101 protein-coding genes and 2 tRNA genes (1 of these 103 only partly in view) are annotated in these 114,516 nt (G+C 62.7%); 38 read left to right on the plus strand and 65 right to left on the minus strand.

What is annotated here, in order from left to right:
• Positions 1–303 precede the first annotated feature (303 nt).
• Both VJ698_RS13005 and VJ698_RS13010 read right to left on the minus strand, forming a co-directional pair.
• A complete protein-coding gene (locus tag VJ698_RS13005) occupies positions 304–795 on the minus strand; it encodes a BCAM0308 family protein (RefSeq protein ID WP_324103197.1) in 492 nt (163 codons plus the stop codon).
• A gap of 33 nt (positions 796–828) precedes the next feature.
• The gene (locus tag VJ698_RS13010; RefSeq protein ID WP_324103198.1) at positions 829–1,425 is read right to left on the minus strand and encodes a hypothetical protein; all 597 of its coding nucleotides are present in this window, start codon (positions 1,423–1,425) and stop codon (positions 829–831) included.
• A gap of 330 nt (positions 1,426–1,755) precedes the next feature.
• On the opposite strand from VJ698_RS13010, the gene VJ698_RS13015 reads away from it, so the two are divergent.
• Together VJ698_RS13015 and phaP are read left to right on the plus strand one after the other, a co-directional pair.
• Entirely contained in the window at positions 1,756–2,208 is a 453-nt protein-coding gene (locus VJ698_RS13015) for a hemerythrin family protein (RefSeq protein ID WP_324103199.1), read from the plus strand.
• A 59-nt stretch (positions 2,209–2,267) separates the two neighbouring features.
• Positions 2,268–2,852, plus strand: a complete 585-nt coding sequence (gene phaP / locus VJ698_RS13020; protein ID WP_324103200.1) for a TIGR01841 family phasin — start codon at positions 2,268–2,270, stop codon at positions 2,850–2,852.
• 177 nt (positions 2,853–3,029) lie between these two features.
• Here phaP and lon read toward each other — a convergent pair whose 3' ends face one another.
• From lon to VJ698_RS13040, 4 genes are all read right to left on the minus strand, one after another.
• A complete protein-coding gene (lon, locus tag VJ698_RS13025) occupies positions 3,030–5,480 on the minus strand; it encodes an endopeptidase La (RefSeq protein WP_324103201.1) in 2,451 nt (816 codons plus the stop codon).
• Complete coding sequence (locus tag VJ698_RS13030; RefSeq protein WP_324103202.1) at positions 5,477–5,959, minus strand: Hsp20/alpha crystallin family protein; 483 nt, start codon at positions 5,957–5,959, stop codon at positions 5,477–5,479. The genes lon and VJ698_RS13030 overlap by 4 nt, the downstream gene beginning before the upstream one ends.
• Before the next feature lie 177 nt (positions 5,960–6,136).
• The gene (locus tag VJ698_RS13035; RefSeq protein WP_324103203.1) at positions 6,137–6,646 is read right to left on the minus strand and encodes a hemerythrin domain-containing protein; all 510 of its coding nucleotides are present in this window, start codon (positions 6,644–6,646) and stop codon (positions 6,137–6,139) included.
• A 100-nt stretch (positions 6,647–6,746) separates the two neighbouring features.
• Positions 6,747–7,808 (minus strand): SRPBCC family protein, encoded by a 1,062-nt coding sequence (locus VJ698_RS13040; RefSeq protein WP_324103204.1) that lies wholly within the window; start codon positions 7,806–7,808, stop codon positions 6,747–6,749.
• A 140-nt stretch (positions 7,809–7,948) separates the two neighbouring features.
• On the opposite strand from VJ698_RS13040, the gene VJ698_RS13045 reads away from it, so the two are divergent.
• Positions 7,949–8,149 carry a hypothetical protein gene (locus VJ698_RS13045; RefSeq protein WP_324103205.1) on the plus strand — a complete coding sequence of 67 codons (201 nt, stop codon included), beginning with the start codon at positions 7,949–7,951 and terminating at the stop codon, positions 8,147–8,149.
• Positions 8,150–8,350: 201 nt separating this feature from the next.
• On the opposite strand, the gene VJ698_RS13050 is transcribed toward VJ698_RS13045, so the two are convergent.
• Both VJ698_RS13050 and VJ698_RS13055 read right to left on the minus strand, forming a co-directional pair.
• Positions 8,351–9,724: a N,N-dimethylformamidase beta subunit family domain-containing protein gene (locus VJ698_RS13050; RefSeq protein WP_324103206.1), complete on the minus strand. Its 1,374-nt coding sequence runs from the start codon at positions 9,722–9,724 to the stop codon at positions 8,351–8,353.
• Between the two features lie 85 nt (positions 9,725–9,809).
• The gene (locus tag VJ698_RS13055) at positions 9,810–11,501 is read right to left on the minus strand and encodes a carbamoyltransferase family protein (RefSeq protein ID WP_324103207.1); all 1,692 of its coding nucleotides are present in this window, start codon (positions 11,499–11,501) and stop codon (positions 9,810–9,812) included.
• Between the two features lie 382 nt (positions 11,502–11,883).
• On the opposite strand from VJ698_RS13055, the gene VJ698_RS13060 reads away from it, so the two are divergent.
• Entirely contained in the window at positions 11,884–12,153 is a 270-nt protein-coding gene (locus VJ698_RS13060; RefSeq protein ID WP_324103208.1) for a hypothetical protein, read from the plus strand.
• Between the two features lie 203 nt (positions 12,154–12,356).
• On the opposite strand, the gene VJ698_RS13065 is transcribed toward VJ698_RS13060, so the two are convergent.
• Both VJ698_RS13065 and VJ698_RS13070 read right to left on the minus strand, forming a co-directional pair.
• Positions 12,357–13,577: a beta-ketoacyl-[acyl-carrier-protein] synthase family protein gene (locus tag VJ698_RS13065; protein ID WP_324103209.1), complete on the minus strand. Its 1,221-nt coding sequence runs from the start codon at positions 13,575–13,577 to the stop codon at positions 12,357–12,359.
• Positions 13,571–13,885, minus strand: a complete 315-nt coding sequence (locus tag VJ698_RS13070) for an acyl carrier protein (RefSeq protein ID WP_324103210.1) — start codon at positions 13,883–13,885, stop codon at positions 13,571–13,573. The genes VJ698_RS13065 and VJ698_RS13070 overlap by 7 nt, the downstream gene beginning before the upstream one ends.
• Before the next feature lie 262 nt (positions 13,886–14,147).
• On the opposite strand from VJ698_RS13070, the gene VJ698_RS13075 reads away from it, so the two are divergent.
• Positions 14,148–14,795 (plus strand): LysE family transporter, encoded by a 648-nt coding sequence (locus VJ698_RS13075; protein WP_324103211.1) that lies wholly within the window; start codon positions 14,148–14,150, stop codon positions 14,793–14,795.
• 71 nt (positions 14,796–14,866) lie between these two features.
• On the opposite strand, the gene VJ698_RS13080 is transcribed toward VJ698_RS13075, so the two are convergent.
• Positions 14,867–15,070 (minus strand): hypothetical protein, encoded by a 204-nt coding sequence (locus VJ698_RS13080; protein ID WP_324103212.1) that lies wholly within the window; start codon positions 15,068–15,070, stop codon positions 14,867–14,869.
• A gap of 107 nt (positions 15,071–15,177) precedes the next feature.
• Here VJ698_RS13080 and VJ698_RS13085 point away from each other — a divergent pair, with 107 nt between their 5' ends.
• The 3 genes from VJ698_RS13085 (at position 15,178) to VJ698_RS13095 (ending at position 16,628) form a co-directional block, all read left to right on the plus strand.
• Positions 15,178–15,345: a hypothetical protein gene (locus VJ698_RS13085; protein ID WP_324103213.1), complete on the plus strand. Its 168-nt coding sequence runs from the start codon at positions 15,178–15,180 to the stop codon at positions 15,343–15,345.
• Positions 15,346–15,417: 72 nt separating this feature from the next.
• Positions 15,418–16,080, plus strand: a complete 663-nt coding sequence (locus tag VJ698_RS13090; protein WP_324103214.1) for an ABC transporter substrate-binding protein — start codon at positions 15,418–15,420, stop codon at positions 16,078–16,080.
• 113 nt (positions 16,081–16,193) lie between these two features.
• Positions 16,194–16,628: a hypothetical protein gene (locus tag VJ698_RS13095; protein WP_324103215.1), complete on the plus strand. Its 435-nt coding sequence runs from the start codon at positions 16,194–16,196 to the stop codon at positions 16,626–16,628.
• Positions 16,629–16,787: 159 nt separating this feature from the next.
• On the opposite strand, the gene VJ698_RS13100 is transcribed toward VJ698_RS13095, so the two are convergent.
• Positions 16,788–17,828, minus strand: coding sequence for a hypothetical protein (locus VJ698_RS13100; RefSeq protein ID WP_324103216.1), 1,041 nt, complete (start codon positions 17,826–17,828; stop codon positions 16,788–16,790).
• Positions 17,829–18,347: 519 nt separating this feature from the next.
• Between VJ698_RS13100 and VJ698_RS13105 the strand changes: the two genes are divergently transcribed.
• Complete coding sequence (locus VJ698_RS13105) at positions 18,348–19,220, plus strand: alpha/beta fold hydrolase (RefSeq protein ID WP_324103217.1); 873 nt, start codon at positions 18,348–18,350, stop codon at positions 19,218–19,220.
• A 168-nt stretch (positions 19,221–19,388) separates the two neighbouring features.
• On the opposite strand, the gene VJ698_RS13110 is transcribed toward VJ698_RS13105, so the two are convergent.
• The gene (locus VJ698_RS13110) at positions 19,389–20,057 is read right to left on the minus strand and encodes a hypothetical protein (protein ID WP_324103218.1); all 669 of its coding nucleotides are present in this window, start codon (positions 20,055–20,057) and stop codon (positions 19,389–19,391) included.
• Positions 20,058–20,429: 372 nt separating this feature from the next.
• Complete coding sequence (locus tag VJ698_RS13115) at positions 20,430–21,038, minus strand: 5' nucleotidase, NT5C type (RefSeq protein ID WP_324103219.1); 609 nt, start codon at positions 21,036–21,038, stop codon at positions 20,430–20,432.
• Between the two features lie 210 nt (positions 21,039–21,248).
• Here VJ698_RS13115 and VJ698_RS13120 point away from each other — a divergent pair, with 210 nt between their 5' ends.
• From VJ698_RS13120 to VJ698_RS13130, 3 genes are all read left to right on the plus strand, one after another.
• Positions 21,249–22,940: a sensor histidine kinase gene (locus VJ698_RS13120; RefSeq protein WP_324103220.1), complete on the plus strand. Its 1,692-nt coding sequence runs from the start codon at positions 21,249–21,251 to the stop codon at positions 22,938–22,940.
• Between the two features lie 15 nt (positions 22,941–22,955).
• A complete protein-coding gene (locus tag VJ698_RS13125; protein WP_324103221.1) occupies positions 22,956–23,660 on the plus strand; it encodes a response regulator transcription factor in 705 nt (234 codons plus the stop codon).
• Positions 23,661–23,856: 196 nt separating this feature from the next.
• The gene (locus VJ698_RS13130; RefSeq protein ID WP_324103222.1) at positions 23,857–25,242 is read left to right on the plus strand and encodes a VCBS domain-containing protein; all 1,386 of its coding nucleotides are present in this window, start codon (positions 23,857–23,859) and stop codon (positions 25,240–25,242) included.
• 110 nt (positions 25,243–25,352) lie between these two features.
• Here the strand turns inward: VJ698_RS13130 and VJ698_RS13135 are convergent, their stop codons facing one another.
• The 4 genes from VJ698_RS13135 to VJ698_RS13150 form a co-directional block, all read right to left on the minus strand.
• Positions 25,353–27,881 (minus strand): two-component system response regulator, encoded by a 2,529-nt coding sequence (locus tag VJ698_RS13135; protein ID WP_324103223.1) that lies wholly within the window; start codon positions 27,879–27,881, stop codon positions 25,353–25,355.
• A 170-nt stretch (positions 27,882–28,051) separates the two neighbouring features.
• A complete protein-coding gene (locus VJ698_RS13140; protein WP_324103224.1) occupies positions 28,052–30,187 on the minus strand; it encodes a sensor histidine kinase in 2,136 nt (711 codons plus the stop codon).
• Between the two features lie 278 nt (positions 30,188–30,465).
• Complete coding sequence (locus tag VJ698_RS13145) at positions 30,466–32,052, minus strand: diguanylate cyclase (RefSeq protein WP_324103225.1); 1,587 nt, start codon at positions 32,050–32,052, stop codon at positions 30,466–30,468.
• 400 nt (positions 32,053–32,452) lie between these two features.
• Positions 32,453–33,349: a DMT family transporter gene (locus VJ698_RS13150; RefSeq protein WP_324103226.1), complete on the minus strand. Its 897-nt coding sequence runs from the start codon at positions 33,347–33,349 to the stop codon at positions 32,453–32,455.
• 507 nt (positions 33,350–33,856) lie between these two features.
• Between VJ698_RS13150 and VJ698_RS13155 the strand changes: the two genes are divergently transcribed.
• Positions 33,857–34,984, plus strand: coding sequence for a porin (locus VJ698_RS13155; protein ID WP_324103227.1), 1,128 nt, complete (start codon positions 33,857–33,859; stop codon positions 34,982–34,984).
• Positions 34,985–35,127: 143 nt separating this feature from the next.
• Here VJ698_RS13155 and VJ698_RS13160 read toward each other — a convergent pair whose 3' ends face one another.
• The 8 genes from VJ698_RS13160 to VJ698_RS13195 all read right to left on the minus strand — a co-directional run bounded on the left by VJ698_RS13160 (position 35,128) and on the right by VJ698_RS13195 (position 46,659).
• Positions 35,128–35,907 (minus strand): DUF4124 domain-containing protein, encoded by a 780-nt coding sequence (locus VJ698_RS13160; RefSeq protein WP_324103228.1) that lies wholly within the window; start codon positions 35,905–35,907, stop codon positions 35,128–35,130.
• A 182-nt stretch (positions 35,908–36,089) separates the two neighbouring features.
• The gene (locus tag VJ698_RS13165) at positions 36,090–36,584 is read right to left on the minus strand and encodes a hypothetical protein (RefSeq protein WP_324103229.1); all 495 of its coding nucleotides are present in this window, start codon (positions 36,582–36,584) and stop codon (positions 36,090–36,092) included.
• Positions 36,585–36,695: 111 nt separating this feature from the next.
• Positions 36,696–37,865: a hypothetical protein gene (locus VJ698_RS13170; protein ID WP_324103230.1), complete on the minus strand. Its 1,170-nt coding sequence runs from the start codon at positions 37,863–37,865 to the stop codon at positions 36,696–36,698.
• Between the two features lie 162 nt (positions 37,866–38,027).
• Entirely contained in the window at positions 38,028–38,420 is a 393-nt protein-coding gene (locus VJ698_RS13175; protein ID WP_324103231.1) for a hypothetical protein, read from the minus strand.
• A 394-nt stretch (positions 38,421–38,814) separates the two neighbouring features.
• Complete coding sequence (locus tag VJ698_RS13180; RefSeq protein ID WP_324103232.1) at positions 38,815–40,167, minus strand: TrpB-like pyridoxal phosphate-dependent enzyme; 1,353 nt, start codon at positions 40,165–40,167, stop codon at positions 38,815–38,817.
• A gap of 215 nt (positions 40,168–40,382) precedes the next feature.
• The gene (locus VJ698_RS13185) at positions 40,383–41,669 is read right to left on the minus strand and encodes an O-acetylhomoserine aminocarboxypropyltransferase/cysteine synthase family protein (protein ID WP_324103233.1); all 1,287 of its coding nucleotides are present in this window, start codon (positions 41,667–41,669) and stop codon (positions 40,383–40,385) included.
• Positions 41,670–41,814: 145 nt separating this feature from the next.
• Positions 41,815–44,658 (minus strand): adenosylcobalamin-dependent ribonucleoside-diphosphate reductase, encoded by a 2,844-nt coding sequence (locus VJ698_RS13190; RefSeq protein WP_324103234.1) that lies wholly within the window; start codon positions 44,656–44,658, stop codon positions 41,815–41,817.
• Positions 44,659–45,747: 1,089 nt separating this feature from the next.
• Positions 45,748–46,659, minus strand: a complete 912-nt coding sequence (locus VJ698_RS13195; RefSeq protein WP_324103235.1) for a DMT family transporter — start codon at positions 46,657–46,659, stop codon at positions 45,748–45,750.
• A 206-nt stretch (positions 46,660–46,865) separates the two neighbouring features.
• On the opposite strand from VJ698_RS13195, the gene VJ698_RS13200 reads away from it, so the two are divergent.
• Positions 46,866–47,837: a bile acid:sodium symporter family protein gene (locus VJ698_RS13200; RefSeq protein ID WP_324103236.1), complete on the plus strand. Its 972-nt coding sequence runs from the start codon at positions 46,866–46,868 to the stop codon at positions 47,835–47,837.
• On the opposite strand, the gene VJ698_RS13205 is transcribed toward VJ698_RS13200, so the two are convergent.
• Both VJ698_RS13205 and VJ698_RS13210 read right to left on the minus strand, forming a co-directional pair.
• Complete coding sequence (locus VJ698_RS13205) at positions 47,830–49,773, minus strand: adenylate/guanylate cyclase domain-containing protein (protein ID WP_324103237.1); 1,944 nt, start codon at positions 49,771–49,773, stop codon at positions 47,830–47,832. The two genes, VJ698_RS13200 and VJ698_RS13205, sit on opposite strands and share 8 nt — an antisense overlap.
• A 164-nt stretch (positions 49,774–49,937) precedes the next feature.
• Positions 49,938–53,744, minus strand: a complete 3,807-nt coding sequence (locus VJ698_RS13210) for a TonB-dependent receptor domain-containing protein (RefSeq protein WP_324103238.1) — start codon at positions 53,742–53,744, stop codon at positions 49,938–49,940.
• A 194-nt stretch (positions 53,745–53,938) separates the two neighbouring features.
• On the opposite strand from VJ698_RS13210, the gene VJ698_RS13215 reads away from it, so the two are divergent.
• Positions 53,939–54,748: an alpha/beta hydrolase gene (locus tag VJ698_RS13215; protein WP_324103239.1), complete on the plus strand. Its 810-nt coding sequence runs from the start codon at positions 53,939–53,941 to the stop codon at positions 54,746–54,748.
• 2 nt (positions 54,749–54,750) lie between these two features.
• Here VJ698_RS13215 and VJ698_RS13220 read toward each other — a convergent pair whose 3' ends face one another.
• Together VJ698_RS13220 and VJ698_RS13225 are read right to left on the minus strand one after the other, a co-directional pair.
• On the minus strand, positions 54,751–55,404 hold the full coding sequence (locus VJ698_RS13220; protein ID WP_324103240.1) for an energy-coupling factor ABC transporter permease: 654 nt from the start codon (positions 55,402–55,404) through the stop codon (positions 54,751–54,753).
• Between the two features lie 124 nt (positions 55,405–55,528).
• On the minus strand, positions 55,529–55,816 hold the full coding sequence (locus VJ698_RS13225; protein ID WP_324103241.1) for a PsiF family protein: 288 nt from the start codon (positions 55,814–55,816) through the stop codon (positions 55,529–55,531).
• Between the two features lie 369 nt (positions 55,817–56,185).
• Between VJ698_RS13225 and VJ698_RS13230 the strand changes: the two genes are divergently transcribed.
• Positions 56,186–56,956 (plus strand): Crp/Fnr family transcriptional regulator, encoded by a 771-nt coding sequence (locus VJ698_RS13230; protein WP_324103306.1) that lies wholly within the window; start codon positions 56,186–56,188, stop codon positions 56,954–56,956.
• A gap of 409 nt (positions 56,957–57,365) precedes the next feature.
• Entirely contained in the window at positions 57,366–59,009 is a 1,644-nt protein-coding gene (locus VJ698_RS13235; protein WP_324103242.1) for a methyl-accepting chemotaxis protein, read from the plus strand.
• A 25-nt stretch (positions 59,010–59,034) separates the two neighbouring features.
• Here the strand turns inward: VJ698_RS13235 and VJ698_RS13240 are convergent, their stop codons facing one another.
• The 6 genes from VJ698_RS13240 to VJ698_RS13265 all read right to left on the minus strand — a co-directional run bounded on the left by VJ698_RS13240 (position 59,035) and on the right by VJ698_RS13265 (position 66,020).
• Positions 59,035–59,604 (minus strand): carboxymuconolactone decarboxylase family protein, encoded by a 570-nt coding sequence (locus VJ698_RS13240; protein ID WP_414691154.1) that lies wholly within the window; start codon positions 59,602–59,604, stop codon positions 59,035–59,037.
• Positions 59,601–60,941, minus strand: coding sequence for an aspartate aminotransferase family protein (locus VJ698_RS13245; RefSeq protein WP_324103243.1), 1,341 nt, complete (start codon positions 60,939–60,941; stop codon positions 59,601–59,603). Before VJ698_RS13245 ends, VJ698_RS13240 begins: the two co-directional genes overlap by 4 nt.
• 36 nt (positions 60,942–60,977) lie before the next feature.
• Complete coding sequence (locus VJ698_RS13250) at positions 60,978–63,512, minus strand: TRAP transporter permease (protein ID WP_324103244.1); 2,535 nt, start codon at positions 63,510–63,512, stop codon at positions 60,978–60,980.
• Positions 63,513–63,709: 197 nt separating this feature from the next.
• Positions 63,710–64,678, minus strand: a complete 969-nt coding sequence (locus VJ698_RS13255; protein WP_324103245.1) for a TAXI family TRAP transporter solute-binding subunit — start codon at positions 64,676–64,678, stop codon at positions 63,710–63,712.
• A 219-nt stretch (positions 64,679–64,897) separates the two neighbouring features.
• Positions 64,898–65,773 carry a MurR/RpiR family transcriptional regulator gene (locus VJ698_RS13260; protein ID WP_324103246.1) on the minus strand — a complete coding sequence of 292 codons (876 nt, stop codon included), beginning with the start codon at positions 65,771–65,773 and terminating at the stop codon, positions 64,898–64,900.
• 171 nt (positions 65,774–65,944) lie between these two features.
• Positions 65,945–66,020, minus strand: a tRNA-Arg gene (locus VJ698_RS13265).
• A gap of 210 nt (positions 66,021–66,230) precedes the next feature.
• On the opposite strand from VJ698_RS13265, the gene VJ698_RS13270 reads away from it, so the two are divergent.
• A complete protein-coding gene (locus tag VJ698_RS13270; protein ID WP_324103247.1) occupies positions 66,231–67,094 on the plus strand; it encodes a c-type cytochrome in 864 nt (287 codons plus the stop codon).
• A 60-nt stretch (positions 67,095–67,154) separates the two neighbouring features.
• Here VJ698_RS13270 and VJ698_RS13275 read toward each other — a convergent pair whose 3' ends face one another.
• From VJ698_RS13275 to VJ698_RS13295, 5 genes are all read right to left on the minus strand, one after another.
• Complete coding sequence (locus VJ698_RS13275; RefSeq protein ID WP_324103248.1) at positions 67,155–67,835, minus strand: OmpA family protein; 681 nt, start codon at positions 67,833–67,835, stop codon at positions 67,155–67,157.
• Between the two features lie 98 nt (positions 67,836–67,933).
• Complete coding sequence (locus VJ698_RS13280) at positions 67,934–68,302, minus strand: hypothetical protein (RefSeq protein WP_324103249.1); 369 nt, start codon at positions 68,300–68,302, stop codon at positions 67,934–67,936.
• A gap of 9 nt (positions 68,303–68,311) precedes the next feature.
• Complete coding sequence (locus VJ698_RS13285; RefSeq protein WP_324103250.1) at positions 68,312–68,704, minus strand: phage holin family protein; 393 nt, start codon at positions 68,702–68,704, stop codon at positions 68,312–68,314.
• A 10-nt stretch (positions 68,705–68,714) separates the two neighbouring features.
• A complete protein-coding gene (locus VJ698_RS13290) occupies positions 68,715–69,017 on the minus strand; it encodes a DUF883 family protein (RefSeq protein ID WP_414691155.1) in 303 nt (100 codons plus the stop codon).
• A 415-nt stretch (positions 69,018–69,432) separates the two neighbouring features.
• Positions 69,433–69,987 (minus strand): hypothetical protein, encoded by a 555-nt coding sequence (locus VJ698_RS13295; protein WP_324103252.1) that lies wholly within the window; start codon positions 69,985–69,987, stop codon positions 69,433–69,435.
• A gap of 167 nt (positions 69,988–70,154) precedes the next feature.
• Between VJ698_RS13295 and VJ698_RS13300 the strand changes: the two genes are divergently transcribed.
• From VJ698_RS13300 to VJ698_RS13310, 3 genes are all read left to right on the plus strand, one after another.
• Positions 70,155–70,574, plus strand: coding sequence for a hypothetical protein (locus VJ698_RS13300; protein ID WP_324103253.1), 420 nt, complete (start codon positions 70,155–70,157; stop codon positions 70,572–70,574).
• A gap of 64 nt (positions 70,575–70,638) precedes the next feature.
• Positions 70,639–71,115, plus strand: a complete 477-nt coding sequence (locus VJ698_RS13305) for a hypothetical protein (RefSeq protein WP_324103254.1) — start codon at positions 70,639–70,641, stop codon at positions 71,113–71,115.
• A complete protein-coding gene (locus tag VJ698_RS13310) occupies positions 71,116–71,346 on the plus strand; it encodes a hypothetical protein (protein ID WP_324103255.1) in 231 nt (76 codons plus the stop codon).
• 227 nt (positions 71,347–71,573) lie between these two features.
• On the opposite strand, the gene VJ698_RS13315 is transcribed toward VJ698_RS13310, so the two are convergent.
• A complete protein-coding gene (locus VJ698_RS13315; protein WP_324103256.1) occupies positions 71,574–72,068 on the minus strand; it encodes a TonB family protein in 495 nt (164 codons plus the stop codon).
• A 236-nt stretch (positions 72,069–72,304) separates the two neighbouring features.
• On the opposite strand from VJ698_RS13315, the gene VJ698_RS13320 reads away from it, so the two are divergent.
• The gene (locus tag VJ698_RS13320; RefSeq protein WP_324103257.1) at positions 72,305–72,832 is read left to right on the plus strand and encodes an SRPBCC family protein; all 528 of its coding nucleotides are present in this window, start codon (positions 72,305–72,307) and stop codon (positions 72,830–72,832) included.
• 14 nt (positions 72,833–72,846) lie between these two features.
• Here the strand turns inward: VJ698_RS13320 and pip are convergent, their stop codons facing one another.
• Complete coding sequence (gene pip, locus VJ698_RS13325; protein ID WP_324103258.1) at positions 72,847–73,818, minus strand: prolyl aminopeptidase; 972 nt, start codon at positions 73,816–73,818, stop codon at positions 72,847–72,849.
• 204 nt (positions 73,819–74,022) lie between these two features.
• On the opposite strand from pip, the gene VJ698_RS13330 reads away from it, so the two are divergent.
• Positions 74,023–74,099: transfer RNA gene (locus tag VJ698_RS13330), tRNA-Asp, on the plus strand.
• A gap of 271 nt (positions 74,100–74,370) precedes the next feature.
• Here VJ698_RS13330 and VJ698_RS13335 read toward each other — a convergent pair.
• From VJ698_RS13335 to VJ698_RS13345, 3 genes are all read right to left on the minus strand, one after another.
• Entirely contained in the window at positions 74,371–75,282 is a 912-nt protein-coding gene (locus tag VJ698_RS13335; RefSeq protein ID WP_324103259.1) for a recombination-associated protein RdgC, read from the minus strand.
• Between the two features lie 43 nt (positions 75,283–75,325).
• Positions 75,326–76,429: a DNA polymerase IV gene (dinB, locus tag VJ698_RS13340; RefSeq protein WP_324103308.1), complete on the minus strand. Its 1,104-nt coding sequence runs from the start codon at positions 76,427–76,429 to the stop codon at positions 75,326–75,328.
• 169 nt (positions 76,430–76,598) lie between these two features.
• Positions 76,599–76,928 (minus strand): hypothetical protein, encoded by a 330-nt coding sequence (locus VJ698_RS13345; RefSeq protein WP_324103260.1) that lies wholly within the window; start codon positions 76,926–76,928, stop codon positions 76,599–76,601.
• A gap of 336 nt (positions 76,929–77,264) precedes the next feature.
• On the opposite strand from VJ698_RS13345, the gene VJ698_RS13350 reads away from it, so the two are divergent.
• Together VJ698_RS13350 and VJ698_RS13355 are read left to right on the plus strand one after the other, a co-directional pair.
• On the plus strand, positions 77,265–77,702 hold the full coding sequence (locus VJ698_RS13350) for a hypothetical protein (protein ID WP_324103261.1): 438 nt from the start codon (positions 77,265–77,267) through the stop codon (positions 77,700–77,702).
• 71 nt (positions 77,703–77,773) lie between these two features.
• Positions 77,774–78,712 carry an NAD(P)/FAD-dependent oxidoreductase gene (locus VJ698_RS13355; protein WP_324103262.1) on the plus strand — a complete coding sequence of 313 codons (939 nt, stop codon included), beginning with the start codon at positions 77,774–77,776 and terminating at the stop codon, positions 78,710–78,712.
• 3 nt (positions 78,713–78,715) lie between these two features.
• Here VJ698_RS13355 and VJ698_RS13360 read toward each other — a convergent pair whose 3' ends face one another.
• A complete protein-coding gene (locus VJ698_RS13360) occupies positions 78,716–79,141 on the minus strand; it encodes a hypothetical protein (RefSeq protein ID WP_324103263.1) in 426 nt (141 codons plus the stop codon).
• 194 nt (positions 79,142–79,335) lie between these two features.
• On the opposite strand from VJ698_RS13360, the gene VJ698_RS13365 reads away from it, so the two are divergent.
• Positions 79,336–79,554 (plus strand): hypothetical protein, encoded by a 219-nt coding sequence (locus VJ698_RS13365; protein WP_324103264.1) that lies wholly within the window; start codon positions 79,336–79,338, stop codon positions 79,552–79,554.
• On the opposite strand, the gene VJ698_RS13370 is transcribed toward VJ698_RS13365, so the two are convergent.
• From VJ698_RS13370 to VJ698_RS13380, 3 genes are read right to left on the minus strand one after another with little or no spacing between them, the layout of a single operon-like run.
• Positions 79,551–79,859, minus strand: coding sequence for a DUF2288 domain-containing protein (locus VJ698_RS13370; protein ID WP_324103309.1), 309 nt, complete (start codon positions 79,857–79,859; stop codon positions 79,551–79,553). The two genes, VJ698_RS13365 and VJ698_RS13370, sit on opposite strands and share 4 nt — an antisense overlap.
• A 2-nt stretch (positions 79,860–79,861) precedes the next feature.
• Positions 79,862–80,071, minus strand: a complete 210-nt coding sequence (locus tag VJ698_RS13375; RefSeq protein ID WP_324103265.1) for a SlyX family protein — start codon at positions 80,069–80,071, stop codon at positions 79,862–79,864.
• Positions 80,072–80,089: 18 nt separating this feature from the next.
• On the minus strand, positions 80,090–80,773 hold the full coding sequence (locus VJ698_RS13380; RefSeq protein ID WP_324103266.1) for an SDR family oxidoreductase: 684 nt from the start codon (positions 80,771–80,773) through the stop codon (positions 80,090–80,092).
• 220 nt (positions 80,774–80,993) lie between these two features.
• Between VJ698_RS13380 and VJ698_RS13385 the strand changes: the two genes are divergently transcribed.
• From VJ698_RS13385 to VJ698_RS13405, 5 genes are all read left to right on the plus strand, one after another.
• A complete protein-coding gene (locus VJ698_RS13385; protein ID WP_324103267.1) occupies positions 80,994–81,692 on the plus strand; it encodes an ABC transporter ATP-binding protein in 699 nt (232 codons plus the stop codon).
• Complete coding sequence (locus tag VJ698_RS13390) at positions 81,689–83,077, plus strand: ABC transporter permease (protein ID WP_324103268.1); 1,389 nt, start codon at positions 81,689–81,691, stop codon at positions 83,075–83,077. The genes VJ698_RS13385 and VJ698_RS13390 overlap by 4 nt, the downstream gene beginning before the upstream one ends.
• An 82-nt stretch (positions 83,078–83,159) precedes the next feature.
• Positions 83,160–83,888: an outer membrane lipoprotein-sorting protein gene (locus tag VJ698_RS13395; protein ID WP_324103310.1), complete on the plus strand. Its 729-nt coding sequence runs from the start codon at positions 83,160–83,162 to the stop codon at positions 83,886–83,888.
• On the plus strand, positions 83,885–85,144 hold the full coding sequence (locus VJ698_RS13400; protein ID WP_324103269.1) for a hypothetical protein: 1,260 nt from the start codon (positions 83,885–83,887) through the stop codon (positions 85,142–85,144). Before VJ698_RS13395 ends, VJ698_RS13400 begins: the two co-directional genes overlap by 4 nt.
• 92 nt (positions 85,145–85,236) lie before the next feature.
• Positions 85,237–85,506: a hypothetical protein gene (locus tag VJ698_RS13405; RefSeq protein ID WP_324103270.1), complete on the plus strand. Its 270-nt coding sequence runs from the start codon at positions 85,237–85,239 to the stop codon at positions 85,504–85,506.
• 2 nt (positions 85,507–85,508) lie between these two features.
• On the opposite strand, the gene VJ698_RS13410 is transcribed toward VJ698_RS13405, so the two are convergent.
• From VJ698_RS13410 to VJ698_RS13445, 8 genes are all read right to left on the minus strand, one after another.
• Positions 85,509–86,915, minus strand: a complete 1,407-nt coding sequence (locus VJ698_RS13410) for a malonyl-CoA decarboxylase (protein ID WP_324103271.1) — start codon at positions 86,913–86,915, stop codon at positions 85,509–85,511.
• 252 nt (positions 86,916–87,167) lie between these two features.
• Entirely contained in the window at positions 87,168–88,202 is a 1,035-nt protein-coding gene (locus VJ698_RS13415; protein WP_324103272.1) for an AraC family transcriptional regulator, read from the minus strand.
• Positions 88,203–88,416: 214 nt separating this feature from the next.
• Positions 88,417–89,907, minus strand: coding sequence for a methyl-accepting chemotaxis protein (locus tag VJ698_RS13420; protein WP_324103273.1), 1,491 nt, complete (start codon positions 89,905–89,907; stop codon positions 88,417–88,419).
• Positions 89,908–90,146: 239 nt separating this feature from the next.
• Entirely contained in the window at positions 90,147–91,286 is a 1,140-nt protein-coding gene (locus tag VJ698_RS13425) for an ABC transporter substrate-binding protein (RefSeq protein ID WP_324103274.1), read from the minus strand.
• Positions 91,287–91,341: 55 nt separating this feature from the next.
• Positions 91,342–92,562 (minus strand): ABC transporter substrate-binding protein, encoded by a 1,221-nt coding sequence (locus VJ698_RS13430; protein WP_324103275.1) that lies wholly within the window; start codon positions 92,560–92,562, stop codon positions 91,342–91,344.
• Positions 92,563–92,661: 99 nt separating this feature from the next.
• Complete coding sequence (locus tag VJ698_RS13435) at positions 92,662–94,377, minus strand: carboxylesterase/lipase family protein (protein WP_324103276.1); 1,716 nt, start codon at positions 94,375–94,377, stop codon at positions 92,662–92,664.
• A 44-nt stretch (positions 94,378–94,421) separates the two neighbouring features.
• Positions 94,422–96,092, minus strand: coding sequence for a 3-(methylthio)propionyl-CoA ligase (locus VJ698_RS13440; RefSeq protein WP_324103277.1), 1,671 nt, complete (start codon positions 96,090–96,092; stop codon positions 94,422–94,424).
• A 313-nt stretch (positions 96,093–96,405) separates the two neighbouring features.
• Positions 96,406–97,005 (minus strand): HD-GYP domain-containing protein, encoded by a 600-nt coding sequence (locus VJ698_RS13445; RefSeq protein WP_324103278.1) that lies wholly within the window; start codon positions 97,003–97,005, stop codon positions 96,406–96,408.
• A gap of 287 nt (positions 97,006–97,292) precedes the next feature.
• On the opposite strand from VJ698_RS13445, the gene VJ698_RS13450 reads away from it, so the two are divergent.
• On the plus strand, positions 97,293–98,207 hold the full coding sequence (locus VJ698_RS13450) for a queuosine salvage family protein (RefSeq protein WP_324103279.1): 915 nt from the start codon (positions 97,293–97,295) through the stop codon (positions 98,205–98,207).
• 20 nt (positions 98,208–98,227) lie between these two features.
• On the opposite strand, the gene VJ698_RS13455 is transcribed toward VJ698_RS13450, so the two are convergent.
• Positions 98,228–98,989, minus strand: coding sequence for a hypothetical protein (locus VJ698_RS13455; RefSeq protein ID WP_324103280.1), 762 nt, complete (start codon positions 98,987–98,989; stop codon positions 98,228–98,230).
• 320 nt (positions 98,990–99,309) lie between these two features.
• On the opposite strand from VJ698_RS13455, the gene VJ698_RS13460 reads away from it, so the two are divergent.
• Positions 99,310–99,474: a hypothetical protein gene (locus VJ698_RS13460; RefSeq protein ID WP_324103281.1), complete on the plus strand. Its 165-nt coding sequence runs from the start codon at positions 99,310–99,312 to the stop codon at positions 99,472–99,474.
• A gap of 10 nt (positions 99,475–99,484) precedes the next feature.
• Here the strand turns inward: VJ698_RS13460 and VJ698_RS13465 are convergent, their stop codons facing one another.
• The 3 genes from VJ698_RS13465 to VJ698_RS13475 all read right to left on the minus strand — a co-directional run bounded on the left by VJ698_RS13465 (position 99,485) and on the right by VJ698_RS13475 (position 104,841).
• Positions 99,485–101,542 (minus strand): UvrD-helicase domain-containing protein, encoded by a 2,058-nt coding sequence (locus VJ698_RS13465; protein ID WP_324103282.1) that lies wholly within the window; start codon positions 101,540–101,542, stop codon positions 99,485–99,487.
• 114 nt (positions 101,543–101,656) lie between these two features.
• The gene (locus tag VJ698_RS13470; protein WP_324103283.1) at positions 101,657–102,682 is read right to left on the minus strand and encodes an AraC family transcriptional regulator; all 1,026 of its coding nucleotides are present in this window, start codon (positions 102,680–102,682) and stop codon (positions 101,657–101,659) included.
• Between the two features lie 476 nt (positions 102,683–103,158).
• Positions 103,159–104,841, minus strand: a complete 1,683-nt coding sequence (locus VJ698_RS13475; RefSeq protein ID WP_324103284.1) for a long-chain-fatty-acid--CoA ligase — start codon at positions 104,839–104,841, stop codon at positions 103,159–103,161.
• Between the two features lie 260 nt (positions 104,842–105,101).
• Here VJ698_RS13475 and VJ698_RS13480 point away from each other — a divergent pair, with 260 nt between their 5' ends.
• From VJ698_RS13480 to VJ698_RS13495, 4 genes are read left to right on the plus strand one after another with little or no spacing between them, the layout of a single operon-like run.
• Positions 105,102–105,743, plus strand: a complete 642-nt coding sequence (locus VJ698_RS13480) for a TetR/AcrR family transcriptional regulator (RefSeq protein ID WP_324103285.1) — start codon at positions 105,102–105,104, stop codon at positions 105,741–105,743.
• Positions 105,740–106,702 carry an HlyD family secretion protein gene (locus VJ698_RS13485; protein WP_324103286.1) on the plus strand — a complete coding sequence of 321 codons (963 nt, stop codon included), beginning with the start codon at positions 105,740–105,742 and terminating at the stop codon, positions 106,700–106,702. The genes VJ698_RS13480 and VJ698_RS13485 overlap by 4 nt, the downstream gene beginning before the upstream one ends.
• Complete coding sequence (locus VJ698_RS13490; protein WP_324103287.1) at positions 106,702–107,625, plus strand: ABC transporter ATP-binding protein; 924 nt, start codon at positions 106,702–106,704, stop codon at positions 107,623–107,625. The genes VJ698_RS13485 and VJ698_RS13490 overlap by 1 nt, the downstream gene beginning before the upstream one ends.
• Positions 107,622–108,746 (plus strand): ABC transporter permease, encoded by a 1,125-nt coding sequence (locus tag VJ698_RS13495; protein WP_324103288.1) that lies wholly within the window; start codon positions 107,622–107,624, stop codon positions 108,744–108,746. Before VJ698_RS13490 ends, VJ698_RS13495 begins: the two co-directional genes overlap by 4 nt.
• Before the next feature lie 119 nt (positions 108,747–108,865).
• Here the strand turns inward: VJ698_RS13495 and VJ698_RS13500 are convergent, their stop codons facing one another.
• The 3 genes from VJ698_RS13500 to VJ698_RS13510 all read right to left on the minus strand — a co-directional run bounded on the left by VJ698_RS13500 (position 108,866) and on the right by VJ698_RS13510 (position 113,725).
• Entirely contained in the window at positions 108,866–110,428 is a 1,563-nt protein-coding gene (locus VJ698_RS13500; RefSeq protein ID WP_324103289.1) for an FGGY-family carbohydrate kinase, read from the minus strand.
• Between the two features lie 84 nt (positions 110,429–110,512).
• Positions 110,513–112,117, minus strand: a complete 1,605-nt coding sequence (locus VJ698_RS13505; RefSeq protein ID WP_324103290.1) for a glycerol-3-phosphate dehydrogenase/oxidase — start codon at positions 112,115–112,117, stop codon at positions 110,513–110,515.
• A gap of 9 nt (positions 112,118–112,126) precedes the next feature.
• Entirely contained in the window at positions 112,127–113,725 is a 1,599-nt protein-coding gene (locus tag VJ698_RS13510) for an FAD-binding oxidoreductase (RefSeq protein WP_324103291.1), read from the minus strand.
• A gap of 109 nt (positions 113,726–113,834) precedes the next feature.
• Between VJ698_RS13510 and VJ698_RS13515 the strand changes: the two genes are divergently transcribed.
• Positions 113,835–114,516 carry the 5' portion of an AraC family transcriptional regulator gene (locus VJ698_RS13515; RefSeq protein WP_324103292.1) on the plus strand. The gene runs 359 nt beyond the window's last position, so the window shows 682 of its 1,041 coding nt (coding positions 1–682); the start codon lies at positions 113,835–113,837; its stop codon lies off the right edge, out of view.

The raw sequence follows: 114,516 nt of genomic DNA on the forward strand, positions 1-114,516 counted from the left end.
CAGGCGAGTTTGTTTCGCTTCCCGCTTTGCGCCTCGCTCTTTCGGGCACCCCGAAGGGGCAGCGTCCTGGGGTCGCCTTCTTTTGCTTACTTTTCTTGGCGAAGCAAGAAAAGTGAGTGGCCCGCCGGGGCCAGTCCCGGCTAGCACCCACGGAGAACCGCCCGTATCGGGCCACCGAAGAGAAGAGAAAAACAAAAAGCTCAAACCAAACCCCGCGACCGTACACACCGGCTCTCGCGCAAATTCAACTCGAAGGAAGAAAGGAAGACTGCGACTTGCCCGACCGGAAAGCGAGCAACCGCCTCAGCGCTGCCAGTGCAGGCGCACCAGCTCTCCTGGCTTCACGTGGCGCAACCAGAGTTCACCCTGATACGTCCGCTCAAGCGCTTCACCGATGGCGCACGCGAGCTGTGCTTCGGTAGTGTCGATCAGGAGCCTGCCGTCGTCGATGCAGCAGGAGATGATCCTTTGCATCGGATGTTCGGCTTTCTCATGCATCTCGATGTGGCGGATCAGATGGATGATCTCGTCGCGGTGCTCGCATGCGAACCCGCCGTCGATCGTGATGTGCCCTGCCGCCTGCTTCCCCTCCATCCTCCGGCAGGCCGGGCAGAGGACGGCTTGCGCGCCTGCCGGCGCAATGGCCCATTGCCAGTGCCCTTCGCGATGAACGGCACCGCAGGCTTCACAGACAGCGGTGCCGGATAACATGCCTGCGAGAGAATCGTCATCGCCCGGCATCTCGAAACGCTGTCCGGACTGCGAGGCTGATCGGGTCGATGGCGCGGTGTTCATGATGTACTCCCTGCTGGCTGCGTGTGCGGCGCTTCACTGGGCATAGCGCAGACGCTCGCGCTGCCCGGTGCCGGAAATGCCATAGAAGCAGGTTTGCCGGCCCTTCCTGTCCTTCCCGCCCTTGCCCTTGCCCTTGCCCGGACCCAGCAGGCAGTGCGCGGCGATCCGGAACCATTCTTCCTGCGTGAGCAGGCGGTAGGCGGCGGGAAGCAGTTCGCTTTCCTCCAGCGAGAAGCGCTCCTGAAGCTGTGCGCAGTACAGCTCGATGGCCGAGACGAGCGTGTCCGCGCCCGTCTCGCTGCCTTCCAGGATGCGTTGCGCCTGCTGGCAGGCGTGGCGGAGGATGCGCGATGAACTGGCGTTGAGCGAATCGAGCCGGTCGAACATGGCGTGATCACCGCATGAGATGTTGTGCACTACCGGCTCAAGATAGAGCTCGACCTTGCGCTCATGACAGAAGCGGTTCACGTGCATGAGCCGGTTGAAGACGCGTTCGAGCCAGGCCAGGTTAATGTCCCGGCGGTCGTTCCACTGCCCGCTGTACAGCGACCGTTCGAGTGCGGCGACGATGCGCCGCGCATTCTGCTGCTCTTTCGACAGGACGATGATGGAATAGGTAATGGTCAGCATTCGGCATTCCCCGCAGCGCTTCCCTCCCCTGTCCGCAGCACGCCGCATGCGCCGCGACAGCAACTATCCAGCGTACATGAAGACCCTTGTCAAAGCACCCGGGCCGCTTGACTCGGGTCAATGAATTCCGGATTCGTCTGCAGGATTTCCCGCGCTGCTTTTCGGCGGGAAAACCAGCGCATTCAACGCGCGACTCGTCACCACGAGTGCAGCGCGAAATTCATTGGTTCATTGACACGGGTCAAAATGCCACCCTGACTTGGGAGCGAAGGTGACCTAGATTGATTAATGCTCGCGTGGCACCGCGGCGCGGGCTCATTTTCCGGAGCAATGATGGAAGAACAGGGATGGTCGTCCGAGATGGCATTGGGTGTGCCCGCCATGGACAATGCGCACAGGGCATTTGTGGCGGAACTTAACCGCCTGGCGTCCGCCCCCGACGATCGCTTCGCCGCCGGCTTCCATGCGCTGATCGCGAGCATGGAGCGCGACTTCCGGGAAGAGGAAGAGCTGATGGAAGCAATCGGCTTTCCCGGCGTGCAGGCTCACAGCGAACAGCATGCGCGGGTATTGGGCGGCATGCACCATGCGGCGTCGCGGGTGATGGAAGGCGACCTTGCGACGGGCCGCGGTGCAGTCGAATTCCTGCAGCAATGGTTCCGCCTGCACCTGTCGACGATGGACCTGGCCCTGGCCGTGGCGATCGATCTGAATGATGCCGAAGACAGCGCGCTGCAGGCTTCCCGCACCGATTCCCCTTCCCCGCCCCAAACCGGACGCTAAACGCAACGCCTGCTTTTGCTCGCGATATTCCTGCGAATCGATAGTCAAGGAGAACTCACATGCTCATACCTACCCAGGACCAGATTTCGGCGGCGACGCGAGCGCAACTGCAAGCACAGCTCGACCTGTGGTCGAAGCTGAACGGCAAGGCGCTCGAAGGATTCATGAAGCTGGCCGACCTGAACATGGCCGCCATCAGGCAAAACCTTGCCTCCTCGTCGGAGGCCGCGCACAGGCTGCTGTCGCCGGCAAAACCGGGCACGCCGTTCTGGACCGTGGCGGCCGGCTCGCGTCCGGAAATCGGTGATGCGCTGAACTACAGCCGTGAAGCCGCACACATCGCGCTCGGCGTCAGCGCCGATATCGCAAGGCTGGTGGAACAACAGATCGACGAGGCCAGCCATGAGACCATCAAGCTGTTCGGCGACATCGCCAATGCCATTCCGGCGGGCAGTTCGATGGAGTTCATGAAATCGGCCATCGGCAGCGCCGCATCGCGCTACGGACAATGGGTGAAAACCACCGAGCAGGCGGCGGACGCAATGCGGAACGGCCTGTTCGCAGGCACCGAGGCCGCGATCCATCCGGCGGCCAAGGCGCCGAAGCGCGCGAAGCAGGCGAGCCACGGCCGGGCCGCCCATTAGGGTCGTCGAGGAGCAGCTCCTTCCCCCTGCAAATGGGAAGAGGATGACCCATGTCTTGTGAATGATGTTTTGGCTCTCGCCAGGAAACATCAAGAGATGGGCAAACTCAGGCAAGGAGAAGGGAACGACGTGGAGATGGCTGGCGATGCAGTCGTGCCAGCCGCTGAACCTCCATCCTCACTCCTGTCCGGCAAGCGCCGCCGCCACCTCCGGCACGGCGGCGCGCACGGCATCATCCACCGTCGCGAGCCAGACGAATTCCAGCTTGCGGCGCGCTTCTTCCGGAATGTCTTCAAGGTCGCCCTTGTTGCGCGCGGGCAGGAGCACCGTGCGGATGCCCGCGCGCAGCGCCGCCAGCACCTTCTCCTTGATGCCGCCCACCGGCAGCACCAGGCCGCGCAGGCTGATCTCGCCGGTCATGGCGCAGTCGCTGCGCACCGCCTTGTCCGTCACCAGTGACAGCAGCGCGATGAACATTGCCACGCCGGCGCTCGGCCCGTCTTTCGGCGTCGCGCCTGCGGGCACGTGCACATGGATGTCGCTCTTGTCGAACAGCTCCACGGCGATGCCGTAATCCGCTGCATGCGCGCGCAGCAGGCTGAGCGCGGCCTGCGCGCTTTCCTTCATCACGTCGCCCAACTGGCCGGTCAGGATGAGCCGTCCGCTTCCTGCACTGCGGCTCGCTTCGATGAACAGGATGTCGCCACCCACCGGCGTCCATGCGAGGCCGGTCGCGACGCCCGGCACGCTGGTGCGCATGGCGACCTCGCCTTCGAAGCGCGATGCGCCGAGGATGGCATGCAGGTCGGGTTCGTCGATGCGCACATGCTGCATGCTGCCTTCCGCGATGCGCACCGCGGCATGCCGCAGCAGGCTGCCGATCTCGCGCTCCAGGTTGCGCACGCCGGCCTCGCGCGTGTAGTGCTCGATGACGCCGTGCAGGGCGGCGTCGGTCAGCTCGCACTGTTCCGGCGTCAGGCCGTTGGCTTCCAGCTGCCGCCGCACGAGATAGCGACGCGCGATCTGCGCCTTTTCCTCTTCGGTGTAGCCGGGAAGCGAAATCACTTCCATGCGGTCGCGCAGCGGGCCGGGAATGGTGTCGAGCATGTTCGCGGTGCAGATGAACATCACGCGCGACAGGTCGAAGGGCACGCCGAGGTAGTTGTCGCGGAAGCTCACGTTCTGTTCGGGGTCGAGCACTTCCAGCAGCGCGGCGGAAGGATCGCCATGCACGCCGATGCTCAGCTTGTCCACTTCATCGAGCATCAGCACGCAATTGCGCGAACCCGCCTTGCGCACCGCCTGGATGATGTTGCCCGGCAGCGCGCCCATGTAGGTGCGGCGATGGCCGCGGATCTCGGCTTCGTCATGCACGCCGCCCAGGCTGATACGTGCGAACTTGCGCCCGGTGGCGCGCGCAATGCTCTGGCCGAGCGAGGTCTTGCCGACGCCGGGCGGACCGGCGAAACACAGGATCGGGCTCTTGCCGTGCGGCCTGAGCTTGTGCACGGCGAGGTATTCGAGGATGCGGCGCTTGATCTTCTCCAGGCCGAAGTGGTCTTCGTCGAGAATGCGGCGCGCTTCGGTGATGTCGATGCGGTCTTCGGTTTCCTTCGACCACGGCAGCTCGCTCATCCATTCGAGATAGGTGAGCAGGATGGAATATTCGCCCGATGCTTCATGCATGCGCTCCAGCCGCTTGAGTTCCTTGACCGCATGTTCTTCCGCTTCAGCCGGCATGCCCGCCTTCGCGACGGCTTCCTGCAGCTGCTGCACTTCGCTGTTTTCGCCGCCGCCTTCGCCCAGCTGCTGCTGGATGGTTTCCAGTTGCTCGCGCAGCAGGATCTCGCGCTGCCGGTCGGTAATGCGCTCGCTGGTCTGCTGGTCGATGTCGCGCCGCAGGCGCAGCACCTCGATGCGATGTCCCACCAGCACGAGCACCTTGTCGAGCCGCGCCTGCAGGTCGACGGTTTCCAGCACGTCCTGCTTGTCCGCCGGCTTCAGGTCCATCAGACCGGCAGTGAGGTCCGCCAGCGCGGCGGCCGAGGTGACGTTCTGGATCACGCTGATCATTTCCTCCGGCACCTGCGGCATCAGGCTTACGGCTTCCGACAGTTTTTCCTTGAGCTGCAGCACGCGCGCCTCGACATCCGAGCCGTCGGTGTCCAGGTCGACGATGCGCTCCACGCGCGCCGCGAGGAAGGGATAACCGGGAATGAACTCCAGCACGCGAAAACGCTGCTCGCCCTGGCACACGACATGATGCGAACCATCCGGCGTGGTGATGTAGCGCAGGATAGTGGCCGCCGTTCCGATTTCATAGAGCTGGTCGCGGCCGGGCGTATCGGCGCCGGCGTCGCGCTGCAGCAGCACGCCGATCTGCCGCGCCGCGCGGGCCGCCTCCTGCGCGGCCGCGATGCTCATTTCGCGCCCGACCGTGATCGGCATGACCAGGCCGGGGAACAGCACGAGGTTGCGCACGGGGACGATGTGCAGCACATCGGCCGGCAAGTCGTATGCCGGCTTCTGGTTGTCCTGTCCGATGCGCGCCGTTCCTGTGAGGACGGGGGCGAGGTCGGAATCCGCGATCACGCGTATCAGGTTGCCTGCTCGGTCTTCAATGTTCATGGTTCACCCGTTGGATGGTGCGCTTTCAGCTTGCGCAAGGTCAGCTTCAGGCAGCCGTTCGCCCAGTTGCGCTCGCCGAGCTCGAACAGGCCCGGTGGCAGATCGATATGACGCTCGAAGCGTCCATAGGGGATTTCCAGCCTGCGCAGCAGCGCGCCGGCGGCGGAACTCATCGGCCGTTCCGCGGACACCAGCAGCGTGCCGCCATCGATGAGCAGGACCAGCGAATCCGGCTCCACGCCCGGCAGGGCGATGAGGATATGGAGCTCGTGTTCCGATTCGAAGATATCCATCGGCGGCTCCCACCAGGGACCGCCGGACTGGCTGCCGGGCTGGAAAAAGCGGCGCTGCAGACGGTTGGCCCGGTCCAGCATGTCCAGGGCTTCGGCCCACATCAGTTTGAACGGATCGCGCGACATGGCACGGACTCTCCGCCGACCGCGCAGCGGGCTGCCGGTCAGCCGTGGTGAGTGAAGCATCTCTCCCGCAGGATGCGGGTGCCTGTCGTCAAGTGTCCCACAAGGAGCAAAGCGCCCTGAATGCTTTGGATCAAACTTTTTCTACCCTCGCCGCGCTGTATGAGGGCTATATGGCAGGAATGCCGAACGGCGCAAACTGTCTTGCGCCGCGGCATTGCCTGAACGGGTGGAAGGGGGTCATTGGCGCAGACCGGGCGCCATGGGCTTGTGCTGGCGGTCGGCGATCATGCGGGTTTCCAGCGACTGCATTTCAAGCCCGATCTCGCCCATGTCGAGCCCGGCCTGCTGCACCTTCGGAAAAAGCTGCTGCTCTTCGACGTCGATATGTTTCAGGATGGCATCCGCCAACTGGCGGAACAGCTGCTCAGCCTGCGGATCGCTCTCATCCATTATCTTCAGCCGCTCGATCCACTGGCGAGCCTGCTCATGGTCCTGCTCGCAGTGATCCACGAGTGCCGGATCGACGCCGCGCACCCTGGGATAGAAAACACCTTCCTCGATCGAGGTATGCATCTCCAGCAGCAGCACGATGTGCGTACCGGCATCCTTTTTCTCGTCCGCATCCCGCGCCTGGAAATAGCGGTCGAACAATTGTCTCGTCAGCTGGTGGTCAGCCTTGAGCACATCCATCGGCCGGTCGGTCGGGAATTCACCGCGGCCGCGTGTCCTGGTGGCATCGATATCCATGTTTCCGCTCCTTCCCCCCTTCAGCGCTGCTTGCGCGTCATGACTTCAGAAACGATCTGCATTGCTCTCTCCTTTCGTTGCATCCTGTATGGCCGCTGCTTCAGCGCTTGTCCATGCTTCCGCTATTTCCCGTCTTATCGCCCGTCTTCCTGATGCCGGGCGCGCCGCGATCGGCCTTTGCCGCATCGGCGCGCGGGACGGTGCGCGTGTCCTCGGCGCCGGCATCCTGCTCCGCGGAGCCGAGGCCGGTACCGCCCGCAGTGGCGGCGCCGGTCACGGGGCCGGAGTTGCCCTGGCCAGTCACGGCGCCCGATCCGGCTTGTACGCCGCCGAGCTGCGGGCCGCCCGCCATCGCGGCACCCGCAGACGCTTCCGTACCGCCTGCGGCGCCGACCGCCGCGGCAGTGCCTCCGACTGCCGCATTGCCGCTGGCGCCGGGCTGCGTGTCGCGTTCAGGTTGCGCCTGGAGGGCGGCGGTGCTGCCGGGGTCCCTCGTCTTTCCCGTCATATCAGAGGCCGGCGAACCGGCGGAGTCATTGCGCTGCTCCGTGGCGTTGCGTTGCGCGGCAGCGGGAGCCGTCCTGACCGGCGCGCTGCTGTCTTCCTCGCCGATCCAGCCTTCCGAGCCGGCCGCATAGCTGGAGGTGGGGATAGGCGCATTGCGCGGCGCGCCACGTTCGCCTTCCGCCGGCGAGGTCGTGATCGGGGCGCCGTATTCTTCGCTGCGCCACGCCTCGGATTCCGATCCGCGTGCTTCGATGAAATCCTTCATGCGCGCCAGGTCCATTTTCAGGCGCCGCGCCATCTCGCTCTCGTTCTCCCCGGCCATCGATCCCGGGACCTGCTGCGGTTCCGATTCCAGCGTGATGGTGACGTGCGAGGCCTGTGATCCTGCTTCCTGCAGTTCCACCCGGCCGGAACTGGTCGGGCCGCTGGTATTGCGCCAGGCGATGCAGCGGTCCGGCTCCTGCGCCGTGATCTCCGCATCCCAATCCACGCTGCGGTTGGCCATGCGCGTTGTCCAGTGCAGATGGCTGTCATCGAGCCTTTGCACGTTTTCCACTTCCTCCATGAATTCCGGATAGTCCTCGAAGTGCGTCAGGAGGTCGTAGACGGCATGCAGCGGACGCTGGATGTCGATGGATTGCTGTACGGTTGCCATGATGAATCTCCTTCACTTGCGCGGCTCGCAAAAGCCCGCTGATGAGACCTGAGAGCGCAAGTCGCGCGACAAGTTGCGCAATTCGCCAGACTGAACTGTCCGCACGATTTGCGCTCTACTTGTCTCTATCGGAGCAAGCCATGGATGTGGAGATCATTTACCGCCAGCCCGACGGCAGGCAGACCGAGCTGGGCATGCGCAAGCTGACTCACATGCCGCCGGCAGGCGAGCCGTTTGAAATGGACAACCGGCAATACGTGGCGAAGTCTTTCGCCGGCCCGGATGCTCAAGGCCGCTATCGGTTGTTCCTGGAGGATGAGCCGGGGGCGACGCGGCATTAGCATTAGCGGTGTGCCGGTTTGATTTCGTCTTGCGCGCCACAGGTGGGCGCTGGCGGGAACGTTATGGGTGTCCACGGAAAACACAGAAAACACGGAAATTCATTGGATTCTTGTGTGTTCCGTGTTTTCCGTGTTTTCCGTGGACAAAATTATTGCGTCATGATGCAGGGTGTACGTGGCGCGCCCTGCATGTTCAATCTTCTAGCGTAGCAGGTGTTCGATCACGTTGCGGGTGATGATGCCCACGCGCGCGTCCTGCCCGCTCGCCAGCACCTGCGCCCAGTCTGTTGTTCCGGCAGTAAACACGGTGCCCTTGCGCGTGAACACGCCCATGGTCGCGCTGTGGATGCCTTCGTTTGCCGCGTGCATCTCGCGCGGCGGGCGCTCCTGCCAGCCGCTGTCGAGCAGGCCGGCGGCCAGCACCTGGAGAGCGGGCGGCGTGCCGCAGCGCTGCGCCTCCGATGAAAGCATGATGCCGCCGGCCCTGTCGAAGTGCGCCAGTGGCGCGCCGTCGCACTCGTAGCCGACCAGCGGCGGCGTGGTATCCATGCCGAAGGCTTCTCCCGTGCGCAGGCCGGTTCCCGCGAAAGCCCAATGTCCCGACTCCTGCACCACATAGCCCTCTGTCTCGCGCGGGCCATCCCACCAGCCGCCGCCATGCCGGTAGCTCACACCGGTGAGCGCATCTTCGGGCCGGTTCGCACCAGTCGTTGGCCACCAGTGATCGAACGCGCCGCGCGGCCCGCCCTGGTGGCAGACCATGGCCGCGCCATCGTCGACCAGGTGGATGCGCCACCAGCACAGGTTGGCGCCGAAGAACGCGACGTTGCCGCCCTGCGCGACGAATGCTTCCACGTGATTGCGCGTCGCCTCACTCCAGTATTCATCATGGCCGACGCAGAGTAGCAGCCGGTAGCGACTGCAGAGTGCCGGATCGTGGTGGATGTCGAAGTCGGTGCAGAATTCCGGCGCATAGCCGTTCTGCAGCAGCCAGCGGATGAAGCGCGCGTCCCAGTGCGCGAAGGTCTGGCGCGGCGAACTCATGTCGTAATAATCAAGCGCGCCCCAGGTCTCGCCGCCGATGCCGCCACCCGGCCGGTGCAGCGACACACGCGTGCCCGGCGGTTCCTGCGAGCGCGGCTGGTTGACATAGAAGCAGCCGCCGCCGGTGTAGTTGTAGGCGTGATAGGTGGCGAGCGGGATCTTGTAGAGCAGCCTGCCGCTTCCCTCCCTGCGTCCCTCGCTGCCGCCGTCGCCACGCACGACGAACAGGGCGGCCGCGCTGGTCATGGCGAGATCGAACGGTATGCCGCCCGGCTCTTCGAGATGCGCGAGATAGACGGCAGAGGGCCAGTCGCGCGGGATGTCGAATTCATACGCCGGCCATTGCCAATCCTCGGCGGCGCCGCGCGGTGCTGCGTGGTGGCCGTCGAGCCAGCGCGTCTCCCGCATCGGCACCGGGCCGTCGCCCCAGCGGTAGAAGGCCACGCGAAAGCGGGGCGCGTCGGTGGCGATGTGCAGCACGAGCCGCTCGCCTGGGGCGACGCTGGCGCGGGAGGGATAGCCCTGGATCATGGATGCCTCCTGGAAGGCGTGTCTGCTTGCGGGAGAAAGCGCAGGGCGCCTGATGCGCAGCCTGCCTTTGTCAGCTCGGTGCTGGTCAGCTCACCGCTTCGGGTTCGACGCGCTTGCGCACCAGGAAGGGCGGCATCGCCAGCGCATGCATCGGCGTGCGGCGGAAGGATTCCAGCGCCTCTGCCGGCGTCTCGACGATCGGTTCTTCCTTGCGATTGAAGGAGGTGTTGAGCAGCACCGGCACGCCGGTGCGCGCCTCGAATGCCTGCAGCAAGGCGCGCAGCAGCGGATCGTCCTGTTCGCTCACCGTCTGCAGCCGCGCGGTGCAATCCACATGCGTGACGGCCGGGATGATCTGCGCCGCCTGCGGGCGCACGGGCGCGGCAAACTGCATGAAGGGCGATGGCCGGAAGATGTCGAAAAACTCTTCGGCGCGTTCGAGCAGCACGATGGGCGCCAGCGGCCGGAACCACTCGCGCTCCTTCACCTTCGCATTGATCCAGTCGCGCACATGGCCATGCCGCGGATCGCCGAGGATGCTGCGATGCCCGAGCGCGCGCGGCCCGAATTCGCTGCCGCCCTGATAGAGCGCAACGACCTTGGTGGCGCACAGCAGATCGACCACGCGGGCGCACAGTTCCTCCTGCCTGTCGATGCGCTCCACGATCAGGTCGTCCGCGCCCTGCAGCGCCGCTTCGATGTCCGTCATGCGCGGCTGCGGCCCGAGATAATCGTTTTCCCAGCGCCACGCGCAGGGCTGTCCGAGCAACTCGGTGATGCCATAGATGGCGCAGCCGAGTGCGGTGCCTGCATCGCTCGGCGCCGGCGGAATGAACACGCGCCGGAACGGCGTCTCGCGCAGCAGGCGGTCGTTGGTGGAGCAATTGAGGCCGGTGCCGCCGGCAAAGCAGAGGTTTTCCACGCCGGTCTGCGCATGCAGCCAGCGGGCGACTTCGAGCACCGCTTCCTCGAACGCGCGCTGTCCTGCTGCGGCCAGGTTGGCGATGTCGGCGAAGCGCGCCTTGTCGTCGCTCGATCCATTCACATAGCGGAAGCGGCCGCGCTCGTGCAGGATCTCGAACCAGCGCGCGGGAATCGTCACTTGCGCGCCGTTGACCTCCAGCGGCGGCAGGCCGAGCGCATCCGGATCGCCGTGCGGCGCCAGGCCCATCACCTTGCCTTCGTTGCCCTGGCCGGGAAAGATGGCATGCGTCAGCAGGAAGTAGAACATGCCGAGTCCGACCAGGCGCTCCTCGTTGCGGTCCCAGAGCTGCTTGTCGATGCATTCGACATGCCGCCGGTCGGCACAGTAGAAGGAAGAAATCTCGCGCCAGTCGCCGGGCACGCTGGCGGCGCCGCTCCACTGCTCGGTCAGCTCGGACATCGGACTGCCCTGCCCGTCGATGATCATCACCGCCGCTTCGTCGAACGGCGAGGGATGGAACACGCTGTAGAGATGCGCGAGATGATGCGAGATGCGCGCACGCCGGCAACCGGGCGAGAGCCTGAGCGTCTCACTCAGCTCCTTCTCGTAGTCGGCGAGCTTGTCGATCTCGGCATCGGAGGAATAGCACTCGACCAGTACATCGAGCGGTTGGTCGAGGCCGGGCAGCCGCGGCACATAGATGTCGCGGAGATCGCCGAGCCGGCCCCAATGGTGCTTCTGGCGCGTGAGCCGCTCCTTCTGGATCGCCCATGCCAGGTGCGATCCCTGCATCAGGCAAATGCTCGCGTCCTGCGTGCGGTTGATACCGAGGATCCGGGGTGCGTCGCTCATCGTGATTTCCTTTCTTGTTCGAATTCAGTGTATTGCCTGCCATGCATTTCCGGAACTTCCCCTGCGCACCCGTCGTGCCTGTTTTCGCCATCGCCGGTGCCGAGTGCCATCGCCCCGCTGCTGGCATCCGGGACGCCGTCATCGTGTCCAACTGAAAACTTGCCTTCCGCATCGGGCTGCAAATGCACGAACCGTTCGAGCCTTATGCAAATTCCGGGCCACGAAGCGTCGCCGGCGCCGCCCATTCCGTGACCGCTTGTCGGTCTACGTTTGTTGTCTTGCTTCAATGCCTCTCGAAATCCTCTTTCCGCATGGAACAAAAAATCAGCTTTCCTGTCTACAACCTGCAAGGCCAATTTTTCAATAGGACAGGATGGAAGCGATGAAGTGGTTTTACGAATGGAGGCTGCGCAAGGTTCGTGCAGAGATTTCCGCGCTCGAAGAATCAACCCATGTCAAGTTGCTGGACGATTACACCGGCCACTCGAGACTGCGTGTATTGAGTCGCATCGCAAACAGCCTGGAAAAGAAGCTCGCAAAGTACTCTTCGGTTCCATCGCCGAAGACTACAGGCAAGACGGGCAGCGACACGCCGGAAGCGCCGCTTCCGGTACCGCCGCAGGAAACGCAGCAGGCAGTGGCTGCGAAGTAGCAAGGCTGTAGGCGCAAGACCGAAAAGGCCAGGTGTGCTTGCCGTAATGGCAGCACGCCTGGCCTTTGCTGTTTCTGGAGCACTGTGAATGTCCACGAAAAACACGAAACACACGAAATGATTCTTTTTGATTTTTGTGTTTTTTGTGTTTTTCGTGGACAAGAATGATTGCTTCCTGAATCAGCTCTTCCGCCTCCAAGCCCTCAGGCCACAGCGCGTGCCACCAGCACCGCGTTGTTGCCGCCGAAGGCGAAGGAATTCGACATGACGGTCTTCAGGCCGTCTACGGCGCGCCCCTTGCCCGGCACATAATCCAGGTCGCAATCCGGATCGCGTTCCTGCCAGAATGCGGTGGGCGGCACGGCCTTGTGCTGCAGGGCCAGCACCGACGCGGCGAATTCGATCGCGCCCGTCGCGCCGATCGCATGGCCATGCGAGGACTTGGTCGAGGAAACCGGGATCGCATGCGCCCGCTCACCGAACACGCGCTTGATCGAGCGCGTCTCCACCACATCGCCTACTGCGGTCGCCGTGCCGTGCGCATTGATGTAATCGATGTCGCCCGGTTCGATGCCCGCGTCGCGCAGCGCCGCCTCGATCGCCCTGCCCTGTCCTGCTTCATCCGGCTTGGTGATGTGCGAGGCGTCGTTGGCCACGCCGTAGCCGACGATCTCCGCCAGGATGCACGCCCCGCGCCGCAGTGCGCCTTCCATTTCCTCCAGCACCACGATGCAGGCGCCTTCCGAGATATGGAAGCCGCTGCGATCCTTGCTGAAGGGTCGGCAGCCGGTCGAAGGATCTCCCTGCGCGCTGGCCAGCACCTGCAGCGACTGCCATTCATTGAGCGCGCCGGGCGTGAGCATGCATTCCGCGCCGCCCGCGAGCACCGTGTCGAGGTAGCCGTCCTTGATGCGCCGGTAGGCGTCGCCGATGGCAATCGATGACGAGGAGCAAGCCGCGGAAAAGGTCTGGCACTCGCCGTGGATGCCATGCCGCATCGCAATCTGCGAGGCGGGCGCATGGTTCATCGCCAGGGGCACGGTCAAAAGGCGTTTTTTCTGCTCGGCCTTGAAAAAATTCCAATAGGCGTTTTCCAGGCTTTCGGTGCCGCCCATGCCGGTGCCGAGGAACACGCCACAGCGCGAGGTGTCCTCCAGCTTCAGGCGGGCGTCCTCGAGCGCACGGTCGGCGACCACCATCGCCATCTGCGACACGCGGTCGATCGACAGCAACTGGATCTTGGTGAAGTGCCGACTGGCATCGAAGGCGATGCAGCCGACCTTGTGCGCAGGCGCGAGCCTGGGCGATGCAGTGATGCCGGAAACACCTTCCATCACATTCCGGAAAAAGGTCTCCGGCGTCTCGCCGACGCAGGTCATCAGGCCGATGCCGGTGACGGCAACGCGCCGTCCCTGCCTCAGCATTGTTGCGCCCCGGGCTGCAGCATGGTTCCGACCGGAACAGTGGATGCGGTGGATACCTCGGCTCCGGAGGGCAGCAGTTGCTGGATCTGTTTCGCGAGGTCGGTCAGGTTGGTGGGGTAGTCGTTGCTGCTGACGTTGTCGAACTTCACATTGAATTCATCTTCCAGCATGAAGATGATTTCGGCCATGGTCAGCGAATCGTAGTCGAGGTCGGTGAACGGGGTATCGGACAGCAGTTTCTGGCGGTCGGTGTCGAGGTTTTTTTCCAGGCAGGTGGCGATGCGTTCCTTGATGTTGGCGAGTTGCATGGTGTCTCCGGGATTATTGTTTGCGGGTGAAGGATTCAGGCGGTTTCGGATCGGGCGAAACACTTCCTTTGCAGAAAATATCATCGCAACCCTCACCATCCTTGATCGGCGACAAGCTATTTGCCGCGGCAACACGCTTTGGCCCGCGGGGTCAAGCATTGGTCTGCCGGGTCAAGATCGCAGCAACTTGGAAAGATCGCAGCAGGCCGGCAAAGTCGTGCGCGAAGCTGCATAATCCTCTTTTTGGAAACAAGGAATACGCATGAGCTTCGCCACCTGGTTCACGTTCTTCGTCGCTGCCTGCCTGATCGCGATTTCTCCCGGATCGGGCGCGGTGCTGTCCATGTCGCACGGCCTGTCCTACGGCGTCAAGAAGACCACCGGCACCATCCTCGGCCTGCAACTCGGCCTGCTGCTGGTGCTGTTCATCGCCGGCGCCGGGGTCGGCTCGATCCTGATCGCGTCGGAGGTCGCTTTCAGCGTGGTCAAGACGATCGGCGCGCTCTACCTGATCTACCTCGGCTTCAGCCAGTGGCGTGCCAAGGTGCAGATGCACACGGACCAGCCCGCACACAATCTGATGCGCACCGAGGTGCCGCAACTGCGCAAGCGCATGCTGACCGGTTTCCTGACCAATGCCACCAACCCCAAGGGCATCATTTTCATGGTGGCGGTGCTGCCGCAGTTCATCACGCACAACGCGCCTCTGCTGCCGCAACTGCTGATCCTGGCCATGACAATGTGCGCAGTCGACCTGTGCGTGATGCACGGCTATGCGTTTGCGGCGTCTTCCATGCAGCGTTACTTCCGCAATGCGCACGCCGTAAAAAAGCAGAACATGTTCTTCGGCAGCGTCCTGATGGCGGTCGGCGCGGCGCTGTTCTTCGTCAAGCGCAGTCCTTCCACCTGATCAATCCGAGGCTTTCGCGGTGTTTGTTCGCACCTCGTCCGGCACCAAGTGTGGGTGGCGCGCGGCCGGCCTCATGAACAGCATTGTGCGGAACACTCCGCGCAGCCATTCGCCGTCGGATACGAGCGCAAGGCTTCCGCCATCGCGCCGTAGCAGGAGACGAAATCCCCGAGGAACTCCCTGTGTTCGGCGGACGGCAAGCGGGAACAGTCTTCCCGATGCACTTCGTGATCGCCGTTGGATTCCGGCTGCCGGTTCACGTAGTAGCTTGCCATCCTGACCTCCCTTGCCCCTTTGCGATACGAGCAGGGCTGGAAAAATTGGGCAAAAGTTGCCGTACGGAATTAAAACTCACATTATTGCAGCAATGTATCCCATATTCATGGGATACATCGATTTGCTTGATCCAGGACATCGCCAGACGATCGTGACGCCCGGCATGGCGGGCAATCCGAACTCCCGCGAGTACAATGGAATGCGGCAAGTGCGCCCGGTTGCGCTGTCCGCCGCTAGCCAGTCAACCATTCCTTCGCCGGCTGTCGACGCCTGATCCCGCCGCATAAAACTTTTCAGCGAAGAAGTTGTCAGGGGTCATGTTCCGATCGTTTGAAAGAGATCCCTGATGAAGCTGCTCACTAAACTGCTTCTGCTCGCCAGCCTGGCCTTTGGCTCGCTCGCCTTCGCCAGCCCCGCGCCCAATCAGGAAGCCCCGGAAGCGCCGGACGTGCTGGTCAAGCGCATCACGATGCAGGTGCTGGACACCGCGAAAAGCGACAAGGAAATCAAGGCCGGCAACCGCAAGCGCATCCACGAGCTGGTCGAGACCATGATCCTGCCGCATGTCGACTTCCAGCGCACCACCGCGCTGACGGTCGGCCGCTACTGGCGTGAGGCGACGCCGCAGCAAAAGCAGCAGCTGACCGATGAATTCCGCGCGCTGCTGATGTACACCTACGCCGGCGCGCTGTCGCAGGTCGGCGACCAGAAGGTGGTCTTCAAGCCCCTGCGTGCCGACCCGGCCGACAACGATGTGGAAGTGCGCTTTGAAGTGATCCAGCCGCGCCGCGCCGATCCGGTCCAGGTCAGTTATCGGCTGTACAAGACGCCGGACGGCTGGAAGGTCTACGACGTGAATGTGCTCGGCGTCTGGCTGGTCCAGACCTACAAGGAAAACTTTGCGGCGGAAATCGGCAAGGGTGGGATCGACGGCCTGATCCGCACCCTCGCGGAAAAGAACCGCAGCCTGGCGGAACATGCGGACGAGGGAGCCAAGGCGGCGTCGTGACACGGAAGCGGCGCGAACCTGTCCTGAATCAATGCCGTGCCGTTCCCACCTGCACCACCCTGGCCTACCATGAAGACATGTAGCCGCACGCGCCCCGCTTCATGGAGAACCACATGTTCAATGCAATCCGAGGACGGCACAAAAAGCCTCCCATTCTGACATCCCTTTTCATCGCCATTCTTGCAGCCGGCCTGTCCCCGGCCGGCGCGCTTGCCCAAGACAAGAAGCCATCCGACATCGAAGCGCGCTACCAGGCCGAACGCGCGGCCTGCGAGAAAGCGCCGCCGAGCCAGGACCGCGAAGCCTGCCTGCGAGAAGCCGCCGCCGCACGCGCCGAGGCGCGGCATGGCCAGCTCAATGGCGACCAGCCCAATTACGACAAGAATGCGCTCGCCCGCTGCGATGCGTTGCCCGCCGAAGAACAGGACGTATGCCGGCGCCGCGCGCGCAACGAAGGCGAGACCAGGGGCAGCGTGTCAGAGGGCGGCATTTACCGGGAATACAGGGAGATCACCTTGCCGCCGGCAACGCCGAACGGGAAGCCATAGGGCTTCTGCATTTCGCTCTCGTGGACAAAGAGCGGAAGGGTTCTTCCAGGCGCAGAAATTGATGTCCACGGAAGACACGGAACGCACGGAACAAACAAAAGATCTTGCCCGTTTCCGTGCTTTCCGTGTCTTCCGTGGACAACCAACACCTGCTGCGCATCAGATCAGGCTGGTCAGTTCGACCCAGGTCTTCGTCATCGTCTCATCGATCGTGCCGTCGCCATTGCGGTCAATGGCGATCTGCACGCTGGCGCTGTCAAGCACCGTGAAGGTCAGGCTGGTGTTGTCCGTGGCGGTTACCTTCATCACCCCCTGGTTCGGATAGCTCGTGCCCTGCTGCCGGAAAGGCGTCATGGTCTGCACGGTATACGAGACATTGCTGCCAAGGCGCGGCATGTCACCTGACATCGTGTAGTTGCAGCGATAGGTGTACAAGCCGGCCGCCGTCTCGGAAGCCGAATAATCATAGTTCGACAAGGTGCGCATCACCGTCGTGCCTGACCGTGTCGTGCTCATCTGCAGCGTATTTCCGCTCATGGTGAAACTGCGCGTGCCGACGTTATCCTGGACGAAGCCGAGGCTGATGTCGCCGTTCGCCGTGTCGGTGATGCTGTTCTCCGTGACAGCGAAATTAGTGAAGTTCATGCGCATCGTCGCGCTCCACTGGCTCGTCGCGGAAGGCATGCCGGCAAGATTGCTGAAGCTGATCGTGATGGTGCCGTTGATGCGCACCATGTCTTCCATGCAGTTGTTGCTGGTGATCGTCATGGTGTCGCCGTTCGAGACCATGTTCGTATTCATCATGTTGTAGGAGCCGGTCATCGTGCCGCCGCCAGTGCAGTTGACGGTGTTCGTGCCCATCACGCCCACCACCATGTTCGCCGGCTTCACTGCAAGCGCGCGATACATGTGCTGGAGCGTGGCGTCGATGAAGCCGATGCCAGGACTGTCCTGCACCACGACACCGGTGGCAATCGTGGCACCGGCCGTGCCGCCGGTGATTGCCGTGTCATTGATGGCGCTGGACGCGGCATAAGCCTGCGCCGCCACATCGGGCGCATTGGCGCTGGTGATCGTCGACAGTGCCGTCGGCGAAACCGGGGAAGATCCGCTGCCCCCGCCGCCGCCGCATGCCGCAAGCAGGAGTGCAGAACCGATCGACAGCAACAGGGAAGAGGTTTTCGGGAACGAGGGTTTCATAGGTGAGACTCCATGGTTCAGATGGGACGAGCGACAAGCGGGAACGCAGGCGCTTCCTGCGTCGCAGTTCCGCTGGTCAAAATGGCGAATGCCGGCATCGTGATACTCCTGTGCAATCAGGAGGCATGCCATCGGCAGTCGGAGCCGGGGAAGACGACACCCCGCGGACAAATTCCGGCTTGCGAATTTCCTTCGCCCAACGAAATACCTTGGCAGCCTGTCCCCCGACCTGCGTGGCCTGCTCCATGTCTTGCCGGCAGGCCAATGCGGCCACGTACTCTCTATTCAACAATTACAGGCGATTTTTTCCGGGCTGCCATGCCGAAGTGAAACGTCTTTGATGTGCAACAACGGGTCAAGTCCAGCCCGGCCTTGCTTGCACGGCCCGGTATTTGGCTTCGCGAGTCAAGCAGCCGCGACAGAGTTTTCGACTTCGCGTCCCGGCGTTCTGGTATCGTGCGGCCAGGTGGCCGCGTTCCGATGTGTTGCGGCCTTGAAGAACCCATCCGGAGTAAGCCGATGAGATTTTCCGAAGACAGGCTGGCGGCGCTCAAGTGCAGCGACCAGGTAGAACGTCCCATCCACATCTGGGAGCCGAAGCAGCCACGGGCAGTCATCCTGGCACTGCACGGCGGCATGGCGCACGCCGGTGACTACGTCACGCCGGCCCTGTATTTCCGCGAACGCGGCTTCGCCACGGTGAGTTACGACATGTGCGGGCATGACCGCAAAAGGCGCGTCGACATCCCCGGCTTCGACACCTTCCTCGACGACGGCGAACTGTTCCTGAAATGGGTGAAGCGCAACTACCCGGGCCTGCCGATCTTTGTGATGGGCCACTCGATGGGCGCGCTAATCAGTACCTGGCTCGGGCTGGAACGGTTTCCGCGCGACCGCGACATCAAGGGCTTCATCGTCTCCTCGCCGTACTACGTGAATGCGATCAAGGTACCGCCTCTATTGGTGTCACTGTCCGCCGTGCTGGCGAAACTTTTCCCGCGAGCGAAAGTGCCGCTGGCTTCACTCACCGACGTGCTGACCCACGACAGCGCCATCACCGCGCGGCACCATTCTGATGAGCGCGACAACATTCGCGCCACCGAGGTGAGCTTCCGTTTCGCCCACGCGCTGCAGCAGGCGCAGGCCGGCCTGGCAGGGAAACTCTCGGCGTGGCCTTATCCGATGTTCGCTGTCGTAGCGGGCAACGACAAGCTGGCGGATGCAGGCGCCGTGGAAGCGATGCTGAAGACAGTCAGTCCGGAACTGCTCGACTATCATTTTTATCCGGACAACTATCACGAGAATTTCAACGAGATCAACCGCGGAGAGATTTTCGCCACGCTGCTCGCATGGCTGGAAACACGCCTGGCGCTGGCGCAGAACGCCGCGTGAGAAGTGGTTTCTTTCAACAGGAGCAGACGCGTTCTGTTGCGCAGTCTTGCCCCGGATAGTGCCTGTCTGATGACGGCTGACGAACGGGCATGACCGCTCCGGCCGGGAGCACGCCTTCCGCCGCTAAACAGCTTACGACTCAGCTTATGGCTCAGCTTGGGGCCGAGCTCACGGCTTCACATTGCGCAGCGGCCCAGCATCGTTCGGGAACTGGCTGGTGTTGAGCACCTGCACGCCCGCATTGTGTTCGCCATTGAAGGGCGTGGTCGCGCCCGGGCAACCGGCGGCGGTGGCATCCTGCGGCGAGTTGAACCATAGGCCGAGGTGGAAGGTGTGCACCGGGCCGGTGGGCGGATTGGTCGTCGCATCGGGGAAAGCATCGTTATGCACGGAGGGCGCTGCCGCGGAGCCGGGCGCAACGATGAAGGTTTCCTCGTTGAAGCGGCCGATGAAAATCCCATGTCCGTTACCCTGCGCGTCGGTCTCGATGTCGCCCTGATACCACGACAGGCCGAATGGTGCATTCGGGACCTGCAGCACGAAGAAATCGAAATCGGTCCGTGGCGGCAATCCCCTGGCAGAAACCGACATCACTTCCACCGGCCCTTGCGGAAGGATGGAAACGGTCGCCGTCGCGTTCGGCAGGCAGCCCGCATTCACGATGCCGGGCGAACGCACCATCTCGAAGGTTGCCGGCCCGTTGTTGGCGTTCGCCGATGCGCTTGCACTCGCGAGAGCAGCGGTCGCCAGCACGGCCATGCCTGCGCGACGAAGCATCGACGGCAGGCGGGGAATGAATGCGTCAGCAGCAGTTGGATTCTTGCATGTAGTTTTCATATCGACGTTACTCCTCGTGAGAAAGGTTCAACGATCAGGAAGGGAGGATGCCCGCCGACACCGCACGGCCGCGGCCGGCGCCAGTGCATGGCAAGCGGACACTGACATGCGGCATGGGCGAAAAAAGCCGGCCCGCAACGCAGGACCGGCAAACGCAGCAACCCCGCATCACTATAGGCAGCGCTGAAGATGGTGTACCGCTTGAATTCGCTGCTGCTGATCCGGATCAGCACCGCTCCTGCGCAGCAATGCAGCGGAGCGGCACTTTCGATCCCGCGAAGAATGGATGTGTGTAATGAATGCTTGTAATGAACGCGCGAGGCGGCGACGCGTCCTCACCTCAAGCTTATCGATGCAATCGATCGAAGTGAGTTATCTGTTCAGCCACCACGATGCAAAGCCGGCGAGGTTGGCGTGCTGCGAATGGGCGAAGGCCAGTTCGTCGCCGACATTCGGGCTGCCGTTCGGCTCGCGCAGGATGAGCGCGGCGTGGATCTCGCCGGGAATGCCGCGCAGGTAAGGCAGGTAATCATCCACGAATGCAAGCGGCTGCAGCTCGCGCAAGGCGGCAGCCTTCGGGCTGGCACCGGTGTCGTTGTGCGAAGTCGCAATCACGCGCTCGATCGGAAAGCCGCACTCGCGCAAATTGCGCAAGCGCGCCTGCTGGTGCTGCGCGCGGATGGCCGACACGCACACGAGTTCATAGCCGGCATCGGCCAGCGCATGGCAGGCCTCGACGGCGCCGGGAATCGCGGGGATCGATGACCAGTAGTCTTCGTCGAAGCAGCGTCGGAACTGCTCCAGTTCGTCGCCGCTGAGACGATGCACTTCAAAACGGTCCATCGGCCAGTAGGCCTGGGGATCGCGAACGGCGGGGATGGTGCCGAAGGCCTTCGCCCATGCTGCGCGGTAGGCCTGGTGGTAATCGACGAGCACGCCATCGCCGTCGAGGGCGATGACAGGTTTGCGGGATGATGCCATGGATGGATGCTTCCGGAAATTTTCTCGAGGCGGAAGAAAATCATAGCAGACCGTGCGCCCGCTTGCGCCGGGCCGGTTTGCCGCGATTGCGACGCTTGTTGCAAAACGGATCACGGCCCTTCACGGCGGCGGCGCTCTCTTCCGGAAAACGTCAGCAGTGGGATAAGATGATGCCATCCTCGCATCAAGCCGCGCCCACGCCCGACACCCATGCCGTCCACACCTGCGTCATCCACCGGTCACCACGGCGCGCATCGTCTCGCCGCCGCGGTCGATGCGCGCATGCTGATGCTGATGCGCTGCGCGCTCGCCTTCTCGGCGCTTGCCATCGTATGGATCGACGCGGCCGAGCCGCGGCAATGGGTGGACCAGACCCGGTTGGCGCTGGGCGTGTACTGCCTGTACGGCGCGCTTCTCGCACTGCGCGCGTCGCGTTCCGGCTGGCCGCAGCCGCACAAGGTGCTGCATTGGGTGGACGTGTTCTTTTATGTGTGCCTGGTCGCGCTGACCGACGGCACCAGCAGCATCTTCTTCAATTTCTTCCTGTTTTCGATCCTGGCCGCCTCATTCAGCTGGGGATTCCGCGAGGGCGCCCTGGTGTCAGCGGTGTCGCTGGCGGCGTTTCTCGCGGTCGGTTCCGTGATGACGCATGAAGCCGACTTCGAGCTCAACCAGGCGCTGATCCGTGGCGTTTACCTGTTCGTATTCGGCACCATGATTTCCTACTGGGGCGGCCATGAATGGCTGCTCAAGCGGCGGCTGGCCTTGCTGAACGAAATCAACAATGCCTGGAGCCCGCGCTTCGGGGTCGATCATGCGCTGCGCATGAACCTCGACCGGCTGCGGAACTTCTACGACGCCGCGTCCTGCATACTGATCCTCAAGCGCCCGGGTTCGCCCTGCCATGTGATGTACCGCAGCCTGCGCGAAAAGCCGATGGGTTCATCGATGCCGGTCACACTGATCGACAAGGCCAGCGCGCCCCTGCTGTCCCTGCCGACGATGCTTGCCGCATTCTTCCACTCGCAGGACGGCTCATGGTGGCGACGCTGGCGCGGCCACGCCAGCTGCGACACCGCGTCCGGCGTGCAGTCGACAAGGCATCGGGAAGAATGCGCGGCGCTGGCCAACCTGCTCGACGAACCCGACTTCGTCAGCGTGCCTTACGCGCAGCGCGACGGCACGAGCGGGCGGCTGTTCGTGGCGGGCGGTTCGAACGGTTTCGGCCAGTCGGACATTGAATTTCTGGTCCAGGCCGCCGCCGCCATCGCGACCGTGATCGAAAACATCACGCTGATGGAAGAGCTCATCTCGCGCGCATCGGACCAGGAGCGCGCCAGGATTTCGCGCGACCTGCACGATACGACGATCCAGCCTTACATCGGGCTCAAGCTGGCGCTCGACGCGTTGCAGCGCGAAGCGGGCCAGCGCAATCCGCTCGCCCCTCGCCTGTCCGAACTGGCCGACATGGCCGGCATGACCATTCGTGACCTGCGCAACTATGCGGCAAGCTTCAGGGAGCCGTCCTCGATGCCCGGCGAATTCCTGCTCAAGGCGATCCGTGACAAGGCGGAACGCCTGCGCCGTTTCTACGGCATCGACGTCACGCTCGATTTCGCGATCGCGGAGCATCTTGACGGGAGACTCGTGTCGACTGCCTTCCACATCGTTTCCGAGGGCCTGAGCAATATCCTGCGCCACACTTCCGCCAAGGCTGTCTTCGTACACATGAAGCGCGAAGGGGGGTATCTGGTCATCGACATCGGCAATGAGGCGCGCGACCATAAGCAGGACTTCACGCCGCGCTCGATCTTCGACCGTGCGCACGCCCTCGGCGGTTCCACCTCGGTGGAATGCGACCGCGACGGTTATACTGTGGTTCGTGTCTCCATCCCCTTGTAAGCGCATTCCGAGCCGATGAATCCATCGCACACCAGACCGATCCGGGTCTTCCTCATCGACGATCACGCCAGCATTTTGTGGGGGCTGGAGCGCCTGATCCAGAGCGGTGCCCCGCTGATGCAGCCCGTGGGCAGCGCGACCGCCTGCGATGTCGCGCTGGAACGGCTCGACGCCGCCGCGCCGGACGTGATCCTGCTCGACATGGACCTCGGTCGCGAAAGCGGACTGGATGCCATTCCCCGGCTGCTTTCCAGGTCGCAGGCTAAAATCCTGGTGCTGACCGGACTGCGCGACAAGACGGTGCACGACAGGGCCGTGCTGGCCGGCGCGCGCGGCGTGGTGGAGAAAGAAGCACCGGCCGAAGTCATCCTGCGTGCGGTGGCGAAGGTGCATGAGGGCGAGCTCTGGCTCGACCGCGCCGCAACCGGCCGGATTTTCGCGGAGCTGGCGCAGCAGGGGCCAGCCAAGGCACCTGATCCCGAGCAGCAGAAGATCGCAACGCTCACCGACCGCGAGCGCGAGATCGTCGCCCATATCGCGGGCAATGCGGGCGGCACCGCAAAACATATCGCGCTGGCCTTGCATATCAGCGACAACACCCTGCGCAACCATCTGACCTCGATCTACAACAAGCTGGGCGTCGCCAACCGCCTGGAGCTGTTCGCCTACGCGCATCGTCACGGACTGGACCGGTTCCAGCAGCCGCCCGTCGAATCCTGAATAGGACAATTCTCCTATACGGAATGGGATAACTCACCCATTCCTCCCCTGTGCCTCCTGGTTGATTTCTGGCCCCAAAAACGGGAGCCGGCGCTCATGTGCATGTCGACATGGCAACGTACCATTGTTTCCCATGCACATTGCGGCACTGTCCCCTGCGAAAGAATACGGGGCGGAACATCAAGGGAGAAAATAAATGGCGGCAAACACCACGGTAAAAGTAGCGACCCTGACCGGCGCGGCGAAGGATGACGTTTTCACCTCGGCAGCGACCGGCCTCACCGAGGATCATGCTTTTGCGACGCTGAACGTCCTCGCCAACGATCCCGGCGCGGCAAAACTGTATTCGCTGGCGCAGAACACGAGCGGCCTCACCTCGACGTCGCAGTTCCCCGTCGTGACGAGCGCAGTGCTGGCCAGCGGCGCAAGCATCACCGTCCATGCAGACGGCACGGTCGGCTATGATGCGAGCGGACTGCAGGCATCGCTGCAGCACCTGGCCGCCGGCGAGTTTTTCACCGACAGCTTCACCTACACCGTGCGCATGGCGAACGGTGCATTGAGCACGGCAACCGCCACCGTGTCGATCGCCGGCCTGAACGATGCCCCGACACTGGCCGGCGTCGCCGCCGCCTCCATCCTGGATACCGCTGCCGATGACGCGCCCGCCGCGGTCACCGGGACGCTTGCCGGCGCCGACGTCGATCATGGCGCAGTGCTGACCTATGGCTTCGCTGACGGCGTGGCGTTCACCGTTGCCGCCGACGGCACGCTGGTGAGCGCAACCGACAACGGCACGCTCTCGCTCAATGCGCAAACCGGCGCCTACAGCTTCCTTGCCGACCCTGACAAGATCGATTCCCTCGCCGCCGGCGTAAACGCCGACGCCAGCTTCGTCGTCAAGGTGACCGACGAACACGGCGCCTCGTCGTCGTCGGTGAACCTGTCGTTCACCCTGGTCGGCGCGAACGACACGGCGGAAATCAGCGGCACGGCAAACGGCAGCGTGACCGAAGACGGCACGCTGACCGCGAGAGGCGCGCTGCAAGTGGCGGACCGCGACGCGGGCCAATCCGCCTTCCAGGCGCCGGCCTCGCTCGCCGGCACCTATGGCGACTTCACCTTCGACGCCACCTCCGGCGAATGGACCTACACGCTGCGCAACGGCGACGCCAATGTCCAGGCACTGACCTCCGCACAAACCGTGTCCGACGAACTGGTGATCACCTCGCTGGATGGCTCCGCTTCGCAAACCATTCATGTCGACATCGGCGGGGCAGACGAAGCGGTCAGCCCGCCCGTGCCGCCGGTCGTGAATCCCGTCACGGACTTCATGGTCAACAATGGCCTCAGCTTCGTGAACGGCAAGGCGACCTTCGTCAACTTCGATGCGAATGACCGCCTGCTCTATTCCAACAACTTCGACCTGACGGCCATCACCACCGTAGACACGGACGGCAATGGCACGCCGGACTCCAGTGCCGCAATGTTCGAGTTCCACCATGGCAGGGATGTCACGCCGGTCGAAATCATTCTGGTCGGCTATACCGGCCTGACCGACGCGCAAGTCGTCAGCGCCTGAGGCGGGATCGCGTCACAGTAGATTCTGTCCACGGAAAACACAGAAGGCACGGAAGATTTTTTCTATTTCCGTGCCTTCCGTGTTTTCCGTGGACAGTCATAGCGCTCCAGTCACGCCAGCGGCTTGCTGGAATGCACGCCAGCGCCCTGCCGTCCGAGCCAGTCCTGGAATTCCGCGGCGGGCACCGGCAATGCGTACAAATGGCCCTGCGCCATGTCGCATCCTTCGTTCTGCAGGATGGATTGCTGCACCGGCGTCTCGACGCCTTCGGTCACCACCTTCATGTTCAGGCTATGCGCCATCACAATGGTGGCCCTGACGATCGCCGCGTCGGACTGGTTGACGGCGATGTCGCGCACCAGCGAGCAGTCGATCTTGATTTCCGACGGCGCGATGCGGCTGATGTAGCTCAGCGAGGAATAGCCGATGCCGAAATCGTCGATGGCGATTTTCACGCCCAGGTTCTTCAGGTCTTTGATGGTCGACTGATTGACCTCGTTCAGGTCGAGCAGCGCCTGCTCGGTGATTTCGATGCAGACGCGGGCGGGCTCAAGGCCGGTTGACTGCAGCGCGTTCTGCACGCTCTGCACCAGGAGTCCGCTCTTGAACTGGCGCGGCGAGACATTGATCGATACGGCGATCTCCCTGCCTGCCGGCCTTGGCCAGGCGGCGGCCGCGCGGCAGGCCTCCGTGATGACCCAGGCGCCGACCGACGAACTCAAACCCATTTCCTCGATGAGCGGAATGAAGGCATCCGGCACCAGAAGGCCGAGTGCCGGATGTTTCCATCGGATGAGCGCTTCGGCCATGAGGGGGGTGCCGTCGGCAAGCGAAACGATGGGCTGGTAATGCAGCTCGAACTCGCCGCGCTCGAGCGCCGAGCGCAGGCCGGATTCGAGCATCATCCTGTGCTGCAGGCGCGCGATGAGCTCCGGCCGGTAGAACTGCAGGTTGTTGCGGCCTTCCGCCTTGGCATGATAGAGCGCGCTGTCGGCGTAGCGCAGCAGCGTGCGCGCATCCTCCGCATCATCCGGATACAGGCTCGCTCCGAGACTGATGCTGACATGCATCTCATGGCCCGCGACCAGGATGGGTTTCGTGCATTCGGTGCGCAGCTTATCGGTGACGACGAGGACATCCTCGATCGTGCCGATTTCCGTCAGCAGCATCACGAATTCATCGCCGCCCAGGCGCGCCACCGTGTCGATCTGGCGTATTGCGCTTTTCAGCTTGTGGGCGACGGCCTGCAGCAGCTCGTCGCCAGCCTCATGGCCGAGACTGTCGTTGATCTGCTTGAAGTGGTCGAGGTCGAGAAAGACCACCGCGAAGCGCTGATGGTGGCGCCGCGCCAGCAGGACCTGCCGCTCGATCTCATCGCTCAGGAAGGCACGGTTCGCCAGGCCGGTGAGCGGGTCGTAATGCGCCAGGCGCGCCAGCCGGTATTCCACATCCTTGCGCTCGGTGAGGTCGTGGATCTGCCACAGGTAGCACAACGGCTCGTTCTTCTGCCGCAGCAGCGATACGCTGACCAGCGTCCAGACCACCTTGCCTTCCCTCGTGCGGTAGCGCTTTTCGAACTGCGAGGAGAGCGACCTGCCGGTCACGACTTCATCGAGAATGGCGCGTTCGGCCTCCGCTTCATCCGGAAAACTGAAGTAGGCCTGATCCGCGCCGAGCAGCTCGGATTCCGCGTAACCGAGTAGGCTGCAGATGGCGCCGTTCACCTGCAGGAACTGGTTGTCCAGGCCGACCAGCGCCATGCCGACTGGGGCGAAGTCGAACACCTTGCGGAAATGCTCTTCGCTCTGCCTGAGCTTCTGTTCCGCCACCAGTCGTTCGTGCACGCTGCGGAACACCATGACGGCGCCCAGCGCCTTGCCTTCCTCGTCGCGCACTGGTGCGGCGGAATCATCGATAGGCAGCCGCTTGCCGTCGCGCGATACCAGCATGGTGCCGAAATCGATGCCGATCACGCTGCCCTCCTGCAGCGCGCGCTTGGCCGGCGATTCCATCATGCCGCCGGTCTGCTTGTCCTCGATCGGCGCGACCTCCGCGACGTCGTGCCCCAGCGCGTCACTCAGACGCCAGCCGAGCATGGCCTCGGCCGCTGGATTCATGAACTGGACCCGTCCCTGTTCGTCCGTGGCGACGATGCCGTCGGCGACCGAGCGCAGGGTCGAGGCAAACCAGCGTTCCGAGTCGCGCAGCTGCCGCTCCAGCGCGGCCTTGTAGATCGCGACCGCGATCACGGCGCGCAGTTCCTGCACGCGGAACGGCTTGGTGAGATAGCCATAGGATGCCGTCCGCGCCGCGCGTTCGACGGTGGCGGCGTCGCTGTAGGCGGTCAGGAAGATGATCGGGATATGCAGGCCGCGGCTGATCTTCTCCGCCGCCGCCACACCATCCATGTCGCCCTTGAGCACGATGTCCATCAGGATGAGGCTCGGCCGCAGCACCCACGCGCGCTCGACGGCCTCGGCGCCGTTGTCGGTAATGCCGCACACCGTATAGCCCATGTCCTGCAACTGCAGCTGCAGGTCGAGCGCCACTATCGCCTCGTCTTCCACGATGAGGATGCGGGACGAGGATTTCCCCGCCGCTGCGGCGGGCGTGCCGTTCATGCTTCCTGCGGTCGTCATGGAGCGCTCCTTGCGCTGAAAAGAGACAGCCTCGGTTTCATGCCATGCGCCTGACAAGGAATACGTGGTGCATTTTTCCTGGCATGGCGCGATGCAACGCAAGGCGTTTCTTGCGCCGCAGTGCGGCCGCCATGGCCGGGAAACGTGTGCAATGTATTCATTGGCAGGCCCTATATCCTTTCCTGCCCGGGAATCGGGAAGGTAAACGTCGCCACCGTTCCCTGCTGCGATTCCAGGGAAAACTCCGCGTCCAGCTGCGCGGCCAGGGCCGTCACGAGCTTGAGCCCGAGCGTCGTTGATGCCGCCGGCGTCATGCCGGGAGGCAAGCCGACGCCGTCGTCGGCGACGGTGAGGCGCATTGCATGCATCGCCATCCTTTCCAGGCGGACAAGGATGCGTCCCTGCCGACCACCGGGAAAGGCGTGCTTGAGGCAATTGGACACCAGTTCATTGAGCACCAGCCCCAGCGGCACGGCCAGGTCGAGCCCTATCTGGACCGCCTCCACCTCGGTGTCCAGGCGGATGCCGTGCTCGCCGGCGCCGGCGGCATCACCCAGCCGCTTGCACAGGTCCGCTATGTATTCGTCCAGAGCGATAGACGACAGGTTCCCGGACTGGTACAGCTTTTCATGCACCAGGGCCATGGCGCTGACGCGGTCGGCGGCTTCCTTCAGCGCGATGCGTGTCGCGTCGCCGGCCATGGACCGCTCCTGCAGGCTGATCATGCTGGCGATGACCTGCAGGTTGTTCTTGACGCGGTGGTACAGCTCCTTCAGCAGCGTTTCCTTCTCCCGCAGGGCGCTGCCGAGCTGCTCCTCGTGGCGACGCAGATCTGTGATGTCGCGCACGGTGGCGATGGTCAGCGTTCCTTCGGACAGCTGCAGCGGGCTCAGCATCACGTCCACCGGGAAAACGCTCCCGTCCGCGCGTCGCCCGTACAGGTTTCCATCCGTGCCCATGGGCCGCCTCGCGGGATGCTCACTGTAGCTTTCGCGCAGCGCCTGGTGACGGCCGGTGCTTTCCTCCGGCACCAGGTCCTCCACGCGCAGACGGAGCAGTTCTTCACCGGAGTAGCCGAACACCCGCTCCGCTTCCGCGTTGGCGCGCACGATGCGGCCGGACGGCTCCACCAGGATGATGGCATTCGGCGCTTCCTCGAAAATGCGGCGCTGGAATGCCTCGCTGTGCTCCAGGCGCTGCTTGATCGTACGCATCTCGCGTTCCGCCTTGGCCGCCAGGTCGCGCTCGTCGGTACGCTGGCGCAGCAGCTGCGATGCTTTCACGAGCACCTGCGCGACATCGTTCGCTTCCTTCAGCCGCAAGGTCGGCATCGTGACCGGCTTTCCCAGCCCCAGCGCTTCGGCCGGTGCCTGCAAGGCGTGGATCGGCCTGCGGATGCGTTCGGCGAGGAGCGCCGCCAGCGCCAGGCCGGCCAGCATCGATAGCGCCGCCACGCCGGCGATCCAGCCGATCGAGAGCCAGAGCTGGTGCAGGTTGGCTTGCTTCGTCACGCCGATCGCCACGGTCCAGTTCGAGACGGAAGAGCGGCTGAACGAGGACACCAGGGGAATGCCTTCGACCGACACATTGTCGATGCTGTCCTCGGCCACTTCCTGCATCCGCTTTACCAGCTGCGGTGCGCCCATGTGCCCGACGTAGCGCTCGGGCAGCCAGGTGCGCGCCACCGCCACGCCCTTGCTGTCGAAGATCGCGATGAGCCGGTCCGATGGAACGCGCTGCACCTGCAGTATTTCGCCGAGGTAAGCCGGCTGGAAACCCATCGACAGGTCATAGACAACCTTGTTGCCGCGAATCACCGGTACATCGATGCTGATGATCGGGCGCCGCGTGACACCGCCCAGGTACAGGTCGGAAATGACCGGTTTTCCTATCTCGAACACCTTGCGCAGCTGCTCAGGATTGCCATGCCGCGGAAGCACGCTGCCGGGTGTCAGCAAGGTGTTGATGAGCTGTTGCCCGTTCCCGTCGCTCAGCACGAAATTGTTGTTTGGCCGGTAACGCTGCACGTCCTCCAGCTGGGCTCGGAAGGACTGAAGGTCCCCGGAAGTCAGGTAAGGCGACGTCGCCAGCGCCTCCAGCGTGCCCTCCCCGCTCGACAGTTCGCGGTCCACCGCCTGCATCAGGGCGCGCGCTGTTTCGACCCTGCGCTGGTCGGAGCGCAGGCGTTCGCTGTCATAGGCGTGAAATACCAGAAATATGGTGGTAACAAGGGTCGGTACGATGCAGGTGACCACCAGCGCGGAAAGCGATGTCCGGATCGTAAAGCCACTTCCCTTTGCACTCACACACGCCTCGCACTATCGTCCTGGTCCCGCCCCGTCGATGGTTCGCCGGCATCCGTCCGGCATTGATGAGGAAGAAATAGCAGCATTGCGGGCGAAGAATTCCCGCAGTTTTTTGTCTCTGCAACATGTAGCCTAAATCCAACTTCTCAGGAGCGATTTGACCTACGACATGGGTGAGGAGTCCGTGCGGACAGGGGTGTCCGGAAGTGTTTCACGGCCCGGACAAGTGCGAGCCGCGGTCGATGCGGATGCGTGGGCGGGCAGTACCGACAAGCTCGTTACCCGATATGCGACACATACTCCAGGTCTTCGCCGGAGATGTGGCCGAGGATCAGGTCGCTGACGGCGAAATGCGAGAGCACGCCCGAGGCCACCCTGCCGCAGCGGAATTCCTCCAGTAGCAGACGTCCCTCGCGGCACAGCCGCGCGTGCTCGGCGCCGTGTTCGGCCAGGCGGGGATAGCTGGCCTTCTTCAGCATGCCTTCCTCGTAACGGAAGTGACGCTCGGTTTCATTGAGCAAGGATTCCATCAGGGCGACGACTTCCCCGGTATCGGATCCGCCGCAGCGTTCGAGCAGGCGGTTGGTCTTGTCGAACAACACGCGGTGCTGCTCGTCGATGGTGGCATGTCCCCAGGTGAAGCCATGCACCCACTGCAGCGCCAAAGGCAAGGCCGAGGTGAAATCGGACGCTTCCTTTTCCACCCGGTTGCGCCCGCGCGACTTGGCCCGGTACAGGGCATTGTCGGCCCTGCGCATCCAGCTGGCGGGATCATCGCCCGGGCGCAGCTGCGCCAGGCCGGCGCTGATGGTGATCTTGCCGACCTGCGGGAATGCGTGCTGCTCGATATGCCGGCGCAGCGTTTCGGCGGCCTTGAGCGCATTGTCATCCGTGGCCGGCATCAGCAGCACGAACTCCTCGCCGCCCCAGCGGCACAGCAGGTCGGATGCGCGCGTCACGGTGCTGACGCGGCGCGCGAGTTCCACCAGGATCTCGTCGCCCACCAGGTGGCCGTGCTGGTCGTTGACATGCTTGAAATGGTCGATGTCGAACATCACCAGCGAAACCGGGTGGCCGTAGCGCGACGCCCGTTCGATTTCGCGCCGGATTTCCGCCTCGAAGTGATGACGGTTCTTCAACCCGGTCAGGCCATCAGTGCGCGCCGCGAACTCGGCCTTGCTGCGCGCCTCTTCCAGCTCGCGCTCGATGCGCATATGCGTAATCAGCAGGACACTGAACCACAGGACGATCACCAGCACGATGTTAATCAGCATCATCATCCGGATGCCGAGGTCTTCCTGCACCAGGGACGTGATTTGCGGCGCGTTGAGGATCAGGTAGATGCGCGTCAGTGAGACGCAGGCGACCATCAGGAACACCGTGGACAGCATCGCATACGGCACGCGTTGGCTCGGGCTGCGCGCTTGCGCGATCATGGCCAGCATGCGCAGCGAAATGAAAAACTGGAAGCCGTGGAACAACAGCACGCGCCCGTTCGCGGCTGCACCGGCGAATGCGTAATGCAGCAGGATGCCGGCTGCCGCCAGCAAGGCCATGCCATGGTTGATCGGGTTCAGGCGTATGCCCCCGTTGCGCCCGTGAAAGCGTGCCAGCCCGTCATAGAACAGGCACATGCTGAGAAAGGTGCCGTAAGTGATGCCGAGGACACTGACAATATCGGGAATGCGGCCGCGCAGCTGCAGGGACAGGAAAGCGAAGGCCAGCACGGTGAGCGACACGGCCCAGCATTCGCTGCCAGGGTAACTTCTTGTTGTTAGTAAATAGAAAACCGCAAGTATCGCGATTGTGAACAGGACGACTGAGACGGCCAGGCCGAGGGTATGAGGGTCGAGCGAGGCGAGCATGTTATTGCTTGGGCTCTCTTTCCGGCACAGTACGCGCTGCCCGCCGCTCGCTGTCGCGGGGGCACCGTCCAATGCCAATCAGTTCGAGATTCAGCGAGACATGCGCCCCTTTCCGATGACGGTGCACTATGCGGCCGTGGCGGACGGGTCGTTCTGTCTCGAACTGCTTCATCGATCCGCGGCAAGCGCTTTTACAAGCCGCGGACCTTAGCGTTGAGGATACCTGAAATGCAGCGACCTGCTGCGCAAAAATTTTTGCGCAAACCGATCAGGCCGCGCGGGAATGTCAGTGCTGCGTAAGCTTGATGAAGAGCCTGTGCTTCAAAGGGATCGTCTTGTGTTGGCCCTGGTTATGCACTTCTGGTTTTTAAATATTCGAAGCCCAAAAGTAGTGGCGTGCTCACACTGGCGCAGTGGCGAGAAGAATGCCGGCCAGGGAAACAGCGAAGGCAGCCATCTGGACGCCGGTCAGCGTCTCGCCGAGCGCCACCACGCCGACGAGTGCGGCGCTCACCGGCAGCATCACGGTGAACACACCGGCCTGCGCAGCCGGCACCGACTTCAGTCCCGTCATCCACAGCCACACCGTCCACACGCTCGCCGCCAGTCCGTAAAACACCAGCAGCAGCCACATCCCCGGCGCGACCGTCGCGAAGTCGAAACCGATCGCCATGGAGAAGGCCAGCGGCGTCATCAGCACGAAGCCCCACAGGTTGATGACGGAGCTGATGCGCTTGGGGCTCAGCACTGCGGTCAGCTTCTTGCCGATCACCGCATAAGACGCTTCGCACAGCACCGCCGCGAACACGAGCAGATTGCCGAGCCACACCGTCTCGTGGCCATCGCCCGCCGTATGCGCCGGCTTGGCCAGCGACAGCAAGCCGATGCCGATCGCGCCGCACGCCACCGCCGCCCAGATGCGCGGCCCGATCCGCTCCTTCAGGAAGATCCAGCTCATCAACGCAATCACCGCCGGAATGCTCGCCATGATCACGCCCGCCGACACCGCGCTCGTCATGCGCACGCCGGAGATCATGCAGATCGTGAACAGGAAATTGCCGAGGAAGGATTCGAGGAACACCAGCTTTTTCGTCTGCCACGACATCGGCTGTTCGTTCGATGGCTTCTTCAGCCAGCGCAGCATCGCCAGTCCGCCGATGCCGAAGCGCAGCCATGCCAGAAGGAAGACAGGAAAGACGATGGCCAGCGGTTTCGTCAGCGCGACGTAGCTGCCGACGAGGGACATGGAAAGGGCGAGGCAGCCGTAGGCGACTGGGCGGCTTGGGGTGTGGCTCATGGGAGGACGCTTGACTGGTCGGCGAAGAAGGAGTCGAACCCGTGATTGTATGACGATCAATCGCACTTCTGCTTGAATGAAAGACCTGACTCTGATCTTGCTCTCCGCTTTCCCTGCAGAGCAAGTCCTCGGCGGCCGTTTCTCGCAGCCTTTCGGCGGCAGATCCCGGCTCCACAGATGTTCTTCACAGCAGAGAACTGATCGAAATTTGAGCACTGTTGTTGCCAGCCGATCCAAATTTACACAATCGGACGCCGCTCTTTTGCACTGACGGGAAAGGGCTCTGGCGCAAACAAGCGGTGCCTGATGCGCCTGCGTGCGGCGCTCTCCTTAGCCGCTTGCAGGACGCATCAGGGCCGCGCAGCGGCATGAAATCGATTGACTCCGCCATGAGATCAGGCGCCTGCAGGCTCTCAAATCCGAGCGCCAGCTTGTCGGCACACTATTTGCGATAGCCCGCAAGCCAATTAACTGGCGATCTTTAAATACTAATCAAGGGAGATATGAATGAAAAAAATATTGTTGGCGGGAGGCTTTGCACTTGTCGGAACCCAGGCGGCCTATGCGGTCGACATGCCGGCAGGTGAATGGACTGTCTCGGTCGGCGGTATTGTGAACGCTTACTACACGGCGGTGAACTGCTCGGACGGCGTGGTCGGCGGTACCGCGCTTGCCGGACGTGCCCTGGGATGCGGCGGCCAAAGCAGCCGCACCACCATCGGCAACGGTCTGCTGCCGGACGGACTGATCACGAGCGTCAAATCGAAACAGGGAGAATACGACGTGGCCGGTACCATCGGCATCATGGCCCACACCGCGACCGACAGCGCGATTGCCGCCAACAGCGGCGTCGACGTGCGTCAGGCGTTTTTCTCGTTCGGCAATGCCAACCTCGGCACTCTCAAACTGGGCCGCGACTATGGCATCTTCGGTTCCGGCGCGATCCTGGGCGACATGACGCTGCTGGGCGCAGGCGCGCCGGTACAGGCAACGCAACGCGGCCGCGTCACGCTCGGCCACATCGGCGCGGGCTATAGCTACCTCGGCACCTACGGCCAGATTGCGTACAGCTCGCCGACATCGACCGGCTTCAAGGTCGATGCCGCCTTGGTCAGCCCGGTCAGCGCCGATGCCGCTGGCGCCGGCGCCGGATCGACGCCTCAGGTGCAGGCGCAGCTCAGCTACGGCCAGAATGGGTTGAAGACCTGGTTTGGCACAAAGACCCAGAAGTTCAACACCTCCGCCCTCGCCGGCGAGTATCGGATGAGCGGTTTTGAAATCGGCGGCTCCTACACTGCCGGTGCGCTCGGCTTGCTCGCGAATGTCCAGACCGGCAAGGGCCTCGGCATCCTGAGCGAAGGAGACCAGGGCGATATCCGCACGACGGGTTATCTGCTGCAGGCGACCTACAAAACCAGCGACAAGCTGAAACTCGGCGCCAGCTACGGCATGAGCCGCAACAAGGAAGACACGACCGGCCTGCGCTCCAACAGCAACATCACGCTCGGCTCCTACTATGCGCTGACCAAAAGCGTCACGCTGGTGGGCGAATTAGGCCAGACCCGCTCAAAAGCGGTGAATGGCACGTCCGCCCGCATGAACGGCGTGTCCTTGGGCGGCATCCTGTTCTTCTAACCGGCCAGGCTGTTTGCGTATTTGGTAGCGTGCGCACATATGCCTGCGACAAAGGCACAGGCATGGCGAGCACCGACTAGTACGCAAATAGGGGGGCAGCTGGCGTAGGGCGCGTTCTACGCACCCTACGCTTGCTGCGATGGTTATCGCCTGCCTCGCATCGGCCCTGGATAGTAATCATCCGGCGCTGCCGGAGCGTTGGCGGCAGGTGACTCTTCCCTCATCTGACCGGGTTCGAGGCGCTTAGGGCGCCTATCCTTGTCAAAGCCTGGGTTGGCAGCATCCCGAATACCAGGCGGAGGGGCAAAAATGACATTTTCCCCTGCCCCGTTTTCGCAGACAAGAAACTCTTCCCAGGAGGGCCCATTCTTCGTCGCACGCCACAGGTCTTCACCGACAACGAGCACTATGGCACACCACTTGGCAGCCTTTATGTTATTCACTCCCGAGAAATTCCACCTCATGCATTCCGCGTCGCGATCGCAGGCGAAGGGATACGCAGCATCAAGGCGCGCCTTTTCTCTTTCGTAAAGAACGACAATATTGTTGCTTTCGGCAGCGAGTCGAGCGACTTCCCGACGTTGTGTCATCGATGGCACACTCCCTGAAGGCATTACCCGTCCCGCTACCGGAAGATCTTTGACAGGCACGGCCCTTCCTGTAGACAGGAAAATGCGCATGATGTCATGAAGCGGCGATGGCAGCCTCTTGACGTCAATAGGGGAAAACCCCGCGTTTAAAAGGGAGGGGGCTACCTGTTTTAAGGCCGTCCATATGGCGGTTCCTCCCGTGCTGCGAAGCCCCTGCTCGGCGCAGGGCTTGTCGGAATATGTTTTATTCCCCCGCTCGTCCGTGCATTTATAAACCTGCGCAGACGCGAGAGTAGAAAAAGAACATAAGCAAGCAATCAGGAATCGTGTCATCCGTTTCTCTTGTTGTCGGAGATACCTTGTACATAGCTAGCGTAGGGTGCGTTCCACGCACCATTCTCAAGCAAGGTGCGGTCGAATCGGTGCGCGTAGCGCACCCTATGTTTGCTCAAGCGGATTGAATGTTGGGCTTTGCAGCCCAACCTACGCTCGCTAATACTCGCTGCAAATCCTGGTTAAAGTTTTTTCGACCACAAGACCTTACCGAAGACAGATTCAGGGTAAAGACCGACTACTGCCTTGCGAGCCAAGTGCTTAGCGGTTGAAGTTTTGGGCATGGACAAATATCTCTCAAGCCCCTCGACTGCAGACCCGTTCGAAAACGCAGAATCCGAACGCATTAGCACATCAATTCTACGACCCCGAAAACCGATATCTTTGGGAGAGGAACCAAATTTGGAAGGACCGAAGTCTACGGTGCCGCGCCTACGATAAGGCAACTGCTTCGAGTACCTCGGATAGAAAAACCATACATCGAAATCTTTGATGCCGTTGACACCGTCGACATAGTGCAGCGCCGCACCTTGGCAAAGGGCAATCAGGACCTCTTTGCCTCGGTACAATTTTCGGTACTCTGGCTTACGCTCGAAGAAGTCATCGACATCGGTTTTTGCGAGCAATAGCAAATTCTTCAAGTCTGACTTCGTTATCTTCTCAGGGGACCGATTCATGGGAAGCTCCAACTTTATATTTGGCGCGTAGGTTAGGCTGACGAAGGAAGCCCAAGCCAATCAATCTCAAGCGGATTGAAGGTTGGGCCTTGCAGCCCAACCTACGCTCGCTCAGGTCAGCTCGGTTGGGAGTATTTTCGCTTCTTTGCTGCCGTCTTCCCGTTGAGCTAGGCAGTCTTTTAGGATCTCCGCCTTAATTCGCTCTGCCTCGCTAGAAATGTTATTACCTTTCTCGTTCAACGTGAAGGCGTATTGATACACACGAGCCGAACCGGGAAGTTGCTGGGGAAGATGTGATACCGACACATTTGAATCTTTCACATCGATCATGAACTGTCTCCCACCTAGCGCCGGATCGGCCATTAAGAAGTTCTTTAGCGTTTCATGCATCCATTGATCTGGCGGCAACAGCACACGACTGCTCTCATAGCTTGGACGCTCGGCTTCTCGCTGTTCTTTGGCGATAGCGACCTTTTGCCTTGCGTCATCGATGTTCAGCGAGCCTAGAAATGCCTCCAACTCTTCGACGGAAGATACCGCAGCAACAACGTCTTCACGGGTTGGCTCGGCTCTGCCATGGGCTGCTTGATTACGAAGTCGTCTTGTGTTTTCAAGCCTATCTCTGAGACCTGCGGGCAGTTCAATACCGTTGAGTTCAAGGTATCGCGCAGAAATAGGAAATAATGGTCCTAAACGCTCGCCAATGCCCACTTTGCTGCCAAATTGAAGCATCGTTTTCTCCAGATACGCGACCGCCGACAATAGCGCGCCTAAAGGATGAACTTTTCCGAGCTTCTTGAGATTCTCCAGTTCGGAGTCGTTGGACGGCTCTCGCATTTTGAGCGCAATGAGATCTTTCTCATCTGCGAACTGAGCGATGAGCTCGTCAAAATCTTGGCTGTAATGCTGCTTGACGATGGATCGAAAGAACTCAAGGGCGACATTCATGTAAAAGATTGCCGTAAGTTCGTTCGGTGAACCGAATCGGTGTTGGAGTGCGTTACGCTCGTCTATTAGAAGCTCAAGCTTGTTTAAGAACGGTACGGACACCTTCTTCGAAGCCAAAAGTTCAATGCATCCGTGTATCGTGATTGTTTCTTTTGGGTTCTTGTAGATTGACTCCCCACTGTCAAGAATCATGTCCTTCAGGAGGAGCTCGACAGAATTTGAAAGATGGAGAATTACCAGCTTCCGGTCAAGTTCGCTTGTGCCATTGAAGTGTGTTATGGAATGACCTAGAAGCTCCATGGAGCTTTGGAATAGAGGTGATTCAATGGCCATACATTCTTTCTTCTAAGACCGGGTTGGGGAGGTTAATGAGGTCTAACGTCGGGGTTGACCGGCACGCACCGGCGTTGAGCCGCAACACTATGCTCACGCACACGGCTTGCGGCACAATGCCGATACGTGTCCACGTCGAACGACCTGTTAAATTTCACCTGCTCACAACTCCTCTTTGCAAAGAGCCTTTAGGAGATTGGGAGAGACGGAGGAACGAACTGATTTGTTTGCCGAGAGATATCCGATAATCTTCCGGTTCTTCACAATCATCGGCGGCGTGGACGTGTATTCGTTGTGCGGAGAGTAGCTGCTGTACTCGCTACCGAACGTGGCGTACTGGTTCCAGATTGATGACGAGCTGTACTCGCTACCATACGTCCCATAGTCGTTAAAGATGGACTCCGAATCGTAGGAGCTTGAGATGCGGCCGAGGTACGTGTTCTTATCGTCTTGGGCCAAGAGGACGGCGCCCTTCACGATGTCGCACAGTTCCTCTCCTCGAACCGGCGAGACTACGATGAGCACCAACAAAACAAGGGCGGTGGCTATTTTCATGGATCCCTCCAGTGTGCCCCAGTGAAATCTGACTTTTTATTTAGACGAACAGCGCCTGTCTGATTATCCAAACCGGCTGTCCACCTATCTTCAACAGTCGATCCGACGCAAAAGCTCGGAACGGCGCGTTTTCGACGAGGTACTGTGCAACCACACAGCATTAAATAAACGACAAATACGTCACACAGTCTATCGCCACAATTGCCATAGACACAAGAGCGCTGGTTTCAATACGGTAGCGTTACGCAAAGCCACGCGACATACGCACTTCGGAATTAAACGCCCATTTGCCAATCCGAACCATCTCACCAATATGGGAAGTCTTCGTCTTACGCCGCGGCGAACCATAAAAAAGGGTGCGCAATGCGCACCCTTCTTCATTCGCTGATCGGGCTCACCCCACCTTCGGCAACCGATCCAACGCCGCCTTGATCGCCTCTTCCGGATAAGCAAAGTCCTGCAGCTTCCCGCTGAAGTAAGCGTCATACGCGCCCATGTCGAAGTGCCCGTGCCCGGAGAGATTGATAAACAGCGTCTTTGCCTCACCACTCTCCTTGCAGCGCAGCGCCTCATCGATACATGCAGCAATCGCATGGCTCGATTCCGGCGCGGGGATGATGCCTTCAGAACGCGCCAAACGAACACCGGCATCGAAGGTTGCAAGCTGCGGCACGGCCACTGCTTCGAGCAGCTTCTCGTGATACAGCTGCGACACCAATGCAGAATCGCCGTGATAGCGCAGGCCGCCCGCATGAATCCCCGGCGGCATGAAGTCATGGCCCAGCGTGTACATCAGCGTCATCGGCGTGAGCTTGGCGGTGTCGCCGTAGTCGTAGGCGTAGTGACCGCGCGTGAGCGTCGGGCAGGAGGTCGGCTCGACGGCGACCAGGCGCACGTTCTTGCCGGCGGCCTTGTCGGCGAAGAAGGGGAAGGCCGCGCCGCCGAAGTTGGAGCCGCCGCCGCAGGGGGCGAAGATCATGTCGGGATAATCACCGGCGAGGTCGAACTGTTTCTTCGCTTCGAGGCCGATCACGGTCTGGTGCAGCAGCACGTGGTTGAGCACGGAGCCGAGCGCGTAGTTGGTGTCGGCGCGCGAGGCGGCTTCTTCCACGGCTTCGGAAATCGCGAGGCCGAGCGAGCCCTGGTTTTCCGGATTTTCCGCGAGCGCGGCGCGGCCGACGTTGGTCTGATCCGACGGGCTGGCGAAGACTTCGGCGCCCCAGGTCTGCATCATGGAGCGGCGATAGGGTTTCTGGAAGTAGCTGACCTTCACCATGTACACGCGCACTTCGAGGCCGAACATTTGGCCGGCGAGCGCCATCGAGCTGCCCCACTGGCCGGCGCCGGTTTCGGTGGCGATGCGCTTGATGCCGGCTTCCGCGTTGTAATAAGCCTGCGCGACGGAGGTGTTGACCTTGTGCGAGCCGGCCGGCGAGACGCCTTCGAACTTGTAGTAGATCTTGCAGGGCGTGCCGAGCGCGGCTTCGAGGCGATGCGCGCGGAATAGCGGCGTGGGACGCCAGAGCTGGTAGATCTCGCGCACCTTCTCGGGGATCTTGATCCAGCGTTCCGCCGATACTTCCTGCTCGATCAGGCTCATCGGGAAGATGGCGGCCAGCGCATCGGGCGTCAGCGGCTTGCCGTCCGGACCGAGCGGCGGCGCGGGCGGGTTGGGCATATCGGCCACGATGTTGTACCAGTGGGTCGGGATCTCGGATTCGGGAAGCAGGAACTTGGTTTGTGACATGGTGTGGTCCTATCGGTGGCAAGCGGTTTGGAATCACTGCTGGCGGGCTCCTTCCCCCTTTTAGGGGGAGGGTTGGGATGGGGGCGCCCGGCGAGGGGTGAAGTGGTTGAACCGACACCATTGATCGCTCAACAACTCTACCCCCACCCTAACCCTCCCCCTGCAACGGGGAGGGGATCCGCCGTTTTTCGTACTGACGTGTGCGCGATGATGCCTTATGCCTTCGCCAGCGCCTGATCCAGATCCGCGATCAGGTCGTCGATGTGCTCGATGCCGATCGACAGGCGCAGCATGTCTTCCGACACGCCGGCCTTGGCGAGTTCTTCCGGATTGAGCTGGCGGTGCGTGGTCGATGCCGGGTGGGTGACGAGCGACTTGGCATCACCGATGTTGACCAGGCGCGTGAACAGTTGCAGCGCGTCGAGCACGCGTGCGCCGGCAGCGCGCGGATCAGCCTTGTCCACGCCCTTGAGGCCGAAGGACAGGATGCCGGACGCGCGGCCGCCCATGTACTTCTGCACCAGCGCATGATCCGGATGGTCAGGCAGGCCGGCGTAGTTGACCCAGCCCACCTTTGGATGGTTCTTCAGGAAGCTGGCGATGGCTTGCGAGTTTTCGCAGATGCGGTCCATGCGCAGGGCCAGCGTTTCAACACCTTGCAGGATGAGGAAGGCGTTCATCGGCGAAATCGCGGCACCCATGTTGCGCAGCGGGACGACGCGCGCACGGCCGATGTAGGCAGCCGGGCCGAGCGCTTCGGTGTACACCACGCCGTGATAGGAAACGTCCGGCTCGTTGAGGCGCTTGAAGCGGTCCTTGTGCTGCGCCCAGGGGAACTTGCCGCTGTCAACGATGGCGCCGCCGATGCTGTTGCCATGACCGCCGAGGTACTTGGTGAGCGCGTGCACGACGATGTCGGCGCCGTATTCGAACGGACGGCACAGGTAGGGGCTGGGCACGGTGTTGTCAACGATGAGCGGAATGCCGTGTGCGTGCGCGATGTCGGCCAGCTTGGCGAAGTCGGTGACGTTGCCGAGCGGGTTGCCGATCGATTCGCAGAAGATGGCCTTGGTGCGGCTGTCGATCAGCGGCGCAAAGCTTTCCGGCTTGCGCGCGTCGGCGAAACGCACTTCGATGCCCATCTGCGGGAAGGTGTGGGCGAACAGGTTGTAGGTGCCGCCGTACAGCGTGCCGGCGGAGATGATGTTGTCGCCGGCTTCGGTGATGGTCTGGATCGAGTACGTGACCGCGGCCATGCCGGACGCGAGCGCGAGCGCGGCGACGCCGCCTTCGAGCGCGGCGATGCGCTTTTCCAGCACATCCTGCGTCGGGTTCATGATGCGGGTGTAGATGTTGCCGGGCACCTTCAGGTCGAACAGGTCGGCGCCGTGCTGCGCGTTGTCGAACGAGTAGGCGACGGTCTGGTAGATCGGGACCGCGACGGATTTGGTGGTCGGCTCCGGCGTGTAGCCGGCGTGGACGGCGAGTGTTTCAATCTTCATTGTCTTCCTTTTCTTCCTGTGGTTTTCAAATCATGGTGTCGGGACGCAGGCGGTTGCGCCGGGCCTGCTGATGAATACGGCGCGATGCTGGTGTTGCATCGCGCCGCATCCGTTCCTTCGTATGAACGAGATGGTCAGTGCCGCATCAGCCGCAGGCGCCGATCGCGCCGCAGGAGGTGCAGAACTCGCAGCCGTCCTTTTTGATCACGGTGGAGTTGCCGCATTCCTTGCACAACTTGCCGGCGATGGTGGGCGCTTGCCGGGCGACATGCGCCGGTTCGTCGGTGACCACGCCCATGGCCTTCACCGGAAGGCCTTCCTCGGTGAGGATGCCGAGCATGGCGTAGCGATGGATCACCAGCTGCGCGATGTAGGCGACGGTCGACGGATAGCTGACTTGCTTCTCGCTGCCGGGCACGCGGGCGAGGAAATCGCCGCGCGGTTCCGCGTAGTTGAGCAGCTTGCGCAGCTTCATGCCGATCCATGCCGGATCGACCACGCGCATGTCATGGCTGAGCAGCTTGCACAGGCCGTCGAGGGTGTGCGGATGGCCGCCGGTGAGCCACATGCTGTAGGGGCGGCGCGTGCCGTCGGGCATCTGCAGTTCCTTGAGCATCAGCACGAAGTCGTCTTCGGTGGCCGGGTTGCGCACGTCGGCCACCCAGGCCAGCGTGCCGTCGGTGCCGGTCTTGGGCTCGTGCGGCGCGAACAGCGCGTTGAGCACCGGCGACGATTCGTTCTCCAGCTTGTCGAGTGCGCCGAGCTGGTTGTAGCGCCATTCGACCAGCTTGGCGAAGGCGGCGGTGACGCTCGGCACCTGGACCAGCTGGCCGTTGGGCGGCATCGGCATGTCGAACGGATCACCATAGGCGCTGGAGAGCAGCGAGAGGCGCTTGCGCAGCCAGGCGCGGTCGTTGGCGCGCATGTCGGTGGAGAGCGTCTTGGCGAGCGCGTCGAGGCCGCGCGGCGGCTGGCCGCCGAGCACCCAGACTTCGAACGGCACGCCGCCCTTGTCGGATACGGCAACCGCGAATTCGCCCTGCGGGGTCTCGATGATTTCACTGATCCAGGCGGAAGCGCCGGCCGGCAGGCGCGGGCGCGACGGCCAGCGCAGCGAGGCCAGCGGCGGCGTCATCGCCAGTTCCTTCAGCACCAGGCGCTTGTCCTGCTCGGACAGCGTGACCGGCTGCGGATTCGGATTGGCGGTGGGCACGGACAGCACCGCGCCGAGCACGCCGTTGGGGCGATAGGTGGTGATGCCCTTCAAGCCCTTGCGCCAGGCTTCCATGTAGAGGCCCTTGAATTCCTCGTACGGATAGTCTTCCGGCACGTTCACTGTCTTGGAGATCGCAGCGTCGATATACGGCGCGACGGCGGCCACCATCAGCATGTGGTTGATGGCGGAGATTTCCAGTGCGGAGACGAAGGCTTCCGGCAGCTTCGCGGTGTCACGGCCGATCGCGCGGTAGACGCGATAGGCGTGGTCCTCGACGGTGTAGTCTTTCTTGCTGCCGTCGGGCATGCGCTTGGTGCGGTTGTAGAACCAGGAGAAGGCCGGCTCGATGCCGTTGGAGGCATTGTCCGCGAAGGCGAGCGAGATGGTGCCGGTCGGCGCGATCGAGGTCAGGTGCGAATTGCGAATACCGTGCTTGCGGATCTCTTCCTTCAGCGCGTCCGGCAGACGCGAGGCGAAACCGCCGTTGAGATATTTCTCGGCGTCGAACAGCGGGAACGCGCCGCGCTCCTTGGCGAGGTCGATCGATCCTTCATACGCCGCATCGCGCATCACGCGCGAGATGTCGCCGGCGAGCGCGCGGCCTTCTTCGGTGTCATATCGCAGGCCGAGCATGATGAGCGCATCGCCCAGGCCGGTGAAGCCAAGGCCGAGACGACGCTTGGCATCCGCTTCGCGGGCCTGCTCCGGCAACGGCCACCGGGTTGCGATGAGCACGTTGTCGAGCATGCGCACGGCGATCTTGGTGACTTTCGCCAGCATGTCGAAGTTGAATTTCGCGCCTTCGCTGAAGGGCTCTTCGACATAGGCAGTGAGGTTGAGGCTGCCGAGGCAGCAGCAGCCGTAATCCGGCAGCGGCTGCTCGCCGCAGGGATTGGTGGCTTCGATGCGCTCGCAGTAGGCGAGGTTGTTTTCCTGGTTGATGCGATCGAGGTAGAGCACGCCCGGTTCTGCGGCGTTGTAGGTGCTCTTCATGATCAGGTCCCAGATCTCGCGCGCCTTGACCTTCTTGTAGACCCACTTGCCGTCCTCGCGCTGGTAGGCGCCTTTGTCCAAGAAGTCGGCATTCGGCTCGACGGTATGCGACAACTCGAATTCGCTGTCCGCTTCCACGGCGCGCATGAATTCATCGGTGACGCCGACGGACACGTTGAAGTTGTTGAGCTGTCCCTTCTCCTGCTTGACGGTGATGAAGTCGAGAATGTCGGGATGGTCGACATTCAGCACGGCCATTTGCGCACCGCGGCGCGCGCCGGCGGATTCCACCGTCTCGCAGGAGCGGTCGAACACTTTCATGTAGGAGATCGGGCCGGAGGCGCTGCTGCCGGTGCCCTTCACCTTCGCGCCCTTGGGACGGATAGCGGAGAAGTTGTAGCCGACGCCACCGCCGCGGCGCATGGTTTCAGCGGCCTGCGCCAGCGCGGTATAGATGCCCGGCTTGCCGTGGTCGTCCTCGGTGATGGAGTCGCCGACCGGCTGCACGAAGCAGTTGATGAGCGTGGTCGCCAGGCCGGTGCCGGCGGCGCTGCTGACGCGGCCGGCGGGGATGAAGCCGTGCTGCATCGCCCACATAAAGTCTTCCGCATGCTTCTTGCGCATCTTCGGCGCCTCGGCCTCGGCCAGGCCCTTGGACACGCGCGTGATGACCTGCTCGATCGTTGTCTCTTCGCCTTTGGCGTACTTTTCGATCAGGACTTCGGTAGAGATGTCTTGGGGCTCGGCGAGCGCGATGGCCGCGCTTTCTAGTTTATGCATGTATGACTCCTTGGAACCGGCGCTGCTGCGCCGGCCGATCGAATATAAACGTGTTGTGGGTTCTGGTGTCGATGCACCTGTGATGTGACGGCGTGCCATTTCATCAAGGTGCGGAGTGACAGGTAATCGTGTTGCTGGCCAGGACAGTCGTGCGAATGGAAAGCCGGATCGCAATCATGAAATCACTCTAGTCCTGGTAGCGGGGTTTGGGCCGATCGATCGACCGTGAAAATCGACTTCGCAACGGTACTCGATTCCGGCAGGGCCGGAGTCATTCTAGCGAGTGCCAAAACGATGTCACCTTGATCCAGATCAAGCATTTCCTGCCTGAATGCCAGCGCCCCGAAGAGGGGCAAATTGTGCATCGCGGCAAGATTTTCCGTACTGGAAGTGCAACTGATTTTAGCCGCCGAACGGGTCCGCGTCATCCACCTTCTCTGTCTTCTGTTGCAGGCGGATTCTTCGGGCGGGGAACCCGGGGTGCGGGACGGCGCGGGAAAGGAACAGGCAAAAAAAAGCCCGCTGACCTTGCGGTAGCGGGCAAATCCAATTCTAGGAGAGTTGGAGGAGACAGAGACACTATACTGCTGCCCCCTCGGGGTGTCCGCTTTATTGTGGTGATAATGGTTATACGGAAAACTTATATCTCGCCGGAAAAAGAAAAGCCCGCAAGGTTTTCACCTCGCGGGCTCCCCGTGTCTCCTTCTCCATCCGTCGGTGGATTTTTTTGTGCGAGGAATATTACACCGAAGTTACAAATTTGGATATAGCCCCCAAATAACCCATTTCGCCAAGGGTTTTTCTGTCCGGCACGATGTCGACGGCCATAAAAAAAGCCCGCCGGAGCGAGCTTGCGATGGTGATGCAGGAGTAGATTCCTGTTGCCCAGTCCTATCTGGAAAGTGACCACAGTTGGCGAATCTGCTCGTGCATCCGCACTCGGTTTGTTGAATGCGTGAGTTCAATATAGCGTGAGCCCGTGATGCCCGCAAGAAATTTTTGGCGTGAAAACCACAGCATTGGCGCAGCCGCGACACGCCCTCCGAAAAGCGTGATCGAGGTAACAACAGCGCGCCCTAAACTACTCGCTCAACCAGCCGCTCGCCCGCGCCGCGCCGACACCAGCGCCACGCCGGCGCAGGTCACGGCAATGCCGGCGACGCCCAGCCAGCCCGGCACGACATCGAACATGATCCATTCGAGGAACACCGCGATGATCGGCGTGAGGAACAGCAGGCTGGTGACCTTGGCAGCGTGCCCGCGCCGCATCAGCATGTGCAGCGCATTGAGCGCAAGGATCGATGCGAAGATCACCAGGAATACGATCGACGCCACCAGCTGCCAGCTCCAGTGCACCACAAATCCCTCGACCCGCCAGGCCAGCGGTGCCAGCACCAGCAACGAAGCGGCGAACTGGATGAAGGAAGAACTGCGCAGGTCGACGCTCCTGCAGAATGTGCGCTGGTAGAGCGTGCCGACGGTGATCGAGATAAGCGAAACGGTGACCGCGAACAGACTGGACAAGGTGACCGCATGCAGGTTGATCTTGTGCCACACCACCAGCATCACGCCGGCCAGCCCGAGCGCGATGCCGAGCCACTGCACCCATCCCAGCCGCTCGCGCATCACATGATGTGCAAACGCGGCGGTGAACAGCGGCTGCGTGGCGAGCGTCAGCGCCGTGACGCCCGCCGACATGCCGAGGTACTGTGCGTAATGGCTGCCGCCGAGGTAGACCGCATGCATCAGCAGGCCCGCCACGCAGACGTGAAGAAATTCGCGCCAGTTGGCAGGCCACGCAGGGCGCGCGACGGCCAGCAGCGGAACGAGGCACAGCAGGCCGAAAGCATAGCGCAGCGACAGGAAGGTAAACGGCGCCGCGTAATGCAACCCGGCCTTGGTGGCGAGGTAGCCCGAACCCCAGACAATCACGAAGAACCAGGCGAGCAGTGTGTCGTAGCGGCCGTCGGCCGGCGTCGATGAAGCGGCGGGTGGAGTCATCGGAAAGGCATCTCGAATAAGGATCGAGTGTAGCCGGATTCGCAAGGGCCTGCTGCGCAGCACCGAAGGCGCCAGCAGCCCGCTTGCGCTCATGGTAGAGTGCCATCCTCCGCGCATTCAACGCCGATGCATGACAGGGTTCCAGTGAAGCGGAATCGAACCACCGGAATTGAACCACGCATCGCGCCGCTTTTCGACAGACTCAGATGGCCCGTCCGACTTACCTCCCCGACAATTTCACGCTTTCGCTTGCCTTCACCGTTTTGGTCGCGAGCGTGCTTCCCTGCAGCGGCACGATTGCCAAAGCCTTCAATGCAGCCACAGTCATCGCGATCGCCCTGCTGTTCTTCCTGCACGGCGCGAAGCTGTCGCGCGAGTCCGTCGTCGCCGGACTGACGCACTGGCGGCTGCACCTTGTCGTGCTTGCCAGCACCTTCATGCTGTTCCCGCTGCTCGGCCTGCTGCTGAAACCAATCATGCTGCAGCTCGTCACGCCGGAGCTTTATCTTGGCATCCTGTTCCTGTGCGTGCTGCCGTCCACCATCCAGTCTTCCATCGCACTTACCTCGCTGGCGCGCGGCAATGTGCCTGCTGCGGTGTGCAGTGCCTCGGCATCGAACCTGCTCGGCATGTTCATTTCACCGCTGCTGGTCGGCCTGCTGTTCGCGGGCACGGGCGCGAGCCATTTTTCGCTTGGCGCAATCGTGACGATCGTGGTGCAACTGCTGCTGCCTTTCGTCGCCGGCCAGATGGCGCGCAAGCACATCGGCGGCTGGGTCGAGCGGAACAAATCGAAACTGCGCGTGGTGGACCAGGGTTCAATCCTGCTCGTGGTCTACACGGCATTCAGTGACGCCGTCAACCAGGGACTGTGGCACCAGCTGCCGGGGCACGCGCTGGCCGGCCTCGTCATCGTCAACGTGCTGCTGCTCGCGATCGCGCTGGTTGTGTCCACGCTGTGCAGTCGCCGCCTCGGCTTCAGCCGCCAGGATGAAATCACGATCGTATTCTGCGGCTCGAAGAAGAGCCTGTCGAGCGGCGTGCCGATGGCGAAGGTGCTGTTCGCAGGACATGCCATCGGCATGATGGTGTTGCCGCTGATGCTGTTCCACCAGATCCAGCTGATGACCTGTTCGATCCTGGCGCAGCGCTACGCGCGCCGCTCCGGCCTCACTTGACGTCGAGCGCGATCGATCCGTCCCAGTCCGGCACAGGCGGACTTGAACGCAACGCGGCGATGCGTTCCAGGTAGAGCAGCGCGACCGGGTCGGACGGGCAATCGTGCAGCACGCGCTGCCACAGTCGCTCGGATGCCTCCCAATCCTGCCGGCGAAACGCCTGTATCGCGGCGTCATTGTCCTGCGACACGATGCCGAAGGTGTAAACCTCGATCGGTTCGCGCTTGCCCTTGACGCAGATCTTGTCGATCGGCCGGCACGCGATATCCCCCTGCAGTGCATCGACCGTGGCATGGCTGAGCAGGATGCCAGTGCCGTACAGCTTGTTTGCGCCTTCCAGCCGTGATGCGAGGTTGACGGTGTCGCCGATCGCGGTGTAATCGAAGCGCTCCACCGAACCCATGTTGCCCACCACCGCGCTGCCTGTGTGGATGCCGATACGCATCGACAGGTTGCCCAGGCCTTTCTGCTTCAAGGTAGCATTGACCGCATCCATCGCCTGCTGCATCTGCAGCGCTGCGCGACAGGCGTGCAAGGCATGGTCCGCATCCAGCAGGGGCGCGCCCCAAAACGCCATCACCGCGTCGCCAATGAACTTGTCGAGCGTTCCGCCATGATCGAGGATGATCCGGCCCATCGCGGTGAGGTAGAGGTTCAGCATCTCGGCCACTTCTTCCGGCTGCAGTTTTTCGGAGACCGAGGTGAAGCCGGCCAGATCGGTGAACAGGACGGTGATCTCGCGCCGCTCGCCGCCGAGCCGCAACTGCTCGGGATGCGCCAGCATCTGATCGATCACGGCGGAAGACACATAATGGCCGAAGGCGCGCCGGATCTCGGTACGCTTGCGGCGCTCCTCGATGAATGCGGCGGCGCCGAACAGCAGCCATGTCAGGAACAGTCCGAGCAGGGGCGCGAAGAACGGCCACCAGAGATCTGCGTACACAAACAGGCCCGCTGCCGTCACGATGCATGCCCCGCCGAGCAGCAGCAGGCGCAGGCCGGCCCGCCGCGGAGACCACTGCCGGAAGGCCAGCAGCGACAGCAGCATCAGGCCGGCAAGCAATGCGGCGCGCGCGCCCTGCCCGGTTTCTCCCAGCACCCGCCCGCGCATGGCCGCATCGATCACGTTGGCGTTGATCTCCACGCCGGGCATGCGCCGCATGTTGCGCCAGGAATAAGGCGTGCAATACATGTCGGCCTGGAGCTGCGGGCTGTCGTCGAGCACCATGCCGACCAGCACGATGCGGTCCTTGAAGAAACCGCGCGGCAGGAACTGTTTCGGATGCAGCGCCTGGTAGTACGACGCGTAGGAAAAGCCCTGCGGCGGGGCGGCATAGCGGATCAATCCGGGTTGCGGCAGGCGTTGTGGATCGACAGGGATGCCGGCGGCGTCGAGGATCGCCTTGCCGAAGGCGTTGTCGAACGCAGGGAAGCGGCGGATGCAGGAACCGGACAAGGGCACTTTGGCGATGCCGGTCGTCGCACCCGCCTCAAGCAGAGACTGTAACGGCAGGATCTCCCGCTGCTGTTCGATATGCGCGTCTTCGCGCTGCTCCCAGTCGGCGGCCAGCACGACATTGCCTGCGCGGCGGATCGCCTCCGCAAGACGCCGGTCCTGCGCGGGCGCGGACGGCTCGGCGAACACGACGTCAAACGCGATCACCTTCGCGCCCTGTTCCTTGAGGCGATCGATCAGTTCCGCATGCATGGCGCGCGGCCACGGCCACTGCTGCTGGAATTCCGCGAAGCTCGGCTCGTCGATGCCGACAATGGTGATTGGGCTGTCGGCCACGGCGGGCGATGTCGCGACGGTCAGCCAGTCGAAACTGTTTTCCTCGACGCGTTCCCACCATGGCGTGAGACCGAGTGCGAAGAGTGCAGTCCATACCAGCACCACCATGCTGTACAGGCCGAGGGAGTGAAAGGAGCGCGGCATGTTAGTGTCCTGTCCCGCAAATATATGCCCATGAAATCGCGCATTTCGGGCCATGCCCGCGTTGCAAATCCTCGCGATACCGCCCGGTATCGCTGCGGTTTGCGCCTTGTCCTGGCCCGAAATGCATCGATTTCATTTTGCGCACCTATTTACGAGACAGGACACTAGTTCCGGTATTCGACACCGAGCAGTACCGTCCTGCGCACGCCCGGATAATCGCGCGCGACCTGGTAGCGACGGTCGAAGAGGTTGTTGACGGACAGCGTCCATGACCAGTGCTTCGGCGCGGGCTGCCAGTTGACGCTGGCATTCGTGAGCCAGTAGCCGGCGAGCCTTGTTGTGTTGGCAAGGTCGGCCTGCGCGGGACCGGTGTAGGACTGCGCCAGGTTGAAACGCACCTGTGCGGGATGCACCCAGGTCGCGCCGAAGGTGAAGGCGCGCTGCGGCATCAGCGGCAGCGTCTTGCCCGCGCTGGATGCGTCGTGATTGGCGGAGTGCGTCAGGCGATACACCGTCGACAAGCCCCAGCGCTCACCGAGCCACAGGTTCGCGCCCGCCGACGCATTACGGATCGTCACGTCGCCGGCGGTCAGTACGTCCCACGGGTTGGCCGATGGCATCGCGAATCCCTGCACGTCCTGCTCTGCGATTCGCACGAAGCTCATCAGCCGCTGGTTCCACTCGCTGTCCCACTGCAACTGGCGCGCAGTGCTCACGCCGCCGTTGCTGACATAGGCATCCGCCACGCCGAGACCGACGGTGGTCATCGGGCCGAAGGATCCGAGCAGCGGCAGGCCGGACTGGCGCTGCCAGGCGGCACGCAACCATTGATTGTCGGCGACGTTCCAGGCGATGCCGATCTGCGGATGCGTGCGGTTGACGCTGTGCGTGCCGTCGTCGGCATGCTGCAGCTTCAGGCCGCCATCCAGCAGCAGGCGGCGGGAAAGCGGCCAGCGCGCGCTGGCATAGGCTTGCCCGAAATTGCTGGCGATGCTGGTGGATTGTGCCTGCAGCACCGGCGTCGCGTAGGGGAAGAACACTGCAGGGACGCTTGGATCCAGCATCCCGCCCGCCATTGACGGCGGCACGGCGCCGGGATCGGAGAAGACCAGGATACCGTTGTTATCGACGCGTCCTGAAGTGCGCGCGGTATCGACGCTGCTTCTGCTCCACGCCCATTCCGCGCCATAGCTTGCCTGCAGCGGGCCGATGTCGAGCAGGCGCTTGGCCTGCAGTTGCGTCAGACGCGACGTCACTTTCCTGCTTTGGCGCGGATCCAGGTCAAGGCTGGCCGGTATAGTGCTCGCCAGCTGCGGCCATCCCGGCACGGTCGGGCCGACGATGTAGGTGGGGAAAGCCGGATCGAAGGTGGCGTCGATCAGTCCCTGACGATAAAGCTCGCGCGCCTGCTCCAGCCCGAATTGCGTGACCAGCGAGTAATCCAGCGCGGAGAGCGTGCTGCCGAAGGGATCGGCATTGCGCAACTGGTTGCGGTCGCGCGCGGCGAATGCCGACAGTAGCAACTCGTCGTGGTAGCCGAGCCGGCGATGCAGGCCGATGTTGCCATTGACGGAGGTGGTATCGGAGCGATCATCGAAGTCCGGCGTGGCCAGCGATCCAGGCATACCGCTCTTCGCGCGCGTGGCACTCAGGCGCAGCAGCACACCGGTGTCCGGATCGATCGTTGCGCCGAGTGCCGCGGTGATGCTTTCGTTTCTGGCATCGGCATTGGCGCGCGCGCCGGGGTCGAAGCCGCGCGACGCGCTGACCAGATAGGAATACGAGGACGGCGACAGATCATCGCGCACGAAGCCCATCGCAGTCACCGACTGGCTGTTGGCGAGATGCCCGCTTTCGCTCGTGAAATTCGCGCCGGCCACTAGGTCATGGCGCGGGCGACGCGGACCGAACTCTGCATAGCGCGGCGAATAGCTGACGGCGGAAGGGTCGAGCAGCAGGCCCTGCATCAGGCTGCCCAAGCGCGCATTGCCCGATTCGTAGAGCCCTTCGGTGGTGAAATAGCTGTTCGCCCAGTAAGGATTGTAGGCGCGCTGCGAGAGGAAATCACCCCAGTTCGCCAGCCCAAGGTTGCCGTAGGCGGAGGCGAGGCCGGAGTTGCCCGACTGGCTGTTCTGCACACCGTCGATCGTTACTTCGCCGCTCTTCAGGTAGATGTCGAAGGCGGCGCGCGCATGACGGATTGCCTTGCCCGCCTCGGCCTGATCCTGCGCGATCAGGCTCTTGAGCAGATGCGGCAGGGGCGTGTTGGCGTCGTAGCGGACGGCGCTGTCGAGCGCGCTGTCGGCGGCCTTGAAGCGTTCGTCACGGTAATACGTGATCGCCAGCAGTGTCTGCGCCTCGGAGAGGCCGGGGTTCAGCAGTACAGCCTTCAGCAACCAGTCGAGCGCTTCCTCGTTCTTTCCCTGCGCCAGCGCAACGAGGCCAAGGCCTTCCGGGCCGGTCGCGAGCGAAGGATGGAGCTCGACGACGTGCTGGAGCAACTGTTGGGCTTCAGCGAGGCGATCCTGCATGATCAGCAGGATGGCGAGGTTCGCGTGGAATTCCGCGGCGGACGGCATGAGCGCAATGGCGCGGCGAAACGCAGCTTCGGCGTTCCGCTTATCGCCCAGGTCCTGCCAGGCCAGCCCGAGGTCGTTCCAGATCTGCGCATAGCCCGGCGCGACTTCAATCGCCCGCAGAGCCCGCTCTTTGGCAAGTTGCGGGTCCGGATGCATCGTGACGTAATACAGGGCGTCGAGGTGCAGCAGGTAGGGATTGACCGGGTCGAGCGCCTGGCCGGCGTCGAGCATGCTGCGCATCTGTGTGGCGTCGCCCAGCAGCATGTGGAGATGCGCGAGGATGACAGGGAAACGCACTTCGTACGGGAAGCGTTGCATCGCTTCTGTCGCGATCGGCAGCGCCTGCTCCAGTTCGCCCTGGAAGGCCAGCCGCCAGGTGCGGGCGAGCGGGAGTTCGGGGAAGTCGCTGAATTCCTTGCCGATGCGGTCCAGCTCCTCGCCGGCGCGCGCATAGGCGCGCTGGCGGATCAACAAGCCGTACTGTCCGAAGCGCAGCGCCATCTGCTCGCGCCTGCCCTCCGGTGTGGCGTTACCCAGTAACCGGGCCGCATCATCGACGCGCTCCTGCTGCAGCGCGATCAGACCTTCGACCAGTGCGATCCGTCCCGGCGGCTCGCCCTTCGCGCGCGCCTGCACCAGCAGCTCTTGCGCCTGGCCGTACTCCATCAGGTCAAAAGCCTGCTGGGCGCGCAGCAACAGGGATTCGCGCGGCGCAGGCGCATGCGCCAGCTTTTCGCGCAGTGCGCTGGCCGTGTCGCCGGTGAGGGAAATGATGTCGATCCATCCGGTCGACAATTGCCATTGCACCTGGTCTTTCGGCTGCACGATGTAGCGCTTGACCGGTGCCTTGCCTTTTTCGGCGAACGCCGCCTCGCCGCGTTCGACCAGCACTTCGCCGTGTTCATTGAAAAAGCGAACCTGGCCCGAGAGCACGGTGAGCGTCGAGGCACCCCGCGCATCGCTGGTCAGTGACCAGTCGGTGCCGCGCACGGAAACGGTGGCGGACGGCGTATCAATGCTCAGGCCGGAGGGAATCGTCTTGGCGCGCATCCAGACGCCGCCGCGTTCAAGCGACAGCCTGGTCTCGCCCTGCGTGCGGCGTCCGATGTTCTTGATCCGCAAGGTGGTGTTGGCATGGATGCGGATCTGGGTTTCGTCGCGAAACAGCACGCTCAGGCCGCCGTAAGCGCCGGTGCGCAGGTTGTCGCCCTCGGCCAGCCATTGCTGCGCGTCGAGGCGCCGCCAGCCCGGCAACTCGACCGGGTTGAGCTGCTCGTCGCCCTTGTTGGCCACCACCTGGCCGACGGTGTCGACCTTGCGCGTGAATGCTTCCGCATACGCTGTCCCCGCCAGTGCGCAGGCCAACGGAATGGCCCAGGCGATCTTTGCCACTTGCTCTCTCCCTCGAATGCGATATGCCGTGCCGGCATCTTATTTCCTCAAAGTAATTCAACTCCTTGACTTCAGTCAACTACGCCCCGCACCATGCAAATCAGGCGTACCGACAGTTGGCAAAAAGTCCGTCCTGAAGGTGAGTGGCATAATTCCGGTGATTAGAAACAGCGGCAGGAAGCGACAGGAAAGCAATGACAGTTAGCGAGAAACCCGGCATGCAGTTCGCCGACATCCCCTGGAAAGGGAGGACCATCCAGCTCGAGTACCAGTGGGTCGGTGTGGCCGAGTCACCTTGTCCGGTCGTGGTATTCCTGCACGAGGGACTGGGCTCGGTTGCGACGTGGAAGGAGTTTCCGCAACGCTTTTGCGAGGAACACGGCCTGCGCGGCCTGGTGTTCTCGCGCTACGGCTACGGACAATCGACGCGGCGTCCCGTGGAAGAACCGCTTCCGCTCAGCTACCTGCACGACCAGGCGTATGAGGCCCTGCCCGCCTTCCTGTCGGCGCTGGGGGTGGAGCGGCCCTGGCTGTTCGGCCACAGTGACGGCGGCTCGATCGCCTTGCTGTACGCCGCGCGTTTTCCGGAAGCGGTCAGCGGTATCGTCGTCGTCGCGCCGCATATATTCGTCGAGGATGTCACGGTCGAAGGAATACGCAAGGTGCGCGAGATGTACCTGAACACCGATTTCGGAGCACGCCTGGGTCGCTATCACGCGGACGGCGACGCGGTATTCCTGGGCTGGAACAATGCCTGGCTCGATCCGGATTTCCGCAACTGGAACATCGAGGATGAGGTGCGGAAGATTACCTGCCCGGTGCTCGCGCTGCAGGGTGAGCAGGACGAGTATGCGACGCTGGAGCAGATCCACGGGATCGAACGGCTGGCGCGCCACGAACGCAACGCGCGAGCGGTGGCGATTCCGCAATGCGGCCACGTGCCGCACCGCGACCAGCCGGCGCTATTGAGCATGCACGCCGGACGCTTCATCAAGGAAGCCTGACTTCACTTCCCGCGCAAATACACGTCATCGTCGAAGGTCAGCACCCATTCCGGCCGGTAGACCGTGAATATGGTGAGCAGGAATCCGGTCAGGAAGGATTCGCCCCAGGCCAGCAGGAGCATGTAGGCGATGGTATCGGCGGCAACTGGCGCGACCCATATCTGGTGCGCGGCAATCGTCACCACATCGGTGGCCGCGAGCATGGCCATCGTTCCGAAAAAACCGTTGCCCAGCAAATAAATGAAGATGTGATGCGGCAGGAAGCGCCGCGTCGCGCGCATCACGGCATCGCCGCACCAGGCGGGGAAGACCGCCAGCACGAGCAGGTTCAGGCCGAGGTTGCTCCAGAGCCCGCCCTGCAGCGCCGTGTGGGCGATCACCGCAAGGCTGAGACCGACAGTGGCCAGCGGGCGGCCGAACATCAGCACGAACAGCGGCATGCCGAGCAGGTGAAGGTCGATTTCGTTTCCGATGCGTACATCCATCCGCCACAGCAAGGGCAACACGATCACTGAAAAGCACCAGGCGGAAAACGCGCCGAGGCGGTCGATCTGTTTCCACTGCGTGTGCATCGCGTCGCGCGCCAAAGCCGCGATCGACGCGGCAAGCATCACGTAGGCGACCACCGGCGGAAGAGAAACGTCGAAAATTCCCATGGCCCATTATAGAAAACCGCGGACGCCGCCGGGGGAGATTCTCCCGAGCGTGCGCCGCGCATGAAAAACAAAGGCCCGCCGGAGCGGGCCTCGAAGCATGCCTGTCATGACAGCCAGTGCGGCATCAATCTTTCTTCAGGCAATCGCTCATGAATTTCTTGCGCTCGTCGCCCTTCATGCCCTTGGCCTGCGCGTTGCAGGTCTTCATCTTTTCCTGCTGCGCCTTCTGCGCATCGCTGACCTTCGGCTTGTTGCTCAGGCATTCCTTCATGAAGGCCTTGCGCTCATCGCCTTTCCGGTCACCCGCTTCCTTGTTGCAAGTGGCCATCTTGTTCTGCTGCGCTGTCGCGGCGAATGCCGGATGGAACAGGACTGGGAGGGCCAGCAGGGCTGCACCGATCATTTTCTTCATTATTGCCTCCTTTGCGAAAGTTGTACCGCGTGGGCTGTGTGGGTAAAAGCCGGCTTTATTACAGCACATTTTCCGCGCGGGTTTGCGTTTTTTTAAACTTTCCATGACGGAAATCCACATCTTGACAGCGTAGGAAAATCCTTACCCGCTGCTTCCTTTGTTCCGACGCTTTTTTTCATCCAGTTGCCGATGTTCGACACGGCAGCCAATCGACATAATCCTTTCACCGATTGCTTTATCGCAAATCGCATTCACCCATGGAAATTCCGTGCTTGTTCATAACTCATTTCAATAACAGGAACAACAATGTCCACACTGCAAATCTCCGAAGTCCGGCCCGCTCCCCTGCATGCGGCATCGCCGGCAACAATGCCCTCCTGGCAACGCCAAGGCAAACTGTGGTCCAGCCTCAAGGAAGTCTGCGACCTGTTGCGCATCCCGGTTTCGGCGCGGGTGAATGCTGACGAGTATCAATTCCAGCACATGCAGTTCAAGACCGGCCAGCGCATCCACACCATCGGACAGCCTTTCGACATGCTGTACATCGTGTACTCCGGCTTCCTCAAGTCGGTGATGATCGACGAGACCGGCAGCGAGCAGGTGCTGGGTTTTCCGATGAAGGGCGACATGTTCGGCATCGATGGCATTCACAGCCGCCAGTATTCGACCGAAACCGTCGCGCTCTCGAACTGCGAAGTGATCCTGGTTCCGTTCAAGGTATTTTCTTCGCTGGGCCGTTCCCATTCAGAGATGGAAGCGGCGATCTACGGCGTGATGAGCCGCGAGCTGGTACGCGAGCAGGCGATGGTCGGCACGCTCGGCTCGCTGAGCGCCGAAGCGCGCGTGGCCCGCTTCCTGGTCTTCCTGTCGGAGCGCTTCAGCGAGATGGGGTATTCCGGCAAGCAGTTCAACCTGCGCATGACGCGGCAGGAGATCGGCAATTACCTCGGCCTGACGCTGGAGACCGTCAGCCGCACCTTCTCCGCCTTCAATGCGATCGGCCTGATCTCGGTCGACCAGCGCGCGGTCGTGCTGCATGACGTGCAGGCATTGCGCACCCTGCGCCGCCTGCCACCGTCGCAATCCCGCACCAAGCAGAAAGCCGCTGCCGCGGCCAGCCGTCAACTGACGGCTGCCTGACGCTTCACCATCCCGGCACCGGCGCGTCCGGTGCGCCATCCTGCCGCAGCTGCCCGATCGCCAATCGCTGATTGTCGATCGTGGCAACGGCTCGCTGTTGCGGCCCTCCTGAATCCCGCCATAGGGCATCGCCCCGCCTTTCGGTCGTCCCCCTTGCCCTGGTCGCGAGACACGCAGTCAAGGCGAGGGGCGGCAGCAAGCGCACGCCGCGCGTCTGATGGCTTCTATCCATCCCCTTTCATCCTCTTCCGAGCGGTGCGGCCTGAGTCCACTGCTTTTCTTAATATCACTATTTGATTATACTGGCATGTGTTGCATTAAAGAAACCATTAACAATAATTAACCCAGGACTGCGGCACCTGAATGAGGTTTCCGTTGCCTGTGACAGCCATTTCCGGGGACAAGACAAATGAAGTTTTCCGACATGAAAATCAGCGCGCGCCTGGCGTTCGGCTTCGGCCTGGTGATCCTGCTGATGCTCACGATCACGGTGGTCGGCATCATCCGCCTGGACAGCAACAGCGATATCACCGAGCAGATCGTCAACGACCGTTACGCCAAGGCTGCCCTGAGCGTCAACCTGCGCACCTCGGTCAACGCCGGCGCGCGGCACCTGCGCAATGCCCTGCTCGTGTCTGATCCGGAAGATGTCAGGAAATATCTCGCGGCACTGGCCGAATCGACGCAGGCGACCCGCGCCACCATGGCCACCCTCGAGAAAGTGATCGTCACAGAGAAGGGCAAGGCAATACTCAAGGAAATCACGGCCGCGCGCGCCGCCTACGCCCCGGCCCGTGACCAGGTCGTCGCGCGGCTCAAAGAAGGAAGCCGGGAAGCGGCGGTCGCCCATCTCATGACACAGGTCGCGCCCTTGCAGGACACCTACTTCGAGGCCATCGCAAAGATGATCCGCTTCCAGGAAGAGCAGATGACGAATGACGGCAAGGAGGCGGCGACGGAAGGCACGATGGCGATCGTGATCATGGTCGCGCTGTCGGCCGTGGCCAGCCTGCTGGCCATCGTTGCCGGATTCCTTGTCGCGCGCTCCATCACGGTGCCCGTCGCGCAGGCCGTGGAACTGGCCGAGGCCGTCGCCGAGGGCGACCTCACCCGAAACATCACGGTCACCAGCAAGGATGAAATCGGCAAGCTGCTGGCCGCGCTCAAGTACATGAACGACAACCTGGCGCGCATCGTGTCGCAGGTCCGTTCGGGAACCGAGACCATCGCTTCGGCCTCCGGCCAGATCGCCACCGGCAACCTGGACCTCTCCTCGCGCACCGAGGAACAGGCCGGATCGCTGGAAGAAACCGCCTCATCAATGGAAGAACTCACCGCCACCGTCCGGCAGAACGCAGAGAATGCACAACAGGCCAACCGCTTGTCGATCTCTGCTTCGGAGATCGCCGGCAAGGGAGGCGCCGTGGTCAGCCAGGTGGTCGATACCATGGCATCGATCAATACCTCCTCGCGGAAGATCGTCGATATCATCGGTGTGATCGACGGCATCGCGTTCCAGACCAACATCCTCGCGCTCAATGCCGCGGTGGAAGCCGCGCGCGCCGGTGAACAAGGGCGCGGTTTTGCCGTGGTCGCCGCCGAAGTGCGCAGTCTCGCCCAGCGCTCGGCCGCGGCGGCGAAGGAAATCAAGACGCTGATCAGCGACTCGGTGGACAAGGTGGACGACGGCACCCGCCTGGTGAATGAAGCCGGCGCGACGATGGAAGACATCGTGACCAGCGTGCAGCGCGTGACCGACATCATGGGCGAGATCACCGCAGCCACGCGCGAACAGACCGCGGGCATCGAGCAGATCAACCAGGCCATCAGCCAGATGGACCAGACAACGCAGCAGAATGCTTCATTGGTGGAAGAGGCGGCCGCTGCCGCCGAAGCGCTTCGCGAGCAGGCAGCCACCCTCTCGCACGCGGTCAACGTCTTCCGCGTCGACCATGCCCGGCACGCGGCGCCAGTCAGCATGCCGCGCATTGCAACCCGCTCGCCGGCTGCTGTCGCCGGCCGGGAAATGCTGCAACTCGCCCGCGCCGAATGAGGCGATGGCGGCTGCCGGATGAAACTTATTGCGACAAATCCGGCAGGCGCGCCGCCTTCGACGGCGGCACCTCGGTGCGCGCGACGTTCATGACCATCGACAGCAGCGTGTAATAGCCATTGATGCCGAGCAGGTCCACCGCGCCCTGCTCACCGAAGCGCGCCACGGCGGCGTTCCATGTCGCATCCGATACGCCGCGGTTACGGTGCAGTTCGATGCAGAAATCATGCACCAGCGCTTCGTCGTCATTCATTGACGCCGGACGCCGTCCTTCGGCAATCGCCTGAATCGTATCCGCGGCAATGCCTTCGCGCTCGGCGATGGGCGCATGGATCGCCCATTCGACCTGCTGCGACCATTGCCGCGCGGTGACGAGGATCGCCAGCTCCGAGAGGCGCAGGCCGATCGCGCTGCGGTAGCGCAGGTACTCACCCATGCGCCCCGCATGCGTCATCAGCTCGGGGCTGCGCAGCAGCGGCACGAAGGGCGAGATCAATCCGCCGCGCGGGCCTTCGATGATCTCGCGCGCATGGGCACGCTGGGCATCGGTCCATTCACTTTCCGGAATGGGCGGCAAACGGTCACGGCTCATCATGCCGCCTGCGCGACTTCGGCAAGGGCAGCATCGATGGCAAGGCCGAGACGCTCCGCCACCAGGTCCAGTTCCGCCTCGCTGATGATGAACGGCGGCGCAATCAGGATGTGATCCCCCAGGCGGCCATCGATGGTGCCGCCCATCGGATACACCATCAGTCCGTTCTGCATGGCCTTGGCCTTGATCTTCGCATGCAGCTTCAGATCAGGATTGAAGGGCTCCTTGGTGGCGCGGTCGCGCACCAGCTCCACGCCCAGGAACAGCCCGCGTCCGCGGATGTCGCCGACGTGAGGATGCGCATCGAAACGAGCATGCAGCGCCTTGCGCAGGTACTCGCCGCGCGCGCGCACCTGCGGCAGCAACTGGTCGCGCTGGATTACCTGCTGTACCGCCAGCGCCGCGGCCGCTGCTGTGGAATGGCCGATGTAAGTGTGGCCATGCTGGAACAATCCGCTACCGCTACGCAGCGAGTCGACCAGCGTGCCGCGCGCCAGCACCGCGCCGATCGGCTGGTAACCGCCGCCCAGCCCCTTGGCGATGGTGACGATGTCCGGCACCACATTTTCCTGTTCGACTGCATACAGTGTGCCGGTTCGGCCCATGCCGCACATCACCTCATCGGCAATGTAGAGAATGCCGTAGCGGTCGCACAATGCGCGCACGCCCTTGAAATAGCCTGGCGTCGGCGGCAACGCGCCGGCGGTGGCGCCAACCACGGTTTCGGCGACGAAGGCAATCACGCGGTCCGGGCCGATACGCTGGAACTCGGCATCGAGTTCGGCCAGCAGGCGCGCGGTGTAAGCCTCCTGGCTTTCATCGACGCGGCGATCGCGGTATTCATAGCAGGGCGAAACCCGGCCCACGTCCATCAGCAGCGGCGCGAACTGCTTGCGACGCCATTCATTGCCGCCGACCGCGAGCGCGCCGAGTGTGTTGCCGTGATAGCTCTGGCGGCGCGCGACGAACATGGTGCGCTGCGGCTGGCCGATTTCGACGAAATACTGGCGCGCCAGCTTGAGCGCAGTCTCGATCGCTTCCGAGCCGCCGGAAACGAAATACACCTGGTCGAGGCCTTCGGGCGAGTGTTGCACGAGATTGTCGGCCAGCGCCTCCGATACCTCGCTGGTGAAGAAGCTGGTGTGCGCATAGGCGAGCGTGTCGATCTGCTTGTGCAGCGCGGCCAGCACATCCGGATGCGCATGCCCGAGGCAGGAGACGGCTGCGCCACCGCAGGCGTCGAGGTAGCGTTTGCCTTGCTGGTCAGTGATGTAGACGCCGCTGGCGCCGGCGGCAACCGGCGGCACGACGCGCAGTGAACGGTGAATGATATGGCTCATGTCAGGTAACGATGAAGTAAAGTCGAAAATAGATCCTCAAGCCGACGCGACGCGCGGAGCGGATGACGCATCGTCGGGGCGGGCACGCTGCAGCAGGTAGACGCCCAGCAGCAGGAGCAGCGCCGGGATGTACAGCCACTCCTTGGCCGGACGGTCTGCTTCCGTTTCAATGCCCGTGATCTTGAAGCCCTGTTCGAAGCCGGCCTTGTCCGCGCGGCTCTTCAGTCCGACGGCCATCACTTCGATATCTCCTCCGAGATTGGAAACCATCAGGCCGGATGCCGCGATACGTTTGCGGCCATCGCCTGCATTACCGAGCGGCAGCAGCACGGTTTTGTGCACATCCTTGCCTTCGAGCGAGGTGCCTTCGATGCGCACGCGCAGGCTGCTGTCCGGCGGTGCGGCCTTGGCGAGTTCAAACAGCTTCGCTGGCGGCTGCAACTGGTACTTCTCGTAGAACTGGTCGAGCCAGAAGCCGGGGCGCAGCAGCGTGAAGGTGACCAGCAGCAGCAGCGCCGATTCATACCAGCGGTTGCGGCGCACGAACCAACCTTGCGTCGCGGCAGCGAACACCAGCATCGCAATGATCGCGCTGGCGACGACGATGACAAGGTGCCACCACGACTCGATGCCGATCAGCAGCAGGTCCGTGTTGAAGATGAAGATGAAAGGCAGGATGCCGGTGCGGATGCTGTAGAAGAAGGCAGTCGCGCCGGTCTTCAGGAAGTCCGCCTTGGCTACTGCCGCAGCCGCAAAGGCCGCCAGTCCCACAGGCGGCGTCACGTCGGCCATCAAGCCGAAATAGAACACGAACATGTGCGCGGCAACCAGCGGCACCACCAGGCCGGTCTGCGAGCCGAGATCGACGATCACCGGCGCCATCAGCGTCGAGACAATGATGTAGCTCGCGGTGGTCGGCATACCCATGCCAAGGATCAGGCACACCGCTGCCACCAGCAGCAGCATCACAATCAGGTTGCCGGCGGATATCAGCTCGACCAGTTCCGACATCACCAGGCCAAGACCTGTCACAGAGACGGTGCCGACGATGATGCCTGCGCTCGCAGTGGCGATGCCGATAGCGATCATGTTGCGCGCACCGAGTTCGAGCCCTTGCACCAGGTCGTGCCAGCCTTCCTGCATGCGCGACAGCGGATTTTCCTGGCGCCGGAACAACGCCAGCAAGGGCTTTTGCGTCAGCAGGATCACGATCAGCGACATCGTCGCGTAGAACGCGGACAGGCCCGGCGACAGTTCCTCGATCAGCAGCGACCACACGAGCAGCACCACTGGCAGCAGGTAATGCAGACCGGCGAGCACAGTCTCCTTCACCGGCGGCAGCGTGAGCATCGGCGCATTCGGATCGTCGATCTCGAGGTCCGGCTGCTTCGACACGCCCCACAGGATGCCGAGGTAGGCGAGCGCGATGGCAGGAACGATCACCCAGATCGCGCCGGAACCGAGCAGATCCTTGATCCAGCCCAGGCCGTAGTACACGATGTTGGCGAGCAGGATGGTGCCGGCGATCGTCATGCCGAAGCCGGCGAGGCGGCCGAGCGTGGTCGCGCCAGGCGCGCGCGGCAGGCCGTGGATGCCGAGCTTGAGCGCTTCGAGGTGGCTGATGTAAAACAGTGCGATATAGGAAATCGCTGCCGGCAGTGCCGCGTTGCGGCAGATCTCCGCGTAGGGAACGCCGACGTATTCCGCCATCAGAAAGGCGGCGGCGCCCATCACCGGCGGCATGATCTGTCCGTCGACGCCCGCCGCGGTCTCGATCGCGCCGGCCTTGTGTGCCGGATAGCCGACGCGCTTCATCAGCGGAATGGTGAAGGTGCCGCATGTCACGACGTTGGCCACGGAGGAGCCGGAAATCATCCCCATCATGCCCGACGACACCACCGCCGCCTTGGCCGGGCCGCCGCGCAGGTGGCCGAGCAGCGAATAGGCGACCTTGATGAAATAGCTGCCGGCACCGGCCTTCTCCAGCAGGCCGCCGAACAGCACGAACAGGAAGATATAGCTCGACGACACGCCCAGCGCAACACCGAACACGCCTTCACTCGACAGCCAGTAATGCGACACCGCCTTGCTCAGCGACACGCCCTTGTGCGCCAGCACGTCAGGCATGTACGGGCCGGCGAAGGCAAACGCCAGCATCAGGCTCGCGATGATCGCCATCGGCGGCCCGACCACGCGACGCGTGGCTTCCAGCAGCAGCAGCATGCCGAGCACGGCGACGATCATGTCCTGCATGATCGGCTGGCCGGGGCGGTCCGCCAGCTGGTGATAAAACAGGAACAGGTAGGCCGCGCAGAAGGCCGCGGCAGCGGCCAGTATCCAGTCCGCGATCGGAATTCGTTTGCGCGGCGAAGCCCTGCGGAAAGGGTAGGCGGTATAAGCCAGGAACAGCGCGAAGGCGAGATGCAGCGCGCGCATCTCGGTGTCGTTCAGCACGAAGACGTGCAGCTTGAACGGCAAGGGCGATGCGTACCACAGCTGCAGCAGCGACCAGGCGATGCAGGCGACGAACAGGACCGTCTTGGCGATACCGGTCGGTTTTCGTCCTCCCATGTCAGCTTCTTGTACAAGCTGCTGGAGATCGACGTTGGCGGGGGAAGATGGAGTGGTGGTCATCTGAACCTCAATGAAGCGGCATGGAAATCGAACGCACGAAGCCCGCCGGCGCGCGAACGGAACCGCGCCCGGAAAGACGCGCCAGGGCACGCGTCCTTACACGTGCCCCGGCATGCGAAACGAAATACGTTCTCTTACTTGATCCAGCCCTTTTCGCGATAGTAGCGGGCGGCGCCTTCATGCAGCGGCGCGCTCAGGCCATCGGTGACCATGTGCTTCGGGTCAAGGTTGGCAAAGGCGGGATGCAGCTTCTTGAATTCATCGAAGTTGTCGAACACGGCCTTGGTGATGTTGTAGACGACGTCAGCTGGCACCTTGCTGGAGGTGATCATCGTCGCCAGCACGCCATAGGTCTTGGTCGGCTGCGGGTTGTTCGCGTACATGCCGCCCGGAATGGTGACAAAGGCGTAGTACGGATGTTTCTTGACGAGCGCATCCACGCCCGGACCGGTGATCGGCACCAGCTTCGCGCCGCACGCCGTGGTCGGGTCCTGGATGTTGGCGGACGGATGACCGACGCTGTAGAAGAAGCCGTCGATCTTGTTGTCGCACAGCGCAGCGCCGTGTTCGTCCGCCTTCAGTTCGGAAGCGAGCGACAGGTCGGACAGCTTCATGCCCACGGCGGTGAGCAATTCCTCGATCGCCGCGCGCTGGCCGGAGCCGGGGTTGCCGACATTCAGGCGCTTGCCCTTGAAATCGGTGATGTTCTTCACATTGGCGTCAGGACGCGCCACCAGGGTGAACGGCTCTGGATGGAGCGAGAACACCGTGCGCATCTCGGGGAACGCTTCCTTGAACGGCGGCTCGCCCTTGTAGCCCTTGTATTGCACGTCGGATTGCGCGACCCCGAAGTCGAGCTCACCGGCCTTCACTGCGTTGACGTTGTAGGCTGAACCGCCGGTCGACTCCACCGAGCAGCGCAGGCCGGTCTTCGCGCGGTCCTTGTTCACCAGCCGGCAGATCGCGCCGCCCGCCGCGTAATAAACACCAGTCACGCCACCGGTGCCGATGGTCACGAATTTCTGCTGCGCCAGTGCGGCGGGGCCGGGGATGAGGATTGCGGCAGCAAGGGCAGCTGCGATGGGAGCGATTGCGATGCGCATGCTTGTCTCCAATGGAATTTGTGATTGAACCGAAAAATCTGTCTCGTCTCACCGATACGGAAAACATTTGACCTTGAAAATGGCAAATGTTTCCGCAACAAGTGTTGCAGAGCCCCGACTTTAAGTAACAAATGCACCGCTGTCAAGGGAATTGCAACACTTGTTCCATCAAGAATACTTCTTGCACGAAGCGCGCCGGATTGGCGCATGGAATGTCGTTTAGGCCGACTTGCCGGCCCGCTTTGCCGGCGCCTGCAGATACGCGCCGGAGTGGAAAAGATCTTGCTCCGCGCGTTCGATTTTTTGCGCCACCACTTTCCCGGCATCAGCGACCAGTAGTTCGAGCAGTGCCTCGGTCAGTGCCACGCCGGCCACGACGGAAGGAAAGAAAGACGGGCTGGTAACTGAAAACAGGACGGTCACATCCGCATCGAAGGCCAAGGGCGAAGCCTGGCTGTCGGTCAGCGCGATGATGCGCAGCCCGGCGGCCTTGGCCGCCTCCGCGACCAGCAGGGATTCGCGCGAATACGGCGCGAAACTGGTGACCACGAGGACATCCTTCGGCTCGAACAGGCGCAACTGCATTTCCAGCCCGCCGCTCTGGCCATCGATGAGCTGCACGGAGTTACGAAACAGCCGATAGCCGTAGTACAAGGCATACGCGATCGGATAGCTGGCGCGAAAGCCGGCGATGTGCACCGTTTCCGCGCGGCGCAACAGGCCGGCGGCATGATGCAGGGAATCGGCACACTGCATTTCAGTCGTCTTCAGGTTCTGGTGCTGCGCCACGAACAATTCGCTCGGCAGGTCCGCGCTGCGCCCGCGCGCAGCAAGACTCTTCGCCCGCTGCCCGTAGCTGTCCTGGTGCAGGCCAAGGTCATGCGCCAGCGCCGACTTCAGGTCCGGCCAGCCCGCATAACCCAGCTGCTGCGCCAGGCGCACCAGCGTCGCCGGCTGCTCGCCCGCACGCTCGGCCACGCCGCGCATCGAGGCAATCACGACTTCGCTGGGATGATCCACGACAAAACGTGCCGCAGCCTGCAGCTTCGGACTGAGCGACGAAAAGCCGTCAAGTATCTGGTTGATCACGCCCATGGAAGTCTCCTGAAACAGCTGTGCATAAATGAATCGAATGTTACACGATTCGAGGCGGATTCAGGCGAAGGCTCATCGGCGTGAAGCGATCACTGCGGGAATACTCGATGCGCCCAGAATGAAAGAGCTCCCGGGCAGACCAATAAGGGAGGGAAAAACAGATGTTGCAGATGGCGCGGCTGGCGGGGATCGAACCCACGACCCTTGGCTTCGGAGGCCAATACTCTATCCACTGAGCTACAGCCGCGTAGAGGAAATGCTGGAGAGGCATGAAGGATACCGGTTTTCTGCCCGGGCGTCCATGCGGGGCGGCGATATTCCGTTCCAAACCGATCATATTGCGTCTATAATCAAGGGTTTTGCGAGGTATTGCACTGCAGCATTCATGGTTTTTCATGCGCCGTGCCCCTGACCCGCAAGCCTGCCCACCGGTTTCGAAAATTGCATTGAGGGAATAATGAGCGACGCACACAACGAACACCAATCCGCCATCAGGACACCCAAGCAGCTGATTGCTGCCGTGATCGCCGGCTTCCTGGTGCCTATCATCTGCATCGTGCTGCTGGTTCAGTACGTGGCCAACAGCAACAAGGTTGGCGCCGGTTCGGGCAGCCAGTCCCCGGAGGCGATTGCCGAGCGCCTGCGCCCGGTCGCGGATGAAGGTTTCGTCCTGAAGGATGTCAGCGCACCGAAGCAGCTGCAAGGCGGTGAAGCGGTATTCAAGGCAGTTTGCGCAGCCTGCCACGCCACCGGCGCTGCCGGGGCACCAAAGGTCGGCGACGCCGGCGCATGGTCTGCCCGCATTGCACAAGGCGAAGCCACGCTGTTCGACCACGCGCTCAAGGGCTTCCAGGGCAAGTCCGGCATGATGCCTCCGAAGGGTGGCAATCCTGACCTGGATGATGTGGAAGTTGAACGCGCAGTGGTCTACATGGCCAACCAGTCCGGCGGCAAGCTGAAGGAACCGGAAGTGAAGGCGACAGCTCCGGCTGCAGCTGCTGCTCCGGCAGCCTCGGCAGCGGCACCTGCGGCAGCGGCCCCGGCCGAACAGCCGAAGGCAGCAGCAGCTGGCGATGCGGGCAAGAAGCTGTATGAGTCGACCTGCCAGGCCTGCCACGGCACGGGCGTCGCCGGTGCGCCGAAGTTCGGCGACAAGGCTGCATGGGCACCGCGCATCAAGCAAGGTGCGGCCACGTTGCACGAACATGCGATCAAGGGCTTCCAGGGCAAGTCCGGCATGATGCCGCCGAAGGGTGGCTCGACCGCTCCGGACGACGACGTCAAGGCAGCTGTCGATTACATGGTTTCCGCTGCCAAGTAAGCATCCACAGCACACAAAAAAAGCCGACCCGCGGGTCGGCTTTTTTATTGCTCAGAGCACTTATCGCTGCGGTGCCTGCGCAGTGGATTCCGGTTCGGCGACGAAGATCTCGACGCGGCGGTTGCGCGCACGATTGGCCTCGGTGTCGTTCGGCGCGATCGGTTCATGTGAGCCGCGGCCCTCGACCTTGATGCGGTTCGCCGCCACGCCGCGCGCGGTCAGGTAGTCACGCGTGTGCGCGGCGCGGTTGAGCGACAGCGGATCGTTGATCGCGTCGCCGCCGGTGCTGTCGGTGTGCCCGATGATCGTCACGTTGGTATTCGGGTTTTCCTTGAGCGTGGTGGCGAACTTGTCGAGGACGGGCCGGAAGTTGGGCTTGATGTCGGCCTTGTTGGTGTCGAACGAAATGTCGGACGGGATATCGAGCTTCAGGCGGTTGTCGGGCGTCTGCGACACTTGCACGCCGGTGCCTTGCGTGGCCTGCTCCATGGCCTGTTTCTGCTGTTCCATGCGCTTGGACCAGATGTTGCCCGCCACTGCGCCGGCCGCGCCGCCCAGCACTGCCCCGGTCGCGGCGCGCTTGCCTCCGCCGCCTCCGGTGCTCGCTCCGAGCACGGCACCAATGCCGGCACCAATTCCCGCACCCGTCGCAGTGCGGCGTTGTTCCTCAGTCATGTTCGCGCAGCCCGCAAGTGTAACGATGACGGCAAGCGCGGCAACAATAGGTCGATTACGCATCATGCATATCCTCATGTGTATGGACAACAATGTTTGGACATACCGTGGTGATGCAAGTTCGGCAAGTTACTCGCGGACAAGCGCGCGGACTGGATATCGGATCACTCCGGCCCGACGAAATCCTGCTCGGTGGCGGCATGCCCCTCTTTTTTCTTCCTTGTGTAGAGCGCCGCCGCGCCGGCAGCAAGGCCGGCCAGCAGCACGTATCTCCTTAAACCCTTCCGCCTGGACAAGGCGGAGATACCCGTCATGACGAGGGGCAGCACCGTCTGCAGGTTCACGCCCGGCAGTCCGGACAGGTTGCGCCGGCTGACCATGGACGCTGCGGTCAGCACAACCTGGTGCATGACGCCTCGCGCCAGCGATTCCGGCCGCAGGCTTTCCTTTGTCACCTGTGTGGCGAACAGGAATTCGGCCCGGTGGACCGCGCCTTGCGCGATGAGCTGTTTCTTGCGATCGGCTTGGTTCATGCGGGCCTCTTACAGCAATGCGTCGCGGTCTTTGCGCAACTCGGTCATGGTGGCCGGCATCGACAGCTGTTCGCTGCCGAGCATCGTGCGCGCGTACAGCAGGATGCCGAGCGCCAGCAGGGAATAAGCGGCAGCCACGATGAGCAGGATTTTCCATCCCATTGCGTCCCACGCCAGCACGATGATCAGCGCGGTCCAGCAGCCGAGTGCGAACCATAGCGCGACGATGCCCAGCGCGCCGACCAGCAGCAGCTTTGCGATGTTGTTGCGGACCTCTCCCAGTTCCAGCGCGGCCAGTTCAACCCTGCTCATCAGCAGGGCGAATCCGCTTTTCGCCAGCCCGGCGAAGCCGGCGATGAAACCGGGAGCAGCATCTTCGGAACGCGTTTGTTGACGCTCCATGATGCGCGGGCTAGCGGCGCGAAATCAGCATGCCGACAATCAGGCCGACGCCCGCGGCGATGCCGACCGCTTTCCACGGATGATCGTGCACGAACTCATCGGTCGTGTGCGCCGCGGCCTTGCCCTTTTCAATTGCTGCCGCCTGGACTTCCTGCGCCTTTTCCATGGCGGTATCGAGCATGACCAATCCCCTGGCACGCAGTTCTTCAGCCTTTTCTCCTGTCGTATGGCTGGCTTCGCGGAACAGTTCCTGTGCATCCTTGACGAGGGTTTTCATATCGTTCCTTACGGTTTTGATGTTTGAATTCAACATGATGTTGCTCCGGTAATGACTCGAAAAAATGCAGTCGCCGGCGAGTTGCCGGCGACAGTCAACATGGGATGGCCTTCCTGAAATGACAACGGCGGATCCTGTGATCCGCGCCCGGTCATTCCTCGCATTCAGCAACAGGCTATAAGCTATTTATGTCAGGTAATTTACGAAATGTAAAGCACGGAGACTTGCAGAAAAGCGAACTTTCCGGCCTGCATGCCGCTTTGTTGATGCGCATCAGATGAAGTGAAAGAGATGCATCAGCGCCGTTGCGATTCCGTTCTCGCCGGACGCATTGAATAATGCCCGCATGCCCTGCCCGCTCGCGCAGCTTGTCGGCTAACGGAGCGTAGCGGGAATACAGGGAATGCGCGACGTGCACGCGTCCGGAGCAGGCACCTTCGGCCGCGGTCGCCTAACGTGCGCCGGACTTGTCGCGCAATTCGGCGATGCCTTCAATGCTGCCGATCGTGATGGTGACCGGGTTGCAGGCGAGCGTGCGTTGCATCGGACGCCATGCGAACAGCCACTCCTTTTCCTGCGCGTATTGTCGCGCCTTGGAAAAGGCCTCGCCGAGCGGACTCGGCATGCCGTAGGAAATGGCCGCATCGATGCCTGCCCAGCTGGGCAGGATGCGCTGCGCCGCGCGGTGGAGGCGTTCACCGAACTCCTCCGCGTCATGGATCACCAGGCAGCAGTCGGCGCCGCCGAAAGCGTCGAACAGTTTTTCATCCCAGGCATTGGCGAGACTGAGCGTGAGGTAGCGCGTGGATGGGCTGGCCGCGCGCGAACCGAAGGGCAGGATCTGATCGCTGGCAGCCGTGGCAATGGTCTCCTGGACAGGCGGGTGCAGACGGAATTCGCCGAGCTGAAGCGAACGCTCCAGCCAGGTTCGCTGCGAATAGCGATAGAGTTTTTGCGGGCGCTTGTATGCGGCGGCGGCGATCATGGGGGATGTGGCTGTTTTCATGGAGAGGGCGATGGTTGTCTGCTGCGCAGGCTCCTGGCCATTTAAACAGAATCGGCCGCGCACGACAACGCGGCTTGCATGAATCGTTGCGCATGCAACATGCTGCTTGCCTGCAATGCACGTCCCGTTTAGCATTGCTGCATGCGTGCCGCCTGATGCGGCCAACCATGACCTCCTGGAGAACCATGCGCATTGCCATCCTCACCCTCGCCAGTCTTTCCCTGCTGCAGGGCGCCGCGGCCCATGCATCCGACGTGAGCGTCGGCGTCACGGTCGCCGGGCAGATTTCGCCGGGCGTGTACGGCAGGATCGATATCGGCAACAACCCGCCGCCGCCAGTCGTCTTTGCGCAGCCCGTGATCATTGCGCGTCCGGCGCGCCCGGTCACGATGGCACCGATCTACCTCAACGTCCCCCCTGGCCATGCGATGAAGTGGGAAAAGCACTGCCACAAGTACAATGCCTGCGGCGTGCCGGTTTATTTCGTCAGGACCAGCGAGTATGACGAAGATGGCAGGGGCGGCAGAGGCGGGAAGCCCGGGAAGGATCATCCGGGGCGTGGTCACGGACGCGGCCACGGCAACTGACGCGCATTCATTCCATGCATGAAAAAGCGGCCCGAGGGCCGCTTTTTTTTGGGGCAGCGTATGGTTGCAAGTTTTTTCTTACTTGCTGGTCGAAGACGAGGTATCGGAGCTTGTGCCGGTATCGGAGCTCGAGGACGAAGCGGAAGGACCGGAGGACTTGGCCTTGCTGGACTTCTTGGCCTTGTGCTTTTTCTTCGCCTTCTTGTGCGGCGTGGTGCTGCCCGTCGTGGTGTCGCTTGCACCCGAGGTGCTCGAACTGGCAGATGGCTTCTCGCTGGTGCTGCCGGTAGCGCCGGTCGAGCCGGTGTCTGACGCGCCAGAGCTGGTGCCGCCCATGCTGCCCGAACCTGAAGAGCCGGTGCCGGAGGTGCCCGAGCTGCCGGATGACATGCCGCCGCTACCCGATGACATACCGCTGCTGCCGCTGCTGCCGCCGGACGTGCCCGATGCACCGCTGCCGCTGCCCGAACTGCCGGAGGTGCCGCTCGATCCGGATGACGAGCTTCCACTCATGCCGCTGCTACCCGACGTGCCACCGTAGGTGCTGCCGCTGCTCGACGGCGATGCGGCGGAAGAACTGGTGCCGGGCTTGGTCGGATCAGTGCTCGACGGGGACGACGACATGCCGGACGACGACGTGGATGACGGCGAAGTTGCGCTGCTGCCGCTTCCCGTTGATTGTGCCAATGCAATGGACGACACCGACGCAATCATGACGAACGACAGCGATCGGATTGTTGGTTTTAGCCTCATAGGGAACTCCTTTAGTTAAAAGAAAGGCATCATCGATGCAGCAGCTTGGATGCACCGCCAGTTCGCACGTTCAGCAAAATCGGCGCGCGAACCCGGTGAGGAGTTTTCAAACAATTGAATTTAAACGGCTTTTCGCGATGTAAAAATGTGTAACGAGGGGCAGGAGCGGGAGGAATTTACAATGCACGCAGCGAACAAGGCACAGATGACCTTGTTCGCCTGAGAAATGAAGGCAGCCGCCGCGGCTTACTGATCCATCTGCGGCTGCGCGATGGTGCGCAACTGGAAGCGGCCATCGTTGTTGAACAGCCAGGTCTCCGAGAGCTCGAGCTTGCCATGTCGCACAAGGTGCGATGCGGGCCTGGGGAAAGGCGCGGCGCTGCGCAATGAGGCCAGTGCTGTCGATTCGGTTTCGCGATCGCGATTCGAACGCATGATCTCGCTGCGCAGCAGGTTGCCCTGCGCATCCACTGAATAGCGCAGCACCACCACCGAGCGCAGCAGCGCCTGCGGGCGGCCAGGATAGACCTTGCTGGAATTGATGTCGGAAATGCGCATCGCCAGGTCGCGCTTGTAGCCGTCGATCGTGCTGGCGCCGGAGGCGGATTCATGGCGCGTATCCGCTCTCCTTTCGGCTCGCAACGCTTTCGCCGAGGAGCGATCGGTGGACGTGTCGGGAGTGCTGGTAGCGCAGCCGGCGAGCACGCCGGCGGTGAGAAGCAGTGCGGTGCGAATTTTCATGGCCGTGCCTTCGCGATGCGTAGGGAAAAGCGGATCGATTCGCTTGCATGTCAGGATGCGGCCGGCAATGCCGAAGCGAAATCTTCCAGAGAAAGTAATGTAGGGCGATTCGCGCGTGGAAGCAATCTTACCCGGTGTTACAAATCTCACGTCGGGCTTGCATCCGCGGCGCCCTCTCCTACCCTGAGACAATGATCCGCATTGTCGCATTGCTCATTGTCTTGTGGAGTCCGAACATGCATGCACAGGAGCATCCGGCGCACGGCGAAGTGCAGGCCGATGCGCACCGCATCCAGCAGAATGGGGAAGCGATGTTCGCCGTCGAGGCGAGCGCCTTCGTGCGCGCTTCGCCGCAGCGTGCATGGCAGGTACTGACCGATTACGAGCGACTGCCGCTGTTCGTGCCCGATCTGGAATCGTCGAAGCTGATCTCGCGTTCGCACAACGAAGCGATCATCGAGCAGCACAGCCGGAGCGGTTTTGTTTTCTTCACGCTTCCGGTGCACATGAAGCTGCGCATCGTGGAACAACCCATGGCACGCATCGACGTCACGCTGCTGTCCGGCGACCTGAAGCACTACGCCGCGCACTGGGATCTGGAACCAGCGACGCAGGATGGCATGGACGGCACGCGCATCCATTTCTCCAGCACGCTTGAGCCGAATTTCTTCCTGCCGCCGCTGCTGGGCACGGCCGCCGTGCGGTCCAATGTGAGGAAGATGGTGGACGCGGTGTCGAGGGAAATCGAGCGCGGCATGCATTAGCTTGCCAAACACTGCTAATCGAAGCTGCGCTTCTCCCTGAACTGCTCAGTGGCGGCAACCAGCTGCTTCATGATCCCGGGCTCATAGCCCGAGTGTCCGGCATCATCGACCACGTGGAATTTCGCCTCGGGCCACGCCGCCTGCAGGCGGAATGCGGAAAGCGGCGGGCATACCACGTCGTAGCGCCCCTGCACGATGACTGCGGGCAGATGGCGGATGCGGCTCACGTTGCGCACGAGCTGGTCTTCCGTGAAGAAGCCGTCATGCAGGAAGTAATGCGCTTCGAGGCGACCGATGCCGAGGCTGACGACATCCGAGCTGAAGTCCGCCACCGCAGCGGGATCGGGCCGCAGGAACAGGCAGCTTCCCTCATAACGGCTCCATGTGCGCGCGGCGGGCAGATACACCGCCGGATCGTCGCTGAACAGGCGCTTTGCATAGGCCTGCAGCAGGTTGCCGCGCTCTTCGGCGGGAATCGGTGCGACGAACTGTGCATGCACCTCCGGGAAAAACCAGCGGATGCCATTCAGAAACCAATCGATCTCGTCGCGCGTGCAGAGGAAAATGCCTCGCAACACGAAGCCGAGGCAGTGCTCAGGATGCGCCTCTCCATAGGCAAGCGCGAGCGTCGAACCCCATGAGCCGCCGAACACCAGCCACTGGTCGATGCCGAGCATGACGCGCAGGCGCTCGATATCCTCGATCAACAGTTGCGTGGTGTTGTTGCGATATTCGCCGAGCGGCGTCGACTTGCCCGCGCCGCGCTGGTCGAACAGCACGATGCGGTAATGGTCCGGATCGAAAAAACTGCGATGCCGCGGCGACAGTCCGCCGCCCGGGCCGCCGTGCAGGAACAGTACCGGCTGGCCAGCGGGATTGCCGCATTCCTCCCAGTACAAGGTGTGGATGTCATCCACCGGCAGCATGCCGTGGCGGTAGGGTTCGATGGGCGGGAACAGGGTAGGTTCGGGAATGGGGAAGTTCATGGCGCGTCGATACGGATGGGATCGCCTGATTGTAGCGAAGCAGGCGGCCGGCGCAAATGCGCAATTTTCGCGAGGACTTTGCCGCTTTCCCAACAAGTTGCTCAGGGAGTAGCCAGAACCAAAAAATTACTGTAGACTTCAGCCCCTTCAGACGTGGTGACAAACGTCGCATGTTTCCGGCATTGCCGGTGCATGAGCTTTTCAGGAGTGGTAGTTCAGTCGGTTAGAATACCGGCCTGTCACGCCGGGGGTCGCGGGTTCGAGTCCCGTCCACTCCGCCAATATTTAAATGCCCGCGCAAGCGGGCATTTTCTTTTTCAGGAGTGGAGAGAGTCCCCAGCGGGACTCTCGGCGGGACTCGAAGGGAATCGCTTGCACGCGATTCCGCGGCCTGCGAAACGTAGGCGAGTCCCGTCCACTCCGCCAATTCATAAATGCCCGCGCAAGCGGGCATTTTTGTTTTCTGCGCGAGACGCGCCACACTCTCTGCCATAAAAAAAAAGACGAACCCTTGGTTCGTCTTTTTTCCGGGGCGCGGTCACACCGCACTGGTCACGCAGATTTCTTCTGCTGCTCCTCGCCGCCCAGCGCTTCCACCATCTCCGCAATCAGCTTCGCCAGTTCGCCGCTCATCAGCGCAAAGTCAGTGTCGAAACGTTCATCCTCGTTCTGCACGCCTGCATCGCCGTTTTCCTTCAGCACATCGAGCGGCGCAACGCGCTTGATCGCGAGCGACTCCGTCAGCACGAAAGAGACGCGGTCGGCCCAGGTCATCGCGAGGCGGGTGCACTGCTTGCCGGCGGCGATGTGACGACGCACGTCTTCCGCTTCGAGCGTATGGCGCACGTAGCGCACCGTGGCCTTGCCTTCGCCGGTGGCGCGCAGTTCGGTATCCTGGTCGACGGTGAAGCCGGCCGGCGCTTCATCGGCGGCAAGCCAGTCGGTCATGGCCGACAGCGGCGAGCGCTCGGTGCGCAGCGATGCGAACGGCAGGCTCTCGAGCGACTTGAGCAGCAGCTTGAACACTTCGTCGGCCTTGGCGGGACTGGCGGCATCGACCACCAGCCAGCCGTTCACCGGATCGATCCACACGCGCGTGCTGCGCTGGATGCTGAACGCGCGCGGCAGCAGTTCGTCGGTCACCTGCTCCTTCAATTCCTTCATCTGCTTGCGGCCAGGCTTGAAGCCCTGCTGCTCTTCGAGCTCGGCTGCGCGCGCCTTCGTCACCTGATTGATCACCGTCGAAGGCAGCAGCTTCTTTTCCGTGCATAGTTGCAGAAGCATCTGGCGGTTCACGGTGTGCACGAGCATGCCATTGCTACGCGGCGAAACCCAGCCCTGAGTTTGCAGGTCGACGCTGGAGCATGGCGCGAAGGCTTGCGGCGCGAGCGCTGCTTCAAGTTGATCGGCACTGAGCGTCCACGGCGCGGTGAGACGATAGATCTGGAGATTCTTGAACCACATGATGCGCATCCGGAAAAAAGGAGGCGCCCATTCTACACGCCGGCTACTGCGCCGTCAGTCGCGCCTGCGCATCATCCGCGGTTGACAATGCCTCGTCTTCGGCAAACAGGCCGAGCTGCGTGTCGTCCTCATCTTCATTCAGCCGCACGCCCACGCCGAGCAGGCGCACCGGCCTGCGGCTGCGCTGGTGCGCGGTCTCCAGCAGCTTGCGGCAGGTCGCTTCGTCGATCGCATTGCTCACGCATTCCGCCGTGGTGCGGCGAAAATCATCGAAACGAATTTTTACAAAAAGCTTGTGAATATAACGTTCTGCTTGCGCGCGTTTCACGCGCTGGTGCAGCAGCGCGATCAGCGGCAACAGCTCGCGCACGCAACTTTCCATATCGGGCAGATCGACCACGTAGGTCTCTTCAACGCTTACCGACTTGCGCTCCTGGCTCGGACTCACCTGCCGCCGGTCGATGCCGCGACACAGGTTGTACAGGCTGCCGCCGAACTTGCCGAAGTGATGCTGCAGTTCGGGTATCGACCAATTGCGCAGGTCCGTGCAGGTGAATGCGCCGAGCCGCTTGAGCTTCATCGCGGTCACCTTGCCGACGCCGAACAGTTTGTCGACCGGCAGCGCGGCGACGAAGGCATCGACCTCCTGCGGACGGATGACGAACTGTCCGTTCGGCTTGTTCCAGTCGCTCGCAATCTTGGCGAGGAACTTGTTGGGCGCGATACCGGCCGATGCGGTGATGCCGACCGTCTCCGCGATGCGCGCACGGATGTCCTGCGCGATCAGCGTGGCGCTACCCTTGAACTGCGGCGACGCGGTGACGTCGAGATAGGCTTCGTCGAGCGACAGCGGTTCGACGAGATCCGTGTAGTCGCGGTAGATGGCGAGAATCTGCTTCGATGCCGCGCGATACTTGTCCATCGCCGGCGGGATCACGATCAGGTCGGGACAACGCTGCAGCGCCTGCGAGGTCGGCATCGCGGAGCGCACGCCGAAGCGGCGCGCTTCGTAATTGCAGGTCGCGACCACGCCGCGCTGGTCGGGACGTCCGCCCACGGCGAGCGGCTTGCCGCGCAGGGACGGATCGTCGCGCATCTCCACCGATGCGTAAAAACAGTCGCAATCGCAGTGGATGATCTTTCGCAGCGGGGCGCTCACGATGGCAGGGACAACAGGCAGACAGATGAAGGCAGTGCTTCATTGTACCGGGCTGCGCACGATGCGGTGAAAAGACCTCGCGTGATCGTGGGCTTTGGCGGGCCACAAAATGAAAACGCCACCGCGTGGCGGTGGCGTTGCGATCGGATCGGATTGCTTACTTGCCCGGGGACGATGGCGCCTCGATGTTGCCTTGCGCCGCAGGCTTTGCGCCGGAGGACTTCAATTCGGTATCGGCTTCCTTCTTGCCTGCCTTGTACTCCCGCTTCGCCGCTTTCTTCCTGGCCTTGTATTCCTTCCTGGCCTGCGTGCGCTCTTCACGCCGCTTGACGTAAGGATCCGTGGATCCGGTGGCGGACGGACTGGTGGTAGCCGACGACGTGCCTGCCGGGGCGGTGTCGGCCGGCATGGTCGAGGACTGCGCGGAGGCGAAGCCGGCCAGCGCCGTCAGTGCGGAGGCGAAAAGTATCTTGTGAAGTGTTGTCATATGTTCTCCTGAGCAAAGGTTGAGGGATCGGTCGGCATGCGATCGCTAACATGCCTGCACGCTGGAAATGCATGCATAAGCGCATGCATAAGCGCGTGCATTCCTGAATCATTCTGATCCGTTAGCGAAATGACAATTGGATCAAATGAAAAGTTCCTCAGGGGTGGGTGCCGGGATTTCCGGAACGCAGGTTTTCACCTTAATGCACGCCGATTTGCGAATTTACATACCGTGCGGCGATATCCAGGCTGAAGATCAAGGAGGCGCCGCGCGGCATGCTTATTGCACGCCGTAGCTGCCCACATGGCTTTCCAGATTTCGAGCAAGGAGTACATCATGGCAACCAGCACTTTGGATCCGGAAAACGTTCCCGAACCGGATCGCCGTGTCACGAGAGGACATGGCACCAGCGCGCTCGGACCGAGCGATACGTCCGACAGCGGCAGTGACGTGCAGGCCGGTGCGCGCTGGACCGACGAGCAAAGCATCGGCTTGGACAGAGGGACGAATGAAGATCCCGACAGCGCGAAGCTCGACCAGACCGCCGGCCCGGATATCGGCGACGCGGAACTCGACAGCGATACCGATTCGGTGGGCACCGGAGAACATGCGACCGCGGGCCGCGACTTGGATATCGAGGCCGGTGCGGATATTGATGTCGACCGGGTCGACTACATCAATTCCGGCGAGGAGCCGGATGTCGAGGGCCCCGAAGACCTCGATGCCATGCCGCCGCGCACGCGCCATCCGAATCGGCAGGCCTATCGGCGTTGAATTGATGATGGCATTAATGATGGCGTCAACCATGGTGCCGAAACGCGGCACCTTCGACATCCACGCGCGCGATGCATGCCGGACATACTGAAGCGGCACTGCCCTCCTCCCCCAGTCTGCTTGACTGCGTGATCATCGGCGCCGGCGCGGCGGGGCTAACGGCAGCCGTCTATCTCGCGCGCTTCCGACGCTGCATCGCCGTCATCGATGGCAACGCCAGCCGGCTGCTGGCAATTCCGGCCTCGCATAACTATCCCGGCTTTGCCGACGGCATTCATGGCGAGGAGCTGCTGTCGCGCCTGCGCAGGCACGCCGCGCACTACGGGGTGCGCAGTACGCCCGGAACGGTGGAAACGCTGGAGCGCCTCGACGACGGCAGCTTCATCGCGCGATGCGGCAAGCAGCAATGGCATGCGCGCACGGTCATCCTCGCGACCGGCGTCACGGATGTGGAGCCGGATTTTCCCGATGTAAAGCGCGCGGTCGCCGAGGGCTTCGTCCGCTATTGCCCGGTGTGCGATGGTTTCGAAGCGATCAGCAAGAAGGTGGCAGTGATCGGCCATGGGAAGGGTGGCCTCGCGGAAGCGCTGTTCGTGCGGCATTTCGCCGACGCGGTAAGCCTTCTCACGCTGGACGATCCGTTCGACCTGGATGAGAAAGAACAGCTGCGCCTCGGGCAGGCGCAGGTGCAGGCCGTGCACGTGCCGGTTGCGCGGCTGGCATTCGACAATGCCGGCGTGATGCAGGTCAACCTGGATGATGGGCGCCGCCTGAGTTTCGACGTGGTGTACGTGGCGCTCGGTACGCTGGTCAATTCCGGCCTGGCGCAGGTGCTCGGCGCACAATGCACCGCGCGCGGCGAACTGGTCGTCGACGCACACCAGGAAAGTTCGATGCCGGGGCTGTATGCCGCCGGCGATCTTGTGAAGGGCCTGAACCAGATCACGGTGGCTATGGGACACGCGGCGATTGCGGCGACGGCGATACACAATCGCCTTGGCCGGGAGTGATCGTTACAGGTCGCCTTCGGAAACGAGGAAATCGGTAACCAGCACTTCCTTCACCTTGTCGGTCCGCAGCGCGGCCCGGCTTGCGGCGAGCAGGGTTTTCTCCAGGCCAGGCAGGCCGCCCGGCGCGAGCGTGCGCTGCGGATCGGCGTCCATCAATCCCTTCGTCATCACTTGTTCGAGCGCCGGCTTGCTGGCCGCAGCCCATTCGGCGTCGGCAGCGCTGGTGCGCAAGGCGAAGGACGCGCGGATGGAATGCCCGTCGCGGCTGATCGCCACTTCGGGGATAGTCAGGTAGGCAATTTCGCTATTGAGGCGCTCGCGGTGCTGCAGGTAAAACCAGGCCGCGGTGAAACCGAGGGCAAGGATGACGAGGACGATGCCGATGAGCTGCATCAGCTGTTTGTCGCGTGCGGAACGTGTCGACGGCATGGAACGGTTTCAATGCGGCGCGGGGCGCAAGGTACAGGAATCGCCATTCTACATGGAGGGATTGGCCGAACCTGGCATCCGTCTCAAATGCCCAACAAAAAGTAAGTGCCTTGTAAGCTTGGGCAAACAGAATCAATCTGACCGGCAAAGCGCGCCGGCCGCAGCACACCTGTCCCCCGCTTCAAAGGCCTGCCATGTTACCGGAAGAGATAGTTGACCACATCGATGCACAGAACCGCGCGAGCCTGCACGCGCGCGATTACACGCAAGCATTCACGTATGAGGAAGTACTGAGCCTGATGAATGCGGCATCGATGCGCGGCTTCCGCTACGGCAGCGAAAGCGCGTTATCAATGTTGAAGAGCAAGCTGCTGGTGAAGTACCTGAACGAGTCGACGTCGAGCGAAGCCTAGTCTTTTCGTTCGTCTCTTTGCTGCACCAGGATCCACGGTTTCACCACGACCGTCCACAGGGCCGCATCGGCTTCCAGCCATGCACTGGCCTGCGCATCGCTGACCTTCCCGACCTGGTTCCCCACCATCCACTGCGCAATGGCTGCGGCGTCGTCATTGGCGATGCGCATCGCGACATCGACCAGGTCGAGTTCCGGACTGACGGCAATCACCGTGCCGCTGGCAAAAAAGCGCAGCAGTTCCTTCCATGGCATGCGCGAGGTTTCGCCGTTCAGTTTCGCGCGCAGCAGATCTTCCTGTTCCATATTCAATAGTGTGGCGGTTTTTCGTTGGCCGGTCCGCGCTCGCTGGCGGCCTCGCGGATTTCCCGGATGTGGCGGGCAAGCGCGATGCACAGCGCTTCCAGTTCATCGATCTTCTTCCGCTGTTCGTACACGGTCTTGTTGAGCGTGTCGATCATGTCTTCCTGGCGCGCGATGCGGATCTCGATGTCGACCAGGCGATCTTCGTTTGTCATGACTGTCTTATTGTGGGCTTATCGTGCGACCCATCCGCCGCACAGCGGGAACACCTGGCCGACGAAGCAGTTGGCGGCGTCGCTGCACAGGTAAGCGACGAACTGCGCGTCCTCCTCCTGCGTGACGAGGCGGCCAAGCGGCACTTCGCGCCGGAGCCTTTCCTGGAACGCGGGGTTGGCCTGCACTTCGGGCGGGAAATAGGTCGGGTTGTCGACGAAGTTCTGGGCGATGGCATTGATCTGCACGTTGTGCGGCGCGACCTCCACGCCGACCGCCTGCATGTACGACAGTTGCGCTCCGCGCGCCGCGCTGTAGGTGGACGTGCGCTTGATGCCGCGCAGTGCCGAGGCGCTGCCGATCAGCAGGATCTTGCCCGAGCGGCGCTGGACCATTTGCGGCAGGACGGCGCGGACCAGGCGCGGCAGCGGATCGACCATATGCGCAAAGACGCTGCGCCACTCGTCGTCGCCCACTTCGGCGGCGGGCGTGGTGGGCGCGGGGATCGCGAGGTTGGCGACCAGGACATCGACGCGGCCGGCCGCCTGCACGATGGACGCCGGCAGCGCGGGATCGAGCAAGGCGCGTTCGTCAGCGATCACTTCGGCGCCGCAGCGCGCGAGCACGTCGCACAGGGCCGGGCCCATGAACGTCGAGGATTGCGTGACGAGCACACGCTTGCCGCTCAGGTCGAGAGTTGCCATGGCTTTCCTTGTTGGTGAGTGATGGTCGCCGGCACGCCGGCGCAGGCCGCTATTGTACGCCGCGGAAGCAGATCCTCGCGGCGGCGCCGGATGCATCCTGCTCGCGCCGCATGCGCTGCATTTCATCGCAGTCTGCTGCGATTCGTCGCAAAGTTCTCGTTGCCGGAAGTAGCGTTTGTTATATTTGCAACGGTTTCTTTTTTGAAGAAAGAGCGGCGCCATGCACCCAGTCATCCTGAAGCAGGTCGGCAAGACTTATCACCTCGATGCCGTCGATGTGCCGGCATTGGCCGACATCAATCTCGACATCCGTCCAAATTGCTTTACCGTGCTGTCCGGCCCGTCCGGCAGCGGCAAGACCACCCTGCTCAACATCATCGGTTGCATCGACCGGCCGGATGCCGGGCAGGTGCACGTGGCGGGGCAGGATGTGCTCGCGATGTCGGATGACGCGCTGTCCGATTTCCGCGCCCGCCATCTCGGCTTCATCTTCCAGAACTTCAACCTGTTGCCGGTGCTGACCGCCTACGAGAATGTGGAGTATCCGCTGGTGCTGGCACGCGTACCGGCCGCGCAGCGGCGCGAGCGGGTGTGTGCGCTGCTGGATGCGGTGGGACTGGCGGACCGCGCCGACAACCGCCCCGGACAGCTTTCCGGCGGCCAGCGGCAGCGGGTGGCGATCGCCCGTGCGCTTGCGCCCGCGCCGCAACTGGTGCTGGCCGACGAGCCGACCGCCAACCTCGACAGCCACACCGGCGCCGCCATCATCGCGCTGATGCGCAAGATGCAGCGCGAACATCATGTTTCCTTCGTGTTCTCCTCGCACGACCCGCAGGTTCTGGCGGAGGCGGACGACGCCGTCTTCATCCGCGACGGCCGCATCACGGGCGTCGAACGCCGCACGGAGGTGGCAGCATGAATGTCTTCCTGCTCGCTCTGCGCAACCTGATGCGCAACCGCCGCCGTTCGCTGACCACGCTGCTGGCGATGATCGTGGGCCTGGTGGCGATCCTGCTGTTCGGCGGCTACAGCAGCAACGTCATCCTCGCCATGCAGACCGGTTATGTGCAGGCGCATGGCCACTTTCAGCTACAGCACAAGGATTACTTCCTGTATGGCAGCGGCAACCCGGCGGCCTACGGCATCGCCGACTATCAGCGCATCATCGATACCGTGAAGAAGGATCCGGTGCTGGCGCCGATGCTGACGATCGCCACGCCCAGGCTCCAGCTTTCCGGCATCGCCGGCAATTTTGCGGCAGGCGTGTCCAAGACAGTGCTCGCCGCCGGCGTCCAGGTTGACGACCAGAACAAGTTGCGCGCCTGGGACGACTATGGCGCGATGAGCTTCGCACGTCCGCTGGCGCTGACCGGTACCGCGCCGGATGCGGTGGTGATCGGCACCGGTGTGGCGCGCATTCTGCAGCTGTGCGGGCCGCTCAAGGTGGCGAACTGCCCGCAGCCCGCCCCCAAGGCGGAAACTGCCGCCCCAAGCGCACCGGATGACATTGCCGCGCTGTCGTCGCTCGAAAAACCGGCCGATGCGCAACAGGGTGGCACCTCCATCGAAATGCTGGCGGCCAACCTGCACGGCGCGCCGAACGTCGGCCGCCTGAACGTAGTGAAGGCGGAGAACCAGGGGCTGAAGGAAATCGACGACTATTTCATGATCATGCATCTGCCGCAGGCGCAGCGCCTGCTCTACGGCAGCGAGAAACCGCAGGTCACCGCCATCCAGCTGCAATTGCAGCACACGAGCCAGATGCCGGCCGCCAAGGCACGCCTCGATGAATTGCTGTCGACGACCTTAAAGGATGCCGACCTCGAACTGCAGGACTTCCAGACGCTCGCGCCGATCTACGGCCAGACCATCCAGTTCTTCAAATCGGTGTTCGGCTTCATTGCCACCCTGATCGGCGTGATCGTGCTCTTCACGGTCGGTAACACGATGAGCATGGCGGTGGTCGAGCGCACCGTCGAGATCGGCACCTTGCGCGCGGTCGGGCAGCGTCGCGGCGGCATCCGCACGATGTTCGTGTGCGAGGGCATGATGCTGGGCGTGATCGGTTCATTGCTCGGCGTGACGATCGCGCTCGGATTGTCCTGGCTCATCAACCACAGCGGCCTGACCTGGACGCCGCCGGGCTACGTCTATGCCTATCCGGTGCAGACGCGCGTGTGGGGCGAAACCGGCCTGATCCTGGGAAGCATGGCCGGCATGGTGGCCGTTGCCGTCATCTCGGCATGGTGGCCGGCAAACCGCGGCGCGAAAATGCTGATCGTCGATGCATTGCGTCACGTATAAAGGAGAGAACATGACGAACAAGAACACGCGCCGCCTCGTTATCGCCGCCTTGCTGGCGGGCGCACTGTGGCAGGCGCCGGCAATGGCCGCGCCGAACGCGCAGGACATCCTGGCCGCCAGCGATGCGGTGCGTAACCCCGGCTTTCCTTTCGGGTTGACCACGACCCTCATCGAATACCGCAGCGGCAAGCAGACCGACAGCAGCACGCTCGCCGTCTATTCGAAGGAGGACAAGGCCGGTGGCCAGTTCCGCAGCCTGATCCGCTTCGTCGCTCCGGCACGCGACGCCAACAAGCTCATGCTCAAGAACGGCAACGATCTGTGGTTCTATGACCCGTCGAACAAGGCGAGCATCCGTATCTCGCCGCAGCAGCGCCTGCTGGGCCAGGCAGCGAATGGCGACATCGTCACGGTGAACCTGGCGAAGGATTACAAGGCCAGTCTCGCCGGTGAGGAAGACACGCAGGACGGCGAGCGCCGGACGCGCCATTGCTGGAAGCTGGCGCTGGCCGCCGTGAGCCCCGACGTGACTTATCATCACATCGAGATGTGGATCGACACCACGAACAACCGTCCGGTGAAGGCTCGGTTCTACACCGAGAGCGGGCGCCTGCTGAAGACCGCGTATTACCGCAAGTACCAGGACCAGCTCGGCCAGCAGCGCCCGACAGAGACGGTGATCATCGACGGCCTCGATCCGAACTGGGTAACGGTGATGCGCTTCGCCGACTATGCGAAGCGCGAAGTGCCGGAAGCCTGGCTGCAACGCGATTACCTGCCCCGCTTCAAGCCCGAGCTCAAGTCCGAATGATGCGCCGCTTTGCCCTTCTCCTGGCGTTCGCTGCGGCGCCTGCCTTCGCGGACGACTCCGATGCCGCCGCCCTGCAGCTCGCCGACCAGGTGCAGGCCGAGCCGGTGCAGGCATCCGACTGGTCGGCCTTTGTCGAAATCGCCGGCGGCCGTTCGACGCTGCGTAATGGCACACAAGGTGGCGGGCATGCCGACAACCAGCGCCTCTCGCTCGACGTCGCGCTTGACACGCGACTGGCACGCGCATGGCGGCTGGTCTTTGCCGACCGCCTCGACATGAACTGGCACAACGAGCCGGTCCGCCAGGACGGCATCAACACGCTGAAGGAAGCCTATCTAGGCTGGCAGGCGCGCGACGACCTTCTGTTCGACCTCGGCCGCATCAATGTGCGCAACGGCGTCGCGACCGGCTACAACCCGACCGACTACTTCCGCGCGGGCGCGGTGCGTTCGGTGGTGTCGGCCGACCCCGGCAGCCTGAAGAGGAACCGGCAGGGAAGCGTGATGCTGCGCGCGCAGACCCTGTGGGACAGTGGTTCGCTGAGCGCCGCCTATTCGCCGAAACTTTCCGATCATGGGAGCGATGCCGCGCTGAACCCGAACGTGGGCGCGACCAACAACCGGGACCGCTGGCTGTTCACGTTCAGTCAGAAGTTGTCGAAAAACGTCAGCCCGCAATGGCTACTGTATAAGGAAGAGCGGCAACCCGTGCAGGCCGGATTCAACCTGGCGCTGCTGGCCAACGACGCGACCGTGGTTTTTATGGAATGGTCGGGCGGACGCAGCCGGTCATTGTTCTCGCAGGCGACGGCGGGCGCGGACGACACCGCGTTCCGTAACCGGGCGAGTACCGGCCTGACCTACACCACGCCCGGCAAGCTGTCGCTGACGCTGGAATACGAGTACAACGGCGCCGGCCTGCGGGACAGCCAGTGGAATGTGTTGCCGCGCACGTCCTTGCCTGCCTACGGACTCTATCGTGCAGCGCTGCAGAACGCGCAGGACATGCCGACCCGCAATGCCGTCTTCTTCTATGCGTCCTGGCAGGATGCCATGATCAACCACCTCGACCTGAGCGGCATGGAGCGCTACAACGTCGCCGACGGCAGCCGCCTGTCATGGCTGGAAGCGCGTTACCACTGGGACCGCTGGGACGCCGCGCTGCAATGGCAGATGAACAGCGGCGGGGTGACGACCGAGTTCGGCGCATCGCCCCAGCGGCGCACGGTGCAGGCCTTGCTGCGCTATTTCTTCTGAGCAGGAGCGACCGGTGCGGCGCGGCGGCGCCGTCTGCATTATGATGAACCTTCCCGCCTCACCAGGCGCCTGCCGCAACTTCAGGAATTGCAATGAGATCAACCAAAGCCAGCGCTGCGATCGCGCGCCTGAACGCGCGCGACAGCGCCTACCGCTATTCAATGGGAATCAATGCCGCCGGCCTGTTTTACCTGCTGCGCGCCGAAACCGGCGGCAAGCCGGAACGGATCAGCCAGGACCTCGCGCTGGATGAATTCGTGGAACTCGTCAACAAGACCGGGCCGCAGAAGCAAGCGAAAATCAGCAAGCTCGACAAGGCCTTCGAAAAGCAGCTGGCCGGCCGGAAGCGCGACAGCGAATAAGTTCAGGCCGACTGCAGCAGGTTGCGCACCGCGCGCGAACTCGACACGACGCCCTTGAGCATCAACCTTTCGTGGTTCGACTCCAGCTCGGTCTTGCGGTACAGGTAATTCACCATCATCCCGGCCGACTGCCTGAATCCTTTGTCCGAGCAATCGGCCAGCCAGTTGACGCGCTCGATGCGCGCACCGTTGACCAGATGGAAGCGCGCTACCGGGTCCTGCGGCAGGTCCTGGGATTTCTCCTTCATCAGATAGTGAGCGCATGCTTCCAGCAGCAGCGGCTGCAATGCGGGCGCGATCGACGTGTGTGCCTGCCACTTGCCGGCCGCGACAAAGTCGGCGACGCCTGCATGGCCAACGAGCGCTTGCGGATCATGCTGCACGCAGGCCTGCCGGATGCGGTCAAGATAAGCCTCCTGGCGCTTCAGCCAGGGTATGAACCCGGGGATCGGCGACAGCGTCGAGAAGGTCCGCAGGTCGGGGAAGTCGCGCGACAGGTCGTCGACCACGCGCTTGATGAGGAAATTGCCGAAGTTCAGTCCGCGCAATCCCGGCTGCGTGTTCGAGATCGAATAGAAGATCGCCGTGTCGGCGCGCGCCGGTTCGAGCGGCGGCAGCGATTCGTCGAGCAGCACCTGGATGTTGTCGGAAAGACGGTTGGTGAGCGCGACTTCGACGAAGATCAGCGGCTCGTCCGGCATGCGCGGATGGAACAGGCCGTAGCAGCGGCGGTCGGAATCGAGGCGCTTGCGCAGGTCGGACCAGGAGCGGATCTGGTGCACGGCTTCGTACTTGATCAGTTTTTCCAGCAGCGCGGCCGGCGAATTCCAGCTGATGCGCTGCAGCTGCAGGAAGTCGACGTCGAACCAGGTGCCGAGCAGCGCAAACAGTTCGCTCTCAACCACGCCGAGCTCCGGTGCGCTTTTCACGAAACGCAGCAGGTCGTCGCGCATCTCGACCAGGAACTTGACGCCATGCGGAATCGCACTGAACTGCGTGAGGATGCGCTGCCGCTGTGAACGCAGCGCGTCACGCAAGGCCATTTCCGCGCCGGGCCGGTGCTGCGCCTCGGCGGCATTCTTCCACGCCGTCATGGCCGCCTCGACCGCCTCCGGCTTCGGCCCGAATTCCAGTGCAAGCAGCCGCAGATAGTCGCGCCGCCCCTGCTCGTCCAGGCCGGTATAGATCTGCCCGATCTCCACGGCGCGCTGGCGCGCCGAGACAACGCCCCCGCGCTCGGTGGCACAGGCAGCGAAGCGCTGGCGCAGGTTCTTCAGTTCGCTGGACGACAGTCGATGATGGTCGCCATTGCTCTTGCCGAACAGGCGTCCGAAGAAGCTGCGCGCGCCTGAAAGGAGCGTCGATTCATTGTCTTTGGCATCCGCGGTGGCAGCGGTATCGGTCAACATGCGAGTCCTCTCCGGCAATGCAGGTGATACCAGAAATTGTATGACGGTCGGAAGCAAAGCAAGCAATTGCTTGCACAATGCTTGATACGCAACAGAACGAAGATCTGCTTCTCAAAGGCGTTTGTCCACGGAAAACACGGAAAACACGAAAGATATTGTTAATTTTTTTCCGTGTTTTTCGTGTTTTCCGTGGACAGAAAGTTTTTCGCTATGGATAAGCACTGGCGCCCGTGTCAGTCTTAGCCTGACACTCTACGGTAGCGCGTCTGCTCGTCCCGGCTCCTGTCCCAGTCGTGCGCGGTACTCGCCGGGTGACATGCCGAACCAGCGCTTGCAGGCGCGGAAGAAGGTGCTCTGGTCGGCGAAGCCGAGCAGGTAGGCGATCTGGGAGAGCGTGACGTTGTGCTGGCCGAGGCGGTCGCGCGCGAGTTCGTGGCGGATGTCGTCGACGAGCTGGTTGAAGGAGGTGCCTTCTTCCTGCAGGCGGCGCTGCAAGGTGCGTTCGCTCATGTGCAGGTGTTTCGCGATGTCGGCACGCAGCGGGTCGCCGTCGGGCAGGTGGCGGATGATGAGCTCGCGCGCCTTGAAGCTGATGCGCGCGCTCTCCAGCCGGTTCAGGTGCTCGCCTGCATAGCGGTCATGCAGCTCGGCGAGCATCGGGTTGGAGGTCGGCAGCGGCTGCGTCATGTCTTCGTGCGAGAACAGCAGGCGGTGCTGCGGTGCATTGAAGCGCAGCGGACAATGGAAGGCCTGCTCGTAAGGCTGCATGTTCTCCGGCTCGGGATTGGCGAAATCAACTGCCAGGGGACGCAGGTCACGGCCGCTCAGCCAGCGGCAGAAATTGAGCATCGTGGCCAGCACGAACTCGACGCGCTGGCGCGGCACAGGCCGTCCGCCGCCGTACAGCGTGACATGGATGCTGTAGCCGCCGGCGTTGTTGTGGAGGGTGATATCGGCGGCGTCGCTGACGATGCGCAGATAGCGCACCAACCGCTCCAGCGCGGCGCGCAGGTTGGGACAGGACATCATCACGTAGGCGACAGCATCGAAGCTGGCCGGCGTGGCGGCAGGAGGAATGTTCAGGCCGACGGCGGAGTTGCCGGAGCGCTGCGCGGCCAGCTCCCACAGCACGCTGATCTTTTCCGGCTCGAAGCGTGCTTCGGGATGCTGCAGCGCGTCGATTTCGAGGCCCGCTTCCGCAAACAGGGCGCGCGCATCCAGATGTTCCGCCTGAATGATCTCCGCAATTCCCTTGACCCATGCAGCCGAAATCGTGCGTCCTGTCATGGGTGCTCTTCTCCTCGCTGCACAAGGAGCCGGGCTGTGATTGGTGCCATGTCTCTCTGTTGATTGAACGTTGCCAGTCCACTGGCGGAAGGCGGCTCTTGTTGGCGGCCGCTCTGTTTGCACAAATATAGCGCATTGCCGCAGCGGACGCATCGGCCCGCAAAAAAACAAAGCCCGCCTTGGCGGCGGGCTGTTTGCGAGGGTGCCGCTGCGCTTACAGCTTGTAAAAACCGCAAGACACAATGATGTCGCCGGCCTTTTCGGAATACGCGGACTTGATCTGCATTTTCTTCGTCACCGGATGCGTCCACTTGTAGTCCACCCAGCCGGAACCGCTGGCCTTGACCTTGTCGACGATTTCCTTCACGAACAGTTTGCCGTCCGGATCCTTGAAGGTCTTGCCGTCGATGCCGACCAGACGCGGATTGGCGCCGTGCGCGACGCACATCGCGTCCTCGGAATAGATGCTCAGGTAAAGGTCGCGATCGATGAAGCGGCCACGGCCGAGCTTCTTGATTTCATCGATCAGCGCATTCTTGCCATTGGCTTTCAGGAAGCCGAGAGCGGAACGCACCATCGCAGCGGCTTCGTCGGCGTTGCCGAATTCGCGCGCGCCGAGATTGAAACCGGCGACCGCGCTGGTCAGGTTCACCGCCTGTTCATGCAGGTGCGCGGTGGCGCGTGCGGCATCTTCCACCAGGGCTGCGTTCTGCTGGGTGGTGGAATCGATCTGGACGATGGCGCGGTTAATCTCTTCGATGCCGGTGCTCTGTTCGCGGCTGGCATTGCTGATCTCGTTCATGATCGCCGTCACCTGCTCGACCGAATCGATGATTTCCTGCATGGTCGCGCCCGCCTCGTCCACCAGGCGGCCGCCGGTCTCGACGCTGTCCACCGAGTCGCCGATCAGCTGCTTGATCTCCTTCGCGGCAGCGGCGGAACGCTGCGCCAGCGTGCGCACTTCGGCAGCGACCACCGCGAAGCCGCGCCCCTGTTCGCCGGCACGCGCAGCTTCCACTGCGGCATTGAGCGCGAGGATATTGGTCTGGAAGGCGATGCCATCGATCACGCCGATGATGTCCACCACCTTGCGCGAGCTGTCGCGGATGCGGCCCATGGTCTGCACCACGTCGCGCACGACCTGTCCGCCCTTGGCAGCGGTCTGCGATGCCGAGCCGGCCAGCCTGTTCGCTTCATGCGCGTTGGCGGCGTTCTGCTGCACTGTCGAGGTCAGCTCTTCCATGGAGGAAGCTGTTTCCTGCAGCGAGCTCGCCTGCGATTCGGTGCGCGAGGACAGCGCGGTATTGTCGCTGGTGAGCATGGAGGACATGGTCGCCACCGCCGTGGTGCCGGTGCGCACGCCGGCAACGACAGTGAACATGCGCGCACTGATGTCATGCAGCGCGCGCAGCAGCTCGCCGAATTCTCCCGATGCGTCGGTCGCGATCGGCGCGGACAAGTCGCCGTCCGCCAGGTGCCGCGCCGTGGCCGCTGTTTCGCGCAGGCTGCGCGCAAGGCTGCGCATGCTCCACCATGCGCATGCCGCGCCGGCGAGCAGTCCTGCGATGGCAATGCCGATAGCGATGTCGCGATTGCCGCCGCTTGCTTCTGTGGCGAGGATTGCCGCCAGTGCGAGCAGCATGATGGCGAATGCGATGATGAGTTGTGTGCGAAATGTTGGATGAGTTGGATGATGGGTGTGCATAGGGCCTTCTGTTCGATAAAGTCTGACTCAGAACGTGCGCACTTGTTGTTGTGGTTATGGTGCCTCCTCCGACTGTCACGACAGCGAAACCGCCGGGATCAGAAGGACGCATTGCGTCGACAGGCAAACTCTTTCGATGAAATGCGCCCTATTACTTTACGGCAATTTCAAGAACCCTGCAGATGGGAAGTCGACGGATAGCATGCGCGCAACATCGCGCCGATTCTTGTAACCAACAGTCAGTACAACAAGCGAGCATCCCGACCGACGACGGCGATATCAAGGTAATTGGAACCGGTGCGCTTGCTGCCGGAAAAATCGATCGGATAGCCGCCCAGCCTGAAATCACGCATTGCAGCCAGCGCCTGCATCACCTTGTCGCCGCTCGGGTTCGGACCGGCCGCCTTGATCGCTTCCACCACCAGCCGGATGTTCAGGTAGCCTTCCAGCGTCACCGGATTGGACGGAATGTCCTTGCCGTAGAAGCTGCGCAGGAGTGACTGGTAATCCTTCATCAGCGGCAGCACGGTGGAATTCGGATTCGGCACCACCTGCGAAATGCCGATGCCGCGCGCCTTCGCTTCGCCGGCAATTTCCGCCAGCTTCTGCGAGGTCACGAAGGACAGCGTGTACAGCTGCGCGTAACCGGTTGGCGCATCCCATGCCTTGACGAACTGGTAGGTCGAATCCGGCACGCCCATCATGAACACCGCTTGCGGATGGGCCGCCACGATCGCTTTCGCCTGTGCGGCGAAATCGCGCGTGCCCGGATGGTAGCCGGCCTTGAGGATGACTTCGAGATTGAATTTCTTCTCGCCTTCCGCGACGCTCTGCAGGATGCCTTGCCCGAAGGCGTCTTCCTGGTACAGCACGGCGATGCGCCGCAGCCCGAGCGTGGACGCGAGGCGCGCGATCTTCAGCACTTCCTCGCCATAGGTCGGACGGGTATGGAAGATCTCCGCCGAGCCCGGCCCGCGCAACGCGGCGGAACCGCTGAAGACGCCCACCAGCGGCACCTTGTGGTGCGCCAGCACGCCCGACTTGATGACGGCGATAATGGGCGCGGTGCCGGCGCTGTTGACCAGTGCCACCACCTTGTCGTTGACGATCACATCCTCGACCAGCGCCGCCGTCTTGCCTGGATCGTATTGATCGTCGCGCGCCACCAGCACCAGTTTCCTGCCATGCACGCCGCCGCTCGCATTGACCTGCTCGACATAGGCACGCGAGACCTTGAGGATGTCCTGCGCGGTTTCGGCGATCGGTCCGCTCAGGCCGTTGACGAAACCGATGCGCACATCCTCGGCACGCGCCGAATGCGGGAAGACGGACAGGAAGAAAGCAGTGGTGAGGGCAAACATGGTCTTGATGGTGTGCATGATTTCCTCCTGTGAGACGTCGCATGCGTGGCGTACGTGGCATGCATTGCTGTGGCTACTTCTTCACGAGCGGACAGGCGCTCTTCGAGAGCGGCTGGTAGGCCTGGTCGCCAGGGATCACGGCCTTCACGTGGTAGTAATCCCAGGCCCCCTTCGATTCCGACGGCTTCTTCACCTGCACGAGGTACATGTCGTGCACCATGCGACCGTCTTCGCGGATCTTGCCGTTCTTCGCAAAGAAGTCATTGATCGGCATTTCCTTCATCTTCTTCATCACCGCGCCGGCCTCGTCGGTGCCGGCAGCTTGCACCGCTTTCAGGTAATGCATGGTCGATGAATACACACCGGCATGGATCATGTTCGGCATCTTCTTCATCTTCGCCGCGAAGCGCTTCGACCAGGCGCGGGTTTCGTCATTCAGGTCCCAGTAGAAGGCTTCGGTGCCGTACAGGCCTTGCGCCACATTCAGGCCGAGGCTGTGGATGTCGTTGATGGTGAGCAGCAGCGAGGCAAGGTGCTGTTTGCCGGATTTGCCGATGCCGAATTCATTGGCTGCCTTGATCGCGTTGACCGCGTCGCCGCCGGCATTGGCCAGGCCGATGATCTTCGCGCCGGAAGTCTGCGCCTGCAATAGGAAGGAAGAAAAGTCGGAGGCGCTCAGCGGATGCTTGGCGCTGCCGAGCACCTTGCCGCCGTTGGCCTTGATGACGTCGCTCGCATCCTTCTCGAGCGAATGGCCGAAGGCGTAATCGGCAGTGATGAAGTACCACGAATCGCCGCCCTGCTTCACCACGGCGTTGGCCGTTCCGTTGGCCAGCGCATAGGTATCCCATGCATAGTTGATGCTGTTCGGCGTACAGGCCTCGTTGGTCAGGCGGGTCGAGCCGGCACCGTTGACGATGGCGATGCGGTTCTTCTGCTTCGCGATCTCGACCACGGCGAGCGCAGTGCTCGAGGTGACGAGGTCGTTGATCATGTCGACCTTCTGCGCGTCGAACCATTCGCGCGCCTTGCCGGCGGCGACGTCGGACTTGTTCTGGTGGTCGGAGGCAATCACCTCGATCGGCTTGCCGAGCACCTTGCCGCCGAAGTCCTCGACCGCCATTTTCGCAGCGACGACAGAGCCTTCGCCGCTCAGGTCGGAATACAGGCCGGACATGTCAGTGAGGATGCCGATCTTGACGACATCGTCGGAAATCTTCTGCTGTGCGTGCGACAGGCCGGCGAGCGACAGGAGGGCGGCGCACACGGCGGCGCGCATCATGCGATGTTTCATTGGTTTTGTCTCCAAGGTGATTGAAAAGGTGCGTTGTATGATCCCTTCCCCCTGCAAGGGGGAAGGAGCCATTCAGCGGTGGCGTGTGACGCAGGTGTTTTACTGCGTGCTGATCTGCGCCTGCGTCAAACTGGCATCGAAGGTCAGCTTCTTCGGCCACGGCTCCCAGTTCACGCCGAGCGTGGAAGTGTTGGGATCACCGTTGCGGGCGAAGGCGGCCACGACGCTCATCATCGCGTTCGACAGCGCCAGCCGTCCCGGACGGTTGGCCGTGCTGACGATGGAACTGGAGAACAGCGACGGGCCGAAGTTGCCGAACACGAAGGGCAGGTCATAGGCGTGCGCCGCGCCGTACACGTCGTTCCACGGCGCGGGGTTCTGCTTCCACGCGAACTGGTAATACCAGACGTTGGACTGCTGCGTGCGCAGCGCATTGAGCACGCTGTCGCGGTTGCTGGTGAACAGCAGGTTGCCGACCAGCGCAGTGCGCGCGTTGTAGCCGGTCGTCGGCGTGTCCACCGGCAAGTAGTACGGATCGATGATGCTGGCGTCGGTGAGCGTGGTGGGCGCGTCGCCGTTGAAGTTGAACATCATGTTGAAGCGCGTGGCATCGCTGACGATGAAGCCCGGCTTGCCGCCCAGCGCCGGCGAGAGCGCAAGGAAGGAGGCGAACAGCTTGCCTTCCTCGGTCGTGTTTCCGGCGAGGATAGGCACCTTGCGGTAGTTGCCGGCATTGATCGCGGCGATCGGATCGGTCGACACCACGGCGCCGTCCGGGATCGGATTGGAGCCGGTGAGGCCCTTCGCCAGCAGCGTGCCGAGGAGGGTGGAAGCGCTCTTGCCGCGCAGGTAGGCGGCGATCTGCGCATTGCTCTGCGTGGCGGCGTACTGCTGCGCCGATGCAGTGTCAGTGGCGAGGCCGTCCGCGATCAGCAGGTTGTAAAGCAATGACGTCGCCTGTGCCTGGTAAGTCGAGGCCGGGTTCATGATCGCAATCGATCCGGGCGGCAGTTCGGAGGCGAAGGAGATGCCGCCGCTCAGCGGAATCGCCTTGTGGAACAGGCCGGCAGTCAGCGGCGAAGTCAGCAGCGCATAGACGTTGATCGCGCCCGCGGACTGGCCCATGATGGTGACGTTGCCCTTGTTGCCGCCGAAGTTGCCGATGTTGTTCTGGATGAACTTGAGCACCTGGATCTGGTCGAGGATGGCGTAGTTGCCGGAATCATCTAGCGCATTCGCACCGGTCTTCAGTTGCGGCATGTTGAAGAAGCCGAACGGGCCGACACGGTAGTTCGCGGTGACGACCACGGCATTGGCGGTTTTCGCCAGGTTGGCGCCGTTGTAGACCGGGTCGGCGGAATAGCCGGAGATGTTGCTGCCGCCGTAGATGAAGAAGATCACCGGCAGGTTGGCGTCGCCGGTGGCGGGGCGCCAGATGTTGAGCGTCAGGCAGTCCTCGCTGCCGACCGGCGTGTTGAGCGTGGTGCCGATGGTGGCGTCATAGGTGTTGTTGGCGCCGGGGCCGTAGAGACGGCCGTTCTGGATACAGGCATTGCCGAACTTCTTCGCCTGCAGCGGCGCGCCCCAGGCAGTCGGCTCGACCGGCGCCTTCCAGCGCAGGTCGCCGACCGGCGGTTTGGCGTAGGGCACGCCCTGCCAGTAATAGGTACCGCTGCTTGCGCTGTCATCCACGCCGACGATTTCGCCGTACGTGGTGCTGCGCACTTCGGGGCCGCTGCTGCCGCCGCCGCATCCGGCGAGAATGCTTCCGGCCGCAAGCAGCGTGGCCAGCAATGCTGTCGTTCCTGTTTTCATGTTCTCCTCCCTGTTGTTGTTGACATCTGCTTGAAGCTGCCGCGTCACGCCGTGGGCAGCTTGTAGTCGCGATACTGTTCCCGTATCCGGTTCTTCAGAATCTTTCCCGTCGCACCGATCGGCAGTTCATCCACGAACACGACATCGTCCGGCGTCCACCATTTCGCGATCCTGCCGTCATAGAAGGCCAGCAGTTCATCCTTGCTGACCGCCGTGCCGGGCTTCTTCACGACGACCAGCAAGGGCCGCTCGTCCCATTTCGGATGCGACACGCCGATGCACGCAGCCTGCTGCACTGCCGGATGCGCAGCAGCGATGTTTTCAAGGTCGATGGAGCCGATCCATTCGCCACCGGACTTGATGACGTCCTTGGTGCGGTCGGCGATCTGCAGATAGCCGTCGGGATCGATGGTGGCGACGTCGCCGGTGGGGAACCAGCCGTCTTGCAGCACCGTGCCGCCTTCGCCGCGGTAATAGCCATTGATGACCCACGAACCTTTGGCCAGCAGGCTGCCACGCGCCTTGCCGTCCCATGGCAGTTCCTTGCCGTCGTCGTCGACGATCTTGATATCGACGCCGTACACGACATGACCCTGCTTCTGCAGGATTGCCTTCTTCCGCTCTTCGGGCAGATTGAGATGGCGCGATTGCAGCGTGCCGACCGTGCCGAGCGGCGACATCTCGGTCATGCCCCAGGCGTGCACGACTTCCACGTCATGCTCGAAGCGGAAGGCATCCATCATCGCCGGCGGACAGGCCGAACCGCCGACCACCACGCGCTTGAGTGAGGAGAAGTACAGCTTGTTCTTGCCGACATGCGCGAGCAGTCCGTTCCACACCGTCGGCACCCCGGCGGAAAAAGTGACCTGCTCCTGTTCGAACAAGTCGTGCAGCGACTTGCCGTCCAGGGCAGGTCCGGGGAAAACCAGCTTGGCGCCTGCCAATGCCGCCGAATACGGCAAGCCCCACGCGTTCACGTGGAACATCGGCACCACGGGCAGGATCACCTCGCGGCTGGAGACACAGAGGGCATCGGGCATGGCCGATGCATAGGAGTGGAGGATGGTGGAACGATGCGAGTACAGCACGCCCTTCGGATTGCCGGTGGTGCCCGAGGTGTAGCACAGGCAGGCAGCGGCATTCTCGTCAAATGTCGGCCATTCGAAGTTGGGCGAACTCCATGCAACCAGGTCTTCGTAGCAAAGCAGATCGGGGATGCTGCTCTTTGCCGGCATGCGGTCGCGATCGCACATCAGTACGAATCCCCTTACCGACTTGCACGCTGGCGCCACCGCCTCGACCAGCGGCAGGAAGGTCAGGTCGAAGAACACGTACTGGTCCTGCGCATGGTTCAGAATGTAGGCGACCTGGTCGGCATGCAGGCGCGGGTTAACGGTGTGCAGCACCGCGCCCGAGCCGGAGATCGCGTAATACAGCTCCAGGTGCCGGTAGCCGTTCCAGGCCAGTGTCGCGACGCGGTCGCCGATCTTCACGCCCAGCTCGCGCAGGGTGCGCGCCATCTGCCGCGCGCGCCGATGGCAGTCGCGCCAGGTGTAGCGATGGATGTCGCCCTCGACACGTCGCGACACGATTTCGGTGTCGCCGAAATAGCGATCGGCGTGCCTGATGAGCGAGGAAATGAGCATGGGCTCGGTCATCATCTGGCCCATCAACGGGCTCTCGAGGGTTTCCTGGTGCTGTGACAGAGGTGGCATCGACTGCTCCTGGTCTGGTTGCGTATGAATGGCGTACCCGTTTTTTTGAAGACAACAGCGGCCTGCTCCTGCCCTGCGGCGGGAGTACATCGATCACGGTTGACGATCGGCGCGAATGGCCTGATGAAAGGAATTAGGTGCAGCGGAATGGCATGGCATGTCTCCTTGCCGCGCTCTTTTTTTGCGAACGCATGGCGGATTGGTTGTTGTGGAGACTGTAGGATGTTTGCCGACGCGCGTCAGTGACTCTTGCGGCCAACTTAATGGCTTTTCGGGACAACGGGTTCTTGCCGCAACGCGGCGTCGGCGCGTCCTACTTCGTGCGCGACGGGCTTTTCTCGATGACTTCCTCGAAGTGCGCGAACATCGACGGATCGAACTTGATGCCGACTTCCGCGCGCATGGCGGCAAGGATTTCTTCGTGCGTGCGCGGCCGGTGGTAAGCGCGCACCGTCGCCATGGCGTCGTAACTGTCCGCCATCGACAGGATGCGCGCCAAAAGCGGAATGCCGTCGCCGGAGAGCGCATCCGGATAGCCGCTGCCATCGAAGTGTTCGTGATGATGCCGGATGATATTTGCCACAGCAGGCGCATCCGGCAGCGACGTGGCGCGCAGGATGCGCTCGCCGCGCTCGGAGTGGGTCTTCATGATTTCCCATTCGTCAGCATCGAGCTTGCCTGGCTTGCGCAGCACGCTGTCGGGAATGCCGATCTTGCCGACGTCGTGAAACGACGCGCTCACACCGAGGAGTACAAGCTCGCGGTCGGCCAGCTTGCAGGCGATGCCGACTTCGGTCGCGAGATTGATCACGCGCTCGCAATGGAAGCGTGTGTAGGGGTCGCGCTCATGCAACGCGACAGATAGCGCTTTCGTATAGCGATGCAAGGCGCTGAACTTCAACAATTCCTGCATGGCGGCTCCTCGGGATCACTCTCCGCGTTTCATGTTTTTCGCCGCAGGCATCGCATGGCGATGTTGCGGGTTTTCTGTTGAAACGCATGGAGAAGATTGTACTCGTCTTGGAACAATGCAGTGCATGCCTGATGTCGCGATACGGTGCTGCATCATCCTGTTGATGCCTTGCGAATGCCCTGAGAACGCCATTGCCTGGCTTGCATTGGAGCGCATCGACCTTCAGTGGAGTGGCGCAAAGTCCCTGTTGTCGAGTATCCTTCCTCCGCAACAGTCCCGGAGCCGGCATGCATACTTCACACACCGCCAAACAACGCCTCCTCGCCCAGGCCCGCCTCGATTACCAACCGGCGCTCGTCGCCATTGACCAAGAGGCGATCACACGCCTGCCGGCACGTGGCGATCGATTCAGCCACCTGACTGTCGGGCTGGTGGGAAAGCCCGCGGGACAGACACCGGAAGGCGCGGCAGCGTACGGCATCGCCCTGAACAGCATGAACTTCATGTTCTGGACGCCGACTCCGGATGGGATGGCGCGTTATCACTGGCGCGGCGAGGGCGGCGCGCAAGGATTGCAGGCGGCGCTTGATCATCTCTGGGGCGACAATGCGACGCCGCGCGAGTTGCGCGCATGCCTCGGATCGGGCGAGGAGCAGGCTGTCGTCGATGCGCTCGGCGATATCTCCATGCCGCGCCGCCGTGCGCAGTTCCTGCGCGAGATCCTGTTCGGCGACCAGCTGGAGCAGGCGGCATCCGAACTCGTCGACGCCGCCAAGTCCGGCCGCCTGACTTCCGATGATGCACAGCGGCTGGCGCAACGCTTTCCGATGTCCTATGGCCAGGATCCCTACCTGGTGCGCGCGCAACTTGCAGTGATGTGGTTTGCGGGCTACCTGTTCGAGCAAGGCGTGGATGTCGATTGCGACATCACCGTCGCAGCCAGCTATCAGATGCCGCGCGTGATGCGTTCCATCAAGGTGCTGCGCTTCGCGCCGGAACTGGCGGCGAAGATCGACAGCCATGCCCTGATCCTGCGCCAGAGCGATGAGGAGCGTGCGATCCGCTCAGCGACAGTGCTCGGGGCGCAAGCGATGGCGCAGCACCTGGGCGTGTCGGAACATGCGATGGTGAACGTGCTATGGCAGAACCGGCACGCGTGCGGCGCGATTCCGTATCACCTGACGATCACGACCGATTATTGAGCCGATGCGTGTTGCACACGCTAGTTGAATTCGCGGTTGTCGTTTGTGTAAGAGGGGCAGCCGTCCTGTCCCCACTTCCCGCCGCAGACGCGCCACTTGCACTGCTCGCGCCGGAAGAAGCTACTTTGCTGTTCGCACTGCGCATATTCATCCTGGGCTCCACTTGTCTTGATGGGCAGCGCTGCGCTGTTCTGCGCAAGCAGCGTGCTGGAGCGCTCTTCATGCGGCTTGTTCGACGCCTTGGCGAGCGTCGAGGCGGCTTTCTTCCTTGGGCTGGCGGCTACCGCATGCATGGCACGCTCTGAGCGCGCGTGAGCGGTTTTCGTTTCAGTCGGCCTGTGTGCGCTTGCAGCCGTGCGGGCCTTCTCATGTGCCGGGCGCACCTTGGTCACGTTCTTCGTCGCAGCCGTTTCTGATGTGCCGCCCGCGGCCGGCGATGCGGGAACGACAACTGCCGCATCTGCATCGGCGCGCGCCACCTGCGTCGCGACACGGTTGCTCTTGAACAGGCCCACCACGGCGATCAGTGCGACGGTCAGGCAAGCGCTGATCAGAATCGCCTGGACGATGGCCGGGAACTTGCGCGCTGATTCATGCGCGGCCTGCGCTGTGTGGGGTTCGATCTGCAGTGCCGGAAGCCGCTGCGGAATGATCATCGGCAGGGCCGGCTCCTGATCCACCGGCTTCGGCTGTGCATCGCCGGAACCGGCCAGCAGCGCAGGAGATGGATAGCTCGCGCTTCCCGATTCCTCGTTGTGCACCGGCGTATCCGGCGACGGCATTGCGGACTGGATTGATGACGTGCCGTGTGAACATCCGGACTGCCTGTTCCGATGACGTCGACCTGATTTTCTTGTTCCCGTGGACTGGGCCATGATGTCTCCCCCGCAGCTTTGCCTGTCTGTGACAAGGCTATGAGGGGGGAATCTACGATTTAGTTCCGCACAGCAATATCTTGTAGCGCTCCGCGCTGCAGGAATGTAACTTTCCCTCTCATTCGTTGACCGAACGGCATCCCCCCGCTATCTTCGCGCCTGTTCCACTGAGCGACCACCTGACCGCGAGCCGCCGTCACGCTCACCTTATCTCTTGCATCAACGACATGAAATACCTTTTGTCCGCCTTCATTGCCGTATCCAGCCTCGGATTGTCCGGCTGTGTCGTCGTCCCGGAATACCCCGCTGCGCAGGTCATCATTTCGGGCGGCGGAGGTGGCGGCGGCGGTTACCATTGCCCGCCGGGACAGGCCAGGAAAGGCCGCTGCTAAGGATCAGCCGTCAGGCCACCGGCGTCTTCGACAGCAAGGCCTTCAGGTTCGCCAGCCGGGCCTGGGGCGTCAGTACTTCGTCTTCCTTCGGCACCGCATCTCCCTCGTCGAGCTTCATCTCCTTGATGAAGCGTGACGGATCGCAGTTCACGCTTTCGCGCGCCCGCTTGCGCTTCTTGCACCAGGTGACGTGCAGGCTGCGCTGCGCGCGGGTGATGCCGACATACATCAATCGACGCTCTTCCTCGATGCGCGCGCCCAGTGTCTCGATCGGCGCATCGGGATCGCCCTTGTGCGGCAGGATGCCCTCTTCCACGCCGACCAGGAACACGTGCGGAAATTCCAGCCCCTTCGAGGCGTGCAGCGTAGACATGCGCACCGCATCCGGCTCTTCGTCCTTCCCTTCCAGCATGGTCATCAGCGCGACCATTTGCGTGAGTTCGAGCAGGCTCTTTTCTTCGCCACTGCCATCCTTGCCGCCGGTGCCCTTCTCTTTCAGCCACGTGGTGAAGTCGAGCACGTTCTGCCACTTCGACTGCGCCTGGCGCTCGTCGAAGGTCTCGTACAGGTAGGACTCGTAATGGATCTCCTTCATCATCTCGTCGAGCAGTTCGGCGGCATTCTCGCCGCGCTTGGAAGCGCGTGCTTCGAGGCCGTTGATGAAGTGACAGAATTCACGCAAGGGGTTGAGCTGACGGTCAGCGAGTTTCGCTTCAATGCCGCCCTTGAACACCGCTTCGAACAGCGAGCATTGCCATTGGCCGGCGAAGGCGCCGAGCGCTTCGAGCGTTGATTGTCCGACGCCGCGCTTGGGCGTGGTGACGGCGCGGATGAAGGCGGGATCGTCGTCTTCATTCGCCACCAGCCGCAAGTAGGAAACGATGTCCTTGATCTCGGCGCGATCGAAAAAGCTCTGCCCGCCCGAGATGGTGTACGGGATGCGCTCCTTGCGCAGCGCCTGTTCGATCACGCGCGCCTGGTGGTTGCCGCGATAGAGAATCGCGTAATCGGAAAACTTCGCGCGCCGTTCAAACTTGTGCGCGGAGATCATGATCGCGACCTGCTCCGCCTCCTGTTCGTCGTCCTGCATCGCCATCACCTTCACCGGATCGCCGAGGCCGTGCTCCGACCAGAGCTGCTTTTCGAACAGCTTCGGATTGTTGCCGATGACCGCATTCGCCGCCTGCAGGATGCGCGTGGAGGAACGGTAGTTCTGCTCCAGCTTGATCACTTTCAGGTCGGGGAAATCGACCTGCAGCTGCTTGAGGTTTTCGATGGTCGCGCCGCGCCATGCGTAGATTGCCTGGTCGTCGTCGCCCACAGCAGTGAACATCGGTTTCTTGCCGAGGCCGGTGACCAGCAGCTTGACCAGTTCGTACTGGCAGGTGTTGGTGTCCTGGTATTCGTCGACCAGCAGGTAGCGCAGCTTGCGCTGCCAACGGTCGCGTACCTCTTCGTTGCTGCGGAACAGTTCGACCGGCAGGCGGATCAGGTCGTCGAAGTCGACCGCCTGGTAGGAGGACAGCGTGGCGACGTAATTGCGATAGATGCGCGCAGCCTGCGCCTCGTCTTCGGTGACGGCATGCTTCAGTGCGGTGTCGGGATCGACCAGGCCGTTCTTCCAGAGCGACATGGCGGTCTGGATGCGACGGATCAACTGCTTGTCGGTGGTGCAGGCAAGGTCCTGCACCAGTGAAAAACAGTCGTCGCTGTCCATGATGGAGAAGCGATCCTTGAGGCCGAGTTCCTTCGCTTCGCGGCGCAAGATCTGCACGCCCAGCGAGTGGAAAGTGCAGACGGTGAGATGCTTCGCTTCCTTCGGTTCCTTGAGCAGTTTGGCAATGCGCTCCTGCATTTCCAGCGCGGCCTTGTTGGTGAAGGTAACGGCGGCGATGTTCTTCGCTTCATAGCCGCATTGCTCGATCAGGCTGGCGATCTTCTGCGTGATCACGCGCGTCTTGCCGGAGCCCGCGCCCGCCAGCACCAGGCATGGCCCGTCCATGTAGTTGACGGCCTCGCGTTGCGGACGATTCATTCCATGGGCGACATTGTGCGGGGCGTGTGACATGCGGCAAACCGGTAATGCGAAAGCGGATCATTTTATCAGCGCGGCCTGTTTTTCATCCGACAGTTGCCAGTTCGCTACGGGAATAAATCGCTTGCTTTTTCCGCTTCGGCGGAATCAGGCCTTGCTCGAGGATGCGCTGTGGAGGCGGCTGCGGTATTGCGTCGGAGTGAGATCGAACCAGCGCTTGCAGGCGCGGCTGAAAGTGCTCTGGTCAGTGAAGCCGAGCAGGCATGCGGCCTGCGCAAGCGCGAGCTGTGGCTGGCGCAGGTAGCGCTGCGCCAGCTCGCGTCGCGTATCGTCCACGACCTGGTGGAACGTGGTGCCTTCTTCCTGCAGGCGCCGCTGCAATGTGCGCTCGCTCATGCAGAGCGCGCCGGCGATGTCGGCGCGCGCCGGATCGCCCTTGGGCAGGCGCTTGATGATCAGCTCGCGCGCGCGCACGCTGGTCGGGACGGTTCCCATGCGGGCGAGCTGTTCGCGCGCGTAGCGGTCATGCAGTTCGGCCAGCACCGGATTGGCGGCCTGCGGCGCGAGCGCAAGGTCGCTGCGGGAAAACAGCAGCCGGTCCGTCGTGCATCCGAAGAGGACCGTGCATTCGAAGAGAGCGGCATACCTGTGCAGCGCAGCGGGCGCGGCATGGGCAAACTCGACGGCGAGCGGATGGACCGGATGCCCGCTGGTCCAGCGCAGGAAGGTGAGCAGCGTGGTGAGGACGAATTCGATGCGCTGCGGCGGCACCGGGCGCTTGCCGCCGGAGAGTTCGATCTTCAGCCACCAGCCGCGCTCCTCTTCCTGCAGCGACACCGTCACATCATCGCTGACGATGCGCTGGTAGCGCACGAGGAACTGCAGCCCTTCGAGCAGATTGCGGCAGCTCATCATCGCGTAGGCAACGACATCGAATCCGGCCGGCTGCATGACCGGCGCAACGGCCAGCCCGATCTGCGGATCGCCGGAGCGGGCGACCGCGAGCTCCCACAGCCGGCTGATGTTTTCGGTGGCGAAGCGCGCATCGGGATCATCGAGCCCATGCAGATCAAGCTGCGCTTCATCGAACAGGGCATGCACGTCCAGGCCAGCGCTCTTCAGGCGCCCGACGATCCCCCGGACCCAGGATGCGGAAGTCGTACGTCCACTCATTGCTTGCGATCCCCTCTCTCGTTTGACGCGCGGCGCCTTGAACGCTCTTGGGGCTTGTTTATACCTTGGATCGGAACCGGCGGCAATCAGATGACAATCCGGCAAGGGCTGCTGCTGCGGAGGAGGTGGCGGGTGGCCGGGATGGCGGCGTGATGATTCGTGTCCACGGAAAACACGGAAGGCACGGAAAACAATCGAGTCTTCCGGAGTGCCGCTCAGTTAAGGCAGCATCTGGAAGGATTTTTTCCCCGTGAAGGCGGGTGGCCGCCCCGCGGGATCCATGGCGAAGCGGTATTGGAAACTCTGCATGGATCCCCGCTTTCGCGGGAACGACCAAAGGGAAAATCAACCTTAACTGAACGGCACTACGGAAAACAACGGGATCTTCCGTGCTTTCCGTGTTTTCCGTGGACACTCTTTGTGCAGCGGCCGCAAATCCGATGCGAGTGTGGTCTGGAGGGTCGAGCAGCTATGCGTTAGGCGGCTTTCTTCTCATCCCGCAATTCGCGGCGCAGGATCTTGCCGACATTGGTCTTCGGCAGGCTGTCGCGGAATTCGATGTACTTCGGTTTCTTGTAGGCGGTGAGCTGTTCCTTGCAGTAGCTAATCAGCTGCTCCACCGTGAGCGATGGGTCCTTGCGCACCACGAACAGCTTCACCGCTTCACCTGAGGACTTGTCGGGCACGCCGATGCAGGCGCATTCGAGCACGCCGGGATGCGCAGCCACCACGCCTTCGACTTCATTCGGATAGACATTGAAACCGGAGACCAGGATCATGTCCTTCTTGCGATCGACGATGCGCACATAGCCGCGTTCATCCATCACGCCGACATCGCCCGACTTGAAGAAGCCGTCCGGCGTCATCACTTTGGCTGTCTCATCGGGACGCTTCCAGTAGCCGGCCATCACCTGCGGGCCGCGGATGGCGATCTCGCCCGGCTGGCCGATCGGCTGCGGCTTGCCTTCATCATCGAGGATGGCGATTTCGGTGGAAGGAAGGGGCAGGCCAATGGTGCCGCTGTATTCCGTCGCATCGACCGGATTGCAAGTGGCTACGGGCGAGGTTTCGGACAGGCCGTAGCCTTCGAGGATGGCGCAGCCTGTGACCTTGCGCCATTTGTCGTTGACCGCTTTTTGTACCGCCATACCGCCGCCGATGCAGACCTTGAGCGCGGAGAAATCGAGCTTGTCGAAGCCGGGCGTGTTCAGCAGGCCGTTGTAGAGCGTGTTCACGCCGGGGAAGATGTTGACCTTGTACTTCGACAGTTCCTTCACGAAGCCGGCCATGTCGCGCGGATTCGGGATCAGGATGTTCATCGCACCGGCGCGCGCGCCGAACAGGCAGCAGGCGGTGAGCGCGAGCACATGGTAGAGCGGCAGCGCGCAGACGACGGTTTGCGCTTCATTCGGCGGCAGCTTCTTCAATGCCGGCTGCGACCAGGCTTCGTTCTGCAGCATGTTGGCGATGACGTTGCGGTGCGTCAGCATGGCTCCCTTGGAGACGCCGGTGGTGCCGCCGGTGTACTGCAGGAAGGCGATGTCGTCATGGTTCAGGCGCACGCTCCTGAGGCGGGTGCGGGCGCCCTCGGCAAGCGCGCGCCTGAAGGGCACGGCGCCGGGCAGCCGGTAGGACGGGACCATCTTCTTCAGCTTGCGCACCGCGAAGTTCACCAGTGCACCCTTGAGTCCGCCCAACAGGTCGCCCATGCTGGCCACGACAATGTGCTTGACGGGCGTCTTGTCGAGGACGCGATCCAGCGTCGTTGCGAAATTCTCGAGGATGACGATGGCCTTCGCGCCCGAGTCGTTCAGCTGGTGTTCCAGCTCGCGCGGCGTGTAGAGCGGATTGATATTGACGACGGTGAAGCCGGCGCGCAGCACGGCGGCAATGGCCACCGGATATTGCAGGACATTCGGCATCATCAGCGCGACGCGATCGCCCTTCTTCAGGCCCCTTCCCTGCAGCCAGGCGCCAAGATGGCGGGATAGCGTATCCACCTCGGCATAGCTGAGATGCTTGCCCATGCAGGCGTAGGCGTCACGCGTGGCGTATTTCTGGAATGCTTCTTCCAGCAGGTGTGCCAGGGACGTGTACTGGTTGTAATCAATGGCAGCGGGCACGCCTGGCGGGTAGGACTTGAGCCAGATCTTTTCCATGCTTTGTCTCGGTTCTCTCGGGGTCTCGGAAGGGGGAGGGAATTGGCCAGGCAGAGGCCTTATTCTGTATCGATCCTATTGATCCGGCGCGGCACTGGCAAGCGCTTGGCGCAAGCTTGTCTCGGCAAGTCACCAAATTGGCCGGGATGATCAAACTTTCGCCCCCTGCCGGGCCGAAGCGCTGGCTGTCGCCGGAAAGCAATATTTGCGGATTTCCCGTCGGTGATTGCTTTATTATTAGTCGATCGTATAATAATTCCATGGCACGCCCCTCGCAGAACATTGACCAGCGCCTGCTGGAAGCCGGCGCGCAGCTGCTGCCCAGCACGGGCTGCCGCGGCCTGTCCGCGCGCAAGCTCGCGGAGCACGCGGGCGTGAACCTCGGCATGTTCCATTACCACTTCCGCACCAAGGACAACTTCATCCGCACCCTGCTGCAGCAGATGTACGAACAGATGTTCTCGATGCTGGTGATCAAGGCGCGCGAAGGCGACTCGGCGCTGCAGAACCTGCGCAACGCCATGCTGGTTCTCGCGCATTTCGCGCGAACGCACCGCGCCATGCTGGTGCGCATTGCAAGCGATGCATTGGCCGGGGAGCAGGTCGCAGTGGAATTCCTGCAGGCGAACCTGCCGCGCCATATCGGCGTACTGTCCGGCCTGATCGCCGATGCGCAACGCGAAGGCGAACTCGTGAAGGCGCCGGTCGCACAGGTATTCAGCTTCCTCGCCGGCGCGGTCATGGCGCCGGTGCTGCTCGGTGCCGCGCTGGCGGACAACATCGCAGTGCCCGCCGCACTGGGGGCGAGAATGGAGCGTGAAGTGTTATCGAAAAAGGCGGTCGAGCAGCGCGTCGATTTCGCGCTGCGCGGGCTGGCCGTTGCGGACCGGAGACTGGCATGAAGCGTTTGTGGTGGCTCATGATGGCGGCTGCGCTGGCAGGCTGCACGGAAAAGACCGGCGATTATTTTCCTGGCTATGCCGAAGCGGAGTACGTGCGGCTGGCAACGCCGATTGCCGGCACGCTGGCGAAGCTGTACGTGAACCGCGGCGACAAGGTGGCGCAGAATGCGCCGGCCTTCGTGCTGGAACAGGAGAGCGAACGCGCCGCGCGCGAGGAAGCGGCATCCCGCGTACAGCGCGCGCAGGCGCAACTGGCGAACCTGGAGAAAGGTCGCCGTCCGGAAGAGATCACTGCGATCAAGGCGCAACTGTCGCAGGCCGAAGCCTCGCTGCAGCTTTCGGAAAACACCTTCAGCCGGCGCAAGCAGCTCGTGGCCGACAAGTTCATTTCCCCTGCCAGCCTCGACGAAGCGCGCAGCACGCTCGAACGCGACCAGGGCCGGGTGAAGGAACTGCGCTCGCAGTTGCACCTCGCCCATCTCGGCGCGCGCAGCGACGAGATCGACGCTGCACGGCAGGAACTGAAAGCCGCGCAGGCACAGCTCGCCCAGGCCGACTGGCGACTGGAACAGAAGACGCAGCGCATCCCGGTTGCCGGCGAGGTCGCCGACACGCTGTACCGAGAAGGTGAATTCGTGCAGGCCGGCAGTCCTGTGGTGAGCTTGCTGCCGCCGCAGAACATCAAGGTGCGCTTCTTCATTCCCGAACCCCTGCTCGGCACCTTGCGCCTCGGGCAGGATGTGAGCTTGCAATGCGATGGCTGCAAGGCGCCGATACCGGCGAAAATCAGCTACGTGTCGAGCTCGCCGGAATACACCGCGCCGCTCATCTACAGCAAGGAGAACCGCGCAACACTCGTATTCATGATCGAGGCGCGCCCTGCACCGGCGCAAGCACAACTGCTGCACCCAGGCCAGCCGGTGGAAGTGCATCTTTCCAATGCGAAGGCGACGCAGTGATGGACAGCGAAGCGATCATCGACGTGTATGGCCTCACCAAGCGCTACGATGAACGCGTGGTGGTCGATCACGTCGACATGCAGGTGCGGCGCGGTCGCATCTACGGCTTCCTCGGCCCCAACGGCAGCGGCAAGACCACCACCATCCGCATGCTATGCGGCCTGCTCACGCCGGACGACGGCAGCGGCACCTGCCTCGGCTTCGACATCCGCAAGGAATCGCGCAAGATCCGCCGCCATGTCGGCTACATGACGCAGCGCTTCGGCCTGTACGAAGACCTGAGCATCGAGGAAAACCTCGACTTCATCGCGCGCGTTTATGAAGTGCCGCAGCGCAGGCGCAAGGTGAAAGACACGCTGGAGCAGCTTGGACTGGAGAGCCGGCGCACACAGCTCGCGGGCGCCTTGTCGGGCGGCTGGAAGCAGCGCCTCGCGCTCGCCGCCTGCCTGCTGCATGAACCGCAATTGCTGCTGCTGGACGAGCCCACTGCCGGTGTCGATCCAAAAGCGCGACGCGAATTCTGGGACCATCTGCACCAGCTCGCGCACGACGGCCTGACGGTGCTGGTGTCGACGCACTACATGGACGAGGCCGAACGCTGCCACCAGCTCGCCTACATTGCCTATGGCCATCTACTGGCGCAGGGCACGTCGAAGGAACTGATTGCAGGCGCCGGCCTGACCACCTACTCCGCATCGGGCAGCGGACTAGCGGAACTAGCCAAGACCCTGCGTGCGCATTCCGGCATCAATGTCGCTTCCTTCGGCACCACGCTGCACATCAGCGCGGCATCGGAAGCCGGGCTTGAAGCGGCGCTCGCGCCTTATCGCGAGAACGGCCTGCACATCACACGCATCGACACCACGCTGGAAGACGTATTCATCGCGCTGATGCAGCACTCGACGGACAACTACGCATCATGAACTGGTCGCGCCTGCTCGCCATCCTGATCAAGGAGTTTCGCCAGATCCGGCGCGACCGGCTGACCTTTGCGATGATGGTCGTCGTGCCGATCATGCAGCTGATCCTGTTCGGCTATGCGATCAACACCGATCCCAAGCATCTGCCGCTGGCCGTCGTGCAGGCCGACCAGAGCGAATTCGCGCGCACGCTCGTCGCGAGCCTGGAGAACTCCGCCTATTTCCGCATCACTGCACGACCGCGCAGCGAAGCGGAGGGCAATGAGTTGCTGGACGAAGGGCGCGTGCAGTTCCTGCTGGTGATCCCGCCGGATTTCGGGAGGCAGCTATTGCGCGGCGAACGGCCGGTGGTCTTGCTGGCGGCCGATGCCACCGATCCAGCGGCGGCAGGCAATGCGCTGGCGGCATTGAACGGCATCACCAGGCAGGTAGCGGCACGCGACCTGACCGGACAGTCGCGCGCGCTGCAGGCGGGCGACACCGCCTTCGAGATCCGTCCGCAGCGCCGTTACAACCCGGAAGGCGTATCGCGCTACAACATCGTGCCTGGCCTGATCGGCGTGATCCTGACGATGACCATGGTGATGATGACCGCGCTGGCGATGACGCGCGAACGCGAGCGCGGCACCATGGAAAATCTGCTCGCGACACCGGTGCGCCCGCTCGAAGTCATGGTCGGCAAGATCGCGCCCTACATCCTCATCGGTTATGTGCAGACGGCGGTGATCCTGATTGCCGCCCGGTTGCTGTTCGACGTGCCAATGGTCGGCAGCCTGGTGTTGCTGTCGGCGGCGCTGATCGTCTTCGTCGCGGCCAACCTTGCCGTCGGCTTCACCTTTTCGACGATCGCACGCAACCAGTTGCAGGCCATGCAACTGACCTTCTTCTTTTTCCTGCCGTCGATGCTGCTGTCCGGTTTCATGTTCCCCTTCCGCGGCATGCCGGAGTGGGCGCAGGTACTGGGCGAAGCGCTGCCGCTCACGCATTTCCTGCGCATCGTGCGCGGCATCATGCTCAAGGGGAACGGCTGGATGGAAGTCACGCCCAACGTCTGGCCGATCGCATTGTTCATGCTCGTCGCGGGACTGGTTGCATTGAAGCGCTATCGGCAGACGCTGGATTGAGCGCATGATGGATGTCCACGGAAAACACAGAAGACACGGAAAATACTTTTTATTTCCGTGTCTTCTGTGTTTTCCGTGGACAAAGGTTTTCAGAACAACCGCCCTCCATCGCCGGCACCTCAATGGAGCCGCGGATAGCCGGTAATTTTCTGGATTTCCTTGTAGAGCGGCTGCAGGCGTGAATACATCTGCTGGTACACGCGACGGTACAAGGCGTCGTAGATCTGCTGGTTGTGCCGCTGGGGCTCGAACACACGGCCGATGCGCGTCATGGCCTTGATCGCGCTGTCGAAGTCGGGATGCAGCCGTAGTCCGACGGCGGCGTCGATTGCCGCGCCGAGGCCGGAGGTTTCGTACACATGCGGGCGCGCCGTGGGCAGGCCGAAAATGTCGGCGGTCAACTGCATCGCCGCGTCGCTCTGCGATCCACCGCCGGACACGCGCAGCTCGGTGATCGGCACACCGCTGCGCTTCTCGATGCGTTCCTTGCCCTCGCGCAGCGCATAGGCCAACCCTTCGAGGATCGCGCGGTAAAAATGCGCGCGGGTATGCACGTCGCCGAAGCCGATCACCGCGCCTTTCGCTTCCGGCCCCGGCACCTTGATGCCCGGCGTCCAGTAGGGTTGCAGCATCAGGCCCATCGAACCGGGCGGCACCGCATTGACGAGTTCGTCGAACAACGCTTCCGGCGCGATGCCCTGCTCGCTCGCGCGGTCCTTCTCGTGATGCCCGAACTGCTCCTTGAACCAGTTGACCATCCAGTAGCCGCGGAAGATCTGCACTTCGGTGCTGTAGGCACTCGGTACGGCGGCCGGATATGGCGGGATGAAGGGCGTGACTTCGAGGTATTTCCTGCTGGTGGTGTTGATGGTTGCCGTGGTGCCGTAGCTGAGACAACCGATGTGCTGTTCGAGGCAGCCGGCGCCGATCACTTCGCAGGCCTTGTCGGCGGCGGCTGCCAGCAGCGGTGTACCAACCGGAATGCCGGTGGCGTCGGCAGCGGCGTCGGTGATGCGGCCCATGACCGTGCCGGGCGGGACCAGTGTCGGCAGCATGCGACGCTCGATCGGCAGCGCCTGCCATTTCCAGTCGCGCTTGCCGGCCCATTGCAGGCCCTTGTAATCGAAGGGAACGTAGCCGACCTGCGAGCCGATGGAATCGATGAACTCGCCGCACAGGCGGTAGTTCAGGTAACCCGACAGCAGCAGGTACTTGTCGGTCTTGTCCCAGATCTCAGGCTGGTTGGCCTTGATCCAGTTAGCCTCGGCCTCTCCGAGAAAGAAGTTGACCGTGTCTTCCACACGCGCCAGCTTGAAGGCGGCGCGCCACAATGGACCGAGCGTCGGCACTTGGTCGGTGCGGCGCTGGTCGAGCCAGAGGATGGCCGGGCGCAAGGGACGGCCGAATTTGTCGAGGTTGATGACCGTGCCGCGCTGCGTGGTGACGGCCACGGCCTTGATGGCCTCCTTCGGTATGGCATTCTCCGTCCACAAGCGCTGGCAGGCCGTGCAGAGCGCCTGCCAGTAGCCCTCCGGTTCGTGCTCGGCCCAGCCGGGCTGTACCGAGAAATAGGCGTCGAGATGCACCTGCGACCTGGCGACGATGCGGCCGTGCAGGTCGAACAGCAGCGCGCGCACGCTCTGCGTGCCGTTGTCGATGGCCAGGATGTAGTCATTGGACATGCGTGTCTCTCCACCTGTTTTCAGGTTCTCCGTTTCATTGAACGGACGGCACAGCGGACCCTCGCCCGGCCTTCACGCCGGCCATCATGCCGCCTTCTGTGACGCCTGCTTGCCTTCTGCCGGCAAACTGTAATGCTTCTGCCAGAGCGCCATATACGCCGCCTGTTCGTTCGCCCAGCGCGCATCGTCCCAGCCGAGCTCCGCCTGGCAAATCATGCGGATGCGCGGCAGCAGTTCCGCGCCGCCTTCGCGCAGCAGCAATCCGACCCGCGTGCGGCGCAGCAGCAGGTCTTCCAGGTGCAGCACGGCTTCGCTGCGCGCGGCCCAGCGCAGCTCCGCAAAGAGGGTGTCCGTGCCGGGAATCGTTTCCAGCTCGCCCGCTTGCGCCGCCGCAACCAGCATGCGCGCGAAATTGCCGTAGCGACCGACGAGCCGCCGCCGCTGAAACAGCGACAGCCGGCCATCATACGGCAGCGGCGGCACTGGCGGAAACACGGGATGCGAACGCCGGCTGATGTGCCGCCCGCGCAGCAGCGGTGCGGCGTGTTTCAGCGCATCGCGCGCGATCAGGCGGAAGGTGGTGAGCTTGCCGCCGGTCACGGTCAGCAGGCCATCCTCCAGCCACACGGCATGATCGCGCCCTTCCTTCGACGGATCGGCCTTGCCGCTGTCGATCACCGGCCGCACGCCGGCGAAGGTGGCGATGATGTCCTCGCGCGTGATCCCGAGTTGCGGGAACTGGAAGTCGAGTGCCGCCATCAGGTAAGACAGTTCCTGCTGCGTGATCGCTGCTTCGTTGCGCATGTCCTCGCGATGGTCGACGTCCGTGGTGCCCACCAGGGTCACGCCTTCCCACGGGAAGGCGAACACCGGGCGGCCGTCCTGCGGATGCATCAGGCTGATCGCCTGCGCCACCGGCACGCGCCATGCCGGCAACACCAGGTGGCTGCCGCGCAGGGGGCGCAATTTCATGCCGGTCTTCGACTGCTGGCGCAAGGCATCGGCCCAGGCGCCCGTGGCGCTGATGACCGCCTTCGCTTCCACTACCTGCCGCTCGCCCGTCACGCCGTCCTGCAATTCCACGCCGCACGCGCGGCCGTCGCGGCGCAGGAGCTGGCGCGCCGCCATGTAATTGATCGCCACTCCGCCCGCCGCGATCGCTTCCTGCAGCACGCGCAGCACGAGGCGCGCGTCGTCGGTCTTGGCGTCGTTGTAGCACATGCCGCCCTGCAGCCCCTCGGTCGCGATGTGTGGCGCCAGCATCAGGAATTCCTCGGGGCTGTAGTAATGGCGTGCGCGCTGGCCGGCCATCATGTCGTACAGTGCGAGGCCGAGCGAGAACATGCGGCGCCCTGGCTTGCGGCCGCGATAGTCGGCGAAGGCGAAACTCTGCGGCTCGACCAGGCCGGCGGCTTCCTTCAGCAACCGTTCCCGTTCACGCACCGAATCGCGCGTCAGCAGCAGCTTGCCTTCCTTCAGGTAGCGCAGACCGCCATGTACCAGCTTGGACGAACGGCTGGAGGTGCCCCAGGCGAAATCGCGCTGCTCCACCAGCAGGGCGCGCATGCCGTTGCGTGCCGCCTCCAGCAGGATGCCGGCGCCGGTGATGCCGCCACCGATGACCACGATGTCCCACTTGCGGTCGCTGAGCATGGCGCTTGTGCGTTCGCGCCAGTTGGTCTGCCACATAGATATCTCTCAAGCTGTCGGTAGAAGTTTGCCGGGGTTCATCATGCCGGTGGGATCGAAATGGCGGCACAATTCGCGGATCGCGCCGATGCCCAGCGCGCCCTTCTCCGCCTGCAGGTAGGGCGCATGGTCGACGCCCACGCCATGCTGATGGCTGATGGTGCCGCCATTGGCAACGATCGCCGTGCACACCGCGCCCTTCATCGCCTTCCAGCGCGCCAGGTCTTCGTCATACCGGCCTGCAAGGCGATAGGCGAAGGTGGTGTACACGCTCGCACCCTGCGCATACATGTGCGAGAGATGCGTGTAGGCATGCACCCGCTCGCCGAATGCGGACAAGGCGTCGCGCGCTGCCTGTTCCACCGACTGCATCATGCCGCGCACACGTGGCCAGTCGACGGCGGTCTCGACGGTATCGACTGCGTAACCGCGCTGCCACAGGACATTGCGCAGGTACACGTTGCGGAAACGGTTCTGCTTCCACTTCTCGCCGATCGCTGCGCCGGCATGCACGCCGCGATGATCGCCCGCGATGCGCAAGGCCTGATTCAGCGCATGCGCGACACTCGCCGTATCGCCGCTGGCACCAAGCAGCAGCATGCACTTCTGTTCGCCGCAGCCGCGCATGCGCAGGTAGGCCTGCAGCAGGCCGATCATCCTGTTGTGGCCGGCCATGGCCAGCGTGGTCTGCGTTTCGACCGGATTGGACAGGCGCAGCATGGACAATGGTAGTTTCGCCTGCGCGATGCTGCGCACCGCGTCTTCCGCCTCCGCCCAGTGCGGAAAGAACGCCGCGTGGAAGGCTTCACGCTGCGGCAGCGACGTGATGCGCACCGTCGCTTCGGTGAGGATGCCCATGCGCCCTTCCGAACCGAGCACGATCTCGCGCAGGTCGGTGCCTGCCGCTGAAGCGGGAAACGTCGGAATCGCCAGCGTACCGGTCGGCGTCTCCAGCCTGCCTCCGGCGAACAACTGCTCGATGCGCCCGTAGCGCAGCGACTGCTGTCCGGACGAGCGCGTCACGATCCAGCCGCCCAGCGTGGAATATTCGAAGGATTGCGGGAAATGGCCGAGGGTGTAGCCGCGCGCGCGCAGTTGCGCTTCCAGGTCGGGGCCGGCGATGCCCGCGCCGAATGTCGCCAGTTGCGCTTGCGGATCGAAGTCGATCAGGTTCGACAGTCGCGACAGGTCGACGGTGATCACCGCCTTGCCATTCTCCGGTGCCGTCAGGTGCCCGACCACGCTGGTACCGCCACCGTAGGGGATGACCACGGCGTCGATGCGACGGGCGTAGTCGAGCAACTCGCGCACCTGCCCGCTGCTTTCCGGAAATGCCACGCCATCCGGCACGCTGACTATCCTGCCGTAACGCAGTCGCAGCCAATCCGGCAGGCTCTGGCCGAACGCATGCCGCAGGCGCACTTCGGGCGTGGCATCGATGGCCTTGTGCGGCGCCAGCCGGCTGGGCAGCACGGTCCGGCAAGCCTCCGCCAGCGTCGCATCGGCCGGCGGCTTGCTCTCGCCGACACGTGCGCGCAGGAAGCCCAGCATGTCTTCATTCAGTGCGAAGTCGATCGCGTCGTCGCCCCAACCGTTCCAGCGTCTCACTTGCTTATCCCTGTCATTGGCTTGTTATACTGCATCGGAGAATTGACAAAATCTTATCCATCCAACCACGCCGCGTATTGCGCATTGATGACAGCCGACTTGTTCGAACATGCCAGCGCCGACTCCCCCCGCTAGCCGATCCGGCGGCCGTGTCGCCGGCCCTTACCTGCAGCCGTTGATCGAAGCGGCGGCGGCACAGGGCGTGGATGAACGTGCGCTGGAGCACGCGGCCGGATTGCCCGCAGGAACACTCTCGCCCCTGCCGGAGTCGCTGGCCGCAATTGACTATGTGCGGCTGCTGGAGACTGGCGCGCAACTCGCCGACGATCCTCACTTCGGCCTGCACGTGGGTGAGCGTGTGAAGCTCGGCACCTACAACGTGTATGGCCTGATCCTGCTGAGTTGCCGCGATTTCGGGGAAGCATTCCAGCAGACGCAGCGTTTCGAGGGCCTGGCGCACGACCTCGGCCGCTCGGTCATGAGCGTGGCGGATGGCGTCGCCGAATATCGCTGGGACAGCCTGTTCCCCACGGCCACACGCCATCTTGCCGAGAGCGTGTTCACGGGCATCCGCGTCTTCGGCGGCTGGCTGGCCGGCAAGGCGCTGCCGCCGGTGCAGGTCTTCTTCGCGCATGATGCACCGCAGGACCTCGATGAATACCACCGCATCTTCGGCGCGGAAGTGCACTTCAACGCGCCCGCGCATGCCGCCCGCTTCGACGCGGCATTGCTCGGTTGGCCGGTTCCGAACGCGGATGTCAGTCTCTATCCGGTGCTGCAGCAGCACGCAG

This window comes from Noviherbaspirillum sp. (genome assembly GCF_035254685.1).
Lineage (GTDB): Bacteria > Pseudomonadota > Gammaproteobacteria > Burkholderiales > Burkholderiaceae_D > Noviherbaspirillum.

Bases quoted from the DNA above. Each gene is read 5' to 3' on its own strand.
- VJ698_RS13005 (WP_324103197.1), bottom strand. From the start codon at position 795: ATGAACACCGCGCCATCGACCCGATCAGCCTCGCAGTCCGGACAGCGT.
- VJ698_RS13010 (WP_324103198.1), bottom strand. From the start codon at position 1,425: ATGCTGACCATTACCTATTCCATCATCGTCCTGTCGAAAGAGCAGCAG.
- VJ698_RS13015 (WP_324103199.1), top strand. From the start codon at position 1,756: ATGATGGAAGAACAGGGATGGTCGTCCGAGATGGCATTGGGTGTGCCC.
- phaP (WP_324103200.1), top strand. From the start codon at position 2,268: ATGCTCATACCTACCCAGGACCAGATTTCGGCGGCGACGCGAGCGCAA.
- lon (WP_324103201.1), bottom strand. From the start codon at position 5,480: ATGAACATTGAAGACCGAGCAGGCAACCTGATACGCGTGATCGCGGAT.
- VJ698_RS13030 (WP_324103202.1), bottom strand. From the start codon at position 5,959: ATGCTTCACTCACCACGGCTGACCGGCAGCCCGCTGCGCGGTCGGCGG.
- VJ698_RS13035 (WP_324103203.1), bottom strand. From the start codon at position 6,646: ATGGATATCGATGCCACCAGGACACGCGGCCGCGGTGAATTCCCGACC.
- VJ698_RS13040 (WP_324103204.1), bottom strand. From the start codon at position 7,808: ATGGCAACCGTACAGCAATCCATCGACATCCAGCGTCCGCTGCATGCC.
- VJ698_RS13045 (WP_324103205.1), top strand. From the start codon at position 7,949: ATGGATGTGGAGATCATTTACCGCCAGCCCGACGGCAGGCAGACCGAG.
- VJ698_RS13050 (WP_324103206.1), bottom strand. From the start codon at position 9,724: ATGATCCAGGGCTATCCCTCCCGCGCCAGCGTCGCCCCAGGCGAGCGG.
- VJ698_RS13055 (WP_324103207.1), bottom strand. From the start codon at position 11,501: ATGAGCGACGCACCCCGGATCCTCGGTATCAACCGCACGCAGGACGCG.
- VJ698_RS13060 (WP_324103208.1), top strand. From the start codon at position 11,884: ATGAAGTGGTTTTACGAATGGAGGCTGCGCAAGGTTCGTGCAGAGATT.
- VJ698_RS13065 (WP_324103209.1), bottom strand. From the start codon at position 13,577: ATGCTGAGGCAGGGACGGCGCGTTGCCGTCACCGGCATCGGCCTGATG.
- VJ698_RS13070 (WP_324103210.1), bottom strand. From the start codon at position 13,885: ATGCAACTCGCCAACATCAAGGAACGCATCGCCACCTGCCTGGAAAAA.
- VJ698_RS13075 (WP_324103211.1), top strand. From the start codon at position 14,148: ATGAGCTTCGCCACCTGGTTCACGTTCTTCGTCGCTGCCTGCCTGATC.
- VJ698_RS13080 (WP_324103212.1), bottom strand. From the start codon at position 15,070: ATGGCAAGCTACTACGTGAACCGGCAGCCGGAATCCAACGGCGATCAC.
- VJ698_RS13085 (WP_324103213.1), top strand. From the start codon at position 15,178: ATGGGATACATCGATTTGCTTGATCCAGGACATCGCCAGACGATCGTG.
- VJ698_RS13090 (WP_324103214.1), top strand. From the start codon at position 15,418: ATGAAGCTGCTCACTAAACTGCTTCTGCTCGCCAGCCTGGCCTTTGGC.
- VJ698_RS13095 (WP_324103215.1), top strand. From the start codon at position 16,194: ATGTTCAATGCAATCCGAGGACGGCACAAAAAGCCTCCCATTCTGACA.
- VJ698_RS13100 (WP_324103216.1), bottom strand. From the start codon at position 17,828: ATGAAACCCTCGTTCCCGAAAACCTCTTCCCTGTTGCTGTCGATCGGT.
- VJ698_RS13105 (WP_324103217.1), top strand. From the start codon at position 18,348: ATGAGATTTTCCGAAGACAGGCTGGCGGCGCTCAAGTGCAGCGACCAG.
- VJ698_RS13110 (WP_324103218.1), bottom strand. From the start codon at position 20,057: ATGAAAACTACATGCAAGAATCCAACTGCTGCTGACGCATTCATTCCC.
- VJ698_RS13115 (WP_324103219.1), bottom strand. From the start codon at position 21,038: ATGGCATCATCCCGCAAACCTGTCATCGCCCTCGACGGCGATGGCGTG.
- VJ698_RS13120 (WP_324103220.1), top strand. From the start codon at position 21,249: ATGCCGTCCACACCTGCGTCATCCACCGGTCACCACGGCGCGCATCGT.
- VJ698_RS13125 (WP_324103221.1), top strand. From the start codon at position 22,956: ATGAATCCATCGCACACCAGACCGATCCGGGTCTTCCTCATCGACGAT.
- VJ698_RS13130 (WP_324103222.1), top strand. From the start codon at position 23,857: ATGGCGGCAAACACCACGGTAAAAGTAGCGACCCTGACCGGCGCGGCG.
- VJ698_RS13135 (WP_324103223.1), bottom strand. From the start codon at position 27,881: ATGACGACCGCAGGAAGCATGAACGGCACGCCCGCCGCAGCGGCGGGG.
- VJ698_RS13145 (WP_324103225.1), bottom strand. From the start codon at position 32,052: ATGCTCGCCTCGCTCGACCCTCATACCCTCGGCCTGGCCGTCTCAGTC.
- VJ698_RS13150 (WP_324103226.1), bottom strand. From the start codon at position 33,349: ATGAGCCACACCCCAAGCCGCCCAGTCGCCTACGGCTGCCTCGCCCTT.
- VJ698_RS13155 (WP_324103227.1), top strand. From the start codon at position 33,857: ATGAAAAAAATATTGTTGGCGGGAGGCTTTGCACTTGTCGGAACCCAG.
- VJ698_RS13160 (WP_324103228.1), bottom strand. From the start codon at position 35,907: ATGACACGATTCCTGATTGCTTGCTTATGTTCTTTTTCTACTCTCGCG.
- VJ698_RS13165 (WP_324103229.1), bottom strand. From the start codon at position 36,584: ATGAATCGGTCCCCTGAGAAGATAACGAAGTCAGACTTGAAGAATTTG.
- VJ698_RS13170 (WP_324103230.1), bottom strand. From the start codon at position 37,865: ATGGCCATTGAATCACCTCTATTCCAAAGCTCCATGGAGCTTCTAGGT.
- VJ698_RS13175 (WP_324103231.1), bottom strand. From the start codon at position 38,420: ATGAAAATAGCCACCGCCCTTGTTTTGTTGGTGCTCATCGTAGTCTCG.
- VJ698_RS13180 (WP_324103232.1), bottom strand. From the start codon at position 40,167: ATGTCACAAACCAAGTTCCTGCTTCCCGAATCCGAGATCCCGACCCAC.
- VJ698_RS13185 (WP_324103233.1), bottom strand. From the start codon at position 41,669: ATGAAGATTGAAACACTCGCCGTCCACGCCGGCTACACGCCGGAGCCG.
- VJ698_RS13190 (WP_324103234.1), bottom strand. From the start codon at position 44,658: ATGCATAAACTAGAAAGCGCGGCCATCGCGCTCGCCGAGCCCCAAGAC.
- VJ698_RS13195 (WP_324103235.1), bottom strand. From the start codon at position 46,659: ATGACTCCACCCGCCGCTTCATCGACGCCGGCCGACGGCCGCTACGAC.
- VJ698_RS13200 (WP_324103236.1), top strand. From the start codon at position 46,866: ATGGCCCGTCCGACTTACCTCCCCGACAATTTCACGCTTTCGCTTGCC.
- VJ698_RS13205 (WP_324103237.1), bottom strand. From the start codon at position 49,773: ATGCCGCGCTCCTTTCACTCCCTCGGCCTGTACAGCATGGTGGTGCTG.
- VJ698_RS13215 (WP_324103239.1), top strand. From the start codon at position 53,939: ATGACAGTTAGCGAGAAACCCGGCATGCAGTTCGCCGACATCCCCTGG.
- VJ698_RS13220 (WP_324103240.1), bottom strand. From the start codon at position 55,404: ATGGGAATTTTCGACGTTTCTCTTCCGCCGGTGGTCGCCTACGTGATG.
- VJ698_RS13225 (WP_324103241.1), bottom strand. From the start codon at position 55,816: ATGAAGAAAATGATCGGTGCAGCCCTGCTGGCCCTCCCAGTCCTGTTC.
- VJ698_RS13230 (WP_324103306.1), top strand. From the start codon at position 56,186: ATGCCCTCCTGGCAACGCCAAGGCAAACTGTGGTCCAGCCTCAAGGAA.
- VJ698_RS13235 (WP_324103242.1), top strand. From the start codon at position 57,366: ATGAAGTTTTCCGACATGAAAATCAGCGCGCGCCTGGCGTTCGGCTTC.
- VJ698_RS13240 (WP_414691154.1), bottom strand. From the start codon at position 59,604: ATGATGAGCCGTGACCGTTTGCCGCCCATTCCGGAAAGTGAATGGACC.
- VJ698_RS13245 (WP_324103243.1), bottom strand. From the start codon at position 60,941: ATGAGCCATATCATTCACCGTTCACTGCGCGTCGTGCCGCCGGTTGCC.
- VJ698_RS13250 (WP_324103244.1), bottom strand. From the start codon at position 63,512: ATGGGAGGACGAAAACCGACCGGTATCGCCAAGACGGTCCTGTTCGTC.
- VJ698_RS13255 (WP_324103245.1), bottom strand. From the start codon at position 64,678: ATGCGCATCGCAATCGCTCCCATCGCAGCTGCCCTTGCTGCCGCAATC.
- VJ698_RS13260 (WP_324103246.1), bottom strand. From the start codon at position 65,773: ATGGGCGTGATCAACCAGATACTTGACGGCTTTTCGTCGCTCAGTCCG.
- VJ698_RS13270 (WP_324103247.1), top strand. From the start codon at position 66,231: ATGAGCGACGCACACAACGAACACCAATCCGCCATCAGGACACCCAAG.
- VJ698_RS13275 (WP_324103248.1), bottom strand. From the start codon at position 67,835: ATGATGCGTAATCGACCTATTGTTGCCGCGCTTGCCGTCATCGTTACA.
- VJ698_RS13280 (WP_324103249.1), bottom strand. From the start codon at position 68,302: ATGAACCAAGCCGATCGCAAGAAACAGCTCATCGCGCAAGGCGCGGTC.
- VJ698_RS13285 (WP_324103250.1), bottom strand. From the start codon at position 68,704: ATGGAGCGTCAACAAACGCGTTCCGAAGATGCTGCTCCCGGTTTCATC.
- VJ698_RS13290 (WP_414691155.1), bottom strand. From the start codon at position 69,017: ATGTTGAATTCAAACATCAAAACCGTAAGGAACGATATGAAAACCCTC.
- VJ698_RS13295 (WP_324103252.1), bottom strand. From the start codon at position 69,987: ATGAAAACAGCCACATCCCCCATGATCGCCGCCGCCGCATACAAGCGC.
- VJ698_RS13300 (WP_324103253.1), top strand. From the start codon at position 70,155: ATGACCTCCTGGAGAACCATGCGCATTGCCATCCTCACCCTCGCCAGT.
- VJ698_RS13315 (WP_324103256.1), bottom strand. From the start codon at position 72,068: ATGAAAATTCGCACCGCACTGCTTCTCACCGCCGGCGTGCTCGCCGGC.
- VJ698_RS13320 (WP_324103257.1), top strand. From the start codon at position 72,305: ATGCATGCACAGGAGCATCCGGCGCACGGCGAAGTGCAGGCCGATGCG.
- pip (WP_324103258.1), bottom strand. From the start codon at position 73,818: ATGAACTTCCCCATTCCCGAACCTACCCTGTTCCCGCCCATCGAACCC.
- VJ698_RS13335 (WP_324103259.1), bottom strand. From the start codon at position 75,282: ATGTGGTTCAAGAATCTCCAGATCTATCGTCTCACCGCGCCGTGGACG.
- VJ698_RS13345 (WP_324103260.1), bottom strand. From the start codon at position 76,928: ATGACAACACTTCACAAGATACTTTTCGCCTCCGCACTGACGGCGCTG.
- VJ698_RS13350 (WP_324103261.1), top strand. From the start codon at position 77,265: ATGGCAACCAGCACTTTGGATCCGGAAAACGTTCCCGAACCGGATCGC.
- VJ698_RS13355 (WP_324103262.1), top strand. From the start codon at position 77,774: ATGCATGCCGGACATACTGAAGCGGCACTGCCCTCCTCCCCCAGTCTG.
- VJ698_RS13360 (WP_324103263.1), bottom strand. From the start codon at position 79,141: ATGCCGTCGACACGTTCCGCACGCGACAAACAGCTGATGCAGCTCATC.
- VJ698_RS13365 (WP_324103264.1), top strand. From the start codon at position 79,336: ATGTTACCGGAAGAGATAGTTGACCACATCGATGCACAGAACCGCGCG.
- VJ698_RS13370 (WP_324103309.1), bottom strand. From the start codon at position 79,859: ATGGAACAGGAAGATCTGCTGCGCGCGAAACTGAACGGCGAAACCTCG.
- VJ698_RS13375 (WP_324103265.1), bottom strand. From the start codon at position 80,071: ATGACAAACGAAGATCGCCTGGTCGACATCGAGATCCGCATCGCGCGC.
- VJ698_RS13380 (WP_324103266.1), bottom strand. From the start codon at position 80,773: ATGGCAACTCTCGACCTGAGCGGCAAGCGTGTGCTCGTCACGCAATCC.
- VJ698_RS13385 (WP_324103267.1), top strand. From the start codon at position 80,994: ATGCACCCAGTCATCCTGAAGCAGGTCGGCAAGACTTATCACCTCGAT.
- VJ698_RS13390 (WP_324103268.1), top strand. From the start codon at position 81,689: ATGAATGTCTTCCTGCTCGCTCTGCGCAACCTGATGCGCAACCGCCGC.
- VJ698_RS13395 (WP_324103310.1), top strand. From the start codon at position 83,160: ATGGCCGCGCCGAACGCGCAGGACATCCTGGCCGCCAGCGATGCGGTG.
- VJ698_RS13400 (WP_324103269.1), top strand. From the start codon at position 83,885: ATGATGCGCCGCTTTGCCCTTCTCCTGGCGTTCGCTGCGGCGCCTGCC.
- VJ698_RS13405 (WP_324103270.1), top strand. From the start codon at position 85,237: ATGAGATCAACCAAAGCCAGCGCTGCGATCGCGCGCCTGAACGCGCGC.
- VJ698_RS13410 (WP_324103271.1), bottom strand. From the start codon at position 86,915: ATGTTGACCGATACCGCTGCCACCGCGGATGCCAAAGACAATGAATCG.
- VJ698_RS13415 (WP_324103272.1), bottom strand. From the start codon at position 88,202: ATGACAGGACGCACGATTTCGGCTGCATGGGTCAAGGGAATTGCGGAG.
- VJ698_RS13420 (WP_324103273.1), bottom strand. From the start codon at position 89,907: ATGCACACCCATCATCCAACTCATCCAACATTTCGCACACAACTCATC.
- VJ698_RS13425 (WP_324103274.1), bottom strand. From the start codon at position 91,286: ATGCACACCATCAAGACCATGTTTGCCCTCACCACTGCTTTCTTCCTG.
- VJ698_RS13430 (WP_324103275.1), bottom strand. From the start codon at position 92,562: ATGAAACATCGCATGATGCGCGCCGCCGTGTGCGCCGCCCTCCTGTCG.
- VJ698_RS13435 (WP_324103276.1), bottom strand. From the start codon at position 94,377: ATGAAAACAGGAACGACAGCATTGCTGGCCACGCTGCTTGCGGCCGGA.
- VJ698_RS13440 (WP_324103277.1), bottom strand. From the start codon at position 96,092: ATGCCACCTCTGTCACAGCACCAGGAAACCCTCGAGAGCCCGTTGATG.
- VJ698_RS13445 (WP_324103278.1), bottom strand. From the start codon at position 97,005: ATGCAGGAATTGTTGAAGTTCAGCGCCTTGCATCGCTATACGAAAGCG.
- VJ698_RS13450 (WP_324103279.1), top strand. From the start codon at position 97,293: ATGCATACTTCACACACCGCCAAACAACGCCTCCTCGCCCAGGCCCGC.
- VJ698_RS13455 (WP_324103280.1), bottom strand. From the start codon at position 98,989: ATGCCGTCGCCGGATACGCCGGTGCACAACGAGGAATCGGGAAGCGCG.
- VJ698_RS13460 (WP_324103281.1), top strand. From the start codon at position 99,310: ATGAAATACCTTTTGTCCGCCTTCATTGCCGTATCCAGCCTCGGATTG.
- VJ698_RS13465 (WP_324103282.1), bottom strand. From the start codon at position 101,542: ATGTCACACGCCCCGCACAATGTCGCCCATGGAATGAATCGTCCGCAA.
- VJ698_RS13470 (WP_324103283.1), bottom strand. From the start codon at position 102,682: ATGAGTGGACGTACGACTTCCGCATCCTGGGTCCGGGGGATCGTCGGG.
- VJ698_RS13475 (WP_324103284.1), bottom strand. From the start codon at position 104,841: ATGGAAAAGATCTGGCTCAAGTCCTACCCGCCAGGCGTGCCCGCTGCC.
- VJ698_RS13480 (WP_324103285.1), top strand. From the start codon at position 105,102: ATGGCACGCCCCTCGCAGAACATTGACCAGCGCCTGCTGGAAGCCGGC.
- VJ698_RS13485 (WP_324103286.1), top strand. From the start codon at position 105,740: ATGAAGCGTTTGTGGTGGCTCATGATGGCGGCTGCGCTGGCAGGCTGC.
- VJ698_RS13490 (WP_324103287.1), top strand. From the start codon at position 106,702: ATGGACAGCGAAGCGATCATCGACGTGTATGGCCTCACCAAGCGCTAC.
- VJ698_RS13495 (WP_324103288.1), top strand. From the start codon at position 107,622: ATGAACTGGTCGCGCCTGCTCGCCATCCTGATCAAGGAGTTTCGCCAG.
- VJ698_RS13500 (WP_324103289.1), bottom strand. From the start codon at position 110,428: ATGTCCAATGACTACATCCTGGCCATCGACAACGGCACGCAGAGCGTG.
- VJ698_RS13505 (WP_324103290.1), bottom strand. From the start codon at position 112,117: ATGTGGCAGACCAACTGGCGCGAACGCACAAGCGCCATGCTCAGCGAC.